Source organism: Paenibacillus sp. MCAF9, assembly GCF_052114265.1.
Classification (GTDB): domain Bacteria; phylum Bacillota; class Bacilli; order Paenibacillales; family Paenibacillaceae; genus Pristimantibacillus.
Genome location: NZ_JBFREL010000004.1, coordinates 288358 through 403700, shown reverse-complemented (window position 1 = coordinate 403700; position 115343 = coordinate 288358). Strand labels below are relative to the sequence as shown.

Sequence of the window (115343 nt, the reverse complement as noted above, 5' to 3'; positions counted from 1 at the left end):
GACGTCGCACATGGGCAGCAGCCGGTCGATATCTGTCCGATAGCCAAGAAAATGGACCATCGATCCAACACCTAAACGCTCTGCCAGAGCCTGGCTTTCCTCAAGCAAAGGCCCTTTTCCAGCCAGCAGCAGCCGGCCATGCGGTACCGCCTCTTTAATTGCGGCCAACGCGTGAATGAGCAGCTGATGGTTTTTGTTTCGGTTAAATTCAGCAGCATAAAACATAAGGAAGTCGTCCGTGCGATAATCGAGCTCCTGACGCAATCGCCATTTATCAAGCTTTTGCATAGGCTTAAAATGTGTTGTATTTACGCCAACACCATGAACATGAGCGATCCGCTTTGCTTTAAATTTTTTGGTGACAGCGAGCTGATAATCCTCTGTATTAATTGTAATTAAACAGTCCGTCATGCTGGACAGCCTCTTCTCAATTGGATAATAAAGCATCCAGTTCAAGAGCGAGCCGCCCTTGCAGAAATGAAAACCATGCGCGGTATAAATAACTTTTGTTCCTTGTTTTCTCGCCGGCTGTGCCGCGAGTCTTGCAAGCACGCCGCCCATTGGCGTATGGCAATGAATGATATTATAATCCTGCTGCTGAATAATTGCCTTCAGCTCTCGGTATGCTCTGACATTGTTGGAATGGAACGGCGAGCGCTCAATGGAAATATTAAACTTTCGGTCAACAAAAGGGAGCTCCAGCTCGCCCTTTGCGGCGATATGGACCTCCCACCCTTGCTGCTTAAACCATTCGAGAACAGGCATATGAAATGCCTTGAAATGATAATCAACCGTTGCGCAAAATAAAATTTTATTTGGCATGCTTCTACCATCCTATACTAGAATTATTTTCTAGCAGATTCTCTTTCAACCATTTGCGATAAATAGTTTAATAGCTCATAACGCAAATCCTCACGCTGAAGAGCAAATTCAATCGTCGTCTGGATAAAGCCCATTTTCTCACCAACATCATGACGCTTGCCTTCGAATTCATAAGCGTATACGGCTTCCATTAGGTTTAAAGCAGCGATCGCATCGGTCAGTTGTATTTCTCCGCCCGCTCCTGGCGATTGATTGCCGAGAATGTCGAAGATCGCCGGGTTCAAAATATACCTGCCCATAATCGCCATATTCGATGGCGCCAGCTCCTTGGACGGCTTCTCGACCAAATGTCTAACCCGGTGGAAGGATTCTTCCATAAGAGTGCCATCTACAATTCCGTAGCGAGATACGGCTTCATCCGCCACACGCTGCACGCCGATAATCGAAGTATGATACTCATCATATTTTTCGATCATCTGCTTTATACAAGGCTTCTCCGCTGAGATAATATCATCCCCAAGCAGTACGGCAAACGGCTCATCGCCAATAAATTTGCGAGCGCACCATATGGCGTGCCCAAGCCCCTTCGGCTCCTTTTGGCGAATATAATGAATGTCCACCATATCCGCTGATTTGCGCACTTCACTTAATAAATCGTATTTATGTTTGGCAGTCAAAATTTGCTCTAGCTCAAGCGAGTTATCAAAATGATCCTCGATTGCCCGTTTTCCTTTACCCGTTACAATAATAATGTCCTCGATGCCTGATTCAATCGCTTCTTCCACAATATATTGAATAGTTGGCTTATCGACGATTGGCAGCATTTCTTTTGGCATCGCTTTTGTTGCTGGGAGAAACCTTGTACCCAGACCAGCAGCTGGTATAATCGCTTTTCTAACCTTCATAACTTTTATGCAACTCCTTCGTTTTTTAACCTGTTACAGATGCAAATCCAGGAAGCTCTACGACATTATTCGCTAGATCCAGCAGCCTTGTACGCAATTCTGCTTTGCTCATTCCCCCGTGCAGGGCAATAATTTCTTCAATATGTTCAAAATAAATCTCGGATGATTTGCCTATGTAGATTTTTGGATAAACCTGCTTTTCATTGATTTCATCATCCTTAAGCATTTCTTCGAATAGCTTCTCGCCTGGGCGAATACCCGTGTACTCAATGCCGATTTCCTCGACCGAGTAGCCCGACATCCGAATGACATTTTGTGCAAGATCGGTAATATTAACGGGATCACCCATATCGAGGACAAAGATTTCACCGCCTCTGGCAAGTGCACCAGCTTGAATGACTAACCTTGAAGCTTCAGGAATGGTCATAAAATAGCGAACCATGTCCGGATGTGTAACCGTTACGGGTCCCCCCTTCTCTATTTGCTTCTTGAACAGCGGAATAACGCTGCCGCGGCTGCCCAAAACATTGCCGAATCTTACCGCTACAAATTTGGTATTGCTGAACCGGTCCATATGCTGAATGACCATTTCCGCAATCCTTTTTGTCGCGCCCATAACGCTGGTTGGATTAACCGCCTTATCGGTCGATATCATGACAAACGTATCCACGCGAGCTTGGCTGGCTGCTCTTGCCGCATTCAAGGTTCCCATTACGTTATTTTTGAACGCTTCCTCTGGATTTCTCTCCATCAGTGGAACATGCTTATGTGCTGCTGCATGATAAACGACCTGCGGACGATGAGCTTGCATAACGGCCAGCATTTTATTTGCGTCTTGCATATCGGCGATTTCTGTCACAAATTCTATTTTCGTATGTCCGTAAAGCTCTTTCAGCTCCATCTCAATGGAATAGATGCTGTTCTCTCCATGTCCAAGCAAAATAAGCTTCTCCGGTAAAAACCTCGAAACCTGCCTGCACACCTCAGATCCAATCGAGCCCCCAGCGCCTGTTACCATAACGACCTTCTGGGTGACGTAACCTGAAATACTCTCAATATCGAGCTCCACAGGCTCACGCCCCAATAAATCCTCAACCTGAACATCACGAAATTGACTAACCGACACTCTGCCGGTAGCCAAATCCTCAAGCATAGGAATGATTTGTGTTTTTGCTTTCGTTTTAGCGCATTCGCTAAAAATCGTGTTGAGCTGTTTTTTGCTCAGTGAGGGTATCGCAATGACGATATTGTTAATCTCATAATCAAGCGCCACCTTCGCAATGCTTTCAACTCCGCCCAACACCGGAATGCCCATAATATCTAGATTGTGTTTGTTTACATCGTCATCTATGAAGGCAGTTGGCAATAGCTCCATATCATTGTTGCTAAGGAGCTGACGGGCAAGCATCGTACCCGCAGAGCCAGCACCAACAATTAACGTGCTTTTGCGCAATCCAGCATTTTTCTGGTAGCTGCCACGGAAAATTCTCCAGCATAACCTCGATCCTCCGATTAACAGCATATGAATCATCCACGTCACGGCCAGCAGCCTGAAAAACACATCCTGCATCACAATTTGCTGAATAATCGCTGCTGCAAAGATCGAGAAGGATACGGCCTTTGTTATTATCAATAGCTCCCCTACACTCGCATATTCCCATGCCTTCTTATACAAATTGTAGTAGAAGGAAAAGAAATGATGGCTTAACAGCAAAGTAATTGAACTGATTACAATGGGCGCAGTCACCACATCAAGCGAAGCACTTAGCAATAACCTGCTAAAAAAAATGGCGGTAAAAACGATAATGGAGTCGATTAAAATCAATAAAGACAATCTTTGTCGGTACGTCAAAAAACATTCACCCTTTCTTCAGATATAGAAAAACAAACGAAATGATTGGCTTAAGAGAATCAAGCTTAATATCACTGTTACACTCTTAGAGTGTTTAACTAAAAGGCTTTATCCAAAACCATTTAGTTAAAGACTCTAAAATAGAGTCCAGGGGCATCGAACCCCGCCTCACACCACACTCTTGACGACTCGCGTCTAAGGTTTTTTTGCAACCCACAGAATGGCCGAGTGCCTCCATTGATAACGGTGAGGAGACATTACCGAATGAAATTGCCTTTACAAACACTTAACGTGCTTTATAAAGAACAATAGTCCGTAAAAAAAGCGCTATCCGATTGATATCATCAAACGCTCTACTTATTTAGTATGACACCCAATATATTAGCTTTTGCAAACAGCAATGCACGTTTCGCTTCCAGTGCATGCTCCTGCTGTGTTTTCCCATGTTTTAAAAGCAAGAGCACGCCGTCACATTTACTTACCAGCGCATTCGTATCCGGAACGCCAAGAACCGGCGGGCAATCCAGCAGGACCATGTCATAATGCTCATCTGCAAATGCCATTACATCTACCATTAGCTGTGAATCGAGCAGTTCTGTCGAATTATAGAGGCGCTGCCCGCTTGGCAATATATCGAGTCCTTCGACCTCCGTATTATAGATCGCTTCACGAATTTCGAGCTGCTGCCCTAAAACATTCGACAAGCCTGGCGAGGTTTGTACATTAAAGATTTTGTTTATGATTGGATTGCGAAAATTTGCGTCGATGATCAGCACTCTATCGCCACGTTGTGCCATACAGACTGCTAAGTTGACTGCCGCTGTCGATTTTCCTTCGCCCTCTGAGGGCGAAGTGACCAGTAAAGAACGCACCTTGCTGCCGCTCGCTGCATAATGAATATTGTTGCGAATGGTTCGATATTGTTCCGAAACGATGCCATGCGGATTAATATAAGCGAGTAAGCTTTTGTTTACATAAGACTTTGATACCTTTTGCCGTTCACGAACCAATCGTCTCACCTCTTACGGAAATGCTTTTTTGTTTTTTCAAACGACTGCTACCATAATCTTTTCGTTTAATTTTATTAACTTGACCAAGCATCGTTAGGCCAAGCAGTTCTTCCACTTCTCGTTCTGATTTGATAGAATCATCGAGTGAATCTAGCAGGAATACTAATCCTACGCTCAAAATCATGCCAAGCAAGAAGGCAATGTACACGATACGATTGCTTTTTTCATTAATTGGGAAAGGATTTTCTTCTGCCTTCGTCAACAATCTGATGCTCGTAATTCCAAGCACTTCCGATGCTACTTGCCTGTAGGTTTCCACTGCTGTATTCGCGATCTCGGCTGCAAGCCTTGGATCGGTATCCATAACAGAAACTACGGTAACAAGCGAGGCATCTACACTGTCTACTCTAATTTGGCTTCGCAGCGCTGCTGCCGAGAGATTAAGACCGAGTTTTTCAATTACCTGATCCAAAACGATTGGCTCTCTGAACAATACCCTCACTGTGCCCATCATATCCGAGGAAGCAGCCACGATCATCCGCGTGTTTGATACGTACATTGGCGTTTCAGGCTTTGAGTTGAAGAAGCCCGCAGCGACTGTAAAGAGAATAGTAATGACCACGACTATCCACAGACGTTTTTTTACCGTGAGAAATAACGCTTTAAGATTTATTTCTTTAATCTTCACTCTGTCTTGATCATGATGCGATGCTTGTGAATCCTCCAGCCGTTTACCTTCCATTTGCACACCTGCTTACTATGTTTGTTATAAAGAACAATAACACAATATTAGTTCTTTATATAGAACATGTCAATACACTTTTCCGACTTTTTATTCAATGTCAGTTATCGATATGTAGAATAATAATATTTGATGATTTCTTTTTGTCAGCAGAGTAGACATTCGTCTCCGTTCTGCTTTCCTTCCACATATTTGAACGGATCAAGTCTTTTAGTGCTTGGAAATCACCCTTGCTCATACCTTCATCAACCGCATTTTTAATAATGACTCGCCATTCCTCATCCAACGTTTCATCCATATGAATCTTTGGTAAATGCTCTTCTCCGAGTAAATATTCAATGTTTGAGTCTAGTGGAGCTGCTATTTTTGCCATTACCTGAAGAGATGGGTTATTCTGCATATTGCGTTCAATGTAGCTCAAGTAGGACTTGGATACGCCCGCTAGGTCAGCAAGCTTCGTGATCGAGTAGCCCTTTTTTTCCCGTAGACTTTTAATCCGTTCCCCTATCATAATATTCTCCTTCGGCCAGTTTAGATCTAAACGTAAAGCTCAACAAAAACAACACAAACTAACACTTTATAACAGACAATATGTATATTTTAGTTCTTTAATGAGAACAGGTCAATAGCATTCCATTTTTTTATATGCAAAGAAGCAGCAAAGATGTACAATTTTTGCTAACAAAGTGACTCTAATAATTTGCTGAAAGGGAGATTATTTATGATATATTCGCTTAAATCGATAGACTGGATAGTGAAAAATGACCTTATCGATCATCTATTGCAACAAGAAGATAACTTAGCCATTTCAACAATGGATCAAGGTTTTGAAGCTGAGGTGGTAAAGGTCGAATTCGAGCAATCAAGCTACGTGTTAAAAACATGGAACAAGGAATCTAAACCTGATGTTGGTTTCCAGTTTCATTTATTGCATGCACTTTTTGATCGCGGCTTAGCCGTATCTAGACCTATCGGCTGGGGAATAAATCCAAATGCCGAGAAGGTATTGTTTACCTCATTTGACGGTGACTCCATAACAAAGGTTAATAAAAAGAAAGTGTCAGAGCTCGCTATTCTATTGTCTAACATCCATCAAACCCCTTTGGAGGAAATGGAACATGTACAGCTTTCAAAGTATGACTTCATCGGTTACTTCTATCCTGCGATAAACGAACATGCTGATCTATTTGTGGGCTTAACTCGTTTTTTAAGTTTAACTCAGCTCAAGCAAGACCACATCATCCACGGTGATTTTCATTTAGGAAATATACTCGAGAACAACGGGAAGTATACCGTCATCGATTGGACCAATGGACAGCTGGGGGACACCAGGTATGATTTTGCATGGTCGTTTGTTTTAATAAGCATTTTTGTGTCAGAGCAGAACGCTCATGCATTTCGCTCAGCCTATCTGGACAAAAACGAGATTTCCCAGCATGACGTACAACTTTTTGAAGCCATTGCATGTCTAAGATGGGTTTTGCTCAGTAGAAATGGCAATGTACCCAAAGGATCAAAAACCAACGATAGAATAAAACGTTTAATTTCAAGCAATTCGTATTTGAAAGAGCTGGGATTGTATGATTACTCCATATAGAAACTCAAATAGAGGTTGAACAAGGCTAAGCCATGTCCAACCTTTTTTGTTGCCCATCTTGATTCGCACATAATTCCATCAGCATGTCCATAATGGAATGCCTTCCTATTGGCGTCCAGCTCATCACAAACCAATTTTGAATCAGTCTAGTATTGCCGGTTTTCACAGCAGGAATTTGATCCCATACATTTGTCTCGAGCATCCGCTGAAACATCTTCCCGCTTCCAGCAAGCACATGATGCTTATGTATAAATAAATGCTCCGTTTCGAGGAGCGGCATCGACTCCGGCAGCATCTCTTGTCTCCAAATGTCTCCGCATCCCGGAGCACCGGGCTTCAAGGCGAGTTCGCCATAAATCAGTTCATTTAATGGATGACCCGTTGTACCTTGTATGCCTATCGTCCGATGATTGACTTGCATAATGGTAATACGACTCTCACCCAAGGCTTGCTGCAGCGTCTGCTTCACTTCCAGCGTCCGCATTTCCAAGCGGGTTAATGTTTGAGCAGCTTCGTTTTCCCGGCCGAGCAGCTCCGCAATTTTCAAAAAGTTGCGTTTCCAATCCCATACCGACAAGTCGTGAAAAACGGGAAATGCAATTTCCTTCAATGACTCACGAAATTCGCTCTGATAATGGTCAGCAATAATAAGATCGGGAGCAGAGCGCTTCAATTCCTCCAATTGGCTGTGGAACCGCGCTGCATACTCTTTCTCGCTTAATCCCGGGTAGTGAAATAAATCGAGCACACATACTGGCTCAATCCCTAAAGAATGCAAATAGTGCTGATACCCAAGCGAAGAGGCTACCGCTACTCTTACGGTCTCCCGCTTCATAAATATCGTTGGGGAAACGCCGACCATCCGCTGAAACATTCGACTGAAATAAAATTCGCTGCGAAATCCGACAGCAGCAGCAACTTCCTTCACCCTAGTATTTTTTTTGCTCAGAAGCTGCTTTGCTTTATTCATTCGAATTGTACCCAAATACTCGACAGGGGAGAGCTCCGTTATTTTTACAAATAGACGAGAATAAGCGACTGGAGACATCCCTGCCATTTCCGCGAGCTTCCCCATGCTTATTTTATCCGTATAATGCTGCTCCATATAAGAAATGCTTCGATTGATGCGATCATCGTTTTGTTCAGTCGGCTCTGGAACGCTCTTGATTAAAAATTGAATAAATTGTTCCAGCTGCAGCCGAAGTGACAAGCTATCTTTTGCCCGCTCGTCCTTGCTGCTCTTATCCATTTCAACAATTCGCTGCAGAATATGCTGAGGCTGAGAGACTGGCATTCTGCCGGGTAACAGCGAGCCAGACAGCGTTATTGAGCTGGATAGTATCATGCCGCCTTTCGTCTTAACTAATGTTTGCGGCTGAAAAAACACGCCATAATATTCAAAGCCCCCGGATTGCTCTGATATTTCTACAACCATGCCTGGCACAAGCAAAAATAGCTCAAACGGACGAATTCTACATAGCGTACCATCCAATAGAATAACGCCTTCGCCTTCTGTAATAAAGGATAATAAATATACTGGAATCCGATAGGTGCGTATTCCTCTCTTGCCTGTGAAGCGTCTCTTGCGCACCGATGAGAACAGATAGAGCGAATGAGTCAATGTGGAATGAGGCATCATTTAGCAACAACCGCCTGCCTTTCATAAAACGTTCGCTAATTTCATTTCTTAAAAGCTTCTGCGACGAACCAGCAAATTGATCATATAGGGCGCCCCAATCAGCGCAGTAATTAATCCTACTGGTATTTCAAATGGCGAAAAAAGCACTCTCCCTAATAAATCCGCCAACATAACGATTAACCCTCCGAGAAGTGCAGCAACCGGCAGTCTTTTTACACTCGGTGTACCTACCAGATTTGAAGCAATATGCGGAGCCATCAGTCCCACAAATGCAATCGTTCCAGCCATCGAGACAGCTGAGCCTGCTAAACCAACGCTAAATAAGAGGAGTAAAAATCTGACGCGTTCCAGTCGTATGCCCATCCCAATTGCTGAACTATCGCTGAGCTGCAGCAAATCAAGGGAGCGTGTATACAGCATTAGCAGCACAAATAAAATGATAATCCACGGGAGCAGCGGCCAGAAATGTTCCCACGTCCGGCCATATAAGCTGCCTGCCATCCATACAAATGCTTGAGAAACACGGAATATTTTGCCCACTGTCAGTAAATACGTTATTAATGCGCCGGCCATTGCAGAAATGCCAACTCCAACTAGAAGCATACGCTCGGTAGAACTTCCTTTTTTCCAAGAGAGCTTATAGATCGTTAATGCGACCAACAGCGCTCCTCCAAATGCAACCAATGGAAGACGGCTCATTGGAAAGGAAGGGACAAGCACCAGAAAAGCAACTACAGCAGCTGCCGCTCCTGCATTTAGTCCAATGACACCCGGTGAAGCCAGCGGGTTGCGGGTAATCATTTGCAGGATCGTACCCGATAATGCCAAGCCGCATCCAGCCAAAAATCCAGTCAGTACCCTTGGCAGCCGCACTTGGCGAATCGTAAACGCATATTCATCACTGCCTATCCCAAGCGCTGTCTGGATGGCATCCATCACAGGTATATTTCTCTCGCCAATAATAATGTTCAACAGCAAAACAAGTACATTCATTAACAACAACGAAATAATAATTCGGTGCCAACGCCCTTTTATAAAAGAAGTTATGCCGCTCCACCCCTTCGCTGAGCCAAATAAATTAAAAATGGCGCCCCGAAGAAGGCCGTTACAACTCCTACCGGAATTTCCTGCTCAGGCAGTACAAATCGTGCGCCAATGTCCGCAATCAGCAGCAGCAGAGCACCGATTAATGCGGAATAAGGTATGATCCATCGGTAATTAAGTCCTACAATTGATCGAGCAATATGCGGAATAGCAAGTCCGATGAACCCAATGGGACCAGCGATAGCAACCGCACTGCCTGCAAGCAGCACAATAGCGACGATACAGAGTGTTTTGATAAAAAAAACATGCTGGCCCAGTCCTTGTGCCGCATCCTCTCCGAGACCGATAACATTCATATGATTGCTTAGACCAAACGCACAAATTAATCCAACTAGCATATAAGGGGACACCTGTATAAACAATTGCAGATCCCGTCCTGTAAGCGAACCAGCTAGCCAAAATCGCATCGTATCCAAAGACTGCTCATTCAAAATAAGTATCCCTTGCGTAAGGGAGGTAAGCAAAAGGTTGATCGTTGCTCCTGCGAGTACAAGCCTGACTGAGGTCAATGTGCCTCTCCTTAATGAACCAAGCAGAAATACAGCTGTTCCTGCAGCTGCTGCACCGAGTAAAGCCGACCAGGAAAATACAGTAAGCGATGTGGAATGTAATGCTATCGAAGCGATAACTACAGCGAGTGCAGCCCCGTAGTTCACCCCGAATAACTCAGGGCCTGCTAACGCATTTCGGCTGAGCGCCTGCATCAAGCAGCCCGCTACAGCGAGCGAGCCTCCCACCGCTGCTGCGATCAGTGCTCTTGGCAGCCTGACGGAACGGATAATGATGTGAGCTTCCTGTGAAGCATCATATGACCAAAATGCATTGAGGGCGGCATGGAGTGGAATTTGTACAATCCCAAACAAAATGCTTGATAATAAAGCAGCGCAAACAAAAATAACAAGAACAGCCAATCCCATCAATCTGGGCTTCACTTCGCCTACCTCCAGCTCGTCATTGTCAAATAAACGAAGAAAGATTGGGGCGCCGCTTGGGCGACCCAATCTTTAATTATTTTACAAGAAATGATTGCAGATCATCGACAACCTTGTTTACGGCTTGAATGCCAAGTCCGCTCATCCAATATTCCCAATCAACGGAATGAACACTGTTGCTTTTGACTCCGTTTAAGGAAGCCCATAACGCACTTTTCTCAACCTTGGCAAAGGCGTCTGGCTCTCGGTTGAACCAAAGGATTATATCTCCATCCAGGCTGCTCATTTGCTCCTCGGTCACATCCTTGGAGAATCCTTCAATGTTCTGCGATTCGGGACGATTGATCCCAGCGTCTGTCATAATGGTTCCAGCGAACGTATCCTTCAAATAAATTTGTATTTTATCTGCACGCGGACGGAATAGTGAGACACTTTTTCCTTTGTCCGCTAATTTGGATTTTAGATCTGTTATTTTCCCATTGTAGGCATCCAGCAGTTTTTGGCCTTCTGCTTGTTTGTTCACTGCTTCAGCATGCAGCTGCAGGTTCGCTTTCCATGTAACGCCTAATGTTTCTACGAATACAGTCGGTGCGATTTTCGTAAGCTGATCATGGATCGCGTCATGTGTATCTTTGTTGCCGATAATCAAATCCGGCTTTAAAGCATCTATCGCTTCCAAGTTGGGCTCATTTACAGATCCAATATTCGAAATCCCTTCTGTTCCTTTCAGATAAGCTGGATATGGATCTCCTGCAGCAAGAATTGAAGGTGCTCCAATTGGCGTAATGCCAAGCTCCAACAAGTTATCAAGCGCTCCGATATCCAGCACGACAATTTTTGCCGGGCTAGCTGGCACCAACACGTCTCCATATGCATCTTTGACCGTCCGGTCAACCGCTGGCTCTGACGTTGCTTCCAATGGTTTTTCGGTGCTTTTCATTCCATTGTTTTCTGTACTCGATTCAGCACTGCTGCATGCGGAAAGCACCAAAATCATTAACCCAATAAGGGAGAGCAATACCCCTAATTTAAGATGACGAACTTGATTGCGTGAAAACATTCCTTTATTCCTCCTGCGTCTAATTAAGAATGATAACCATTATTAATAAAATAGCGTACATCCTATGACACTGTCCATGCACAAACCTTTTTATTTCATGTACTATTTTTAAATCTGATGATAATCACCCAAAATTATCCATTTTTAAGTTGCGTTGCTGCAATATTAGGATTAGAAATCTGTCATCAACACGCTGCCTGACCATTCCCTATTTAAATCTAATCGCAAAAAAAAATCTCCTCACTACGGTATATAACCGTAAGAGGAGATCCTTTTCATTTATCCAATAAGCGATATTAAGCTTTTAAATTCCAGCTCTTCAAATTTGAGCAATACGGTTTCGCGTTCATACGCCCAGCAGCAGCCATCAAGCTCTGCGGATACTGGCACATCACAGCGAATTGTCGCTAAATCACGGGATAGATGCAGCATATCAAGATCCGCTTCAATTTTTACTCGGATTGTTTTGGATACCGCCTCCAAATTAGCAAGCAAGCCCTCGATTGAACCATGCTCTTGAATAAGCTTATGCGCTGTTTTTTCTCCTATACCTTTCACGCCTGGGTAATTGTCCGCTGTATCTCCCATTAACCCTTTGATGTCGATAATTTGAATAGGCGTAAGTTGGCGTTCTTCCATTAGCGTTTCCGGCGTATACACCATGTAGTTCCCGATGCCCTTCTTCATGATCGCAACCGATACCCGGTCGTCCACCAGCTGAAGCATATCATGGTCACCCGTCACAACGAAAATTTGCGCTTGATCCTTAAGTGCAGCAGCAAGTGTTCCAATGCAGTCATCCGCCTCATATCCTGCGATCCCAATATTCGGCACACCGAAGCTGGCAACGACTTCTTTCACAAGATCAAACTGAGGAATTAAATCCTCTGGCGCAGACGGACGATTGGATTTGTAACCATCATACTGCTCCGTACGAAATGTCGTGCTTCCCATATCCCAGCAGCATACGACATGGGTTGGATTAAAAGTATTGATCGCATCCATGAAATAACGAACAAAACCATGAACTGCATTAACAGGTACGCCTGCACTTGTTTTACGAACGCTTCCTCCGAATGAAGTAGCGAAATACGCCCGAAATAAAATTGCCATCCCATCAACCAAAAGTAAACGTTGTTCACTCATCGTTATAAAACCCCTCTCAAACATATCAAACTATTATTTATATTTATTGCCCGCGAATAAATTTTCCAATCCGCCCCGCAGCTTCCTTCAACCGTTCTTCGCTTTCAACCAGCGCTATTCTTACATAACCTTCACCCTCGGAGCCAAAAGCTTCCCCAGGCACTACGACAACGCCTGTTTGACGAAGCATTTCCTGGGAAATTCGTCTGGACGTCCACGGCTCGCTAAGCGACCACTGCATAGGAGGAAGCTGCGCCCAAACGAACATTGTTGCCCGAGGTGCCGCAACATCCCATCCTTCTGCACGAAGTGCTTCAAGGAACGTATTGCGCCGATGCTCATAAAGCTTTCCTGCCTTTGGCTTCTCTACATTTGCTATCGCTTCCTGAAGTGCAACAATTCCTGCCTCTTGAATAGGATCAAACACGCCGTAGTCAATATTCGCTTTCAGCTCGCGGAGAGCAGCAACTGCTGCTCTATTTCCAGCCAAAAAACCAATTCTGCAGCCAGCCATGTTGAAGCTTTTGGACAAAGAATGGAATTCAACCGCATGATCGATTGCACCCGGTACCTCAAGAATGCTTGGCGGCTCACAGCCTTCAAATCCCATCTCGGAATATGCAAGATCATGGACGACCAACACGTTATGACGCTTTGCTTTATCAATCAATCGCTCAAAAAAGGAGGTATCCGCTATTGCAGAAATCGGATTGTTCGGATAATTGAGCAAAATAAACGTTGCCTGGTCCCACTCCGAATCCGGTATTGCCTCCAGATCGGGCATAAAGCCATTCTCCTCGCGCAGCGGCATCAATACAGACTCTACTCCCGCGAGTGCTAATGATGCAGCATAGATCGGATACCCCGGATTAGGCAGCAAAACGATATCGCCAGGATCACTAAGCGCCATGGCAAGATGGGCAAGACCGTCTTGTGAGCCAAGCAGTGTTACGATCTCGTCTCCGGCATCCAGCTCCACGTTAAATCGGTGCTTCATCCATTTCGCTGCATGCTCTCGAAACGGCAAGCCGCTTTTGATTGCTGGATACGAGTACATATCACTGCGCAATGCCGCTTCACTAAGCGCCTGTCTAACGGCGGGCGAAGGCGGCTGATCCGGATTTCCGATGCCCAGATCAATAATATCAAGACCGCTTTCCGCAGCTGAGCGCTTCCACGCTGCAACTTCTGCAAATATGGATGATCCTAGCTGCGACAGCCGCTTGGAACGCCATTTGGTTTGTGACATACGTCCATTCACCCTTTTCCATTGTTCCAAACTTGTTCGTATTGTTCTTCCTTATATCCAACAGTAACCGTCTTGCCATCCGTCACGATAGGCCGTTTAATCAGCATGCCGTTCGAAGCAAGCAAGTCATATTTCTCATCTTCAGACATGTCAGCCAGCTTGTCCTTCAAACCAAGCTCCCTGTAGACATCTCCAGATGTGTTAAAAAACTTTTTCAGCTCTAGACCGCTGTTTTTTACAATCTCCTTTAGCTCCGCAGCTGTAGGTGTTTGCTCTACAATATTTCTGGATACGACATCGTTGCCCTTATTTTGCAGCGATTTAAGCGCTGAGCGGCATGTACCGCATTTTGGATATTGAATGATAGTTAGTTCCTTTTGTTTCGTCATCCTCTTGTTTCCTCCAGCATTGGGCTGACTAGTCCCATTTTATTTTGATAGATTCCGTTCTAATCGTTCAAGCTCAGGCGGCAATTCCGCACGCCATTCCATCCATTTTTTTGTAATGGGATGGGTAAAGCCCAGTATCTCGGCATGGAGTGCTTGACGACCGACTGCATCCTCCCACTCTTCCTCCACACCTTGCTGAGTACCATACATTTTATCTCCGATAAGCGGGCAGCCGATATGCTTCATATGCACGCGAATTTGATGCGTCCGTCCCGTTTCGAGCTTTAAGCGCACTGCCGCTGCGGCAGGCTTGTCCGAAGTAGATTCATAATGTGCAATCGTCTCATAATGCGTAATAGACGGATAACCCTCCGGCGTGACGATGCGAACATGCGGCTGGTCTGGGTCACGGTCAATCGGCGCATCAACCACTCCCGCAGCTGGCTCAGGGCAGCCATAAACATATGCGCGGTACAGCTTTAAAATACCGTTTGCCTGCATTTGCTCCGAAAGCTGTTGATGTACATAGGAGGTTTTGGCAATCGCGACAAGTCCGGATGTTTCTTCATCAAGGCGGTGGACAGGACGGAAACGCACCTTCTCTCCCGCTTCTTGCCAATGGTGGACGATACCATTAGCAAGCGTCCCCGTGTAATGTCCATGAGTCGGATGGACGATCATTCCAGCTGGTTTATTTACGATAAGCAGATCCTCATCCTCGAATACGATCTGTACCGGAATAGGCTGCGGCAAAATATCTTCGGAAATTTCCCGCTCCATGCGTACGCGAATGATATCGCCCGCTGCAACGGGAGCTGTCGTATAGGCACGAATCTCGTTTACAGTCAGTCCATGCTCCGTTTGCTTTACTTGCGAGAGCAGCTTGCGCGATACGCCCAGTTGACGCTCCAGCACCCGCCGGACAGTCATTCCATGCTCTGCCTCGCTAACCGCAGCCACTAGCGGGCGATAATATAATAATTCTAGTCTATCCATCATTTTTTCGGCTTCCGAAATACTTCTGCGCTGCGTACATATTCCGTATCTGATACGCCAAGCTTCGCATTTGCAACTCTAGCAGCGGCGAAGAAAAAATCGGACAATCGATTCAAATACGTTTGTACATCAGCATTAATCGGATGCTCAGCTGCAAGCGTTACAACGCGGCGCTCTGCCCGGCGGCATACCGTTCGGCATACATGCAAAACAGCAGAAACAGAGCTTCCTCCCGGCAAAATAAACCTCGTGATTTCCGGTGCCTCTGCCGTATATTGGTCAATCCATTCTTCCAGACGTTTAGACGGCTCTGCCGATATTTTTAGAGGCGCGCCTTCAACGGCGTAAGCAAGATCTGAGCCGCAGTCAAACAACTCCTGCTGGATATCAACAAGCCAAGCTGCCATCTCTGCCAGCTCTTCGTGCTTGGCAGCTTCCGCCGCTGCCTGCCCTACAAAACAATTCAATTCATCTATGGTACCATATGCCTCAACACGAACATCATCCTTGCGCACGCGGCCGCCAATTAAAGATGTTTGACCGCTATCGCCCGTTCTCGTATATAGTTTCATCGGCCTTGCCTCCTTTTTTTCATCCATTACTCTCTATTCATGCAAACAGCAGGCCGGATAAGCTCCTGACCTGCTGTTTATTAAAGGCGCTAGATTAGCCTTCTAGCTTCAAGCGATGTACAAAGCCGCCTATTCGATCAAGCGCTTCGGTCAGATTCGTGACAGAAGTTGCATAGGAGCAGCGAAGATGGCCTTCGCCTCCGAGACCGAATACATCTCCTGGAACAGCTGCAACATTCGCTTCATCGAGCAGACGCTGCGCAAACTCCTCACTTGATAAGCCCGTCGATACGATCGATGGAAATGCATAAAACGCACCCTGCGGCTCATGGCAATCGAGTCCGATTTCCCTGAATCCTTTTACGACAAGACGCCGGCGCTGATTATAAGCCTCCACCATGCGGTCCTTCTCTTCTAAGCCATGTTGAAGTGCTTCAAGCGCTGYATACTGTGCCATAATCGGCGCGCACATCACTGTATACTGGTGAATTTTTAGCATAGCTGCAATAAGATCGGGATGGCCGCAGGCATAACCCATCCGCCAGCCTGTCATCGCGAAAGCTTTCGAGAAGCCGCTCACAAGAATGGTACGATCCTTCATCCCCGGCATTGCAGCAAAGCTTACATGCTTCGAGCCGTAAGTAAGCTCCGCATAAATCTCATCGGAAATAACAATAAGATCATTCTCTTCCACTAGCTTTGCAATAGGCAGCCAGTCCTCATAGGTCATAGTGCCGCCAGTAGGGTTGCTTGGATAACATAAAATAAGTACTTTTGATTTCGGCGTTATAACGGCTTGAAGCGACTCTGCCTTCAGCTTAAATTCATCCTTGGCAAACGTTTCAATACCGACAGGTTTTCCTCCGGTAAGCGCGGTTATTGGTGAATAGGAAATATAACATGGCTCAGGAATCAAGATTTCATCGCCTGGCGAAATAAACGCGCGAAGGGCGAGATCAATGGCTTCACTGCCGCCAACGGTTACTAAAATTTCGCTGGCAGGGTTGTAAGGTACGGCAAATTGATCATTTAAATACTGCCCAATGGCTTCGCGAAGCTCTGGCATACCTGCATTTGACGTGTATTGCGTTTTCCCCATTTCAAGCGCATATACAGCAGCTTCCCGAACATGCCATGGCGTCACAAAGTCCGGTTCCCCTACTCCTAATGTAATAACATCCTTGCGCGTACTGACCAAATCAAAAAACCGACGGATTCCCGACGGTTTGATGCCCCGAACGAGCGGTGACAAATAATCAGCCATCGATTGACGCTGCAAAGGTGTGGAGGGTTGTTTCTCTTCATCTTTAATCATTGCCATCACCCTTTTTTCACGGCGAAACCATCAACCGATGATCACCTTCATGCTCCTCGAAGATAATGCCGTCTTGTTTGTATTTTTTCAAAATAAAAAATGTTTTTGTCGATAATACCGCGTCAATAGGCGATAGTTTATTCGATACAAAAGAGGCGACCTCTTTCAACGTTTTTCCTTCAACCTCAACGAGCAAATCGTATGCTCCCGACATCAGGTAGACGGATTTTACTTCTGGATATAAATAAATGCGCTCAGCGATTCCTTCGAAACCGCGACCGCGTTCTGGTGTAATTTGTACCTCAATAAGTGCAGTTACCTTCTGGTCGTCAATCTTGCTCCAGTTTACGACTGTCGCATACTTCACGATAATATGGTCTTTCTCTAGCTCGGCGATGGCTTGCTTTACTTCCTCGGTTGTTACGGCTAACATGGTTGCGATCAAATCTGCATCCCTGCGCGCATCCTCCTGAAGCAGTTCAAGCACTTTCAACTGTAATTCGGTCATTGTATAACTCCTTCCAGTACAACTGCAATTATAAAGAATATTTTACAACGTTTTTGTTCCTCGCGCAATCAAAGCATAAAAGGCTGAAGCCTTTATTTTGGCGGCTTCAGCACTTCTCGCGGAGAAATATTAGCATCATATGTAAAAGCTGCTTCTGCTTCCTAATCCTTATAAAAAGGAAAGACCCCAAAGGGGTCTTTACATGTAATGCGTTTGTGAGCCTTGTTGATATTGGCCGGACTGGTGCATTTGCGGCGTATACATCGTTTGGTTTTGCTGTTGCCCTAGGTTTTGCTGTAAAAACTGGCTCGTTTTTTGTTTGGTTTGCTGATATTGCTTTGCCTGCTTGTCCAGCTCCTGACGCAGGGCAGGCGAGGATGTATTATACATATTCGCTTGCTGCATCGCCGTGAACAGCTGGCCTTGCAGTGCCAACGTGCTGTCTGTCAATTTCGTAAACAGCTGGCGAATATCAGGACAAGTAGATTCTGTTGCTGCTGTTGCATATTCACGAACAACTCTTTTCAAATCGCTAAGGATCGTGCTTGCCAAATCTTCCTCAGTCAGTATCGATTGGTTTTGTTGTTGCTGCATTATGATTGACCTCCTAATCTTCTTTTAAAATCCTTCTTATTGTTGAGGCTGTGTTGGAGCCATTTGCTGATGGTGCGAGATCGCATGCAGCAAAGAATCATAGTGCTGCTGATGGGTTTGAATCATTTGTGAGCATAAATTTCTAAGCGCTGGTGTAGTACCCGTAGCAACAAGCGTTGCACATTGCTTAATTAATAAATCCTCGTTAGACATAGAGTCTGCAATGTACTCCAGCTCTTTTGCCGTCATTGGCTGCATCATTTGGTCATCCTCCTCTAAACTTGGTTCAAAATTACGATTTGATCCATTTATTTCGTACCAAACGTATTATGAGCTAAATTTCCTTTATTTATGTGCCAATATTTAAATCGAAATTACCGGTGTGAATTAATTGAAAGTCCACCTCTATGATTAACTGATCGGGCTTCGGCAGCCACTCCTTGCCTTTGCACATTTGCTGCCAATAAGCTTGATGGTAACGGTACAGATGATGCTCCAGTTGAAAGAAACTAACTTTCTTCTCCAGCCCCTTTCGGAACGTATCCTCCATCTCCTGCTTAATCCGCGCTTTAACTGACGAAACAATTTCATGTTCCTGTATAACGCCATCCATTTCTGCGACATTCCCGTCTACTCGCATCTTTAATGTGAAAATGGGCTTGTCACCTTTAAAACTCACATCAACATTCCCTTTGGATGAAACGACAGCGATTGCCGCTTTCCCTTTTTCCCCTTGCGCTTTGAGCACAAAATGCTTGAATTCAGGATCTGCCCATCTTAGCCCTGTGGCTTCAGGCTCCGTAAGATAACCGAGATATTTAAGATCTTTAAATATAAATATCCCTTCGATTAACTGGATTTGCAGCGGTTGTTTCTTTCTTTTCCAGTATTCTTCATTTGCATTCAAAGCAGGGAAAGTAGTGACCATGGAGGGTTCATTCAGCGTCTGTACCGCCAGCTGCAAGGAATAAGGACGAATAAAGCTTCTCTGGCTGTCGAGAGGACCCGGCATATACATAATGCTGTTAAGCGGTGATTGATCATAAAAAGTATCGCTAGTAAAAATTTTTTCAATCTGAGCTTTGGTTCCGAAAAGCAGCGACGTATACCGCGATGCCCGCTGACGATTCACCCCGTCCATGATGTCAGCGATTCTGCTCATCGCTCTCTCCTGTACGATAACGGTTTTTAAATGCTCCAAGCTCAAAATCGTTTGGCCAGAGCGAGCCAGGTCATTTAGAGCAAGCAGTACAGTATCTCCTGACCCTTTTCCAATCCAAACCGGATTCGGATCAGGCTGAAGTGATTCTGTTTTTGCAATTAGGCCAAATTTAACCGTTTGGGCATAAATATCGTATTGTCCGTCCTTATAATCGATGCCAAATGCGGATATATAGCTCACATCCGCCAAGTTAACTTCATCCCAGCAGCCTTGCAGCAGCAACGACATAAACACGATGCCTGCCAGTGCAGCACACTTTCTAAGCTGTGTTCCCTGCTTTGTAATCCATGCAGAGAGCATCATTTATCCCTCCTCGTACTCTTAAGCTTCCATGGCATTTGTATAAGCGCTGGCAGCAGCTCTTTTAAGCGCATAGGTGCAACCGGGTATAAGTAAGAGCGTCCAAATGATTCTAACGTGCACAAATAGATAAGTACCGCAAAGGAGCCGACAAAAAAACCGAAAATGCCCAGCACAGATGAGCAGATAAGGACAAGGTAACGGATGATGCTTACCGAGCCGCTTAATGACTGATTCACGAGAGTAAAGGTTGATACTGCCGTTACCGCGGCCATTACGAGCATCGTTGGTGATGTCATGCCCGCACGGATTGCTGCATCTCCAACGATCAATCCGCCTACAACAGAAACGGTTTGGCCTACTGCCCTTGGCAGTCTTACACCGGCTTCCCTGAACAGCTCGAACATGGTCAGCATCAGAAACATTTCCATCGTTGCCGACAGCGGCAATCCGATTCGCGACATCGTAACGGTTGCTAGCAGCGTAAATGGAATCTGATCCGTGTTGAATGCTGACAGCGCTATCCAAAAACCTGGCAAACAAATAGCTAATACGAGTCCTACGAGCCTTAACAAACGTTCTAATGAAACATAATAAAAAGGTAAATGTGCGTCCTCTGGTGATTTGATGAGCAGCAATAAGTTTCCTGGAGCAATAAGTGCCGATGGCGACCCATGGAGCAATATTGCTACCTTGCCTTGCAGCAAGGATTGAACGACATAATCAGGCCGTCCTACAAATTCAACGAGTGGAAATAAAGATAAGCGGCGGTCGGATAAAAGCTCCTCCAGTTGACTTCCTCCTACTAAAGCCGGAATATCGATATTGTCCAGTCTCCTTCTAGCTTCTTTAACAAGCTTGGGATCGGCCTTGCCCTCCATATGAAGCAAAGCGACCTCCGTTAAGGACTCGGAGCCGATTTTTCGATACTCTACATGCATATCTGTTGTTTTCAGCCTCATGCGGACTAATGCAACATTCGTTGAAAGCTGTTCGACGAACCCGTCGCGCGGTCCTCGAATCGATACTTCAAGCACCGACTCCTCTGGTGTCCTTCCAGGCTGATTAGCGATGTCAAATTCAAACAATCCTTCGAATTTAGCAAAAGACAATATGACACTGCCTGCAAATAGGCGTGCAAATACGTTGCTGCCAAGATCCCCAGACTGAATTTTACTAAATAACATGCTGGGCTTATGTTTTTCACCTGTATCTGCGTCTGGCACCGTTCTTAATTGCTCCGCCCATTTCTCCAATAGCGGAAGCAGGCCGAGCTGTAATTGTTGATTGTCGATTAATCCATCGCAATAAAACAAAGTCACTTCCATTGGGCCTTCTACATCGAGTGTCAGCTTATATTCAATAACATCATGACAATCCTTCAACATGTGTTTTAACTGATCCAACGAAATCTCGTTGTGATCCATCTCACAAATATGCTCGTGATGAATCATGACTGCTCTGCCTCCTCGGAACCGATAATGGCTGTTCTTTTATGATCACCTTGTTTTTTTCTAAACATAGACACGATCCAAATCACGATCGTTAAGAACATAACGACAACGCCCGTGTACTGAAATGCAGCATGTAATGCGCTCCTTACCTGAAGCATATTTTTGATGCCAACGCCCGAAATGACCAAAATGATCACGCCAAGCACAGTAGGGGAAATCCATTTCTGTTTTAAACGGCGCAGCGGCCAAAACTCTGACAAAATGTGAATAGATAAAGCAAGTCGAATAAGTGCGCCTGACATCCACTGGAAAATAGCAAAAAAATCAACATGCTCGAAATATTTACCGATGGAGACCAATCTCCATTGCGAAAAGGCAGGGTAGCGCATCTTATCCGCTTCAACGGGTCCGAATTCTACAATCGCGCCCATAACCGGTCCAAGCGTCAGCAGCGATAAGAATAGAACAAGCACGATGAAATGCCATCTCTTAAATTTCCCCTGGATATGATGCTGGATAAATAGGAACCCGAACAACTCACATGAAGAAGTCAGCACATAATAAATGCCTTTCATGACCGGGCTCATCCCATTCTCGAGCATAGGCAGCAAATAGTGATAATCTTTGTGAGGCATGTTCGCAGACATGACAAAATCGCCTAACAATACAACGATTGGCAATAATATGCAGCTAACATAAGCTATTGTCCGCAGCCCTGAGACTGATGCAAACAAACATAGGCCTAAAAAGACAGTACAGACCACCATAGAAGGTGTATTGGGCAAATAGGTTGTCGCAGTCCACGAAGCTGTAATAATAAGCGATTCAAAAGCAATACTCAGCTGAACCAGCAGAAAAATACTAATTATCATCCAAGCCAAAAATCGCGGCATAAGTTGTATGAGCCATTGATCAAACGGCGTTCCATCCATACGCTTCAATATTCCATAAATAGGAAATGCAATCCATGGAAGGGCAATAACAAGTCCAAAAATAACAGAAATCCATGCATCGCGCTTAGCAGCATCAAGCAGCAGCGGCACAACCAGAACGTGATTTACAAGTCCAACTGACAAAACCATCATTAACATAGAGGGTAAAATTCCAAATGGTTTCACTTTCATAATCTTGTCACTTCCTTCCAAAGATAATGTTTCCAGATCTATGTATCTAAATGCATCCTGTCAATCTTTTATTTAAAGGGATCAAAAAAAACTATGCTTAAGCCGTTTACCGGCTAAAAGCATAGTCTTCTTTCCTACGGAATATGAACCGTCTTCACATGATCAAAATGTAAAAAAACGGGGTTTCCACTTACAGTCGCAAGCTCAATCATACTTTGATCGACATTTTTCAGAACGCCGATTTTATTTGAATTCTCGCCGAGATCAAGCACGACGAATTCGCCGATTAATTTACGAAGCTGTTGATCAAAAGTTCTTGCAAGGGTTAGCGGGGATGGCTTTAGAGGGAATTGTTCCGGTGTTAACGTGTATGGTGTTACGTTAGGACTGTACGGAATTAAATATTTCATATGGTGAAGAGAGATGATCACCGTATGATAAACAGGAGAATAGAAGACGAAAAAATCATTCATAACGGTGGTCAAATAACCATGAATAGACTGATTACCTGTAATATAAATTTCAGAGAACATACCTTTCGCGTTCATCAATATTTTTCGGTACGAGACGGGTTCATTATAAGGCTCGAAAGGCATTTCCGGTACTTCATATATTTCTTCTGCTTCTTCTTTATGAGTTGAAAGACGAAGCTGCTGCAGATGAATAAGCGGGATATACAAAAATTGTGTTCCATTATGCAGCACTAATATATCCTGACCAAACTCGATCAATTTACCTCGTATAGGCGCTACTTTCCCTGAAATCTCCAATTCGACCTGCTTATCCAACAGCGGATGACGGTTTTTCATGCAATTAACCTCCTTTCATCCGGATAGATCGCTTAATCGGGCAAAAGCTCTACCTTTTGCCCGACAGGCCATTATGATTTTTTTACTGAACTGCGAGTTGTTTTTACGGCAGCCGCATTTGCATTACTTTTTCCACCGCTGCGATTGCCTTGTGTTTTGTTTTTATTGTTGTTTTTGCTGTCGCTTTTGTTTTCGTTTTTGCTGTTGCTTTTGTTTTCGTTTTTGCTGTTGCTATTGGCGTTGCTGTTTTTATTTTCGTTTTTGTTATTGTTGTTTCCGCCAGAACGGTTGCTCGCAGCTTTAATCGATTTGATGTGGTAGTTCTGGATTTGCATAGCTTCTTTACCGGAAACGAGCAGAATTGAGTTGTTTCCTGCTTGAGCAATGAAACCTTCAACCTTCTCAGGTCCGCCAGAATTAAGCTGTACGAAGGTTTGATTCAGGGCACGGATAACGCCATTAAAATTGCTAGCATTAATAACCGCTGTGCTGCCACTGCCGCTTCTATTGCCTTTGCTGCCGCTGCTTGTATTGCCAGCTCCTGCCTCCGTAACACTTTTAACATGGCTAGTCGCAACATATACGACACCTTCACTTGTGACTAAAACGAGATAGTCGCTTTTTACAGAGTGAAGCTTGCCTTGGAGTGATTCCGGTCCGCCGCGATTAATTTTTGCATTTTTGCCTACCATCGTTTGTAAAAAATTATGATCCTTGTTTCCACTCTGGCTGCTTTTGTGGCTATTGTTATTACTAGCAACCGATTGACCAGCTGAATAACCATTGTTGTACCATAGACTCATAAAAAAATCCCTCCGATAATTTCATTGTTTGTTGTTAAAAGCCTGTCTTCAAATACGCCCTTACGACCTATTCACTTCCCATTCATTACTCTGCTGCTTTGCATCCTCCTTCTCTCATTCACTCCATCTATCATGAGATACGAAATGTAATATATTAATATGTATACCGTATGGAAGTGGTACTAGATTGCTATCTATTTATGAGAGATTGAGCAATTCCCCTATAAATAATAGAGTAGTATAATTATAGATTTTGAACTCTACTGGTTCAGATATGGAAGCTTTCCATTGTGATCATTAGGATTGAAAACATTCATGACCAAATAATCGTGACCATCTGGGCATTAGCTGAATAGAGTATTAAGATCAAAACGCCTATCGTGCAACGGTAGGCTTTATCTTTTGCTTTTAGGAGATGGTTAGATGGTTGCTGAAGTCTTGCCGACACGTTCCATACGGATGAATGCTTCTGATTTCCAAGAGATACAAAGCGATGCTTGGGGGCGTTCCTTCAAACCGGCACAACTCGAGATGGAGGGACAAACCTATACTGCAGAGTTTGGCCTGCGGGGAGGACATACACGTAATTATTCCAAAAAATCTTATGAAGTTCGGCTTGAAAATGGCAAAACATTTCATTGGAATGCGGAATATGACGATCCATCCATGATGCGAAACGCACTTTCCTTTTACTTTTTCAATAAAATTGGTGTGCCATCCCCTCAAACCAACCACTTCTGGCTCATAATAAATGACGTGCCTCGAGGTGTTTATTTGGAAATCGAAGCGGTAGATCAACTTTTTTTCGAAAAAAGGGGCATTGGCTGCCGTTCTCTTCTCTATGCAGTCAATGACAGTGCCGACTTCAGCTTAACGGACCCTGTCTCTAAAGGTACGAAAGCTTCGTTATTTGATGGTTATGAATTGAAGCTGGGAAAGACGGGGACAAAAAAGAGGCTCGTATCGTTCGTTCGAAATATCAATCGTTTGTCTGGCAGTAAACTGAATGAGCATAATGCCAAACGCCTTGATGTATCACAATATTTATTATGGCTTGCCGGAGCTGTATTGACTGGAAATTACGATGGATTTGATCAAAACTATGCAATTTATGAGCATAGCAAAAGTGGGAAATATCGAATCATTCCATGGGATTACGAGGGAACCTGGGGAAGAAACTGTTACGGAAAGCCTTGCGGCAGTGATCTCGTCCGTCTTCAGGGCTACAATACGCTGACAGAGAAGCTATTTACTTTCCCGTCGTGCAGAAGAAAATATAGAGCGATTTTAAAGAAACTGCTGTTATCCGCATTTACTTCCGAGAAGCTGGAACCCGTCATTTCGCAGATGCATGCACAGTTATCTCCGGCTATTCGCAGCGATTATACGCGAAAGGCGAGCTATGACACCTTTTTAGCAGAACCAGCCTTTATTTATAACTACATTGATGAAAGACGCAATATATTGCAGCAATCATTACGGGAATGGTTATAAACCACTCCCGTATGCTGATCAAAAAATATCCATGCTCATATACCGCTCTCCGGTATCTGGAGCAATGCACAGCACTCGCTTCCCAGCACCAAGACGTTTTGCAATTTGCATCGCTGCCCATACCGAAGCGCCTGAGGAAGGGCCTAGCAGCAAACCCTCTTGCGTCGCTAACGCTCTCATTGTCGTTAGAGCATGCTCATCTGAAACTTGAATGATTTCATCATAAATCGATGTATTAAGAATAGCGGGCACGAAACCAGGACTAGTACCGACAAGCTTATGCGGGCCTGGCTTTCCTCCTGACAACACCGGTGACCCTTGCGGCTCTACTACCGCTACATACAAATGAGGGAGCACTTCCTTTAGCGCTTCGCCTGTTCCTGTAATCGTGCCGCCTGTTCCTGCGGTAGCAACGAAAGCGTCTAGCTTGCCATCTGTCTGCTCGATAATTTCTATCGCAGTCGTCATTCGGTGAATCTGCGGATTTGCATGATTCTCGAATTGATTCGGTATGTAGCTGCCCGGGCGCTCAGCCCGAAGCTCCTCCGCTTTTCGAATGGCTCCCGGCATGCGTTCAGCAGCAGGTGTAAGCACAACTTCCGCTCCGTATGCCTGCAGCAGTTTAATCCGCTCAGCAGTCATGTTGTCCGGCATAACTAATATTATGTTGTAGCCTCTAGCTGCTGCGTTCATGGCTAGGCCTATGCCTGTATTGCCGCTAGTTGGTTCAATAATGGTATCACCAGGCTTAATCAAACCGCGCTTCTCGGCATCATTAATAAGAGAGAAGGCTGCGCGATCCTTTACGCTGCCGCTTGGGTTAAAGCGTTCCAGCTTAACGCATACTTCGGCGCTGCCTTCTTCTGGAAGACGGTTTAGCCTTACGACAGGCGTATTCCCAATTAATTGCGTAATGTCTGCAACTACTTTCGGCATTCCTTCACTTCCTTTCTATTTAGGTTTGTGCTTGCTGTTCTGTAAGAAACGGCTTCATGAACCACCAACCAGCAATCGGCACGATGCCAACCGCAAACAAGAGCCAAGTAATGGCGACAGCAGAATGATTCAGCGGCAAAACGATTAAATATGACGATAAGCCGATAATCCTGCCTAAAACCAATCCCGCTTCACGAAGGACGATAAATTCCTCTCGTTCCCGCGCACTTTCCTCGGACTGACCAATGAGGTCAAAAACTCTTGAAGTCATAGGAATAATATAAAGCGGCATAAACAGTGATGTTCCGATTCCGAACATAAGCAGTGTAGCATAAGAGACCTTCCAGAACAGCGGCAATATAGCGATTCCAATCATGATAACGCCTATGAGCATCGCCCATTTGCGATTGTTTTTTTTGAGCATTTTGCCAACAATCCAGAAGCTGATTAAGGCAACTAAGGATGTAATGAGTGAATACGTTCCTAGCTTGCTTTCGTTTTGCGTAGCTACGTATACTGTAAGGCCAACAAGAAACATAAATACGCCTTCTCGCACGCCCTGCGCTGCAATAGCTGGAAACATGCGACGCCACGGATTTCCTTTTTGCATCAACTGCTGGAAACCATGCTTCCAATTATAGCGGCCTTGACCATGGCGTTTTTTAAGCCAAAAACTGAGCACTACACTTATAGAAAATATGATTAATGAAAGGGTGAAAATAAGCCTATATCCCTTTTCTCCTTGCATCGAAGTGATAAGCAAGCCTGATACCCACGGCGCCACGATACCTGCCGCAGAACCAAGCAGCCCCGACCAACCATTGAAACGATCCCGATTATCTGGATCTGTCACTTCGAAATAAACTACATTAAATGCGACCCAAAAAAAACCGAGTGCCATCCCATTTAAAAGGCCAAGCGGCAAATAATATACCTTCGCTTGTGTACCCAGCAGCAGTACTGAACAATAAAACACGCCTGACAAAATAATGCCTATGCGCAAACTATTCATTTTGTTATGCTCTTTTACCCATTTCCCAACAACCCAAAAGGTTAATCCACTCATTACATATTGACCCATAGTGAACCAACCGATCAACATATAAGATTGGCTTGCTTTCCATAAGTATACGGGAACAAACGTCCCGGACAGCGCGTTCGCAATACCGTAAAGCGCCTGCACAATAAGTAAAAGGGCTGCTTGTCCATTTAAGGTTTTTGCCAAAACGATTCCTCCTGCCGCAGGCCAGTTCATGCATTCACATGTCTAGCCCTTTACGTATCAGAATTACGTTTTGTAAGATTCCCTTATTGGATGCAGCCCATGCCCGTCCATTATTGCCAGTTGTCTGTTATTCTTCCGGTGTTAGACGATTGATCATTTGCTCGCGGTCGCCTGAACTCAGCAAGGACGAGGTTTGATAGCAAACGGGACAAACGTACAAGGTCAATTGAAAAGGAGTTTCGAGCACCGCTTTTCCTAAAGATGGAGCGATTCTCGACTCGAATTGCTGCCCGTCAATTGTCTGTACGCCTGCTTCGATCATATACGCCCGACATGCCGGGCATTCAGGTACTTCATCCTGATCATCAAGCACACGCTGAACCGTTTCTTCCACAGCAAATCGTGCACTGTCAGCATTGCGGAAACCATCACCCTGAGCTAGCCAACGTTTATGGTTCGGATCATCGGAATCGTCTTCTTCCGCTTCTTCCTCCAGTTCATCGTCTGACCAATCGTCTTCAGGATCCTCGCCATTTTGCTTCGCTGCTCTGCGAGCATCATTGATTTTTAGCGCCTGAACTGCTTTTTCATGCTCATCAGCTTCCACTTCATCCTCATCATAACCAAGCTCTATCGTACGATATGCGCTTAATTCATTGTCGCAATGCGGACAATGCGATTCTGGCCCAATCTCCTCATCCCATACAATTTCCGTTAAACACCAAGGACATATCAAATGCTCATCCATACTCATAACTTCCCCTCTAATGATTCATTAAATATACGATACCGAAAACAAAAAACAAAACAGCGACAACCGCTAGTATTCTCCATAAATATTTCATATGGCTTCACCCCGTTTATATAATGACAGTTGCACCAATCACGTAAGATAAAGATACAGAAATGATCATTGCAATAAGCCCTACCGCACGGTTATCACGAGCGATTTCGTCATCGATTCGAAAAACAGGCGTTAGAAATTCGAATAAAAAATAAGCTGCCATAAGTATGACGAAACCGAACGCACCCCAGATAAGGCTTTGATACACCGAATCGTTGGACTCGATGGAAAACCTGAAAATATTACAAATACCGAATATTTTACCGCTTGTCGCCATAGCAACAGCAACGTTTCCCTTTTTTATCTCCGTCCAGCATTTATATTTGGTTACGAGCTCAAAGCACGATAAAAAAACGATGAGAGACAGCACCGCAACCGATACATAAACAAGTGAAGCAGCATACGGATTGCTCAGCAACTGATCGACTTCATTACTCATTTACAAGACCCCTCCATCATCTGCCGTATTCGATTGCGCAATGGCTAGGAGCTATTTAAGCTCCACAACCGTCACGCCAACGCCGCCCTCGCCATAATTGCCGAGTCGAAAGCTCTTCGCATGGCTGTGTCTACGCAAATATTGCTGTATTCCTGTACGAAGCACGCCAGTGCCTTTACCATGAATAATAGCAACCTGAGCTAAGCCTGATAAAAAGGCCTCATCAAGAAAACGGTCAACCTCTAGGATTGCTTCTTCCAGATTTTCTCCGCGAAGATCGAGCTCCATCTTAATATTTTCTTCTCTGGTGCGCTGCAAGCTGGCTGCTTGCTTCGGCTGTTGTGTCTTACTAGCGGTAGCTCCAGAGCTTCGCAGCTCCAAATCATCCAGCGCAACCTTCATCTTCATAATGCCCAGCTGCACTGTAGCATCGGAACCATGAATTTCCACAACCGTGCCCTTCTGATTTAAGCTGTATACGGTTACTTCGTCGCCAGCTTCAATCTTAACCTGCTTCGTTGCTGTCTTGGAAGCACCCCGCTTCGATTTCTGAAGCTCGGGAGCCGCTTCATCCAGCTTGCGGCGTGCCTCAATGAGCTTATGCTCCTTGACGGAGGCACCCTCCTCCATTGCAAGCTTCCGCAAATCCGCAATAATTTGCTCTGCCTCGCGTTTGGCTTTGAGGACAGCCTCGCGAGCCTCATCTTGCGCCTTCTGCATCAGCTTTTCTTTCTGCTCTTCAAAGCGCAAACTCTCTGCCTCATGGCGCGCGCGCAGCGTCTCCATCTCACGGCGGAGCGACTCTGCCGTTTGACGTTCCGTTTCAGCGCCTAACCGGTTCTCTTCAAGGGAGGCGATCATATTTTCAACCCGTTGATCCTCTTCGCTTACTTCTCCTCTTGCATGCTCAATAATCGAGCGGGCAAGCCCTAAACGCTCAGCGATAGCAAATGCATTGCTTCGGCCTGGAACACCCACAAGCAGACGGTACGTAGGGCTTAACGTAGCAACATCAAACTCCATGCTGGCGTTAATAACACCCTTGCGATTGTAAGCATAAGCTTTCAGCTCGCTGTAATGCGTAGTCGCTACAATACGGCTTTCCATTGCATGAACATGCTCCAATATGGCAATCGCAAGCGCCGAGCCTTCAGCTGGATCTGTTCCTGCACCAAGCTCATCAAGCAGCACTAAGCTCTTAGATGTCATGGAGCCTAAAATGCCAATGATGTTTTTGAGATGGCTGGAAAACGTACTGAGGCTTTGCTCAATGCTTTGCTCATCACCGATATCGGCATAGATAGCATCAAATACACAAAGCTGGCTGCCATCCTCAGCAGGTACAAACAATCCTGACATGGCCATAAGGCTAAGCAGTCCGATGGTTTTTAAGGAAACCGTTTTACCGCCTGTATTCGGTCCCGTTACAATGATAGAAGTGTATTGATTGCCAAGCTCCACATCGAGTGGAACTACCTGCTCAGGAGCAATTAGCGGATGGCGTCCACGTTTTATTTTCAGAAAACCTCGGTCATTCATCCGCGGCTGTGTAGCCTTCATGAGATGAGCAAGCCGAGCCTTGGCAAAAGCAAAATCGATTTGGCCAAGCAAATCCAAGTTATAAATAAGATCTTCTACATAATCGGATGCCAAAGCAGTTAGCTTCTGCAAAATTTTCTCAATTTCCCGCAGCTCGCCTGCCTTCAGCTCTCGAAGCTTGTTGTTCATCGCAACTATGGCTTCCGGCTCGATAAACAATGTTGCGCCAGAACCAGACTGATCGTGCACGATTCCGCCAAAGTGAGAACGGTATTCCTGTTTCACTGGAATAACATATCTATCGTTGCGAAGTGTTACGATGGCGTCCTGCAGCATTTTTTGAACGGATGAGGAACGGACCATTTGATCCATTTTCTCACGAATTCGTGATTCGCCATTTCTAAGCTCGCGCCGGATAGATGCCAGTTCAGCACTAGCGCTGTCCATCACTTCCGCTTGGTCATCGATGCAATCAAAAATCGCATCCTCAAGCGACTTATGCTCACTTATTTGATCTGCAATATGGTGCAGCATTGGAATGGGATTATCTTCATGCAAGACGCTGATATGCCGTTTTACACGTCTACCGCCCCGTGCTGTATTCGCAATATCCAGAAGCTCAGCCGGATTAAGGGTACCGCCTATACGGGCACGGTGAAGCGGCGCTGAGATGTCCACAATTCCACCAAATGGCGCACTGCCTTTAAGACGATCAGCTGTGTAGGCCTCGTCGGTAATTTGCAAAATCTGCTTTACCGATTCCAGATCCGAAACCGGCTGCAGCGACTCGGCAATGGTTTTCCCAAGCGATGTTGCTGCATGCTGAGACAATCTATGTATGATTTTAGGATATTCAAGTGTCTTCAAAATTTTAGTGTCCAACAATTAACACTCCTCTCGCCTTCCTATTATAGCCGAATCACGACTTTGATGCACGAACTGAACCGTTGTTTCATACATAAATGATGCTCAATTGGTCACAATATAAACGAACGAGCCGTCTAACGACGCAACTTTAGCAATACTGTACGGAAGGAAATAACAAAGAACTGCGAACGTGGGCGACTATAAGCTACACAAGTATCAAAACAGCTCCAGTTATGTTTTCCATTTGTAGAACTTAAGGAGGGTTATAAAATGTCTTTTTTGGGACATGTCGTCCGGTTTATCGTAGCCGCGCTGGTATTAATGCTTGTTGGGTTTATCGTTCCACAATTTAGTGTAGGCGGATTTTGGAGCGCCTTTTTCTTAGCGCTTGTCATTGCTGCACTAGGCTGGGTAATTGAAGGCATATTCGGCAAGCGGGTTACACCCTTTGGCCGAGGAATCGTCGGCTTCATCGCAAGCGCAGCTGTTATCTGGATTGCTCAGTTTATCGTAGGCGGCGTAACTGTAACCTTGCTCGGCGCTATCTTAGCTGCTCTTGTTATCGGGATCATCGACCTGTTCATTCCGGTCAGCACTCCCTATGAAGCAGGCAGACGCGATCGCGATTAATGCAGGCTTTATGTGAGACCAGCCCTTGATTGCCTTAATGGCGGTCAAGGGCTGATTGCTGCGTTCTGCCAAATTTTCGCGTTTCCCCTAATCATTTCACAAGAAATTCATGAGTTTGTCATCACACCGTCACTGCAATTGAAAGCTGGTTAAGGTACAATAGATACAATCCAAAACTTACCTATTACATTGGATAATCGAAAGGGGACGCTTTACGAATGAAAAAATGGTTATTATTTGCAAGCGCAATGTGTTTAGTCGTTGTCATTGCTGCATGCGGCACAAACACAGCCAAACCCGAAAATAAAGAAACAAATACAACAGTAGCAGATAGCGGAGCATCTTCATCTGACCTTGTCGTGACAGCAGCTAACTGGAAATTTGACAAGAAGGAATATAAAATCAAAGCCGGCGAGACGGTTAATCTCAAGCTTGATTCGGTTGACGGCATCCATGGCGTTCAGATTCAAAAAACCGACTACAAACTTTCAAATGGCGACACGATCGCTGTAAACATTAGTGAGCCGGGAAGTTATCAAATGATTTGTTCCGTTCCATGCGGAGCAGGGCATAGAGAAATGAAAGCTGTTTTGGTTGTAGAATAAACGATTCTGAAAATATATAAAACTTAAAAACAGCCGAGCCGGATGGAATGAATCTGCTCTGCTGTTTTTTTGTTGTTTCCTGTTCTATTTTACTCTGAGATAAGAGGTTAAAGCAGGAGAAACTTCCGTTATATTTATTTTTTACCTAAGCAGTGAGCATTTTGGGGATCATATCATTTTTTTGCACTATTCACGCAGCCAAACTACATATATTTTTCTTTTATCGCATATATCATTTTTATTTAACAATCGAGTAAGAAAGTTTGATGACCTTCCTCTTTCCCCTCCTTGTCCCCTCTGATAAAATATTAACAATATGCAAAGCGAAAGGAGAAATGGTGATGGGAATTTTACAAAATCGAGTCGCCATTGTTAGTGGAGCTGGTACGGGGCTTGGACGTGCAGCTTCAATCTCGTTTGCAGCAGAAGGCGCAGATGTTGTGCTGCTTGGGAGAAGACTTGCGAAGCTTGAGGAAACAGCTTCGATCGTAAAGGCAAAGACGGGAAAAGATGCAGTAGTGCTGCAGACAGATGTATCCGATGAGCAGCAAGTCCAAGACACCATTTCAGCAGTCGTCCAGCAATTTGGGCATATCGATATTATTTTGAACAATGCTGCTGTTCTTGAATCAGGCAGCGTGCTCGAACTAACCTCGGAAGAATGGCAAAATCAAATTGCGATCAATCTGACAGGACCATTTCTACTGACTAAGGCTGTTTTACCAACTATGCGCAGAGCAAAATATGGACGAATTATTAATATTACCTCCGGCCTATCATGGAACGGCGCAGGCGGCTATGCAGCATATAGCGCAGCCAAGGCAGGACTAGAGTCGTTGACACGCACCTTAGCCGATGAGGAGTATGAGCATGGCATTCTTGCAAACCTCTATAATCCCGGCATGCTTCGTACAGAAATGCACGCGACCGGCAAAGATCCTGCAATCGTTACACCGGACTTGATTCGTCTAGCTAGCTTGTCCGCCGGCGGTCCAACTGGCACAATCGTATCTTATGGTTAATCTCTAAAAAGAAACCGCAGAAACAAACGTCGGCAATAGCCTTTGTTTGTTTCTGCGGTTTCTTGGTTCTAGGCGCTGGATCAGCTGTGCTCAATAAGCTCGATCCATTCGTTGTATTCGGTTTGCAGCTTCGAATATTCATTTTTCAGCTTATGATGCTGCTCCTGCAGATCAGCGTGATCCTCAGCTAGCCTCTCTGCAGAACGAGCTGCTTCATCGCGTTCATAGACAAGTGACTCAAGTGCGCTTGCCGCCTCATCACGCTCACTAGCTAATCGCGCAGCCTGACGAGCTGCTTCATCTCTTTCTGCTGCAAGCTTAGACGTATGCTCGCTCAGCTCTTCCTTCAAATCGGATGCTGCAGCTGCTTCCTGCATTGCTCGCTCCAGCCGCTCTCTCAGCTCCTCTTCCGCTGATTCGCGCGACTTCTTCTCAAGCTCATACTGCTTCACCTCAGCAGCCACCTGTTCCGCATATTGCTGCTGTGCCTGCAATCGCTCACTGAGCTCACGTTCACGGGCAGAAGCTGCTTCTAGCTGCTGAGCTGCAATACGCTCTCGAGCTGCTGTCCATTCCAACTGCTCCGTTAGCTCTTGTTCTCTAATTTGCAGTTTCTCCAGCTCAGCCTTATAAACCTGTTCTCCGTTTGCCGCAGAAGCCGCTATTTGCTCAATTTTGTCCAGCTGCGCTTGCAGCTTCTGGGTGGCAGTCTCGTAATCGTGCTGCTGAAGCAGCAGCAGCTCCTCTTGATCCGCAGAAAGCTGCTTCAATTGCTCGTCATGCTCTGCTGCCAGTTGCTGCAAGCGAGCTTCCCGTTCATTCACTAGCTGCTTGCGAACCTCATCCTGCTTGGCAGCAAGCTCATTATATCGCTCTTCATACTGGTCAACGAGCTGCTCCGCAATAGCGGCTTGCTCGATAGCCGCTGCTTTGGACTTGGCTTCAAAATCATTTGTCAGCTGCTTCTGAGCATCTTCAAATTGAATCGCTTGCTCAAGCAGCTTCTCTTCGTATTTCTGAACGAGTTCATTCTGCCTAGCTTCATACTCGGCTGCCTTTTGCTTTGCCTGCTCATTATAATCATGAGCCAGCTGCTTATTTTGCTCCTCGTACTGCACAGCCTGCTCTAGCAGCTGTTCTTCATGAAGCGAAGCCATTGTTCTAGTATTTTCTTCATGCTCAGCTGCTTTTTGCTTGCTCCGCTCCTCATATTCAAGGACAAGCTGTTTGCTTTGCTCCTCATATAGCAGAGCCTGCTCTAGAAGCTGCTCTTCATGTTGATCTGCTTGCTGCTGCAGCTTCTCTTCATATTTTCTAGCAAGCTTCTTATTCAGTTCGTCATGGCTTGCTGCGAGCTCCTTGTACCTGGCATCCTTCTCTTCTGCCAACTGCTCATAGCGTTCATTGCTTTCTGCGGTCATTTGCTTAAACAGCTCGTCATTGTCGGCTTCGACAATTCGCAGCTGCCCTTCATGCTCCTCGCGCAGCGTCCTAGCAAGCTCACGCTTCTCATCCTCAAGCTTTTGCAGTTTCTGCTCATGCTCTTCTTCCAGCAATTCCTTCTGATTTTCAAGCTCAATCCGAAGAAGGTTGTTATGCTCTTCTGTCTGCTTCTGACTCATCAATTCATGCTCTTCAAGCTCAAGCTGCAGCTTTAATAACTCCTCTTCAAGCTCAAGCTGCTTCTGTTCCTGCTGCTGTTCACGTTCCGCTGCTTCTTTCAATCTTGTTTGCAAATCTGTTGCCCGCTTATCCGCAGCGGAAACATGACTGCGTTCATGAGCAAGCTTTTGTTCCAGCTCTTGGATTTGTGCTAAGGACTGAGTGCTCTGCTCCTGCAGCTCCTGTATCTTGCTGCGTGTTTCATTCAGCTCGCTTTGCAGCAGCTCCCATTCATTTTCTTTTTCATGGAGCTCCTGTTCCAGCTGCGCATAGGATGTGCGGAAGGATTCTTCCTGCTCCATTGCCTGAACGAGCTGCTCATCTGCTGAATTTATACGATTTTCAAATAATTCCTTGTCCTTCTTCCAGCCTTCTTGAAGCTCAGCAATCTGGGTTTGCAGCTTGCCTCGCTCCTCCAGCCAACCGTTTCTACGCCGCTCAAGATCAGCACGAAAAGCTTGTTCCGCTTTAACGGCTTCTGCCTTCCAAGCCTGCTCACGCTCTTCACTCTGGCGGGCAATTTCTAGCTGCGAGGTTTCTGCATGAGCTAACCAGCTGAGTTCTCGCTCATCCCATTTACTCTGCCAGCTTCCTTCAAGCTCCGACAGCTGAGCCTCTTTCTCTGCCTTTAATGCTGTAAGCAGTGCTTCTTGCTCCGAGGCTAAAGCATTCAATTGCGCTTCTTTTTCTTGTCTAAGTGCAGCCAGTTCATCTGCCTTCACTTGTTCAAGCTCCAATCGCAGTTCTTCCTTCTCCAGCTCCAATTCAAGCTGCTGATTGTCCTTGGACAATTGCAATTCAGCCAGTTCTGCTTCCTTTTGCTTTCTCAGCATGGCAAACTCTGCTTGCTCTGCTTCTTTCTGACTTGCAAGCTCTGCCAGCTCTAATTCCTTCTGACTTGCAAGCTCTGCAAGTTCTGTTTCCTTCTGACTTGCAAGCTCAGCCAGCTCTGCTTCCTTCTTACTCGCAAGCTCTGCAAGTTCTGAAGCCTTCTTGCTGCTGAGCTCCTCTATTTTCGTTTCCATTAATCGCTTTAACTCATTCAGCTCCGAATCCTTACGAGCTTGGAGCTGTGCAAATTGCTCATCCTTTTTCGCTCTGAGCGCAGTAATCCGTTCCACATTTTCTTGTGTAAGACGGATGATCGTCTCCTCCTGCACCTTCATTGCCTCGGCTGCTGCAGCTTGCTGAGCTGAAGCTTGCTCTGCGGCAAGCGCCAGCATTTCGTTCAGCTCTGCTTCTGCCGCCGCTTTAGCCTTTTGCAATTGCTCGCTCGCCATACGCTTCGTCTCAGCAAGCTCAGCTTTAAGCGAGACCGCTTGCTCGCTCATTTGCTCCAGCTCTCTGATCAGGAGATTAAGCTTTGCTTCTTCCTCCAGAAGTCTTGTATTGTCGCGGCGCAATCGAAATACTTCCTCTGTTATTTGCACAGCAGAGAGGACAGCCAGCTTCGGCATATCAAGACGCGGATACCCTTTCGCCAGCTTCTTCATGCTCTCGTCAATCGCCGCTGCAACCCTTTTCATATATTCTACGTTGGTATGGCCCTTTAACTTATATTGAATTCCATATATATCAACCGTAACTACCGTTTGTTCAGCATCCATTAAGGCGAATCCTCCTAATATACAAGTAGAGCTAGCTTAAACAGCTGACATCATCCTTCAGGGGCGTACGTTGTTTACGTTCTCAACCGTTGCCGTCCAGAGAGGAACTGCTTTCGTTTCTCTAGCAAATATAAATACATGACCGTTATGAAAAAACCAATCATTCCTTATATTTACAAGGAAAAAAGCCGCATCAATAGCTCACTAGGAACTATTTCGATGCGGCTTTGAAGGTTTCCTGCCTACTTGCGTAATTCTGCTGCAAAAGATTGTTCTAATTGTAAAACAACCTTGCCATGCAGCTCTGTTACCTCTTCATCCGTCAATGTACGCTCACCATGACGGTAAACAAGCGATATGGCCACGCTCTTCTTGCCAGCTCCCAGCTTCTCTCCTGTATATACGTCAAAGACGCGTACAGACTCAAGCAGCTCGCTTGCAATGTCCCATGCCACGCCAGTTAGCTTGGCAGCAGCAACCTCTTGATCCACGACTACTGCAATATCACGCTGCATAGCCGGGTAGCGAGGCAATACTTTATATTCGATCGCCGCATCTGCTTGCTCATAGATGAGGTCAAGTCCAATTTCCAGCACGTACGTATCAGCTAGATCCTCCTCAAGTTGAAGAGCAGGGTGCAATTGGCCAACATAACCAATTACTTCATTGCCTTTAGGCGTGTGAAGAAGAACAGCAGCCGTTCTGCCTGGATGGAAATGCTCAGGCTGAGCCGCTTCGAATGATACGCTGGCTGTTAAGCCAAGTACGGCAAATACCGTTTCCAAAATGCCCTTCGCATCATAGAAATCAACTTGAGCCGCTTTTGTATTCCACTCCGCTTCTGAACGATTGCCAGTCAGAAGAGCTGCAAAACGATGCTTCTCATGAGGCAGGCGAGTCAATTGCTCTTCATCGGTATGGAATACGCTGCCGATCTCAAAGATCGCTGCGGATTCATTTTTGCGATTGCGGTTATAAGCCGCAGTCTCCAGAAGCTGTGCGATAAGCGTCGTACGAAGTACACTGCGATCCTCGCTCATAGGCATGGCTAGGCGAATTGGATTCGTATGCTCCGCTAGTGCAGGGAATAACTTCGTCCGCTCAGGTCCCGTGAAGGAATAGCTGACAACCTCATGCAAACCTGCATCTGACAGGCGCTTGCGCAGCTCGCGGCGAATAGCTTGCGGCTTCGTTAGCGAACCTGGCACAACATCGCCATGAATGAGCGTAGTAGGAATTTCATCATAGCCGTGCAAACGAGCTACTTCTTCGATTAGATCTACTGCACGCGTAATGTCACCGCGGCGTGTAGGAACATTTACAGTAAATACATTGTCGCCTGACAGCTCATATTCAAAGTGCAAACGGCCAAATATCGTCTGAACTTCAAGTCTGGACAGCTCCGTACCCAGATAGCCATTAATTTTATCCAATGAAACGGACACTTTGGCTGGTTTCACTTCACCTGCATGCACTTCTACAATACCTTCGGCAACTAAACCTTCAGCAAGCTCTGCGATAAGGGAAGCAGCACGATCGAGCGCAGGAATAACTCTCGCCGGATCTACTTCTTTCTCAAAGCGAATGCTTGATTCCGAGCGAAGTCCTAGTTGACGTGACGTTTTGCGCACGGTGCCGCCATCAAATTTTGCTGATTCTAGCAAAATGTTGACCGTCTCGCCTGTAACTTCGGTGCTTGCTCCACCCATTACGCCTGCAAGGGCAATTGGCTGCTCGCCATCAGTAATAACGAGCATATGCGGCTCTAGCTTGCGCTCTTGATCATCCAAGGTAACAAGCATTTCTCCTGCTTTTGCAAGGCGAACATCAATGCGGCCGCCAGGCAAACGATCTGCATCAAAAGCATGAAGCGGTTGGCCGTATTCAAGCATAACGAAGTTTGTAACGTCAACAACGTTGTTGATTGGACGAACGCCGGCAGCGATCAATCGGTTTTGCAGCCACAATGGGGACTCACCAATTTTTACGCCTTTAATATAACGAGCCGAATAATGCGAGCAATGCTCAGGTGCACTAATGCTGACCGCTGCAAGGCTATCCGCACGTACGGTTGTATGATTAATAACAGCCTTTGGCAGACGAACTTCACGGCCAGTTAAAGCACCAATCTCATATGCAACGCCAATCATGCTGAGGCAGTCTGAACGGTTTGGCGTCAAATCAAGCTCGAGCACCTCATCGTTAATGCCAAGCACATCGCCAATTGGCGCACCGATCTTCGTTGTAGCTGGAAGAACAAGAATGCCTTCCTGCTGTTCTTTTGGCAGAAGCTTTTCGTTCAAGCCAAGCTCCTTCGCCGAGCAAATCATCCCTTGGGATTCAACGCCGCGAAGCTTTGCACGCTTAATTTTGAAATCGCCAGGCAATACAGCACCGATTACAGCAACCGGGACAAGCTGGCCTGCATCGACATTTTTGGCTCCGCAAACGATTTGCAGCTCTTCGCCAGTGCCAACGTCAACCTTACACACGTTCAGCTTATCCGCATCCGGGTGCTTTTCCTTCGATTTCACATAACCAACTACGACGCCGGTCACGCCTTTATTGCGGGATTCCACAACGTCGATTTCAATGCCGCCGCGCGTCATTTTCTCCGCAAGCTCCTGTCCTGTGAAGCCGGACAAATCGATATATTCATTTAACCATTTATAGGATACATTCATCTCTTTTCTTCCCTTCTCTCATTGCTACATTCTTGCGAATTGGCTTAAGAACCTCAGATCGTTCGTATAGAAATGACGAATATCGTCAATGCCGTATTTCAACAACGCGATACGCTCAATGCCCATGCCGAATGCAAAGCCGCTGACCTCTTCCGGATCGTAGCCGCCCATTTCAAGAACGCGTGGATGCACCATGCCGCAGCCAAGAATTTCAAGCCAGCCCGTATGCTTGCACATGCGGCAGCCTTTGCCGCCACACTGAACGCAAGTAACGTCAACCTCAGCACTTGGCTCCGTGAATGGGAAGAAGCTTGGACGAAGTCTAATTTGCGCTTGTGAGCCGAACATTTGCTGAACGAATTGCAGCAATGCTCCTTTCAAATCGCTCATCCGAATATTTTTGCCGATGACAAGACCTTCGATTTGATTGAACTGGAATGAATGTGTCGCATCGTCATCGTCGCGGCGGTAAACTTTACCTGGACAAATAACCTTAACAGGCGTTTGGCCCTTCATTGCTTTCATTGTACGAACCTGAACCGGTGAAGTCTGCGTACGCATCAAGATATCATCCGTAATATAGAACGAATCCTGCATGTCGCGGGCTGGATGGTTCTTAGGCAAGTTCAATGCCTCGAAGTTGTAATAATCCTCTTCAACTTCTGGACCCTCGGCAATTGTATAGCCAAGACCGATAAAAATATCTTCAATTTCTTGGGCTACCTTATTTAAAGGATGTACTGCGCCGGTAGGCAATTGCTTGCCTGGCAGCGTAACATCCAGCGTCTCTGCAAGGAGTCTATTGTTCGTCTCAGCTTGCTGGAATGCATCCTGCTTCTCATCGATAACCGTTTCAATAGCTGCTCGAACATCATTCGCTACTTGACCAATTACTGGACGTTCTTCAGCGCTTAGTCCACCCATGCCGCGCAAAATTTCAGTCAAAGCGCCTTTTTTACCTAAATATTTAACGCGCAAATCATTTAGCTGCTGTGGCGTATCCACATGCTGAAGCTCCTGCAATGCTTCAATGCGCAGTCCTTCCAGTCTTTCCTTCATTTTTCTTCGCCTCCATATCATCATCCCTAAATCATGCAAGCGTAACGGCTAAAGCCATCCTTAGGAGGCCTAGCTAACGTTTCGCGGTAAAATATAAGCTCTTTATAAGCTAATAAACTTATAAATGGTTATATTTACACAAAAAAAGGCCCTCTCTCCCTAAAGGGACGAAAGAACCGTGGTACCACCCTAATTCGGATTGAGCATCAGCCTGTACGCATAACCAAGTGTGGCTAACGTCGCCTAGAGGCGCTGAACAACAATCCCTTAGCCCCATAACGGCGGGAACCGGACCTTCCCTACACGCGCCGTATATTATGGCGTTTCAGGTGTCTGCTCAGGAGTGAACTTGGGCAGCCTATTTTCACAAAAACGCTCTCAGTCTACGGCGTCTTCTTCCTGTGCGAAAGTACTGCTTACTCTTCTCCATCATCGCTTTACTTCGAATATGAAATAATAATCTATATTATATGCAATCTGAAGTACCGTTGCAACCGCTAAGCTTGCTTTATTGCTACGAATCAATCCTCATCATCATTTCTTCCAGCAATCGAATGCGTGCGAACGACGCTCGGAGCAGCCCGATTCCTATTTCCGGGTATAACCGAATGAGCCTTGACACATTCTCGCCTAGCAGCTTCAGCACTCTCACATCGCCAAGCAAGGATTGCGCCGTTACAGTAGATGAGGTGCTGTCGAGCGCTGAAGTTACGCCGCACACATCCCCTGCACCGAGTACGCCGATCGTTCCTTCCCAGCCTGCTGCGGAAATGCTCGTGAGCTCGATATTGCCGTCAACGATAACATACATCGCGGGGTTAGGCTCTCCTCTTTGCAGCAGATTCTCTCCATCCGGGCATACATACTCCTCGGCAATATTAGCGATTAATCCTAGCTCCTCAAGCGATAAATCAGCGAAATAGGGAACCTGCCTTAAAAAGACTACTTTGTTTAAACGGCTCATCATCTGCTGGTCTTTGGACATTTGCTCTCCCTCCTCCACTAACGCCGCTGCAGCGATCTCCCGCCACCAATCATCATTTCCGTTTAGTGCTGCCTCCAATAGGACAGTCGCTTCCTCATCGGCAGTTACTTCTCTTCCAGCTTCGCCGCGTTCGAGAACGGTCAGCAAAAACTGCGATAATCTGCGCTCACCCATGCCCTCCGCGAGCACTTCCCAAGCATTGCTGCGAATTTCTTCATCTTCATCAGCAGCTGCCCTTCTGATCGCATCAACAACCTGCTCATCCGCAAGCTTGGTCAGCACCGCCCATACACCTGTAAAAATAAAGTCGCGAACCTCTCGCCAGCGCAGCAAAGCAAGCTCTGCAAGCTCCGTCTTCCCTAGCTGTTTAAGCGACAAGGAATAACCTGACGCTGCCTCAAGCTCGCTTAAACGGCTTAACGATTCATCCGTTAGCTTAGAACGTACCTGCTCGTCTGGCAGAAGTGCCGAGAGCGCAATCATCACAGCTGTCCATCGCTTCGGTGGCGCGCTATTCAAGCTATCAATCAGCAGCTCGACCGCTCCATCGCCCATCTGAATAAAGCTTTCTGTCGTCGTGCGGAACATTTCTTGGTCCATAAGCGGGAGACGCTCCAGCAGAATAGGAATAATGGATGTAACCTTAAGCCTTCCCAAACATGCGATTGCTGCAACCCTTGCCGCTGGATGCGCATCATCAACAAGCTTCTCAACCTTCGGCACAAAAGAATACAGCTCAAGCTCCGCGATAACTCGGCAAATATAAACCGAGGATTCGCCTCCCGCATCAAGAATACGATCGATCACTTCCGCACAAGCCTCGATGCTTGCTGCATTGTTAAAGGAGTACATCGCTTTGACAGCCTCTGCAACGACGCTCGGATGCCGATCAAGAAGCTTTTGCCGCAGGAAATAAAAAGCCTGATGCTCCATATGCTTCATTCTGCCGATCTGTCTTACGCCTTCGGCACGCATCTCATCGTCCTGATCCTCAAGAAATGCAGCTACCTTCACCATCGCATGCAGGTCTGCGCGCTCGAGATTCATCGCCCTAACGGCAGCAACGCGAATGCGTGGATTCGGATTATCAATCAGCGCCAGCAAATCGGCAACATCATTCGGATTTTGTTGCCTGCCGATAATTTGCAAGGCAATTTCTTTCGCAGAGTCTATCGGCTGCTTCAACATGGCCCTAAGCTCTGCCATTGCAGCTTCGTTTCGGCTAAATTCATCGAACTGCTCCGCTAAATCCTGCTCGCCAATGGTCTGTATGCTGCCTACAAGCTCACGCATATAGAACCTTCTGCCGAACCAAGCAAGCACAAACAGCAGCACGGCGCCTGCAAATCCTACAAACGACAAGGCTGTCCAGGATACCCCAAAGCCTGAATGCAAAAACTGCAAGCCAGCGCCGATCAAAATGCCCGCCGTAGCCGCAATTCCTTGCGCTGCATACCTGTAGCTGTCACGCTGCGCAAGCGGAAGCGTCTTGAAGAACAGCTGATAGGAAGGCTCGGCCGAATAATAAAGCAGCAAATATAACAGCATGTAGCCAATCGAAATCATTGGAAGCGCAGCTGGACCGCCAACAAAAAATAAAGCGCCGGCAAATGCGAGAACATAAACGCCTGATATAGCCGTAAGCATTTGGCTTGCACCAAGGCGTGCCATCAGCTTGCCTGAGACGGTTTGCAGCAAAAAGGCGAGAACAAACAACACCATCGTAATCATCCCAAAAAACCGGCTGAAAGCCTGTTCGCTTGGGAATGACATTTTTGTCACGTTCAGAAACTCATATTCCATTAGAAAATAAAGAGCTGGCATCAGTGTCATAAGCAAAATAACGGTTAGCAAAAAAGGAGATCGAAGCGCGTGCTTAAACACCGCTCCCGTTGATACCGGCTCCTCTTCCAGAGCATTAGCTTCGATTTTGATCGACAATGGCACCAAATAACGGGTAATCACTTTACGGTAATTAGGCAATGCAGCCAGAAGCAGCAAACCGGAAGCGGCATATATAACCTCGGGTCCAAAATATAGGCTTAAAAGCTGTGCAAGCAAACCTGCCGCTACTCCGCCAAGCGTTGCTGAGCCAACGAACACGGGCATGAGACGCTTCGCTTGCTGCGTCGAGCACAAATCAACGGCCAAGCTCCAAAGCAATAGGGTCTGCTGCCTTACGACAAAGCTGGACGCTATGAACAAGACGGGATAATACCCTCTCAGCTCTAGATCGAAGCTCTGCAATACTAGCAGCACCAATGCATTTACGGCAACGATGCCTAGCATAATTCCATATAAGACGCGCATCAGCTTCGGCTTTGGCAGCCTAGCAGCAAGCCAGGACAAGAGCCACGCCTCCAGCGGCAAAATAATAGCCTCCGCCGCATATACATAAGGAAGGTATTCACTTCCGAACCGCTGATTGAACAACGTCATAAAGCCATTATAATTAAGCATTTCAGATATGCCGCAAATAAAAAAAACAGGTGCCATCATAAGCAGCTTTCGCTGATCCTCTGGACGGGCACCGATTGCGCGCAATATGGTATCTTTAGTCATATCTTTTTAAACCAGCTTTCGATGATAGATTAAGCGGTCTTCCCCTTCGTAGTAATAATCTGGGCATCTACCAACCAATGTAAAGCCGCTGCTCTCAAACAATTGACGAATGCGGTTGTACTCTGGCAGATCGCAAGTATAGGTTACTAGATATCTGGCGTTTACTTCTCCCAAAAAGTCATACATCTGCTCCATCAGCAGCGCCGCAACGCCTACTTTGCGATAATCATGATGAACAACCATGTAGTCCCAATTGAAACCTCCGGTTTTTTGTTCATTTTCGGCGATGCAATTTATGCCTATGACATTTCCATGCTCATCCTCGGCATACCAGAAATAAATTTCATTATTTACCGCGCGAAATGGAAGCTCTCGGAAATGCGTCAGCTCGCCTGGCGTGTAACGAGTATCATCAAATGAAAAGCCTGATAATAAAAATGCGACGACTTTTTCCGCCTCATCTATTGTGGAGATGCGACTAATTCGAAACTGTCCAACAAGCATTCGGCCTTCCTCCTAACTTCAATTTTTAAACGGCGAGTGTGCCATTCCAGCCCTCAGTCGATCCCTTCTGGTAATACTCATCACATAGGTAAAAATATAGCTTTGCCGCTTTGTCGAAACGATTAATTTTGATCACTTCTATAAAGGTTTCTCTCGCATCGAAGAAACGCCCCTCTTGGCAAAGCATAATCCCCTTCTCAAACAGCGGCTTTGTACGATCCTTTAAAGCGCGCTCTGTATCTGAATCTCCCTCATATACGTCAATAAGCTCAATCGGATCATCCTTGCCGTCAATTCGTACACGACCAAGCAGACGGAAGCGGAAGCGTTCCGGTGAACGCAGCTGCTCATAGAACGTACGAGTGACAAGTATTGATGCGCCCATCGTATCGGACATCCGCTCTAATGTTGCTGTAATATTCACGTCATCGGAGATAACATTGCCCTCCATCCGCTGCTCTTCACCCACGATCCCAAGCATAAGCGGCCCTTTATGAATGGCCATGCCTAGATCAACCGGAGCAAAGCCGGAAGCCTTCAAGCTTTCATTATAGGAAACGAGCTCTCTGCGTATCGCAACAGCCGCGCGCAGCGCATCTTCATTTCGTGAAGGGAACAGAGCCATAAAACCTGCGCCCAAATATTTGCTTATTAGTCCTTCTTCTGTCCGAACGAATGGACTAAACCGTTTTAGAAAGGTGTTCATAAAATCAAAATTTTGCTTTGGAGTCAGCTGCTTCGATAAATGATGGAATGAGCGAATATTCGCGACCATAACCGTCATATTTTGCTGAACCTGATCTCCAAGGTGAATATCGGTAATTCCCTTTTTGCCTAAATATTTAAAAATCTGCTGCGGCACAAAGCGATGCGAAGCTTCGCTGAACGAAGTAATGTCCTTTATGTACGTTCGAATATGAAGCGCCATGCGATTGAACTGCTCTCCCAAATCGCCGACCTCGTCCTGTGAGCGTATGTTGACCTTCACATCCCAGTTGCCATTTGCCATCTCCATTACGCTTTTGCGAAGCTTGCGCAGCGACGAGAGCAGATAATACGTTACAGCGAGTACGAGAACGATTAATACTAAGCTTATAAGCCCAATGTTTCGCATGATGCTTTTGTAAATAGTTTGATTGGATTGATACAATACATTCAAATCCCGGCCTGTTTCATAAACGCCTACAATTTTGTTAGTAGAATCATAGATAGGTCCAATTGCATATAGCCATTTGCCTGTAGCATCTTCCCATCGGTCCGTTACAACCTCGCCCTTCTCAACCACAAGCCGGTTCAGCTCGTTCTTAGGAAAAGGCTTGTACATATTAACGCCGTCATCATCATCCATAATGATGAAGATTTCACCATTTTCATATCTGTATAATGTGCTGTACAGACCTTTGCGATTTGCAGGATCCTCGCTTTCGAACAAGAAGTTCATTTTGCTCCGAATCGATTCATAATCCTTGCTCATATAATCGTTTGGCGAAGTCAATCGATTCAGCTGATCGCCGTTAATCATATTTTGACCATTGCGAGCAAGCAAAGACAGCTGCTTCTGCATCTCATCCTCCATTTTGCTGGAGAAACTATCATAAATAAAATTGGATAACATAATCATCGCTATTATCAATATCGGTACAATTGCAAAAACTTGTTTGAAAAACAACGAAATTCTGCGATTAAGCACATGTACATAGAACAGTCTGATTATCATAACTAAAATAACGAGCAATACGGCAGCTGCAAGCCACGTCATCCAACCCTGTACCACCGAACCGCGATCATAAGTTAGCTTCGCAAGGACACTCGTATGGCTGCCAGCCTCATCCATGCTGACGATGCTGTCACCTAAAGCAAGCTCCATCTGACCTGCTGCGTTCATTGTCAAATCCATAATATCAAGGCTTTCCGCATGCGGAGCTATTGTTTTTAACGATGCTTCATCTATGACCGTTCTTAAATTGCTGGAATCATTCGCATTCATACTCGTAACTGCATTTACTAGGCGATCAATAAAATATAATTTTCCATTCTCGTGCAGAAGCAGTCCTTCAGGGAAGTTTTTGCGAGTGCGATCCATGCCTTCCAGCGGATAGGACAGCTCGCTTTCGCCGCCTGCATTCACTCTGAAAATAGCGCCGCGCTTCGTAGAGTAATAGATTTGATCCGGCGCATAACCTACGATTTCTGATAAGTAACGATCTGCAGGCAATTTAAATGTTAGCAGCTCCTCTGCCTTGCCGCCCGCAGCAGATAATCGATTTAATTGAACGTTCGTCTCTTCGTTTATGTAGAAATAAATATCTTCCTTTACAACTTGAAGACCCTTGATCAGCCCTACCCGTTTGTTGGTACCGCTTCCCTCGAACGTAAACAGGACCGTTCCTTTTGTATCGCCGATCGTGTAGCGTACAATCCTTTCTTCGCGTACATAAAGCCCATATCCGTCCAAAATCGTATCAAGAACATAGATTGTGCCGTCAGCCGCCACCGCTATATCTGTAAAATCATGTCTTATGGTAGCATCATCCTGCCGAATGACCTCTTCAATAGATCCTTTGCTGCCGATTCGTATAATCTCTTGACGTGAATCTCCGATAACGATCATGCTTCCATCCGGCCCTGCCGATGCCTTGGATAAATAAGTGAGGGGTTTCTCTGTTTTATACGGAGGGGTTTGAAAGTGATTTAAGTTTGGATAAAGCCAGAAGCCGAGGCAAATTGCTATTATACTCAGAAGAGTCATACCCATAGTGGACCTTCGCATGTGCACCATCGCTTTCATTTTTCAAAATATTTCTATTTCCATATTACTACATGTTTAGTCATTTAGCATCAGCATTGTTGTAAGAATTCATCGAATGTTAGCTATTTTAGTAGGTTTATGTTGATGGCTTTTAGGGCTTATAGTACTATTAAAATAGTAGAATATAGCAAAAAAACAGGAGAGGCATTAAGTAAGGCCTACTCTCAGGAAGGAATTATATGGGACAACTTATATGCGGAGGAGCTACCATGCAATGCTCTTTTGGAGCAGCTCCCGGCACGTTTAATGTGTTGCCTGCCAATCGCGTTCTGACGGCTATGCCGATAGCGAACATTATGGATAATAAACCGATGGTTAATATACTGCCCTTTGGAGTTTGTAATTCGCTGGCCAATCCGATGGTCGCAGCCGCAACTGCTGCTGCCTTAGGTGTACTTACCCCTCAGCCCTGTATTCCCGTTACAGCCGCTCCATGGGTGCCCGGCTCGCCAACCGTGTTAGTTGCGAACATGCCCGCTTTAAACAATTCGTCCAAATGCATGTGCAACTGGGGAGGCGTCATTCAGTTCGTGAATCCGGGACAGATGACGATACAGGTGCCATGATATGATAGCGCAAATTCTAAATCCTATAATCAAGCCCATTAAGCGAAAAATTATTGCGCCTCTTAAACGGGCGAAAACGCTGCCAAAGCGTATGCTTGCCGTGCTCCGCAAATGGCTGGTCACTGCTATTTTTGGCCCGCTTCGATCGCTCAACAATTATTTGCGCATCGGCAGCTACTACATAGCGAAGAAGCTTATCGCACTTGTTCTCGTCATTACACTGATCATCGTTTATTTTGGATTTGTAAGCCCGCCAGCCTTCATTAACAAATGGTTCGGACGAACGCCTCAGCTGGAAGCAGCTGCTGCTGCGAATGGCAGCTTCACAGGAGCTGCATCCGTCCTTGACGCGGAAGGTAATCTGCTGTTTAAAGGAGAACTGGTCGATGGTCAATACAGCGGTCCAGGGAAGCTATATTATCCAAACGGCAAGCTTCGTTACCAAGGAGATTTCGCTAAAGGAATGATGGCGGGCTCAGGCGAGTTGTTTAATGAAGAGGGCGAGCTTCTCTACCGCGGACAGTTTGCTGACGATCAATATGCGGGTGCTGGAACTTTATTTTATCCAGGCGGAAAACCTCAATATGTAGGCGAGTTTGCAGCCGGAGCGTACGATGGAGCTGGTACAGCATATGAAGCTGGCGGCGGGATCATCTATGCTGGCGCCTTTCTGAAGGGTTCATACAGCGGCGATGGCAAGCTTTACAATGAATCAGGCATGTTGATCTATGAAGGTCAATTTAATAATGGGGTTTATGAGGGTACAGGCAAGCAGTTTGACAATACTGGCGTTTTATTATTCGAAGGCAGCTTCCTTGCTGGCAAGCTGTCTGGCCCGGGGAAACAATATTATCCTTCAGGCTTCGTAAAATACGACGGCGCCTTTCTGCTCGGCAGCTATCATGGTGTTGGCAGCTTATTTAACGAGACAGGCTCCGTTGTTTATACAGGGTCGTTCGCCAGCGGACAGCAGAATGGCAGCGGACAAATGTTTAATGCCTCAGGCGGCGTTGTCTATGACGGCAAATTCGTCAATAACAAATATGAAGGCATAGGAGCACTGTACGATATGGACGGCGCGCCTCTTTACAAAGGTTTTTTCAGAGACGGCAGCTTGTACGCTGAAGGCTTCATGAATCTGTCGCTCGTAAAGCTGCAAGAAACGTTGGGTGTTCCTGATGCTCCTGTAACTGTTCCTGAGGAAGAGCTTACTGAAGAAATCATTGTAGACGAGCCTTCAGAACCTATAACGACCGACGAAACAGATTCTTCAGCAGATTCTTCATCACCTGAACCGAAAGCGACAGACCAAGCAGCGATAGTACCTTCGGCGACGCCGGAAAACAACAGCAATTCGGCCGCAATGCCAACGGCAACACCGCAAAGCATTCAGACAAAGACAATGGCTGCTGGCGGCTCCACTGCTCTACCTGCTGCACTAGGCAGCACCAAGGAATCGGCGGCGAACACAGAGAAGGATACAACGAAAAGCGAAGACCCTGTATTGGTTGATCCCGACCTAGCGCTCGATCCAATACTGCCGCAAAAGCTGACGTTCAGCGCAATGCTAATGTCCTTTGTACTGGAAGTCGATGAAGACAATCCAGAAGCTTTTTTTGTAAGTCAACTGACGACATGGAATCCAGTTGTCATGGAACAAACGTACAGCAGATTATTAGCCGCCAAAACGGTATCCACCAAGGAAAAGCTCGACAATGGCCGAGTACGGGTTCTGTTCAAGTCAGGCAGCACGCTTCTCAGTTTTTTATTAAATAAAGATAAGCCTGTACGACTTGAAATGTCCTATATCATTCCTGAGGAATAACAATAACAGTGAACTGCCCCCGGTCAAGTAGAAAAAAACGTTAAACGGCCTTAGTCCTAAACTCCATTGGACTGAGGCCGTTTAGTTTTGCCTGAAATCGTTCGTAATTGTAAAATTGAATGTAGGGTTCAATGTCCTATTTTAGCTCATCAAAAGTTCGGTACGTTTGCAAATTATATTTTTCACACTTCAGGATTCCCCAGAAGGATGCTATGGGACTGTTGAAGGCAGCGGCGATAGGGCCAAGTTCACCACTTTCGATCTATTCGATAATGGTAAGTTTCTAGACATGAAAATGCTCCACTCATAGCAATAGGTTTTTTTATTACTTCACCTGTCTACTATTTGGGGAGCATATTATAACGGACATACATTCCGCTATTTACTGATTTTAAGCCCATTTCGAATTCTAACGGACATCAGATGCGTTATTTATCCAAATTAAAGGATAATCATTGCTCTTGAAGCCAAATAAGAGACTGTATGTCCGTTAGCTCCTTAAAAATGGAGATTCCGAGCAAATAACGGATCTGATGTCCGTTAGCTCTTTATAAATGGAGATTCCAAGCAATAACGGCTCCGATGTCCGTTCGATCGTTAAAAATAGGAATTCCATAGCAACTAACTGCTCTGATGTCCATTAGACTATAAAAATGGAATCTCCACGCTAATATCGGCTCTGATATTCATTAGCTCCACACACCAAAGTTGAAGACTATCATTTTTGTGCATTTCCCATCATCCGTTCTTTATGGCTATCATTCTTTCACTCGGAATATTGCTGAATAAAAGATAAAATCGGCTCTGGCTGCTCCAGGCTATGCGGGTGATGGCCAACTCCCGGCTTCACAATGACTTTAATGGTCCTGCCAAGCTCCCGGTAACGCTTCTCGAATGGCAGCGTGTTCTCTTCAATAGGCAGCGGAATATCAGCATCTCCTGCAACGATCAAAACGGGAATACCGCCTGCTGCCAGCTCTTCTACTCTGTCCAGAGGAGAGCAGCCCTTAAGTGACGATTCCGTTTCTTCCAGCTCGCCGTAAACAGCCAGACACTCCTCCCACTCAGCCGCTCCACCTGCAGCTGCGCCTTTCCCGCCCGGCCAGCTGCGCATATCGAGTACAGGGGCATCTAAGTACAGCAGCTTCACTTGGTCTGGGTACTTGGCTGCATAGTTAAACGCATATAACCCGCCGCGGCTGAAGCCAAAAAGCACCGTTTTTGGAGCGAGCTCATAAGCTCCTGTCACGTAGGTTTGGAACGTTCGCATCCGATCCACCGCACCCGGGCATCCATACATGTCGCTTAGTCGATAATAAGCAATTGCCCAGCCCTGCTCGAGCAAAGCCATATCGGCATAGGAGAACGCGTCAAAAAACTCAGCGCGCCATATCCAAGGCCTGCCTTCGGCAAATGTTTTAGGAAAAACGATTAGTCCTTCTCTTCCCTCCAGCATAAAATCGATACGCTCATAACCCTTCCAGCTCGAAGCACGGCTATTATTTTTGTTCTCTGGCCGATCAGCCAAGGAGAGAATGAGATTTTTAAGTGCTTCGCCCTCCTTCAATGCCTGCTCCAACGGCAGCGCTTCCGCTTTATTCGGGTTCGTATGTCCGACATGCTCCTTCCATGCCGAGCTAAGCAATCGATGGCGCTGCTGTACAGCTGAGAATAGCGATGAAGAGTCTGGTTGGAGCACATATTCGGGCATTTGCTCCAGTGATATATTAAACAACACGCGAAGCAGAGCCGCGGCGATCAGCCAGTGCCCCTCTGCATTCGGATGAATACCGTCCCCCGTTATAAAATTGTGAGTCTCCTTACGCTTATGCTCCCACATGCGAAGCATTGGATCATGGATAGAAACGAGCGCATCTGCGACATCGTCCAAAGTCATCACCCAGTCTGCGTATCGCTTCAATACATCCTCATAGTCAGCAAAAGGTTGAGAATAGCTGTATGCTGGTTGCCCCGAAGGAAGCAAGCTGCCGCCGGTAAACGATGCAGCATCAAATGGAGGCGGCGTCATAAGAATTACTTTGGCTCCCGCAGCCTTAATCTGAGTAACAGCCCGTAATAGACCCTGTTGATACGCTTCGAATCTATCAGAAGAATAAGGATAATAGATGCCGTCATTCATCCCATAACATACAACGACCCAGTCCGGTTTGCTTTCCGCTAGAGCCTTGCCAAGCCGATCATGCACGCAGGGACGAGGAAAAGGATGCTCCGGTTCGCTTAAGCCAGATGCTGTCTCGCTGCTTACGCCAAGGTTAATGAGTGTCATTTGATTGGCTGGCATATGCTGCAGGAAATAAGCATCCATGTAAGCAATAAACGTACCCTCATCCGTAATGCTGTCTCCTAGAAAAACGATCTTTTTCTTATCTGGAATAGCAGAATCCTTCCCAAATAACGGCTTCATCAAATTGTCCTCCCTCTGTTATTTCGCACGGAATATTGATGCATCGCACCCGGCAGTCCTCTAAACGCCAAGCAGCCATCGCTAATTAGCGTCCACAGCCGATATTCAGTGAAACGAAAGTCGATTAGCTGGAAATAATGGTCCTGCAATTCTCCAATAACAGCTCCTGCCTTTACAAAACCATCCTCGCTTTCGATTGCAAGTTTATCAATAATAGCTATAAGCCTCCTATCAAGCTCCTCTTCAGCAGCATGCTTAATCTTGCCATCTTCCCATAAACGCAGTGTACACTCTTCCCTGGAAAGCTCCAACCACTCTGCTTCATAGCGTCGTCTCTCACTATCTACTATTTTCTCTGCTTGCTCATATCCGTTTACGATATTTAAGTAAACATCCCTCTCTAGCAGCCCTTGCGCATAGTGAGGCAGGTTAGTCTGCATGCTTGCCGCGTTAAGCCGAAAAAGCTCAGAAACATTCATCATATGTACGCTATTGGTACGATTCTTTAGCAAATGCAAGATGAAACGCAGTCCTACCTGATCGTGCGCGTTATCGGCACACCAGATGATGATAGATTTATGCTCAGCTATGGCTGTTATTTTCTCGATCATTCTCTGAATCTGATGCTCACGATTCATGTGGTGATTAAACATAAAACCAGACAGCTTCTCCATTTGCCAAAATTCTCGTGCCCGCTGTCCTTCCACACGATCAATATTCTTAATTGGACCTACTGAAAAGCAATCATTAAACGACAATACCTCATTGTCTGCATGTTTTCCTAAATTGCTTAGGGCTACTTTCAAAGATCCTGCATCCGACATGCTGCATACGAGATGAACCGTGCTTTTGCGCTGCTCAGCTTCAACTCGCAAAGAATGTGAGTGCTGCACGCTTTTTTCATACATTTGTACAATGGAGCCAGCCAGAGCCTTCTGCTCCCCATTTCCTTGTTCAGTAAACGGTTCAGTCAGCTTTAGAAGGTCGTTTAGAAGGCTTCTAGCCTCACCCTCGCTCAGCTCCCTTAAACGCTCATAAAGGTGTTTCAAATCAAAGCCTCCTTCTTGTACACCTACACTAGTTTACGCCATATATAAAAAAAGCTGCTCAGCAAGATCATCGTTCTTATCGACCTTCTGAACAGCTTATAATGTCTTACTCCTGCTGCGATGCAGCTGCTTCTGCAAACCCTTGATCTATCTCATCATTTACTTGATCAGCCGCTTTCGCCGCGCCTAAACTTTTGAATGCCCACCAGCGAGCGATTACAGACGCAGCCGACTCGGTTTCACCTTGAAGCTTCATTCCGATACGGAATGTGCCCTTCTCTGGATAAACAATTGTTCCAAGCGATACATTCGGTATATCAGGCTCAAACTCCGTGCCTTTAAATACGTCGCTTTGTCCATAATATACTTTTTTCATCGTGCTTGTTTGGTCAGCCAAAATCGTCTTATCGATCTCTTCCAAGCCGACTACAACCGATACTTGACCCTCGCCAAGGCCATGCTGAATTTCATCAGACACATAGTTTTTTTTGCCGCGCGAGAAGAAGAAGCCGCCTGTCTTTCCGATAGACTCCAGCGCTACTTCCATTGTACCCGTTGAAATCTCATCATACAAATGCTGAGGCCGCGGAATACCAAGCTTGAAATCAAATTCATTGCGTTCGGGATGATACTGTACATCAAGAGATGGCTTCTCATCATATTCCAGATCATGCGTCTCCGCGCTCGCATAAAACTTATGAAGCGATGAGGATTGCGACGTTTGCGTTAAACGCTGCAGCAGCGCGGTGCTCTCGATATATTCATCAAAAGGTACACGATCCACCTTCTCAATCATGTAGGTCGGTCCCATTTGGAGCAAGCTGATTTTGGCTAGGCAAATGCTTTGATCAGCAGAACCCTCTACTGCCTGCTCTAAGCTGCGTTCATGCCAATCCTTCAATATACGATTCGCTACAGGCTCGTCCAGCACCTCAATGATGTGCTTCGCATTCGTATCCAGTGGAATAGCCGAGTCGCCAATGGTTAACTTCGCAGCATGATTAGGCACAGTAAGCTGTGCTTTGACGCCAGCAGTCTGCGGCGCTTTCAAATGAAAGCTAACGGAGTACTCCGTTTCCTGCGCATCGCCCGGCTCAACAAACATAACGGTATTCCCATCATGGCCAACAGAGGTAAAGCCCATCGCTTCATAATCATATTGGAAAGCAATTCGCGGCGTTTGCAGAGTCTTCTCAACCACCAGCTTAACCTCAACAACCTCGCCGACATTCACATACTTTGGCATACGCTGCGTAATCCGTACATTCGCATCTTCATAAATCGTAGCTACATTTTCAAGCAATCTAACGAATTCAAATGAGGACGGTGCAGGCGCTTCTTCATTAATGAATAAACGATAGGATTCAAGCACACGGTTGTATTCGCTCACTTCATCGTTGCGAATTGCTGAATTGCCTACCGAGTGAACGGGCTCCTTGCCTTTCTCATCATAAGCGACGCACAAGTATACGTTTTTCTTATATTCATTGTTTGTAAAGCCCTCGATCATCGAAAGCTTTAACGTTACAGGTGAAGGAATAACGAGTTCTCGTCCGATATAATCGATTGCTACGCCCATTTCGACCGAAATTGTTTTGTCATCTACCGCTACAACCTGCATGCCGGACAACACGCCGCTGCCATAGAGCAGACGGTTCAACAGCCTTCTCTTATCATTAAAATATTTTTGCTCCGACTCGAAATCGCGTACCGTCAACAGCTTCCCGTAAAAATAACGATTTCTCTCAAATGGATACAGCCTCGATTTTTTCACTTGTACCGCTCCTTCGCGTAATTATACTATTCCAGCTCTGAATCCATTTCTAAACGGGTATGGATATCCATGCGCTTCTCCATGCCAACGTCAACGATCAGCGTATCATTTGGCATCGAACGATCAGGGTTCAGCTTGAGCAGTGAAGGCTCAGTCAGCACCGTATTTATGCCTAAGTACGTATGTAAATCCAAATACATCCAAGGCTGCAGCAGCACCAGCTTCGCTTCCGTATAGGCTGGCTTTTGCTCATCCAGCAGCTGTTCGATAACGACTCGCTGCTTCTCAGTTGGCGCTTGTTCCGGCCGCAGCAGCACGGTAAACGTATAGGGATCATCACTATAAAGCTGGTCTGTCAGATGCCGCAGCTCTCCGTTGTCACGCATCGCCTTTGTTTGAAAATATTCCACGATCAGCGGTGCAATGCCCGTATAAATCTCTATCGTTTTCATTAAGCCTTGACGCGTGCCCCGGTAACGATAAAGCTCCGGTGCGGCCTGAATGAACGCCTGCACCTGCTCATCCGTCCAATAATCATCCGTTTCTAGGCCAACCCAAGTCGCCAGCCAGCGTAAATGCTCGCCCGTTGCCCGTTCAGGATCGATGTATTCCGATAAATCCTCAATTTCTTCCTCAATCTCGGAAAACAACGTGCCGAATAATGATAAATAACGCTCAAGAAAATCACGGCTTGCCGGGTCCTCTTGATAGACAGCAGGCAAATAATTTAAATAAGTGTCTCTCGGAAAATAAATTCGCATGGACTCCAATAGCGGCGTATACCGCTCCGAAGCGATCCATTCGATTTTTAGCCACAAGTAACGTCCTTTTGCTCCAAAAAACAATGCGTCGCTCGGATTAATAACCGGCGCTGACCAAAATTCGGCTAGTGCATTCAGCTTTTCGCGGTAGGGGATCGTCGCATCAGCTAGCCAATCGTCTACTTTTCGATAGCTTCCGGCGATAATGCAGCTATCGTCATTTTGACTGAAATAGGATATATGAATCTGTGTGCCATCTGGAATAAAAGAGTTAAGCGCCATCTTGTGCCAGACGGTTTCGGCTTCTGCGCTATCGAACGCCCGTGAAAGCCAGACCCCTTCAGGAACACCCGTTTCCTCCATCAACAGCGTCTGCGGCTGTAAGTTCAAGATCGTAATTGTTCCGTCTTCGCTGTTCAAAATGTACATGCGATCCTTCTCATCAATCAACAGCTGATCCGCTTTGCCACGGAAACCTGTAATGCGTCCAACTGTCTCGCCTGCAGCATTCAACTGGACGATAAAGCGGTCATCCTCGCTCACTTGATCCATTTGCCTCGTGTCGCCAATATAAATCATGCCGCTGCTGTCAGCACATAGTCCTGCATAAGGAAGAGCAGGGAGTTCACGTTTCGCACTCAATGTTCCAGTAGGCCCGAATGAAAATAGCTTTGCGTATAACGTATCAAATATATAAAGCTCACCCGATGCCGCAACGGTCATAAAGTAAGTTCGGTTCAAATGCCTCAGCTTCGCTCGTACATGCTGTGTAAAGCTTGGATCACTCCATACACTGACGATCGCGCCGCCTAACGTAAACTGGATGATACCCAGCTTAGCGCCTTCTGCTAATGCCGGCTCATCGCCTCCCGTGTCCAGTTCAAGCGGTGTCAGCACGTACACATACCGGTTATCCGCTGCTATCGCAAGCGGATGCAGCAGAACTCCATCTGCTTCATTGCCTCCGCGCGACCAGAGCGTTTGTCCATTGCCGGTATGATAAGCAGCGACTGTCCTCTCACCCATGCGATCTGCGGCAATTAAAAGCTCGCCGGAGGCAGCAAGTCTTGCATGGGAGCTGAACAGGCCATGCCCTTGTGTAAACAAGCGCTTATGATCAGCATTACGGCGGTCGTAAATCCACAGATCCGCGCGCTCATCCAGCAAAAACATATGCTCATGCTGGGAAACAGCCAGCTCTTGAATGGCAGCTGTACCTGCGAGGTCACTCAGCTGAATCGTTCCCGCTATTCCATATTTGTTATCGCGGCGAACGCCGAAGCCTGCTAAATGAAAATCAAGATTATACCCGGTGCCGCGCAGCCAATCCTGCTCGCGGTTAATCGAGAAAAACTGGTCTTTTCCGTTCATGCTGTACCTCCTTTGCAGCCGATTGCCACGATGCTATAGATGGGTGCGACTAATGAGCTCAATTTCATGCTGTCCCGAGTATACAAGTCCCTGCGGCGGAAGAATGATGTCCCCTCCTGCACTTTTCCTAACATGCGCACCTTCCGCATCAATCCACAAATCCTGCACGTATACTACGCCGCTCGCCTTGCTTAGCGCATTATAAATGTCACCCTTATAGACAGACCGGCCAAATTTCCAGCCTTTGGTTCCATGCTCACCATCAAGCGGTCTTAACAGCTTTTTCAATTGCTCTACTAAACGTTGTCCTTCATCTACGAATTGAGGCTCGACAACAACAACGGCATTGACGGTTACTTTAATATAAATGGGGGGGATTACATGTACTTCTGTCGTTATTAATCTTCTTGTATCCAAATGACGTTTTACAGTTTGAAGGAAACCAGCGCTTGGCGTTGGTGTATCGCTTAAACCGTATGGTACGACTACAACCGAAACTTGACCATTTGCCTTCTCTCTTGGATAATCATCAAGTCCCGGCTTATAGAGAGGAATTGCATGCACTCTAGCTACGGCAGCGCCTGGTGTTGCTAAAGCCAACGTTTCGTAATCCTCATTGGTGACGGCACGGAATGTATGCTTCAGCTCTGACTGCGCCCGCTGCAGCGTTACCTGCAGCGTTTCCGCTTCCGAGCCTCCAGCTGCAAAACTTGGATTATTCACTTCGATTTGCAATGCTTTATGTGCTTCGTTCACCCACTCAGATATGAGATAAGGCTTAACGTTTCCACGATCACCACCGCCTAATTCGCAACCGGTTAGAACAATATTGGTGTCCATACTGACTGGCGGAATAGCACCTTTTTCGCCATTGCCGAAGTAGATGAGTCTTTTGACGGGATCATAAATATAATGACGATCGCCTGGCTTAGAGCGGTCAAACTCATCTACCCGCTTCCAATCCTGCCATTTGAAATGGCCATCCGGTTCTTGTTCACCTACCTGCAGCTTTAGTGCCTCGCGTTTCTTGCAGGATAGATTGTACAGCTCAAAGCTTTGGCTCGGCAGCCCATTGCTTCGTCCAATGAATCGGTAAAGATCAAATTTAGGTTCACTAGCAATGATACGAACCGTTTGTCCAGGCGGCGGAACAGCTCCGGTAGAGCCATCGCTAAACTGTACTGTGACATGATCCATCGAAGCATGTCTTAAAACGCTATAAAACGCAGGCGGGCGATCAGAGTGAGGCAGCTCCTCAAAGGAAGCAATCTCCTGCCAGTAACGCCATGCGCCATCAGCATCTTGCACTTGAACACGTATTTGTCCAAAAACAGCTAAGTAGGTAGCAATATGTATTTCTTCATGGGGCTCCCCTGATACCGTAAAATCAATCACTTCGCTTAATGTATCCTTCTGCTCAGTTTTGACCGTATGCAGCATTAGCTGACGAATGCGAGGCGGCATTTCATAACCAGACTCCTCAACTGTTGCACATATCCAATATCGCGGCTGCTCGCTTGCAGGATGCACAGTTACCGTACGCATCGGCGCCCTTAGGCAAAATGATATTTTACCGCTAAGCGTCAAATGGAGCGTCTCATCCTCTAGCACTTCAACGGGCATCCACCCTGCTGTCCCTGCTGCTTCATCCCAGCAATAAGCTTTCCACGAGAGCCTTGCAGATGGAGAAATGGCTTCGCGATTGATTACCAGATGCTGCACCTCGTCATTGCCAACGCCTTTATCCGCTTCCAAAAGATTGATGTTTATCGTGGCCTGTTCCTGTGGGCTCAGCTCACGATCGAAGGAAAGATAAAGCTTCGAGGCTGTCCTTGCATCCTTCCCGAACGCATAAAAGGCAACATTGGCATGATCATTTGTAGCTGTGACGTCATTGGCTTCCCGTTCCGTTCGTGTAACGATTCTATCCAGCGCAAGCGGCACAAGGGAAATGGAGGCTTCCGTCTCAAACATCTGATCCTCAGCCATCAGCTTCGTCCCGCGAGGCAGCGTCACCGGAGCTTTAATATTTGAGAACTGTACGGTAGCTCTCGCCGAACTTGCGTCTGCAGGCTGAATACCAAGCAGATCAAGAAACCTGCGCCTATTCTTGTCCGGGACACGGCCAATGAAATATCGCTGCATCTCTGTCAGCCAAGCGAATAGCTCAATAAACGTAATGCCCGGGTCATGCGCATTCTCATCCGTCCATTCCGGAACCCGCTTCGGGATGAGCCTTTTTGCTTGTTGAACGATTTCCGCATACGTGCGGTCGTCTAGCGGCAGCCTCGGCAGCATTTGATCTCTCCTTCCTTTTCTTTTTTTGATCGTACTACCTCATTCGGAACTCTTATTTCGGTCCAGGGAAAGCCGTTATGCTATGGCTGCCATTAACGACAATGCCATGAATAACCTCATTCATCCGGCCGGGATCCCATTCGGTACGATTTCCATTTTCTATTTTGACAATATGTAAATAAAGACGTTCGATATATAAAAGCGAGTGGACAGCATGCAAAAGGGAGTGAAGCACAGATACATGCAGCGTTTCTCCAATATTCCAGCCGTTGCCGTCAACATTTCCTGTTACCGAATGTAAGAACGCATTCAGCTTGGCTGTACAAGCCATCTCTAGCGGAAGCAGATCATCCACGGACTGGGATGCCACCGTTGCATGCACGGACACTTCCAAATAGGCCGGCTCGATGACCCTTATGGCACCGCCCAAGGAAACCAGACTGGATGCTGTCAGCATGAGCTCACGCTCCACTTCTTTGCGCAGCTCTGGAAACTGCGCAGCGCTTTCCAAGCCGCCCGCTGGGAATGCAACCACAACCATGGAGCCAGGTGAGCGCTCCAGCCTTGCATTTCGATTGCTTAAGCATTTCACCTTTGCGATCTGCGGATATGCCTCTCTAGCAATCCATTCTACGTCGCTTGCGGTAACTGCCCGTCCGCGGTGCTTAAGCCGCTGCGGTCCCCTTACGAGCACTTGCTCTACCCGTTCCGCATCACCGCCGCCAATTGAAGGAGCCGGATTGCTGATGCTGCTGACGAATGCAAATGGAAGCACCATTCCCGTTATTTGCCCGGCATCGACATGCCCGTTTGCGCCCGCGGTAGTTTTAAAGCGAACGCGCACCGTTTCCGCCGTATCAGAGGAAGGAAGCTTCCCGCGTATGCCATCTCCGAATTGCAGCATTCCGCCTGCATGGTCCGGTGAATAATGACGGTCAATTGGGCCAGACTCTGCAAGCGAAACGACCGGCTGCCATCTCACCCAGAAGCGTTGGTCATTACCGTCACCGTCTCTTTGCAGCATATAATATTCAGGCTCGGAGTCAGACCATTTCACACGATCCATTGGCGTGAAATGTGCGAGCTCATCTACCCATACCTCTTCTTCAATGAATGCCGTAGGCGCTAGCTGTACAAAGCCGTCTGCAGGAATCGTAAGCTCCTTCTCCTGACTAACCTGCTGCCTGACCGAAACAGCATTCAGATGCATGCTTGAGGCTACAGGATTGCCCGGAAAGGAATCTCCGAGCGAGCCATCAAGGTTGACCGCGCGTATCCAATAACGCTCATGCCCGAACAAGCGAGCCGGCGCCATCGTAGATGGGCCTACCCATTGCAGCTCTCCGCTTATCGTAAATGCCTCAGTGTTGTCCACCACCTTCAGCGGCTGCCAAAGGTAGCGGCCTGCTTCCAAGCAAAGCGCTTCCCACTCCACCCACGGCGGTTGATTGCTGGCTGTAAACCTGCGTTCCAGTTCAATATGCAGGCGAATGGGACCTTTTAACGGCGCAGCATTAAAGGAAGCATACATCGCTGGATGACTTGCTGGAATTTGCTCAAACAGCTTAAAGGACTGGCCGCCATGTTGTGCAGAAGGCGTTCGATCACGATTGTCAATATTGCTTCTTGTATAGACATGCTCTGGCATAAATAAGCTTTGCGAGGCATGAGCATAAGACAGAACAGGTTGTGCGAGCCAAGGGGACATATATTCCACGACAGGCGCGATAATGGGATCAGTCTGCAGCACACGTGCCCGAATCCAATAATCAGACGTACCATTTACGAACGTTTCCGCCATATCGTCTGGACAGTTGAACGTCAAAGTAAAGCTTCGTTCACTCTGCTCCGGCAGCTCGGCAAACAATGTTCCGAATTGCTCGCTGCCGGGCAGCCTGCCCCAATTGCTGCCATCCCAATACTCCCATTGAACACTTCTGATGCATACGCGCGGCGGATCCTTCTCGTCAAAATCAGAGGTCCGCATGACCATTTTCCACTTTACTTCGGGATCCTGCGCCATTCTGAGCCTACTCGGAATCGCCCTCGCAGAGAAGGTCAGCTTGATTTTGCTTTGACGCTTGCTAAACGCCTCTTCACACGATAAATAAAAAACGGAATAAGGAACAAAATGTTCTCCAAACGGGTAAAACCCATCCTTCAAGAGCTCCGTATCATTAAAATATAATGCGCCTGGCTCAATGCCAACATTGTCGCCTGCCGCATCATGCGCAGCACGAAGCCTTATTTTATCCATCTCCAAATGCTTGTTAAGCAGAGGAGAGGCAGCGCCTTGCAGCTGTTTCACGGTACACCTGATCCAGCGGCCAGTTATTCCTTCATGCTCAGTGAGCTCCAGCTTTCCAGCTCGTTGTTTATATAATACGACCATGCTGCCTGCAGCCGTTGCGGAATCGAATTTCACCCATTCCCCGTTGCATGGATACGTCCATTCCACCCACTCTGATGCGAGCGAGGCAGCAAGCTCCGGCTCAGAGTAACGTTTTTCGGTGTGGTGAACATTTATGTAAAATCGGCTTGGCCGATCTACTAGAAAGATATCGTCATTCCGAATATAAAGCGTATGCTCCTGCTCATTTGGCATAGAGCTGGTATCGAACAAGCTGATTGGGTCAGCTAGGCCGCTCTTCAATCGATCTCCATAGTCCAGTGCTGCAGTAGCAATATGATCCTTTTGTGGATTTACACTAATCCACTCCATCAGCTTCGCTGGTGTAGCGAGCAGCACCTTCTCCGTCTCAAATACGAGCGGCTCGCCGCCGTCAGGATGAGGGGCTGTCAATGCAATGCCTGCCGGTAAATAAACAGGGTCGACCGTTCCTTCACTCAGCTGAAACACAACGGTCGCCCGGGCTGGACGAGGCGGCTGCAGCTTGACCTCAATAAGATCGAGGAAAGCAAGGAAATGATTGAGCGGCGCTTGATTAAGCCGATTAACCGTGTCCTCCAGCATCTCAGCGGTCAAATAGGCAAGTCCCGTCCCCGCATCAGGCTCCTCCTGCGAGAAGCGCCACTCCGGCGTATAATGAGGTGCCATCTCCTTTAACTGAGCCATAAAAGAGGATAAGTTATTATGATTGATTTTTGGCGGACGGTTGTCACCGCCATTTCTTCCCCCGTGCTTCATCACGTTGCTCGCTCCCGTTATTTGCTTCCTTCCTCTAAATAGAAAGGAAACACCTGATTAAAAAGATTGTTTGTGGATCTTACCGCATAGGAGACGCTCATTAGCACACGGCCGTTATTTTGCCGATCAGGCTTTACCTCTACCTCTACGTCCTTTACTCTCGGCTCCCAAATTCGAATGGCTTCCTGCACATCACTGGCAATGAGTCGAAGCGATGTCTCATCCGTTGTGCCAAATACAAAATCCCTTAAGCCGCAGCCAAAATCAGGACGCATTAATCGCTCGCCCTTCGACGTTCGAATAATAATTCGGATAGATTCTTCGATGTCATCCTCGCCTTCCGCCATGCGAATACGGCCGGTTGTTGCGTCTACCTGAACGGGAAATTTCCATCCTTTCCCCAAAAACGATGCCGACATCTGCTGCAGCCTCCCTCAGCCATCAATTGATCTTAACCATCGCGCCCTTCAGCGACAAAATGCCGTTAGCCTTTACCTCAAGCATGCCATTGGATTGAAGCGTGAGCGCTGCATCCGCCTCCACCTTCACCTGAGCGCCTTTTACGGTAACCGATTTTGAGCCCGTCACTTTTACATCGCCTTGCGCGCTCATCTCAATCGTAGACGCTGAACCGCATTTAATGGTGACCTTCTTTCCCGTCTCATCCAGCTTGATCGATTGCTGCTTGTCTTGCGTTTCAACCGTAACCGTTTTATCCTTATCGGCAAACGTAATATGATGGCCTTTTGACGTTTTTATCGTAACCGTGCCTGCGCTGCTCGTATCATCAAACGTAATCTCATGCCCGGTTTTCGTCTTGATTTTGCGTATATCGTTTTTGTCGTTCGGCGCTGGCGGCTTCTGTTTCTTGCTCCACAAAGAGCCAATGACGATCGGCTGATCCAGCCGCCCCATTAAGAAGGCGACAAGCACCTCATCATTCACCTCCGGCAAAAAGAGAGAGCCCATGTCGTTCCCGCCCATTAAAGTGGCAACGCGCACCCAATCGGTCTGGAGCTCGCCTTCGCGCAGTGGAAACTTTACCTTTACGCGGCCAAGCTTATCCGGGTCCTTGTTGTCGGTAACGATTGCATTCCACACTCCGGACAGCTGCTCGGATTGCATGGAGCGCTGATGCTGGTCAAAAAAACCGGGATACATCGTGCTCATATTGCATTCCCCTCCGTCTCAAAATAAATCATGTAGCCATCCGTTGCGTCGAGTCGATGCGTAACCTTCGTCAAACGCAGCAGTTGATTCAGCTTGTCGCTGCCGAGACCCTCAATCTTGATTAATTCACCTGGCTTCAGCTCTGGAAAACCAATCGAAGTGCCATGACCGCTCACGAGCTCGCGGGAAATACGATCCAGCATCGCCTTCGCAAGCGATTGCGCCTCGTCCTGCGATGCTGCCTGCGTATATACGACCTCCATCTTTTGATTAGAGAGCATGCTTGCTACACTTGGGCCGCTTTTGGTGTTCGTACCAATAATGGTAACCGAGCTGGCAACGGATTCTATCGCTTGCATCTTATCGACGTCATAGCCGCGAACTTTGACTTGTGAAGTCTGGCTGGAAGCATCCACCGTCAGTGTGAACTGAACAAGGTTTTTTCCATATTTCAGCGTAATAAGCGGCGCTCCTGATGTTTTCGGTTTTTTGAAAATAAGCTTGGATGCTTCTACATAGAAATGCCTGTCGTTATCCAACGCAAGCGAGCGGACAAAATGATAATCGCTTACCCCGATTTGCTCAATCGTTTTTTTGGTAACGCCCGTATCGTCCAAATCGACAGACAAACCATAATTTCCGGCAATTTGCCGAACAACGTCGCTGTCCTTCATTTGGTTCCACACCTTGGAGTGTGACGTCTTCATCATGAGAAAAGAGCGGTCCATCGCCGTTACGACAATGCTTGGGCTGCCGTTTGAAGGATAATCAATGGTATAACCTGTCATGATTCCATCAAATACAAGCGATTTTTTATCTGCGTAACCAAGCTTGATTTGCACCTTCTTGCCTACCGCAATCGTTGTGCCTACCCATTGCATGCGGGATTCGCTCCATATATAGCCATTAGAAATCGAAAATCTGGCGATATCCGCCTGTGCGTCCGTCGTTTGCTCGACATCAACCCATTCTACGGCCATGTTCGAAAGCTTGATCAATTGACCCTCTATTAAAATATCAACCTCAGGTGCGCTAAAATCACCATATTTGGATTCCAAATCCTCAAAGGAGTTTGCAGCCACGTTTTCACTCCAATCTCGGAATCGTCAAGCTTCTTCCGGATAACAGCATACGGGGGTTATCAATCCCATTCGCTTCGGCGATATGGCGCCATGCTCCCGGGTCCTCGTATTCCTCAGCCGCTATTGACCACAGCTGATCCCCTTGCTTGACCGTCTTTTGCTTCGTACGGTCGGCAGATTGACGCGGAATTTCTTGGTATTGTTCCTTCATCGTTTGCGAGCTCAGCATATCGACCGTTAAGGATGCCCTAACCGGGACGCCGGTTTCCAGAAACATCGTGTATTTCTGCGTAATGCTCGTAATAACTCCTTTAAAATCAAGCGAGCCCCAAATGAACTTACAGGTCGGCGGCGTATGCAAATCCGAGTCAACATCGAGAATGCCCACGATTTTGGAAGTATAGGTACGAACGTCAATGCCCGCTTCATACGTATCAAAAAACAAATTCAGCTTCAATGTTGTCCGCTCACCGCTCGTAAATTGGGAGAGCGGGGTTTGCAGCCCCGCAATCTCCTTCTCCGCATATTGATTTCCGGATTCCATCTCATAATCAGTCGGGTTAAAAAGCACGTCTACCTTCTCGGTTTCTTTCGCTCGAAAGATCCAAAACTGCGCTTTGCTTAATGCCATTCGATGTCCCCTCCAAATCTGTTCATTCTAGAAGCCTCTTCTTCGCTGCTCCAGCTTCATCTTTCGCTCCAACGCCTTATATACTTGATCCGCAATCGCTTCTGGATGCAGCTGCGGCATTTTCATAATCATCTTCTGCAGCTGCACAGGGTCCAGCTCGCGAGGCGCTTCCACCTTCACCTGACGCGGCGGCTCCTGTGCAGCGGGCCCACTTGGTTTATGATGCGAAAGTGTTGGCATCTCGCCTCGTTCAACAAATGAAGCAGCACTCGTCTCTACTCCGCTAGATGCAGCTTGGCCAGCTGTATTACGATGACGGGCAGCTGCTGTATAACTAAGCCTTACTTGATCGCCTATTGAGCCGCTAGATTGAACGGAACTAGGCTCGAAGCCTGCTTGGACAACCGATGTTAGTCCGCTAAGCATCGGCTTGTTTTCTTTGAATGCTTTTGCAGCAGGATTGTCGAAGCCAGACTGTCTTTGTATCGTTCGGAATGGAGTCACTCCTGCTCTGGATCCGATATTCAAGAAAGATGACATTACCGTTTGAAGATGTACAGGATTGGTTTGTGCGCTGCGGTTATTTCTCTCGCCAATAGGGAGAGCAGGAGCTGCCAGCTTCATGTCTCCTGATTCTGTCTGCTTGTGCACGCTTAGTGTTGGATACGCGCGCATGGATGCGGAAGCTTTCGCTGATTCCGATGCTTCGGCTGACATTTCAAAGCGGTTAGACAATGGTTGCGATGCTTTACTCGCCACATCATTTAATGATTCAGCGCCATATGTTTTTTCTATTTCATTTACCGAGGTGCTGCTATTTTTACGGACTTGCCGCTGAACTAGTCTTGATTCGATCGGCTTTTGTTTCGCTTCCGCGCTAGCGCTTGGCTTTGTGTTTGGAGAAGCCTGCTGCTCCGCTAGCCTTCGCACTAATGAAGTGGATGCTTGCCTAATATTATTGTTTTCAACCCCATTTGCTGAGGTTTTAATCGCTTCAGATGGGAGCCATTCAGCAGCAAAACGATGAACCGTTCTTCTAACTAAAGGAGAAGCTGAATCTACTTTTGCTCCAGCATTAGCATAAGGAAAAGGACTAGGCATTGTTGTCCCTTTTCTTTTCCCTTGTATTGCATTCTGAAGTGTAGCGCTGATGCTCGCTTCATGATTTGCCGCTGTCATTCGCCGCTTATGCGACAGTGATGCTCCGTTTTTCAATAACGTCTTCTTATTATTCGCAGCTCTCGCAATTAATTGTCCGCGAACGGTAACAGATGCCAAGCCCGTATTTAAACCAGCCTCTTCGCTTGGCTTCAATTCTGCCATTTTAGACAAATTCTCTGATGTCGCACTCGCGTCTGTTCGACTGGCACGAGCAGAAGCGCCTTGAATGAAATTCGCATCATGAGTTAAGGTTTGCGATTCTGGTACGATTGTTCGTTTATGTAAAATAGCACGGCGGCTTTGAGCACGTATAATCCCTTCCGGATTATGATCCGTTGCAGCTTTATGCTTATAGTTGAGCTGAGTTGGCGGCTTGTTCAGGGCGGAAGCTTCGGATGTCTTGCTTGCATCCTGCTTTAACACTGACTCTACGCTCTGCGCAGGCGGTCTCTGTTCAAAACGTCGCAAAACCATCTGGGCAGGCCTCGAGGCCATAATCCGGTTCCTTATTCTTACTGCTTCTGCTAGAGCATTTGATAATGTTTTTGAAGGTATAAATCTTTGAGATAAATCAGCTAATATCCCTGCTTGTGCCGCATGTGCTACATGTATGGAAGTAGCAGCATTGCTAGGTTTTGTTTCATTATGCTTCCGGCTGCTTACATTCGGTGAAACAGCAGCTGCATTAGCTTTTATCTCTTTTTTATGGGAAGGCACGACTGGATTAATCATGCTGCTATTATTCAGATTTACAGTTGAATCATTATCTACCTCTCGTGGCTGATCCGACTGTGAACGATTCGCTCGATGAATGAGACGTTTGGCAGCAATCGCTGATTTGCTGCTCCGTTCAGTTAATTCGTTCAAAAGCTGCGGCTTGCGCTGCAATACTAGTAGCTGAAGCCTATTTCGATTAACATCTGTTATCTTGCTAGCGGTTACCTTGATACTTGATTGGATAGCGGCAGCTTCTGTTTCTGCATCTGGCATTGCCAAACGATTCAGTTGATTCGTTTTTTTCGCGGAGACATTTGATTGTACATCCGCATCCTTGCCATTTGGTGCTGCTTCTTGCGACATCTCCGTTTGCTCGGAGATATGTTTTTGATGATTACGATGCTTTAGCTCTAGCTGTTTTTTTCCTTTTGCACGATCTTCTTGCGGTAACACATCATCATCCTGTCTACTCGAGAGCGTACGGAACATGTGTGTCGCTGTCTCTAGCTGCTCCAGCTTCACCGCTTCGGCTCTCTTCCCAGCCTCGCTTAGAACCTTGCCCGCAGCGGCGCTTCTCTTCTCCGCCTCCCGCTGCTCCAGCTTCACTGCTTCGGCTCTCTTCCAAGCCTCGCTTTGAACCTTGCCCGCAGCGGCGCTTCTCGTCTCCGCCTCCCGCTGCTCCAGCTTCACCGCTTCGGCTCTCTTCCCAGCCTCGCTTTGAACCTTGCCCGCAGCGGCGCTTCTCTTCTCCGCCTCCCGCTGCTCCAGCTTCACCGCTTCGGCTCTCTTCCCTGCCTCGCTTAGAACCTTGCCCGCAGCGGCGCTCTGCTTACCCGCCTCCCGCTGCTCCAGCTTCACCGCTTCGGCTCTCTTCCCAGCCTCGCTTAGAACCTTGCCCGCAGCGGCGCTCTGCTTACCCGCTTCCCGCTGCTCCAGCTTAACCGCTTCGGCTCTCTTCCCAGCCTCGCTCATAACCTTGCCCGCAGCGGCGCTTCTCTTATCCGCTTCCCGCTGCTCCAGCTTCACCGCTTCGGCTCTCTTCCCGGCCTCGCTCATAACCTTACCCGCAGCGGCGCTTCTCTTCTCCGCTTCCCGCTGCTCCAGCTTCACCGCTTCGGCTCTCTTCCCAGCCTCGCTCATAACCTTACCCGCAGCGGCGCTTCTCTTCTCCGCTTCCCGCTGCTCCAGCTTCACCGCTTCGGTTCTCTTCCCAGCCTCGCTTAGAACCTTGCCCGCAGCAGCGCTCTGCTTACCCGCTTCCCGCTGCTCCTGTGAAACAACTGCTCTGCGTGCATTCGTAAGCTGCAAAGGCGCCTTGCTCAATGATGCGCCAGAATCGTTAGCCTGCTTGAGGTTAGACTTAAGCTGAGCTCGATCCTTCGCCAGCGGCTTATTAAGGTTATCCAGCTTGCGAAGCGATTGAATGACAATACCGGGTTGAAGCTTGGCTTGCAGCCATTTATAGTAATCCGCCTGCTGCTCTGCCTTCAATGGTTGAGTAGGCAGCTGCGAAACATGCGGGATTATTCGTTTGGAATGGTCATGCTTGACTCTGTTCGTAATTATACTGCTGTTAACAATCTCATCTAACGGCTTCGTAATGCCTGTTTTGTGGAGTGCTCCTTCATTCGTTTCTTTCCCTTGAACAGGCTGTGCTATTGCTATTTCTCTTATCGTTCTTAGTTCTTTGATAATATGTGTCACATCTCTGAATACGATCGTTTCCCGCTCTACCGTTACTCGCTCGCGCATCATGATGCGCTCAGGCTTGCGCTCTGGACTTGGAAGGGCCTTTTTATTGTTGCCGACATTCGGTGCTGCTGCTTTAGGGGCTAAAACTTGAACATGCAGCGTTTGCTGGGTAATGGTCGGTTCATTTTTGATCACATGCGACAAAGCCACCCGCTCAAATGTTTTGCGTCCTGTGCCTGTCTTATATTTATTCAAGATGCCTCCGGCAAACGGCTGAACCGACGTTGATTGCTTTGTCGCAGCTTTGCCMATACGGTCCAAAATTCGTTTCATACCGGTGCATCCTCCTATTCCCGTTCAACTTGCAATTTATGATTCATTAACGTTTAACTACATGCACAACCCTACTTCTGAAAATCACCATATAAACCGCTATGAATAATTTCTATCGTTTCAACCGCAATGTCACTCGTGCTCGCATTCAGATGCGGCCCGGTCCACCTCACCGGATAAGCATCAAAGAAGCTCCAGCGCCCAAATTCTGTTCCGTCAGCAGATTGCAGCACAATCGCACCCGTTTTGCGGTCAATCGTTCCATCTATTGTGCTTTCGTACCAGCTCCAAAGAGCAGGCGATTTGGTCATGCCCTTGCGCAGCACGAGATTTGGGAACCGAACGCCCATCGGCAGCTTATGAACATAGCCGTTCACTCCGCCTTCACGGTATTCCTCAATTTCTGTTTCTGCCTCAAGTCCCGAAACCTCAGAGAACCCAGCAACAAAAATGTCATCGAGCTCCACCCAAAACTTGAATGTGGTAGCTACATCGTGAAAGCGACCTTTCTCTTGCCCCTTCATGACTGCCATAGCGCCGCGTCACCTCTTTCCAAAAACGTCGAAAATATTTTTCTTACCGCTATCTGATTCATCGTTCATCTTGCGATTTATTTTGGAAATTTCATCGCACCAGCGCCTGCGTTCTGCATGCTCCATGCTCATAATTTCGTCATGCGACCAATGAAAATAATACGCGACGAAGCCTACCTCCTCGTACAGCCGGTCAACCGGATAACCTAAGAGAGAGCTTCCGTTAAGGACAAAAAATCGACAGCCACCTCGAACTCGTGGTCACATTTCGGACAAGCGGTAAGCACCTTAGGCGCCTCTAAGTCATTAATCTGACGATATAGATTTTGCAAATAAGCAAGATCTGCCGTAAACAGCTTCTCAATCAGCTTCGTATCAATATGCCTAACGTCCCCAAGCTTCGTTACCACTCTAGCCATCAAAATAACGGTCAAATAACTAGGATTGGATTGTACGCGCGGGTCCTTCATCGGTAAAATTTCATCAGCTGCCGTAGCAAGCCGCATAACACCCCGGCGGTGGAGATTGCCTTGATCATCCACGTAGCCGCGAGGCAATTCAAATTCATATTCCGTTTGAAACGCCATCCGGTCATCACTCCAATATGTAAAATAGAATCAATTTCTAGAAAAGCGGAAAACAAGAGAGGAGCAAACGATTTCTCGCCTGCTGACCTCCCTTGTTCGCCATAAACCAGCTTTAATTACTCATTTCTATGCGGTGCGAGTTAAACCCTCATGAGCGAATTCAATCAGCTCTAGCGCAATATCATTGCCGGTACCATTGAAGGTAGGCGCAGTATATTTAACAGGCCAAGCTTCGATAACCTGCCAAGTAGCCACGTCTTCGCCTTCTTCGTCAAGCGCGATGATCGTAATCGTTTTGCGCTCAATCGTTCCTTCGGCGCATTCTTGAAGCCAATCATACAGCTCCATCGATTCAGTCGTGCCCCATTTCAGTGAAATGTTGCCGTACTTGATTAAGCCTGGAAGCTTGCGAGGTGTAATAACCTCGTTGCCCTCGCGGTATTCGACCACATCAAAGGTTGCCTCAAAACCGGAAACCTCGCTAAATCCTGCTTGCTCAAGACCTTCTACTTCTACACGAAATCTAAAATTGCGATATGGATCAATACGATCTCCTGGCATGTGGATCCCCTTCCGTTATTCGATATGGAAGCTAATGACTATTCCGAACCTGTTTTTTGCGTGATGCGGAATACGACGAATTCAGCTGGTTTCACCGGCGCTACGCCGATTACACAAATCAATCGTCCATTGTCGATGTCATCCTGTGTCATCGTTGAACGTCCAATTTCAATATAAAATGCTTCAGACGGGCTTGTACCGGACAATGCTCCGTCACGCCATACACGAGTTAAGAATGCGTCAATCGTGCGCTGAACCCGGGCCCATAGCTGCTCGGTATTGGGTTCAAATACAACCCAGCTTGATCCATTCATGATCGAACCTTCGATGAAAATGAATAAGCGGCGTACGTTGATATATTTCCAAAGTGTATTGGATGAACATGTACGAGCGCCCCATACGCGAATGCCTTGGCCTGTAAAAGCACGAATCAAGTTGACGCCTGCTGGGTTAAGAATATCCTGCTCGCCATTGTTGTATTGAACGTCTAGGCCTACTACACCGCGAAGCGTTTCGTTGGCAGGTGCCTTTTGTACGCCGCGTGTCGTGTCAGAACGAGCATATACCCCAGCGATTGTACCAGATGGCGGGATGAAAATATTGCGTTTGTCGAGCGGGTCAAACACTTGCAGCCATGGATTATACAGTGCGCAATAGCTTGAATCGAACAAATCACGATGAGCAAGCACATCCTGTACCTTCGTTACTTCGCGAGGAAGATCAAGAATCGCAAAGCGGCTTCCCAAGCTTTCACAATGAGCAACCAGCGACAGTTGTACGTTAGGATCGGTTACACCTGGAATCGCCATGATGCTGACAACATCGTTGTCGATAAACGACTGGATACCAGTTCTTCTGCCTGGACCAAAGTCTTCGCCGATAAAATCAGCAGCCGACAAGCTTGCAGCAGAACCATCACTGCCGCCCGCAAGCAGAATTTCAAATACGGCAAGCTCAGAACCAGCAATTTGCTCCAGCGGAGCAACGCTCTCTTCCGATGCCTTTAGTACTTGTACACTTACGATATTCGAGCGGGATACCAGCTTCTCCACATAGTTTGGAGCCTCTGGATTTAGCGATGCTTTCTCGTAGGTTTCCGACTCTGTTCCGTAAAGCACGTTAATCGTAAACTCCGAGGAGCTTAGTACCTTAGTTGGAACTAGAGCCGTATCCACTACATCGCCGCTAAGTGCTTCTGCAAGCTCAATCACTTGATCATGAACAGAAATGATGCGGTTGTACTGCTTCTCTGTACCATTTGTAAAAGCGACCACATCCCCAGCATAAAAGCCAGCAGCGTTTTTCACGCGGTAACGATTGCCTTCGCTTGCTTCAAAGATCGGTGTTTTTGCTTTGCTTGCAGGTACAACAACAGCACGAATTTGATTGCCCCAAGCGCCTGGATTTTTGGCGGTAATGGAGAGAACCGCATCCTTCTGAGCTTCGTTAGAGGCTGTTTTGGCATCTGACGGCGCTACCCGGGAAATGAAGCAGCGGGAGCCTCCGTTTGTGAAAAACTGATTAACCGCATGCGCAAGAAAACGGTATGAGCCAAAAGCATTTTCAGATAAATAGGAACCATATACACGTCCAAAATCAGCTGGACTTGTAATAAGCTGCGGTAAACCCTCGACTGGTCCGCGAGCAGCAAGCCCAATAAAGCCCGCTGTGCTCGTACTAACACCTTCCAGTGGTTTGGCGCCGCTCTCGAATTCCTCCACATAGACGCCTGGCGATAAATACTCAGCCATGTGTGATCTCCTCTCTGAATCTATTTATGTATTAGGTAATGGCAGGCATATTTCTCCCGCGTCAACCCCAAGACCAATTGGAATGCGTCAGAATAGTTAATCCTACTGAAGGATTAAAGTCTGCGCTGATACTACTTCACCCGCTTGCGCCGTCAACTCGGTCGCAGCGCTGCCATGTTCATTCATTGCAAACACTTTAATAGGAAAGCTGGTGGGCAGTATGCCGCGGAATGGAAGAATAACGATACCGTTATTTGCACTGCTCGTTTGAACAGCAGGCAATAATAGCGCGCCTCTTCGATAGTTTTCCTTCAATGGCTGCTCGAATCGCAGTACATTGCCGGGCAAAATCTCAGCTACACGCACAAGCTCCTCATTGCCTTGACCGCGAAGCAGCAAGCTCTCGCCTGCAACCGTCTGCCCCTGCAACTGCCCCACTGCTGCTGTATCTGCACCAGCAAGCAGCGAATCTTGCATAATTCTACCTCGTGCTGCGGCATCCTCGCATATGTAAGCCCAAACCTCAGCATCAGCACAAGGTCTGCTAGCGGCATCACATAACTCAAAGGTGACAGCTGTCGAATCTGCAGGATAAGCATATTTGGGACCAGGCAAAAGCGGTACTGTAATCATTGGGTATAATTTTGAAATAGAAGCGGTTTCAATCTGTTTCCTGTAGGGTATAAATACAGGTGAGGTAACGGAGAGCACATAGCTGCCAGAGGGAAGGTCAAGAAACAGAAAGGTCCCGTCAGGCTTCCGAATGGGTTTCTTATGAATGCCCTCAAGTGAAACGGATAACGCTGAAGGTGCAAGCAGCCTTCTTGTCCATACGTCAACTGGCGATACAACAAGCGAGCAGCGAGTTACCCTCGTTGAACGATGGTGTGACATATTAGCCACCGTCCTTTTCCTCAAGCACGATATGACGCTCGACAACTCGCGAAACCGGCTTCACACGATTCGAATCGAGCATGACTGGGCCTACGCGATAGACGACAGAAAGCTTGTACGGCGTATCGCCGAACTGCCAAAGCTTCAGTAAATCTTCGCCTTCCATGCTGACTAGACTCATCCTTATCGCACCGTTTCCTTCAGCAAGCGTGCCTTCAAGATATGTACCGCTGAGTACGGCGTTATCATAAAAGACCTGCATTGCACGACCTAATATCCGATGCTCGTCCAATGCACGCGTTAATCGATTCGCACTCGAATGCGCTGTCATCAAAAAATAAAAATCAAGCGCCTGCGGCGGGTACTGAAGCACGCCTCCACGATCCACCATGCCCGTCCGGCGAGATTCGCCATTTTCCTTAACGTTGAACAAAAACAAGGAAAGAGCTAGATCGCCTGCATCCCGGGGCGAAGCCATTCCGATCAACTCGGGACGCGGCACAGGGTCAGGCGTAAGATGATCACGTAGCAAGCGCAGCATGCTGGCTTCCAAATCCGCAATAACCGTATATCCACCCATCAGCCTATCACTCCCAAAAAAATCAAAATGGTATTCGATTTCTATTATAGCTTCTCTACTACCAATTGACTACGCAAAATTACTCAATTTATGTCAATTTTCCTGACTCCGCGAACCAAATTCAGTAAAATTACTACATTTTACAACAAATTATTGAGAAAAACTTGCTAGTTATACGGTTCAAACGATTCTTTCACGACAATTTTCCCCATCTTATGGAGCTCTTGGCGTGTCGCACGGACCATATGCCTCATGCTGATTGAAGCTTGCTCCGAGGCAGCCATAAACGCAGCAGACAGGACAATATTTTTAATATGACCGCCTGAAGCATCGATGCGCGCTGCTAGAAATGACAGATCAAGGTCAGGATCAAGCGGCGCATCCTTAGGCAGCAGCGAACGGAAAATTTGCTCCCGATGGGCTGCATCCGGAAATGGAAAGTTAACGATTACCTGCATTCTTCGCAAAAAGGCTTCGTCCATATTTTGCAGCAAATTGGTTGCTAGAATCGAGATACCCTCAAAGCTTTCAATGCGCTGCAGAAGATAGGATGCCTCCATATTCGCGAATCTATCATTAGAATCTTTTACTTCCGTTCGTTTGCCGAACAAGGAGTCTCCTTCATCAAAAAACAGGACAGCGCCGCTGCTTTCCGCTTCAGCGAACAGCTCTCTCAAGTTTTTTTCCGTTTCTCCGATATATTTGCTCACAACGCGTGACAGATCAATACGGTAAAGCTCTAGACCCATCTCTCCCGCAACGACCTCGGCTGCCATCGTTTTGCCCGTGCCAGGAGGCCCAGCAAACAACATGCTTAAGCCTCGACCATAAGGCAGCTTATGACCAAAGCCCCATCGATTAAACACCGTTTCGCTATGCTTATGCCTGCTGCAGGCATCCTTAAGAAGCTCCAGCGGCTCCTCTGGCAATATCAAATCATCCCATCGCCGAACGAGCCGCTGCTTCTCCGCGAGCTCGGACAAACGATGCTGAACCTGTGTTCGCGAGGCATGGGCATAATCATCAAGTGTAGGGAACTCGTGCTTGTTAAGGTAAGCTAGGCGATCTGCTTGTTTGCTCATTCGCTCGATCTGCCCAGCTGTAAAAGCATACTTATCGGCTAAGTGTCTGAGCAGACTACGATCCGCTCTTTCATCGCTGCAGCGCTGCCAGAGCTGCAATCGCACTTCTGCGTTAGGAACATGCACAGTATGGCTCGTTAATGCAGAAAACGCTGGAAGCGGCAGCTGTGAGGCGCGCCTTTCTACACGCGTCAGCCATAATACGACAGGGAGCCTTGATAATTCTATATAGTTAGCAAGCGCCTTGCGAACCCGTTCCTGCTGATGAGGCCAGCCCTCAGATGCGCTTCTTTCTCCCTCCCCCTCATCGAAGCATAAGACAGCTACAGATAAGAGCAATTCACGTACAATATTGTTCAACTGCTCCGCCATCGCATCTTCATCCTTAGCAAGCTTGTCTAGCTTGACAAGCAGCAGCGGCTGCTCCAAAGACTGAGCCAGATGTCTGGCATGCAGCTTTTTGCCGGCGCCCGAAGGTCCGCTTAACTGAATAAACGGTATTTCATACTGCTCATTCTCATCATCTTGAGTGAATGATTTGTCTCCCTTGAAGGATCGTTCCCTTTGCACAATTTGCAGCAGCATGTCTTGAAGCTCGCAATTAAACGCCAGCTCTGGAGCTGACCTCGCCCCATCGTATAAGGTACAAACTTCTTCAATTCTGGAATCCAGCTTTTCAGTATCCAGCAGAAACGAGATAATACGGGCGTCCATGCGCAGCGGCTGCTTCAGCACGCTTCTCTCAGCGGGTACTGCCGCTCTGCCTGATCTCAGCACAAATCTGCCAAGGGTCGAATAACCTGCGAGCAGCGAACGAGCATGATAAAACTCTTCTTTCGAATCTCCTAACAATCGCAGCGCAAGCTCCGCAGTAGGCACCCGCAGCGTAACGTCGTCATTCAAATAGCCAAACCAGCTTTCATAACGTGAATCAAGCTCAGCTGCAAGGCATAACATAACGCAGCGTTTTTCCCATGTCGAAAGACGAAGAGTCCATGACAAATAAGCGAACGGGAGCCTTGCTCCCTCGCTTACGCTGTCATGGATGTGCTGTGAAAACTGTCGTTCCGCCTCTACGCGAAATTGTCTAAACGAAGCTAATGCATCTTCTTCCTGTAAAGACTCGTTTCCTAGAAACGAACGTTCTATATCGATAGCGTTAACGACGAGGCCGCGCATTGACATTGGCGTTTGACCATCGATTTCCTTGCTCTCAAAATCTGCAAGAAGAACTCGCAGCCCTTGTTCCAGCAAAGCGAGCTCGTCACGTAAATAATCAAATCCTGTTTCATAAAATCGCATGATGGTTCACCCTTATATGAATGCATTACGCTTATCGGCGCATGAGGCAAAGTACCGCAATATCGTCGGATTGTGGAGCTCCGTCCGCGAACATGAACACGTCCATCAGCAGCGCATCGATGATTTCAGCGCTAGAATAACCGGACGTTTGAGATAAGAAATTTTGTAAACGACTAGTGGAATACTGCTCTTGCCGTTCGTTCTCGGCCTCGGTAATACCATCGGTGTAGAGGACAAAACGATCGCCATGCTCAAGCTCGATGGTCTGATTCCGATAAGTGAATTCAGGGAAAGAACCAAGCGGGATGCCTTTGGGGAGCTTAATCGGCAGAACGGAACCGTCCGCTTTGACAATGTAAGGAGTACAATGCCCGCCATCACTAAGCACAACCTCGCCAGTCGCAATGTTAAGCACGCCGCATATGATCGTTGCGAATAGCTGCGCATTGTCCGTACAAAGCTCATCGTTGACCATTTCCAGCAGCTCGCCTGGCGACAGCTTCGCATTCATTTTCCCTTTAATTAACGAAAGCGTCATCGCCATGAACAGCGCAGCCGGTATTCCTTTATCCGACACGTCACCTAGTGTGAAAAACAGATGCTCCTCGTCTATTTTGAAAAAGTTGTAGAAGTCGCCTCCTACCTCTTTCGCTGACTTCAACAGTGCACAAACGTCAAAAGGTTCATTTGCGGAAGGCATTGTAGTAGGAAGAAAGCTGAGCTGAATGCTGCCGGCAATTTGCAGTTCATTCTCAAGGCGATCCTTGAGTGCCGTTGCCATTTGCAGCTCCCCCACCGACTCCTCAAGCGCTTCATAGAGTCTAGCATTATCCAGTGCCAATGCCAGCGGCCTTGCGAACTGAGTAAGCGTCTCATGATCTGCCCTACTAAATCGAGCTCCGCCGATCTTAGCGGTTGCTTCCAGAACACCCACCTTGCGGCCTCTCGCCATCATCGGCACGCTTACTTTATCACCGACGCTATGGTCCATGGTTTTTGTAAGCTCATTATCTTGCGAATCCCAGTCATCGACCAGACCAACCGCTGCCTCTTCTGCGAATATAAGCTGCTTCGCTGCTGCATTTACCGAATTTATTAGCTCCGGCTGATGCAGCGAGGAATGAACCTGCGTGCTTAAATCAAACAGCATTTCCGCACGCCTCAGCTTTGCGGTAAGACGACGATTGCAAACGAATAAATATGCCGCAGCGCCAAGGCCCGCAGCTCCGAATATTAAGTAGAGTACTGACAAGACCGTTACCGCCTCTCTAGCTTCAGCTGAACCATCGTTAAGCCCCTGCTCCCAGTTTGACTAGCGCTTCTTCCCGTGTCTTCGCCATATCCAATATCGTTGTAAAACCCGACATTTCAAATACATCATAGACTTGCTCGCCGAGACATGCGCAAACCATCTGTCCTTTAGAGGCTCTAAGCTTCTTAGCCGCCACCAGTATAACGCGCAGTCCCGCACTGCTTATGTATTGCAGATTCGTAAAATCAAAAATAAATTGCTGCTTGCCTTCTGCAAATAGTTTCAAGAACGCTTGCTCCGCTATCGTCGCGTTATTTCCATCCAATCTTCCCTCTAGTGGAATAATCGTAATGCCATTTAACTCCGTTGCCTGAATGTTCATATGTCTGCTTCCTCCCGCTTATCGCCATTGCTATTAAGTACGAAATGCTTGCGCATGCGGAAGCGATTCAAACCGCCCGCATATTCATAATGAATGTCATCCATTAACCTTTTCACAAAAAAAATACCCAAGCCGCCAATCGGACGATCCTCCAGCTCGAGCTCTAATAGTGCTCTAGGATCAGCCTCCTGCAGCGGATTAAAGGGAACGCCCCCGTCTTCTATTTTCACTTCAACGCTGGTTGGAGAAGCTTGAATAATGACGTCAATATAATGCTCTCCCCCAGATGGGAAGCCGTAGTTTACAATGTTAATGACAAGCTCCTCGCATGCTAGAGACAAGTCGAGAACTGCGCGTTCAGACCAGCCCGCCTCGGCACCGATTTGTTCAAGCCCTTCATTCAGACGCTGAAGCTCATCCAGCCGATTGTACAGCTTAATTTCACGATCGATGGGAAATTGCCAATCGTTCGACATTTACTACCCCCCAAATTGAATCTGACCTATCCAAGCAGAAACTAAGCAAGATATGAATCTAGTAGTTCTACGAATCTTGTTGGAATCCTGCTATTTTTGTCGAATAGTTTGAAGTGCATCTTCAGCAAAAGTTTTAACGTTCAACAAGCCCCTGCTCAAAGGCGTAAATCGTCAACTGTACGCGATTAGCGAGATGAAGCTTTTGCAAAATATTTTTCAGATGGTTTTTTACCGTATGCTCCGACAAGCACAGCTCGCCTGCAATCTCACGATTGGAAGCGCCTGTTGCCACCCGCTCAAGCACTTCTTTCTCCCGATCGGTAAGCGGAGTCGTAATAATAGACGCATTCTTGTCCAGCGTTTGAGGTTTATTCACAAGATGCTTGGTCTCCTGCGGCTTCATTTTCGAAAATTCCTGCAGCATGCGAAAGGCAAGCTCCTTCGACATCGGTGCTTCATCTAAAGATATCGCTCGCAAATATTCCATCCATGAGGATGGCGCAAGATTTTTGAGCAAATAACCTTGCGCTCCTCGCTTAATCGCTTCGAATAAATTAGTAATGTCATCGGAGACCGTAACCATGACAATTTTTAATGAGGGCATGAGCAGCTTCAGCCGCTGCGTCGCTTCGAGTCCGCCAATGCCAGGCATATTAATGTCCATAAGCACCAAATCGGGCTGCAATTCTTCGATCGCAGCGATTGCCTCCTCGCCGCTTGCCGCTTCCCCTATTACTTCAAATGAGTCATCGCTTAATACTATATCGCGTATGCCTTCCCGGCCGTGGGGATGGTCATCTACTAAAAAAACGCGTACCTTAGCCGTTTTATCCGTCATTTGGCATCACTCCTTCCGATGATTTCAACTTTTGTGCCCTGCGGTTTCGTCTGCTGTACCGTCATCGTCCAGCCCATCGCAGCTGCTCGCTCCTGCATCATTTTGACCCCATACTTGCCTTTGCCGTGAAGCTTCTCCTTCTCAGCCCCTATACCATCATCGAGAATGGAGCAGCGGAAAGTATTTGGCGTCTTATCGGAGCTTCCGACTCCTTCACCTTGAATGACAATTTGTTTTGCTTTCGCATGCTTCTGTACGTTCATAAGAGCCTCGCGCATAATAGCCAGTAATTCGACCTTCTGCTTATAGGACAACAAGCCGTCCTGTACATGCCACTCCACTGTTGTTTGAATGCCGGAGGTCTGTTCCATCTCAACGGTTAAATGATGGATGCTTTGCATCCATGACATATCGGCTGGTAAAGGCGCATCGTGTAAATTGGCAATAGATTGCCTGACATCATCATATACATGCCTCACGGTTTTTCTAATCTGATCCGTCGTTTGCTGTGCATCAGAAGCGGACTCCGCCCGCTCCAGCTTGTCCAGCTTAACCGATAGCATAAACAACGATTGTGATATGCCATCATGAAGCTCGCGCGCAAGCTGCTCACGTTCCTCAAGAGCCGCCTTAACAATACGCTCGCGCTGCAGCGTCTCTTGCGTTTGCTCCAGCTTAGCGAATAACGCACGGAGCAGCGTCAGCGAAATAATAAAAACAAAAACAGGCGCGAGCAAATTGCCGAGATCCATCGAAATGAACGGGAGCAGCAGTGCGTGGCGCAAATATTCCCATAGCCCGATAGCGACCGTCGGAATCCATAAAATTAGCCATTTCAGCCATTTATACGACATCTGCTCAGCTCCCTTTCTCCCCATTAGTCATTCCGAAACGGAATCAACTGCTTCGTTACTGCGCCGGTCTGGTCCGTAATGATCAGTTCTGCTTCCCATGCCCCGCGTGTAGGCAGCTCGAACTTATCGGATTCATAATCCGTTTCTAAAAACCCTGGGAAAGCTAAATAATTTTCCCCGCTGGCGCCGCGCACTGGAACGTTGATATCCGCTTTCTTCGGATTGTCCGGCGTACGAAGCAGAAATTGTACAGATGCCGGCGAACCAAGCGTCTTAGGCAGCCAGATTTTTAATTTTACGTCATTTGGACCAGGTCCATTTGGCGTTATGATTACCGTGTAATGGAGCGTTTCACCCATTTTATGATAGGATAACGGCTCTGTATCGGGAACCGGACTTACATAAGTAAAGATGCTTGCAAGAATCAGCACCAAAGCCATCAAAAGTCCATCCAGCTTCAGCAGCTTGCCGCTCGGCAGCTTTTGCTGTTTGGCTCGCCTATGCAGCAGAAATCCAACACAAGCAACAATCAGTACCAATCCTGATTTGGCAAGCAGCATGAACCCCCAGCTTGTATAAAACAAATAGCGCCAGCTTGGCAGAAGAAGTGCCGTCATGCCAATTCCACTTATCGTTAGCAGCACGATTGTCAGCCATGCTACCTTCGTAAATCGCTCGGCGAATCTTCCTGCCTCCTTGCGATCTGTCCGCCACAATAACAATAGCAGCATTAATCCGCCAGCCCACAAAGTAGAGCAGACGATATGTATGAAGTCGAACACAATAGCAAACGTATTGCTTGGGAGTGCATTCACATGCCCATTAAAGCTTTCAACCGCAATAAGCAGCAGAGCCCAAATCATTTTGAATGAATCATGCAATCGTAGAACAGTAAATCCAAGCAGTGAAAGTACGATCAGTGCAAGCCATGATTGTCCGGTGGACGTCTCCGTCAGCAAGCGGACCCATTCATTCGAATTACCGCCGTCATATCCCTTCATTAATTGACTCGCATGAACAAAAACGAATAGTAAAACCGCAAGCAGCAATCCTCTAAGCGAATAGATGCTCCATTTTTGCACGAGCTTGCTCAGACTGGAATCCGCATCCTTTGGCAGTGTTATGGACCAAAGCATTAATCCAGCAGCGAACATAAATGCAGCATAATAAATAGCTCTAACCGTATAAAATAAAGCCTGCGAAACGGTAATTCCAGCTTCTGAATGAGCTCCATCCGAATGATTATGGCCAACCTGCTTGTGAGGGTCAAAATTTGTTTCTTCCATTCCCGAATACAGCTGTGCAAAAGCCTGCGGCGGCGATACCCACAAAGCAGCAGCAGCGATCAGGAGAAACAATAGTACCATTGCCATATATTTCGCCCATCTGCCGGACGTCATTTGTTTGTGTTGGAGCAAATATTTTCCCATAGATGTCACATCCCTTTATGTCATACTGTTTTAGTGTACTCGACCGCTCTAAAAAGAACAATTGCAGCGCGGTTAAGCAAATACGTATAGCAACCTGCTTTAAAGCCCATTCTACTATTAAAACCATGAATCTAAGGACGTGAACCCTAATGATGGACAAGGATTATCATCTCGCTGAATTAAACAACCAAAGCGATGCGCTCGATGCCATTCGCAAGCTGGAGCAGCAATTGACTAAAACTTATGGCTCAGAAGTCGCATTAATTGCTTATGCAGCAGACGCAGATAATGAAAAAGATAAAGCCTAAACAGCATATTAAGGCGTAATCAACGGCATGGCTCCTGCGCAATTCACAGAGGCTATGTCTTTTTTTATAAAATGCCCCTTATTTTACGAGCGAAAAATAGTGGCCAGTAACCCTCCGCGATAGCTGGGCAGCCTCTATCGGATTCCCAAACGTACACCCAGCCTGAAACAAGCTTGTCCTTGGCGTCAGCAACCCATACCCTTTCATAATCATTTTGCTCTTCGTGACCATAAAATTGCTCGAGCGCATCCATGGATGCAAGTCCTTCTCTATCGACGACTATCCATTGACCGCTTATAATACTATTGCACTCTTTAGCAATAGCATCTCGAACGGCCGCTGGATATTCACCGCAATCCACCAGCCTTCCCGCAATCTCTCCTGGCCGACTCGATTGCACAAAAGATGAAACAAAATGATGATTGCTTTGACCAGGCAGTAACGAACCGTAAATAAAAACAGGTATTTGCCGCATCTCTTCTCGAGCACCTTCCATCATGAAATAATAGATTGAAAATCCGTCTTCCTTCGAGGTGATTATTCCAAGTGATGATGAATCAGCCCTACGGTGTATATGGTTATCGGTTTCAAGACCCGCCGCAGCTCCCCATCTATCAGTTATTTGCAACTGGCTATCAAGAGGTAACAGAGACTGACTACTACTGGGACGGGATGAAACGAATTGACGGCCCGCTGTACTTGCTCCAATACACCGTCTCCGGCTTCGGTCAATTCAGGCTCGGGGATGAAACACATGATCTCTATACAGGCAATGCTTTCCTTGTAGAAATCCCTGGAGATCATCATTATTGCTTGCCGCAGTCGAGCGACCATTGGACTTTTTATTTTGTATTATTCCGCCAGCAGCATATGCAAGCGCTGTGGTCTGAGCTGCTGCATGCCGTCGGTGCCACACCAACATTTGAGCCTGCAAGCGCAGTCGTTCGCAGCCTTCAACATTTATATGCAGAGGCTCGCAGCAATCGTATTCAGAACAGCTACCAAGCATCATCTCTTATTTATCGTCTTATGATGGAACTGCTGCAATCAAGCACGCTGCAGCAGCAGGAGAAAATGAATTGGCCGCAGCAAATTAAGCAGGCAGCTGCTTATATGGAAGCTGAATTCCATCGTTTGCAAAGCTTAGATGATGTCGCTGCTGCGGCTGGATTATCTAAATATTATTTTACGCGAATGTTCATGAAGACGACAGGCATGTCACCAATGGACTTTGTAACGAAGCTCCGAATCGAGAAAGCTGTTCAGCTGCTTAGAAGCAGCAGCCTCACGGTCGAAGAAATCGCTCATACGGTTGGTTACTCGAGCGGCAGCTACTTTAGTAAAGTATTTCGAAGCCGCGTCGGCTTCCCTCCTGCTGATTTCCGCTTAGCCAAGGAGCTTCCTTCAATCGATCGTTTGCAGTTCGATTGAAGAGCAATATTTTACATATCAACGCAATAAATTACGCTAGTCATCGACTAACGTTTCGTTTTACGATTGTCGTATAGAGCAATATTACGATAAGAGAGGACGAAATCAAATGTATACAACTTCCAAACATCATCACTATGCAGCAACTCCGCCTATGGGCTGGAATAGCTGGGACTGCTATGGCGCAAGTGTGAGAGAAGACGAGGTTCGCGGAAATGCGGCATATATGGCCGAACATCTGCGAGATTATGGCTGGGAATATGTCATTGTTGATATTCAGTGGTATGAACCCGGGGCAAATTCATCCCAATATCGTCCTTTCGTTCCACTTGAAATGGATGAGTATTCCCGCTTGCAGCCCGCAGCTAACCGATTTCCATCCGCTGCGAACGGTCAAGGCTTCAAATCTCTAGCTGATTATGTTCATTCACTCGGGCTAAAATTCGGTATCCATATTATGAGGGGCATTCCTCGTCAAGCCGTTCATGCAGACGCCAGCCTGCTTGGAACAAGCATAACCGCTCGCCAGATTGCACACCCGAATTCGATCTGCCCGTGGAACACAGACATGTATGGCGTTGATGCTTCCAAAGAAGGCGCACAGCAATATTATAATTCGTTATTTGATTTATACGCTTCATGGGGTGTCGATTTCGTTAAAGTGGATGATATTGCTGCTTCCAGAATTTACGGCATTCATTTGGATGAAATCAAGCTTATTCATCACGCAATAGAACAATGCGGCAGACCGATAGTGCTTAGCCTATCGCCTGGTCCTGCTCCTCTCGAACATGCGGGTGTGCTTGCAGAGCATGCGAATATGTGGCGAATGACAGATGATTACTGGGATTTGTGGCACCTGCTATATGAGATGTTTGAGCGCTGCGAGAAGTGGGCGCCGCATGCTCGGGATGGAGCATGGCCTGATTGTGATATGCTGCCGCTGGGGCATTTGGGCATTCGTTCTGTGGATGGAGGAGGCAGTGATCGTTGGACAAGATTTACACGGGACGAGCAGGTAACGATGATGTCGCTATGGGCTATTTTCCGATCGCCGCTTATGTTTGGCGGTGAAATGCGGGACAACGACGAATGGACGCTGTCATTGCTCACAAATGAGGAAGTATTATCCCTTCATCGGAATGGACGCGGCGCACGCCAGCTATATCGAGAACAGGACCGTATTGCATGGACAGCACAGGGCGATGATGCATTGTACGTTGCTTTGTTTAATGCGAGTGATCAAGAGGATACGGTTGCCGTGACGCTTGCGCAGCTTGGTTTAGCCGATGCTCCGCTCGTACGCAATATTTGGACACGCGAGAATCTCGGGAGCTTGAACGAGCTGTCATTCTCTCTACCTCCACACGGATCGTTATTGCTCAAATTAACTTGATCACGCAAGGCCGTCAATTGTTTATTCTAACAGGAATTTCTTCTGTTAAACTCGTTCAAATGCTGCTGCAATGATGCTGAAATGGAAAAACTCCCGTTAATTTCTGCAAAAGACCACTAATGAGTCATTTGCATCAAAATAAGCTGGAGTTTTTCCTGTTATTTGTGTTGTAAAGCGTTTAATCGCTAATATAACGGGAACTTTTCCTGTTACCCAGCTTAATCAGAGTGGATTCGAAGCTGAATCCCTATGATTTTGTAACCATACGCACATCAAGCTTTCCCTAGTTTTGGCTTATAACGTTCCAATATGTTACAGTTAGAGTTCAAGTGCTAGCGTATCTGCCTCATATCGATTGACAATTATACGCTGCGGCTTGAAAGAATCTCATTCCTGAATACATAGGAGGTCGTTTAGTTATGGCAAGCCAAACAGGAGCCATCGTACAGCAATCCTTAAACGCATTAATGGGAGACCCTGCTTTTTTACCAAGTTTACAAGATCAATCGCGTGAGCAAGCTTTCCTTTCACTTGCTGCTATTCTGTCCACGCCAAATAAAGTTCATAAAGCCTTTTTGCGCATTACGGTAGATAACGGCAATGTCGTTCGAATTCCGGCCTATCGCATTCAGCACAACGATACACTCGGGCCTTACAAAGGCGGCATTCGGTTTCACGAATCTGTAAGCGAAGATGAAGTAACGAATCTAGCTGCGCTAATGACGCTCAAAAACGCGCTTCACGAAGTGCCTTTCGGCGGCGGTAAAGGTGGAGTCGTTATTAATCCACGTTCCTATTCCGCTAAAGAGCTTTATCTGATTTGCAAAAAATATGTGCAATATTTCAGTGACGTGCTCGGGCCTGACAAAGATATTCCAGCCCCTGATATGGGAACCGGCGAGCGTGAAATGGACTGGATGATGGCCGAATACAAAAGCATTCATCCCGGTCACCCTTACCTAGGCAGCTTCACCGGCAAAAGCGTCATTAATGGCGGATCTTTAGGCCGCAGAGAAGCAACCGGAAAAGGCGTTTATTTCACTTTCCGTTATATGCTTCATGACTTTCTTAAAGAGCAAAGCAGCTGGCTCGCCGGCAGCACAAACCCGTTTGTGCAAACCGCGTTAGCGCATGCGGACAAGCCGCTGTCGATTGCCGTTCAAGGCTTCGGCAACGTTGGTTCAGTCGCTGCAATGGAAGCTTATAAATGCTCTTATTTAAACAATAAAGTAGTAGCTGTAAGCGATCGCAACGTCACGTTGTACAATCCAGACGGTCTCTCTGTCCCTTCTTTGCTTGAATACGCATCGCTTCACCAAGGTGATTTGCCTTCGGACGAAGCCGCATTGTCTGAGCTTGATATGAAAGCCCAAATTCTTGGCCGCGAAGAAGTCCTTTATTTAGATGTAGATGTGCTTATTCTTGCTGCACTTGAGGAGCAAGTTCGCAAGGACAACGTCGATCAAGTAAAAGCCCGCATCATTGTAGAAGGTGCGAATGCACCTGTCACAGGCGAGGCTGATGAGGTGCTGACTGCAAAGGGCACCATCATTATTCCCGACATCCTTGCAAACGCCGGCGGTGTTATCGTCTCCTATTTCGAATGGCTGCAAGGGAGAGAAACACAATTTTTCACGGAGGAACAGGTGTATAAGATGTTGTATGAGAAAATGCAAACAACGTTAAACGGCATTCTGCCCGCTTTCTTCGGCGATCCTTTGCCGCTCCGCCAAAATTGTTATAATCACGCGGTTATGAAGCTTTCAACCGTGCTGTATCGTCAAGGCAAGCTTTATTAACATGCCTTCCTGACTAGGTATCTGCATGCTCCTTTAAGAGCTTCTTAGTTATAAATGTGACTTTACAGATTCAAATAAAGGGCAATCCCTCAACCAGCTTTGGCTGCTAAGGAATTGCCCTTTTTATAATGAAGAAAACTACTGCTGAACATAACGATTAATGACTTCAACAAGCAAATCATTGAGCAGCTTAACCTCATATTCGCCTACTGCCGGCTCTAGGTGATCACTGCCGATACCGCTGTCATCGGTTAAAAACAAATACGTGCCGCCCGTCGCTGTTGCCATGAAACGCATCAAATATTCCGTCTCTGCACTCACTCCGCTAGAAGCTACAGGTATAATTCTAACGCCTTGTTCTGCCGCATCCTTTGTAAGCTGCTTTATCTCGTCGATAACCTGTGGCTCATCATGAGGCGGTGCGTCTAGAACGAGAAACAGCAGACGCGCTCTAGCATCCTTGCTCCACTCATGCTCATGAAGCGCATCGCGCAGCGCCTGATCAACAGCCTCGGGATAATCTCCGCCCCCATCCGCCTTTTGTTTGCTAAATTGATCTATCACTTTATTTATGTCCGTCGTGAATGGATACGGCTTGACGATATAATCATCATGCTTATCTTTGTAAAAGTTTGCGCTGATACGAATACCAAGCTGATTCGCATGCTCATCGGACACTCGCTTCACAACATCCTTAAGCTCCGCTTCCAAGTAATTCAGCTCATCTTCCATGGAGCCTGTCGTATCCACAACAAACATGATGTCTACCTGATCTGACAGCGCTGTACTTTTACTTAAATCAACTTTAATGCTGCCTTGCTGTGGGATGTCCATCTCCTGCGTCGTCTTGCTTTCTTGACCCGATTGCACTTTAACGGTATAACGGCCTAAGTTCGCCGTATCACTCTCAAATAGACCTGCATACACATAAGCTCTGCCCTCCGTGTTTGTACGCGCCTTCCATATCGCCTTCTTGCCTGAGTACAGTTCTACCTGTGCATCAGACACTGCTTTGCCTCCAGCTGTGACGATAACCTCAAGGCGGTTGAAATTCCAGAACTGCCATACCCGCTTGCTGCTATCCCCTTCTTGCGAGTTGAGTAAATTGCCAAAGCGTTCCCAAGCAGCTATATCATCCCATTCGCCAGCAGTTAGTTGCCCGGCCTGCTCTATTTTGTCTGGATTTGAATACCCGCGTTTGCCCCCCTCTTTTTGTCTTAGAGGCTCCACACTAATGGATTTTCGATCCCCACCACTTGTAGTTTCTTCTCCTTTGCTCGGAGCGTCGCTCGTCGAATTGCTTCTGTATTCCATGTCTCGGTTACCACTGTACGAGGCATCATTCTTAGAGGAAGAGCACGCGCTTAATACAAGAAACAGGGAAAGCAACACAACGGTAATCGAGAAGATCCAACTTTTTCTTTGTCTAATTGCCTTGTTGAGAGAATGACCCACTTTCATTCTTTCAGCCCCTTTTATTTATATTTACGTTTCCTAATCTGACGATTATTGGAAGTATAATGTTGCATTAATAAGCCAGTAACATTACAATCGTTAACAGACATGCTGCGAGTCCCATGATCGACTGCATGAAGCAATTATTCAGGAGGACTTCACCTTGGAAACATTCGAATTAATCGCATTTGAAATGACTTATCAGCAAAAGACGATTCAGCTTTCTTTTACTTCCGCTGAGCTCATTCGAGTTACGGAGTATGGGGATCGATTATGGTACGTTGATATAAATGGCGTTGGCGACCGTGAGCTATTAGCATGGTTTGGCAGAAATGAGGATATCAGAATTGAGCTTACTGCTGTCGCCAGCAGTGGGCAAACCTTCCGAGGCAAAGGCTATTTTCATCCGAATGAGCCTCATCAAGCTGCTGCTGTTCGGGGTGATGGCGAGCTGCTTGAAACATAATTCACACAAAAAAAGAAGCTAAGATAAGTCATGTTAATGACTTGCCTTAGCTTCTTTTGGTTTATTATTATTTGCCGTGAGCAATTTCAGGCGTTGTAAGGCGATCATAAAACTCTACGCCTTTATCTTTGTCTGCAGAATCACGAAGCGCCATAGCGGAACGTGGATGCTCATCCAAAATACCTGTAATCATGTAAGGAATGATGTAACCCCATTCTTCCTTCTCGCGAAGCGGAACCATGTACTTCTCGATCATATCAAGGACAGGACGGATGTTGTATTTCGTGTTTTGAAGCTCGGATACCAATAGCTCCGTGTTGCAGTTGCCCGCTGCGCGGCCCATGCCATAAACAGATGCATCAAGCAGCTCAACGCCATGTTCTGCTGCTAGCAGCGTGTTAGCAAATGCAAGCTGCAAATTGTTGTGTGCGTGAACGCCTAGACGTTTGTTAGGCAAATGCTGACGGAACTTGTCAACGAGGTAGCTCATATCGCTTGGCTTCAAGCTGCCGTAGGAGTCAACGACGTAAACAACGTCAACAACGCTCTCATTGATAAGCTGGAAGGCTTCAATAAGCTGGTTCTCCATTACGTTAGAGAGAGCCATAATGTTAATTGTCGTTTCGTATCCGCGATCATGGAATACTTTAACCAGCTCAAGCGCTTTATCTACATCTTGGATGTAGCAAGCAACGCGAATCAGATCAAGCAAGCTCTCGCTGCGCGGCAAAATGTCGTTCTCGTCAACACGACCGATATCAACAAGTGCGGAAAGCTTCGTATTTCCTTTGTTAGGGATAACTTTTTTCAAGAAATCATCATTTAGAAAACGCCAAGGTCCTGCACTTTCAGCACCCTTAAGCAGTTTTGGAGAGTTTTTGTAGCCGATTTCCATATAATCGACGCCGGCTTCGTTCAAGCTTTGGTACAAATGCTGAACGAACTCGACACTAAAATCCCAATTATTTACGAGTCCGCCATCACGGATCGTGCAGTCAACAATTTTACAGTGGCTTGTTTTTGATTGCATGCTTTGTTACTCCTTTGATGTGAACATGAGTTCATTTTATCTCATCATACTTGAAAAGAAAGAGGAACGCAAAATAATTTTGTCGTTTTATGGTTAATTTAGAAGCAGTTTTGTCTACTCTGCAAACACCTTCTAGGCCAGCGATAGGACATCTACTTTGACTATTATGACCAATGTTCAGACAAAAAAGCCGTCTCAACGAATTAACGAAGAAACCGGCTTCTTTGGCTGCTTTCACAAATAAATTATTTAACAAGCGTTTGAGGCTCTTGTCCATAATGACCCGATCGCTTCATTTTCGTTTGGATATATTTTTCATTATAAGTAGAGGAATTGCCCCATAATGGCACTCTTCCCGCCACGTTCATGCCAGATTTGCGCAGTGCATCCACTTTCCGCGGATTGTTGGTGATAATCGATACCGGGTGCTTCCGCAGCAGCTTCAGTACAGCAATTGCATCACTATAATCGCGTGAATCATCTGCGAAACCAAGCTCTGTATTCGCATCAACCGTATCGAGCCCATCCTCTTGAAGCAGGTAGGCAATCGCTTTACTGAACAAACCGATTCCACGGCCCTCGTGATTGGCTAAATAAAAGAGCGCCCCCGTACCATGCTCTATTATGATCCGCATCGATTGCTTTAACTGAAAACCGCAATCACATCTTGCGCTTCCGAAGATATCGCCTGTATGACAGATGCTGTGCATTCGAATTAGCGCGTCTTCATTATTTTCAAAATCGCCATATACGAGAACGCTTGATTGCTGCAGATCCGCATAAGAGAAACGATTTAAATCATCAACGAGCTGCTCGGGAGACAGCTCCTCGCCTGCTTCTTTGCGGAGCCAGCTATACCAATGAAAAATCTTAGTTTCTCCGTCAAGGTCGACGGGAAGCTTCACAGGACCGATCACATAAATGTCATCATTGCCGCTTTGCGTTCGTTTTAGTTTGTTTTTAATAAGTGCTGCTATATTAGGTTTAATCATGCTAGTTCACCTTCTCTAAAAGTATACGCAATTAAAATTGCATGCATAAGTAGCTTAGCGTACCAAATTCATAGCTTCGATAAATGACCTTTGGAGCTGACTCCTGGCTGCCGCTTCCTAAAGCTATATATAATGGAACAAAATGTTCTGCACGGGGTACTGCCATTTTAGCATGCGGAGCAAGCTGTTCATACTGAAATAGCGAATTTGTATCGTGCTTATTCATTTTCTCTATTAGCCAATCATCAAACTGGACAGCCCAGCTCTCCGGCTCCTTCTGTCCCCAGTTTACAGCACGAAGATTATGAACGGTCACGCCGCTGCCAATGAGCAAAATATTTTGTGAGCTCAAGCTGCGCAGCGCCTCGCCAATTCGGAACTGCTCCTCTGGAGCACGATATGGATTTACAGAAATCTGAACGACAGGAATATCTACCTTCGGGAACATATGCTTCAGCATCGTCCATGAGCCATGATCCAGTCCTCTTTCATTATCATATGCTACCTGAATATTATTTTCGCTCAGCAAATGGCCAACATGCTCAGCGACTCTTACTGAGCCTTTAGCAGCATATTTGATCTGGTAGAGCTCATCAGGAAAACCATAAAAGTCATAAATCGTTTCATATTCATCATCCTTGGATGAAATCGTAACGATATCCGTCTCCCAATGCGCTGTGAAAATAACGATCGCATCCGGCTTTAGACTGGCACCTGTTTGTTTCAGAAATTCGCTATATTCATTTTGCTCGACAGCGAGCATCGGTGATCCATGCGCTAGAAATAAAGGATTCATTGCGGTACCTCCTTAAATTCACTTACTATTTGTAACTAATTATAATTTTATAACTAAAGATAGTCAAGTAATTAACAATATCCAAGTGTGCTTGTATAAATAAGATATTGGAGTTATACTTATTAGAAGTAAAAAGAGGTGATGCGCATGGATCAATCTAACCTTTGTCCCCGTTTTCAGAAGGGAATGGAACTTATAAGCAAGCGTTGGACCGGCCTTATCATATTCCAGCTTTTGTCCGGCCCGCAGCGCTTCTGCGCCGTTCAATCCGCCCTTCCGATCAGCGGCAGATTGCTGTCAGAACGTTTCAAAGAGCTTGAGAATGAAGGTATTGTCGATAGACATGTTTACCCTGAAATACCTGTACGCATAGAATATTCATTAACGGAAAAAGGCCTTGCTCTTGAGCCGATTATCCGTGAAATACAAGTGTGGTCTCAAGACTGGATTGAACCGATAACCAAAGTCTAATCCAGCCTACAAGCATAAAAGGGATTATCTGCTCAGCGGGGTTTAAGCGCTGACTAGATAATCCCTTTTTCTAATGTTTATCCGTAATCCGGTTCGCCACAATGAGCATATCCATATGACGGCCGGATTGCAGCAATTCACGGACGATATTGCCGCGAAAGCTTGCATACCATGCCTTTTTGCTAGGCTGCCCGACGATAAGCTGCGTTGCTTTGATGCGATTGGCTGCCGTTAGAAGTGTACCCGCAATATGCTCCCTGCTCTCCGCTTTGGACATTTCAAATACTCCGCCAAGCCTCTCGGTCAGCTTCATCAACAGATCACGCTTATTGATCGCCTCGTCTGTCCAAGGTGCGCCATCCTGCACATGATGCACATGCCACTGCGCCTTCAGCCGATACGCAATGCGGAAGCCCCGCCGAATAAGCCGCTCTGCGTCCGCGAGAATATCGATGCCAACAAAGATGACCTCTCTTCGGCGCAGCGTTCCACGCAGCGTCTGATTGCGATCCCATGCTTCAAGCCGTTCATCCACATCATCAGCAAGCTCGCGAAGGGCAAGCTCTCGCAGCGCAATTAAATTGCCCGTCGTGAAAAAAGCACCAAGCGCTTGTTCCACTTTAGCTTTGGCATATATTTTCCCATCTCTCATACGCTGCTGCAGCATTTGCGGTGTCACGTCGATCAGCTCTACTTGATCTGCCAGCCTTATGATCGCATCGGGTACCGTTTCTCTAACACGAACGCCAGTAACCTGTTCGATGGCGTCATTCAAGCTTTCAATATGCTGTACATTCATCGTCGAAACAACCGATATTCCCTTCTGCAGCAAATAAATGACATCCTCATAACGCTTCTTCCTCAAGCTGCCCGGCACATTCGTATGAGCTAACTCATCCACCAGCACAACATCGGGATTTTTGCTAACTATCGCTTCAACATCCATCTCTTCGAGCTGAGTACCTCGATATTGAATCGTTTGCCTAGCGATAATCGGCAGCTCTCCAATCTGCTTCAATGTATCCTCGCGCCCATGTGTTTCCACGATGCCAATAACGACATCTATACCTTTCTGATACATCATGTTCGCTTCAGCAAGCATCCGATACGTCTTACCGACGCCTGGCGCCGCCCCGATATACAGATTGAAGCTGCCTCTTCTGATGGATTCCATTTGCTGCTCGCGCTCATCTGGGCTGAACCTTCGAAACAACGCTTTTCGCGAATCACTTCTTTGCTTAACAGGCAAAATCCGCTCGCCTTCTTGCTCTGAGCGGTCTGCCATAAGAAATAAATCGATCTGCCTCAGCTTGCGCAGTACGCTGTCAACAATCGAGCCCTGTTTGAGCTGCTGCCATCTGCTCTGCTTGGAATGGCCCATAACGATGCGAGTAACCTGGTGCTCCTCCGCATACCTTACTAGAGCGGACGGCAAACGACGGCGGCTTTGCAACGGCAGCTCCTCAAATGTACCCCCTACTTTAACGGTAAGCTTCTTTATTGAAGCTTTAAAAGCATGCTCTTCCTTGGTCAGTTTTTTTTGCGGCTCTTTAAAGGAAACGACTACGACATCTCCATTAAGCCTGCGGGCAATTTGCTGTCCTCTTCTTACATATAAAGAGCCGTTCCAATGATATTGTGCGGTAACCAGAATACGCTCGGAAGCACCCGACGGACCCGTGAGCCCCATCTCCTCCCGATGCTTCTCCAGCGACTCATTGACTCCCTCTGCGACGAGCCGCAGCGACAGCTCTCGCAGCACCGCAAGATTTCCCCGCAGGGAAATTGCAGGATCGGGCTTTACGCCAAGCGTTCCATCCTCAAACCGCTTTAGCATCGTTTCAGGCGATACATCAATCAGCCTAACCTCATCAGCAAGCTCAAGCGTATGAGCAGGAACGGTGCAGCTCGGACGAATCCCCGTCCATTTGAGAACAGCCTGATCTACACCCTCGAGCTCATACACATTGATTGTCGTAATAACGCTTATGCCCTTGCCAAGCAAAAAAATAATATCTTCTAGCCGCGTTTGAAACTTTGCATCTTCTCGATTGCGATGGGCTAGCCCATCGATGAGCAGCACCTCAGCGTCCCTCTTAACCAAAGCATCCAGATCAAGATCCTTTTGCTCAGCACCATCCTTCTCCCAATGAATGCTTGGCACACGCTCGAAAGGTTCAATCAATTCGAGCGTCTCCGGACTCTGCGGCCTAGGAACCGCGCAAAGAACAACATCAATGCCATCTCGCTTCAGCTCTGTTCCTTCTCGCAGCATATGATACGTTTTGCCTGAACCGCTTACCGCTCCAATGAGTATTTTCAGACGTCCTTGATGCAGCTTTGCGATGGAGAGCAGCAGCTCCTCTGGCGTTTTCTTTTTCAGTGGAGCCATATGGCTATTCCCCCAACATTTTTGACAATGCGATATTCAGCTTCAACACATTAACCCGTTCGTCACCGAAAACGCCTAAATCGCGTCCTTCCGTATTTGATTTAACCAATTGCTCAAGCTCTGCTGGCGATACGCCGGTCAGCTTGCTGATTCTTGCGATCTGTACATCAGCCGACTGTGGCGTAATATGCGGATCAAGGCCTGAGCCCGAGTTCGTAATTAAAGCGATCGGCAGCTGGGAAACCGGTACATCTGGATTTTGTGCCTTCCAAGCTTCAATCGAAGCTTTGGTTCTTTCGATTAAAGCTGGATTGGATGGTCCAAAATTATTCGATCCAGAACCGGCAGCATTATAGTCAATGCTTGATACACGTCCTTGAAACCATTTCGGATCAACAAAGCTTTGGCCGATCAGCTCTGAACCAACGACTTGGCCGGAGCTATCCTTTATAAGGCTACCATTCGCTTGCTTAGGGAACAGCAGCTGAGCTGCTCCCGTGCTTGCAAGCGGATAAATAATGCCGCAAATAATCATAAATATGATGCTGATTCGTAAAGGTATCATTAAAGACGACAACTGAAATCGTGAAGCGTTTTTCGCTTGTTCATTCATATAGGTAAGCCTTCTTTCGTGTATGGTTATATTAAATCCATAAATGCACTGCAAAGTCGATGAGTTTAATGCCAACGAACGGAACAATGACACCGCCCAGACCATAAATGAATACGTTGCGGCTAAGCAATTTGGCTCCGCTCATCGGTTTGTACGCTACGCCTTTAATGGCAAGCGGGATAAGCAGAGGAATAATAATGGCGTTAAAAATAAGCGCCGACAGTATAGCAGACAATGGAGAACCTAAATTCATAATATTTAGAACGCCCATCTCGGGAATGGCAAGCATGAACATCGCTGGAATGATTGCAAAATATTTGGCGATATCATTAGCGATACTAAAAGTCGTCAGTGCCCCTCTTGTCATAAGCAGCTGCTTGCCGATAGCAATGACTTCAATAATTTTGGAAGGGTCCGAATCCAAGTCAACCATATTGGCAGCTTCTTTTGCAGCAATCGTCCCGCTGTTCATAGCAAGACCCACATCCGCTTGGGCAAGTGCAGGAGCATCGTTTGTACCGTCACCAGTCATCGCAACCATTTTTCCTTCGGCTTGTTCACGGCGTATAACCGCTATTTTATCTTCCGGCCTGCTCTCCGCAATAAAATCGTCGACTCCCGCTTCATGTGCGATGGTTGCTGCAGTAAGCGGATTGTCTCCCGTACACATAATCGTTTTGATGCCCATTTCACGCAGCTGATCGAATCTTTCCTTCATTCCTGGCTTAACGGTATCCTTCAAATAGATAACACCAAAGATTTGGTTATCAACAGCTACTGCGAGCGGTGTACCGCCTAATGTAGCAATCGTATTCGAAATATTTTCTAAATCGGACGGGATGGTTCCCCCCTGAGAAGCTACCCACTTCCGAACCGCATCGACAGAGCCCTTCCGAACTCGGCGGCCGTTTGCCAGATCAATACCGCTCATTCGCGTCTCTGCTTTGAATTCAATAAATTCGCCGCCTTCCGCAAGTGAAGCATCATAGCTTGAGCCCTGCTTCTTCATCCATTCAAGCACAGATCGGCCTTCAGGCGTTTCATCCTTAAGCGAGCTAATAGCCGCCCAACCCGATAAAGCTTGAAGATTGCTGCCTCCGACAGGGACAAGCTCGCTTGCCATCCGGTTGCCGAACGTGATCGTTCCTGTTTTATCCAAAATCATCGTATTAATGTCGCCTGCTGCTTCAACAGCCTTACCTGACATAGCCAGTACATTAAACTGAGTTACTCTATCCATCCCAGCAATGCCGATTGCTGATAATAATCCGCCGATGGTCGTCGGAATCAAACATACGAGCAGCGCGATTAATACTGGAATTTCTAAGTGGATACCCAAATAGTCAGCGATTGGTGCCAACGTAACGACTACAATTAAGAAAATAATCGTTAAGCTAGTCAAAAGTGTATTGAGCGCAATTTCATTAGGCGTCTTCTGACGTTTCGCTCCTTCAACAAGGGCAATCATCCGATCGATGAATGACTCCCCAGGGTCACTCGTCATGCGCACTTTAATTTTGTCACTCACAACCCTTGTACCGCCTGTAACCGAGCTGAAATCTCCTCCAGCTTCTTTAATAACTGGCGCCGATTCACCTGTAATCGCTGATTCATCTACGGAAGCCAGCCCTTCAATGACCTCGCCATCACCAGGAATCATCTCACCTTGGGATACGATGAAAATATCGCCTTTGCGAAGCTCCGTTGATGATACGACTACAATAGAGCTGCCGACGAGCTTATTGGCGCTCATTTCCTGCTTAGATTTTTTGAGCGAATTGGCCTGTGCCTTGCCCCTGCCCTCTGCAATGGCTTCAGCAAAGTTAGCGAACAGCAGCGTGAAAAGCAGGATGAAAAACACGGTAATATTAAAGCCTATGCGTTCTTGAGAATTAAAGTAATTTGGAAAAATAGTCATCAGCAGAACGATAACCGTCCCTACCTCGACAACAAACATAACTGGATTTTTCATCATCGTAGCTGGATTTAATTTCACAAAGCTATCGATGACGGCATGTTTAACCGCATCTCCCGACAGCAAATTATTCTTCTTATTTTTATTCATTATCGTTCACCTCATCCGTTAGCGGAGTGTCAAATATTCTGCAACCGGCCCAAGCACGATGACCGGCAAGAAGGTTAATGCACCAATTAAAAGAACAGTACCAATTAGTAATATAGTGAAAAGTCCATTATCTGTACGGAACGTCCCGATTGTTTCTGGAACAGGCTGCTTGCGAACAAGAGAACCTGCAACCGCAAGCATCGCAATCATCGAAATATAACGGCCGGTCAGCATGACTAGCCCAGTACTAATATTCCAGAACGGCGTATTGTCGCCTAATCCCTCAAAGCCGGAGCCATTGTTCGCTGCCGATGACGTATATTCGTAAAGCACCTGGCTAATGCCGTGGAATCCGGGATTCGTAATCGCTCCGTGACCCAAATCCGTCATAAAAGCGATGGCGGTGGGCACCAATATAATGAAGGGATGAACTAGAATCGCTATCGCTATCAGTTTCATTTCTCGCGGCTCTACTTTTCGTCCCAGAAACTCTGGCGTTCGCCCAACCATCAGCCCGCATATAAACACAGCTAGTATGGCGTACATGAGCATATTGATAAGCCCTACTCCCTTGCCTCCAAATACGACATTAAGCATCATTTCAGCAAGCGGGACCAAGCCGCCAAGCGGTGTAAGCGTGTCATGCATATTGTTGACGGTACCCGTTGTCGCAGCAGCTGTTACCGTTGTGAACAGTGCCGATTGCGCGATACCGAACCTTACTTCCTTGCCTTCCATGCTTCCTTGAGTAGCGTCGATTCCTAGTGCGCTCATAGCAGGATTGCCTGTTTTCTCCGATGTGTAAGCAAGGCTTAGAAACACTAGAAACAGACACATCATGGCGGAGAATACAACCCAGCCCTGCTTTTTGTTTTTAGCAAAAAGCCCAAATGCATAAGGCAGCGAAGCCGGCAGCGCCCACATCGACAAGATTTGAATCACATTCGTTAATGGATTTGGGTTTTCAAATGGATGAGCCGAGTTCACTCCAAAAAAACCGCCGCCGTTTGTGCCCAAATGTTTGATGGATTCAAGCGAAGCTACAGGACCGATTGCAATTTGCTGCATGGCTCCCTCAAGCGTTTTAATTGTAAATGTTGGATCAAGTGTTTGCGGCACCTGAAGAGCGACAAGCACTAGCGTGATAATAAAGGAAATCGGAAGAAAAATTCTTGTGTGTGCTTTTACAAAATCCTCGAAAAAGTTGCCGATCGTCGTTCCTTTACTCGTAATCCCACGAACAAACGCGATGGCAACCGAGAAGCCCGTCGCCGCTGACGTGAACATCATCATCATGATGACCGCCATTTGGGAGAAATAAGATAAGGCGCTTTCCCCGCTGTAATGCTGAAGATTCGTATTGGTAATAAAGCTGATGACTGTATTGAAAGTCAGTGTAGGCTCCATGGCTGCCATGCCATTTGGATTAAACGGCAGCGCATTTTGGAACCGCAATATCAAATAGCTGAAAGCAACTAAAATTAAATTGGTTGCAACAAAGCTGAGTGCGTATATCTTCCAGCTCATGCCCTCTCTTTTTTTGAGACCAATAAGCTTAAATATAAATCGCTCCGTCCCTCCGAATACTTTGTCTAACCGATTGTGTTCATTTGAGAACACATGATAGACGTAAGTACCAAGCGGCTTAACTAACAATACAAGAACGGCAATGACGATAAGCAATTGTAAAATATCCATCTTGTAAATCCCCCTCTATTAAAACTTCTCCGGATGAATTAACGCATAAATCAGATAAACGAAAACAAATACAGCCGCTATCGCTATGAGAGTCATTGGCCTTCGCCCCCTGTTTTCTCAATAACACTGGAGCACCAAGTTAAAAATCCGTAAAATAAACCGAAGCTAGCTAACAACGCCCCGAACATATAAAAATCCTGCATGTAAACCCCTCCTGCATTATTTGCTGCTTAATAGAAAACCGACTTCACCGGTATGAGAGAATACGATATGATCCGCTCCGAGCCCCTTGTAAATAGCCCTTGGATTCCACTGCTGTGTGATGACGTAAATGGACTTTGAGGTCCAAGCTCTGCAGCACTGTACAAAGCGGCAGCTAAGCGCCAAGCTGCTCTCGAATATAAATACCTCGCTAATGGTCATCGAAGGAACATTCCAGCTTTGACGATCATTCGAATTGATGTACAAAACATTGCTGATACCCTGCTTGCGAAGCTGTTTTTCTTCCTGTTTGCTATTGGTCAAAACGATAAATTTTAATTGATGAAACTGCAAAGTTCGTATGAATGATTGGCCAGCCTCGTTTAGACCAGCAACAATAATATGCTCTTCCTGCAACCGAATTCTCCTCCATATGGTAAAAAAGGCAACAAAAAAGAAGCCTTGGGATAAGAGGAACTTTTCCCGCGGCTTCTTTGCCCGCAGCAGAATAAGCCGCGGGAAGCACGATGGCTGTTGCCTCTCTCGAGTACACTTACGAGGTTAGCTGTCGGATTCGGGCCTTGAGAGTTGCCCTACGCTTGATCATTTTCAAGCGATTCACCCCATGAAGCGAAGTCGTGATTGCACACGAATCGTTCGTTGGTTCCCCCGTTCCTGCTGCTGCAGGACTCAGCGTTTTCTTACATTTTGTAGCAAATTAAACTTTTTTGGGCACAAAAAACCACAGAGGTCTATGACACTCTGCGGTCGAAGTTAATCGATCACAAGCTTCATCATTCCTCTCTCGGTCCACGCTTACGAGGTTAGCTGTCGGATTCGGGCGGTGAGAGTCGCCCTACTTTGACCGGTATCCATGGCACCTGTCAAAGATTCACCCCTGCTCTGCGTTTGTTCGACTCTCACATCGAACAGGCGCATCGCGTCATTATTGGTTCCCCCGCTTCCGCTTTCACGGAAACTCAGCGATCAGTAAATCGAAACTTATTTATAAATCCTGTATCGAATATTACTCCTCGCTATAAATACTGTAAAGGCAGTCTGCTGCCTAATTTAGCCAATTTCAGCCTTGCAGAGCGATTCGCAACGCTTACATTCATTTCGATCTCTCGATATCTCACTATTTCTCAGTTTTACTCTTGTTTTCAAAAATAGTGTTCATTCCCTTTCTAACGATTTTATGCGTGAATAATCAGATTTCTCTATAATCGAGAATGGAAGAGAATAAACGAGTATTTCGAAGAATTACCCTTTTTTTACTGGCATAACGAATGGATTTCTTTTAATTTGGCATATGGCTGCCTTTTCACGATATACCACAGTTTTACAATATTTCATTTCGGGTTTACCATAGACGGCAAGCCAATATGGCTGAGTATTGTCGGTGAATTATTCAAATCGAGGAGAGATCTCATTGATGTCTACACCAGTTGAAGTACCCTTGCCAAGCTTAGAAAATCAATCAGCTGCCTTGTTTGAAATTAAACGAATTCAAATGTTTGTGCTGCCGGCTTCCTTGCTTGAATCGAATGGTTACCGTGTTTGCCTAAGGCTCTCCACTGCTAATGGTCATGGCTGGAGCGAGCTGTTTATTAAAAAATCCGAGAAGCCTCGCGACTGGATCAGATGGAGCAGTATGCTGCTGAGGTTCATCGGCACTCTTCCTCTTACTTCTCCTTTGGTTATTCAAACAGATCCAATGATGAAGGACGAGCGTATATATCATTTGTTTGCAGCTGCTGCTTTGCATATAGAATCCAATCATTACACTTTTCCAAACTGTGAATATGACCGTGAAGAGCATACTTTATTTAAACAAGCTGTCTCCTATGCATCGTTATTTTAAGCAGTTCTGATTTACAGATGCGCTAATGAAGGGTATAATTAAGAGTAAACTATTTACGCTGAATTTTTCGAATGAAAAAGCGGGGGAACCATCGCGATCGATCGAAATCGATTCGCAAGGGGTGAATCCAGGGATTTGTAACCCTGGTAGGGCTTTCTCTCTAGCCCGAATCCGACAGCTAACCTCGTAAGCGAATAAAGGAGAGATGTATATGTTGACAAATTGTGCACGAAATCTGCATCTTTTTACGGAACAGACCCCTTATTTATCTGTCACACGAATCGAGCTATTCGTCATTCCTGCTCTTGCCGTCGATTCTGCAGGCCACCGGGTATGTCTTCGTTTAACAAGCAATCAAGGCTTCGGCTGGAGTGAACTATTTGCCAGCGACACAGAAGAGCCCATTGACTTAGAACGATGGAGCGACCTGCTTCAGTCTTTTATCGGCAGCATTCCTCTACCACCTCTTAACCAGTATCACTATGACAAAACGGATCAGGATGGGCGCGTTCTCGACTTATTCGTCTCCGCCGTCAAGCATGTCCTAGCACAATCCGCCGATGCAGCCCCGTACAGCAACGACCATGAAGAGTCTGTTTTGCGTCAACGTTCCGTCTCCTACATCTCTTTGGATTAATTTCGTTCATAAGAAAAAAAAAGGCAGTCCAGAACAGATAACCTAGTTCTGGACTGTCTTATTGTATTTAGGGTTTAAACCTTCGCTAATGCAGCACGCTGCTCTCTGACTTGGTAAGTAGCCAGCATCATGTTGCGCAGTGAAGCAACCGTTTCCTCCATTCCGCGTGTTTTTAAGCCGCAGTCCGGATTGATCCAGAAGAGCGTAGGATCTAGCACTTTAATGGCGCGCTCGATCATGCTGACCATTTCTTCCACGGACGGTACACGCGGGCTGTGAATGTCGTAAACGCCCAAGCCAATGCCTTGGTCATAGGTGTTCTCCTCAAAGCTATGAATCAGCTCGCCATGGCTGCGCGAGGTTTCAATGGAGATGACATCCGCATCCAGCGCAAGAATGGAATCGATAATATCATGGAACTCACAATAACACATATGTGTATGAATTTGTGTTGTGTCACGCACAGCTGAAGTCGATAGACGGAACGCATGCACGCCCCATTTTAAATAAGCATCCCAATCACTGCGTTTAAGCGGCAAGCCTTCTCGCAAAGCTGGCTCATCAACCTGGATCATTTCGATGCCTGCAGTCTCAAGCGCCTTTACTTCCTCTGAGAGTGCAAGCGCAATTTGGTATGCGACCTGCTCGCGTGTGATATCGTTGCGGACAAATGACCAGTTCAAAATCGTAATCGGACCCGTCAGCATCCCTTTTACCGGACGGCTTGTCAGCGACTGCGCATACACGCTTTCGGTTACTGTCATTGGTTCAGTAAATACAACATCGCCATAAATGACCGGCGGCTTTACGCAGCGGGAACCATACGATTGAACCCAGCCGCCTTTTGTAAATGCGAAACCATCGAGCTTCTCTCCGAAAAATTCGACCATGTCCGTACGCTCAAATTCACCGTGAACGAGGACGTCAATGTTAAGCTCTTCCTGGATTTCAATCCAATTTTTAATTTTATCGTTGATAAAGGAAGAGTAGTCCTGTGAGCTGAGCTCGTTTTTTCTCCATTTTTGCCTTGCTTGACGTACATCCAGCGTTTGCGGGAAGCTGCCTATTGTCGTTGTTGGAAGGAACGGCAAATTCCACTTTTGCTGCTGCAGCTTTTGTCTCTCCGCAAATGGATTCTGCCTCGTTGAAGGATGCGCCGATACCACTGCTGCATCAGCAGCTTGACGATTGCGGGCAGGAGAAATGGATAAATGATGAATCCGCTCGCCGTTAAGCTTAAGCTCAAGCTTGCGCAGTTCTGAGATGTCCGCCGCATTTACAGTCGCTGTTTCACTTAGCCACACGATTTCATCCAGCTTTTCTTCCGCGAATGCAAGCGCCTCACGCAGCTCTACTGGCAGATTGGTTTCGTTTTTTGCCGTTACCGGCACATGCAGCAGGCTGCATGACGATTGAATGATCGTGCGCTCAGCTGGAATGTATGCCGAAAGCTTTTGCAGCAATTCGAGCTTTTGCTTATAGTCTGAGCGCCAAATGTTGCGTCCATCTACAAGTCCGATACCAGCGAGCTTATCCTTCGGATAACCAAATTGCTCCAGCGACTTCAAGTTTTGCACTAAGCCATGAACGAAATCCAAACCGATCGCTTGTACCGGCAGAGCAACTACAGCTTCATAATGCTCAACCGCTTCAAAATACGTTTGAAGCATGATGTTAAGCGCTGGTGCTGCTTGGTTCAGCCTTGCATAAATAGATTCAACCCATTGCATCTCTTCCTCAGAAATCGAAGTAACAAGGATGGGCTCATCGATTTGCACCCATTGTACGCCTTCTTGCTCAAGCTCCTTAAGCAGCTGAGCATAAAGCGGTATAAACTGCTCAATAAGCTGCGGAAGCTGCTTGGCATCGTAGCCCTTCGACAGCTTGAGGAAGGTGTATAGACCGATAATGACAGGTTTACCTTCAATGCCAAGCTTTTCTTTGGCTTCGCGGTATGCAATCAGCGGACGGTTTTCCGTCAGTACCGGTGCAGCACCCGCAAGTTCCGGCACGATATAGTGATAGTTGGTATTAAACCATTTGGTCATCTCGCAGGCTTGTGCTTCCTGTGTCCCTCTCGCCATTGCGTAGTAGGTCTGTACGGGAACAGGACCTCCATCGTAGGAAAAACGCTCTGGCACAAGGCCAAACATCGCTGCAGTATCCAGCATTTGATCATACAACGTAAAATCATTAACAGGGATTAAAGAAATTCCTTTATCCTTTTGCAGCTTCAGGTTGTTAAGGCGAATGCTTTCAAGCGTTTGAAGGAATACCGTTTCGTCCAAATCACCTTTCCAAAAAGCTTCAAGCGCTTTTTTCCATTCCCGATTTTCGCCGATACGCGGATATCCAAGTACACTGTTTTGCAGTTTGCTCACGTTCATATTTCCTCCTAATAAATGTAATTATCATGAAATAAAAGCACAAAAAAGAGCGTCGTTACCTTAAAGAAGCAAAGGTAAAGACGCCCGGCGTTTTAATAAACAACGGTTCTGTCTTAACACCTCCCTATCTCCCGTAGGTAAAATCAGTGTCGTTCAAATAGGCAGGTCTCCTGGCTCCAGAATCATCATCGTAAGCTTGCCTTCCCAACCGGTTTAGATCAGTGGCGTTAGCGCTTAGACTCCTCTGTTACAGTGGCGGGACCGCGCCGGTTTTGCACCGGACTTCCCTTTTAAGCTCAAGCTATACCGCAAGAGCACCTATTTCCACTTATTTCAATTGTTGATCGCATTTTTTAGGATCACGAATAACTATACACGCAAAATAATAACCATACAATGGAAATCATTATAATATCAAAAAAAGACTTTCCTCCAAGCAGCCTGCGCTGCAAAAGGAAAGCCTTATTGGTTTTTTATACAATTACCTAACCAGCCAACCGCCATCAACAGCCAAGATATGGCCGTTCATATAATCAGAAGCTGAAGAGGCTAGGAACACCGCTGGTCCAATCAAATCCTGCGATGTCCCCCAGCGTCCCGCTGGTATGCGCTGCAAAATTTGAGCACTGCGAACAGGATCCTCGCGAAGCGCTTCGGTGTTGTCTGTACTCATGTAGCCTGGGGCTATCGCATTTACCTGCAAGCCTTTAGCTGCCCATTCGCTGGCAAGCGCTTTGGTAAGACCGGCAACGGCATGTTTGCTGGACGTATAGCCCGGAACATTAATTCCGCCTTGGAAGGTTAGCATCGACGCAATGTTAATAATTTTCCCTGAGCCCTGTTCAATCATATGTTTCCCAGCCAGCTGGGAAAGGAGAAATACAGAATTCAAGTTAACGTCGAGTACATCCTGCCAGTCCTCGTAGCTATGCTCTGCAGCTGGCGTCCGGCGAATGATACCCGCGTTGTTGACCAAAATATCGATGCGTCCCAGTTCTTCAACTGTACGATCAACAATTCCAGCAAGCTTCGTTCGGTCAGCAATATCGGTCTGAATTGTAATCGCTTTGCGTCCAAGCTCTCTTATCGCTGCTGCCGTTTTGTCAGCAGGCGTTTGGTTCGTGACAAGCGCGATATCCGCACCCGCTCGTGCTAATCCAAGCGCAATCGCTTCTCCAAGTCCGCGCCCTGCACCTGTGACGACAGCTGTTTTACCCGTCAAATCAAACAAACTCATCGGCTCAGCTCCTACCTTTAGTACGCTTCCCATTTTCCGAAAGCGCTGCTTTCATCATTTTTATATTTTGTGACTCATACCTCGCCACAACGTCCGCATCTATACCTTCATCTGTGATGATATAGTCAATTTCATGCAAACCAGCAAACGTTATTAGTGCACCCTTATCGAATTTGCTATGATCGGCAAGGCAGTAGACGACCTTGGCATTTTCCATATACAGCTTCTTCAGCTTCGTCAATTCTTCTGTGAATATGGTAAGCCCATATTCCATATGAATGCCGGTTGTGGAAAGAAACAGCTTGTGTACATTCAGTCTTTTAATCCATTCCTGCGATTCTGCGCCGATAAGTAAATTGTTATGCCGGTAGCCTCCGGGAATAACGAGCCTTACCTGATCCTTAGCAGTCAATTCACGAATGATAAGCAGATCGTTTGTAAGCACAGTAATGGGCATGTTAGGCAGCCGCTTTGCCATTTCGAGCGTTGTACTTCCCGCATCAAGCGCAATAATATCATTAGGCTCAATACAGGAGAGAGCTAGCGCTGCGATTGCCGCTTTCTCCTGTTGATGCTTACTATTTGGGAATTGCAGCGGGTATAGGCTATCCTCGCCTCCCTGCTGGGGCACGGCTCCACCATGGATCCGTTTCAGCAATCCTTTTTCTTCCAGCTTCTCTAGATCTTCACGAACCGTTTTCTCCGTTACTTGAAACAGCTCGCTTAGCTCGGAAACTTTGACCGCGCCAAGCTGCTCCAATTTATCTATAATCTTACGATGCCGTTCGGCAGCAAGCATAGTGCACCCCCTGTAGCGAATGTTTCTATTTTAGCTCGCTTGCAGGTACGGCGTCCATATCTGTAAATGTGTAGTTCTCTCCAGCCATCGACCAGCAGAATGTATAATTGCTTGTGCCCACTCCTGAGTGGATCGACCATGGCGGTGAAAGAATTGCTTGGTCGTTGGCAACAACAAGATGTCTCGTCTGCGAAGGCTCGCCCATCATATGGAATACGCGAGCATCAGCATTCATATCGAAGTACAAGTAGGCTTCCATGCGGCGGTCATGGACATGCGAAGGCATCGTATTCCAGACGCTTCCCGTCTTCAAGCTCGTTACACCAAGCATAAGCTGACAGCTTTGGATGCCGTCTGCGTGAATATATTTATAAAGAATACGTTCATTGGAAGTCTCCTGCGAACCAAGATGAGTCGGATTCGCTTCCTCCATCGTCATCTTGCGTGTTGCAATTTCAGCATGCGCAAGCGCGGAACAGAAATAAAGCTTCGCAGGGTTCGCTTTATCGACACTTGAAAGCAGCACCTGACGTTTGCCCTTGCCAACATACAGCACGTCGAGCTTATTCAGCTCGTATACTTCCCCATCAACGGAAATCGAAGCAGGTCCGCCAATATTCAAGAAGCCAACCTCGCGGCGCTCCAAGAAATATTCGGTTTTTAGTGTTGCAGCATCCTCCAGCTCAAGCGTCTCGTTCACAGGCAATGCTCCGCCTACAACCATTCTGTCATAATGCGTATATGTCATTTTTAATTGATCTTGCTCAAACAAGCTTTCGATCAAAAACTCGCTGCGCAGACGTTCCGTATCATATTGCTTCACATCAGTAGGATTCGTAGTATGGCGTACTTCCATTGGATAAAAGCCTCCTAAAAGTTATTTGCGTTAGACTCGCCTCGCAAGCTACGCTAATGTTTGTTATTGTTCGTTTTTATAATAACATACATTTACGAACATAAAAAGAACATTTTAAACATTTTGGAATAGCAGGAGCATTTTATTTTCGAAAAGAGTGTACAACAAAAAAAACGACCTCCGCGCGCATCATCTGCAAAGAGGCCGTTTGTTGTTTTAGAAGAAATCTACTGAAGCTTCCACCTTCGATAAACATAAAGAGATACCGCCATAAACAAGCCGTATACTAAGACGGTAACAAATACGTTTCTTGGGTCCGTCATAAGCGTGTCACCGATCGTGGCGAACAACAGCATCGCTGGAATTTTGCCAATCGATGAGGCGATCGCATAAACGGTAAAGGAAACACGGCTTAGCGCCGAGTACATATTAACTGCAATGGATGGAATGAACGGAATGAGCCGAGCAAACATAATCGTCAGAAAAGCATTCTGCTCAAACATCACCGTTAGTTTTCCGATGCTTGGATAACGATAGAGAAATTTCTTCCCCCACTCTTGATAGCCATAGCGGATAAACAGAAACATCACAATGGATGCTGCCGCTGAGCCCGTCCAAGTCACTGCCGCGCCTAACACTGGGCCAAGAGCAGCACCAATGAGCCCGCCGATTACGGGATACGGGATGACAGGAAAAAGTGCGACGAGCGTTGCCATAATGACGACGAGCGGCACATGATCCGCTTGCTGAAACCACGTCAAAATCACATCGCCATAACGATAAATAAGAAAAGCAATACTGGCATACAAAGCAGCTAAACCTGTTTTTTTGAGCATCGTTGTACCCCTGAATAGTAGATATCTCCAGCTTATCATTATTGAAGATAAATACGAGCAATGCATTGTGTCAAATTTAAGTTTTGGAATGACAACGAAAGTTCGGGATATTTTCAAAATGCTTTCTCCTCTAGCCGCTGCTTATTTACCTTCATCTCACTGTAAAAAAGGCAAATAGCCGCTACTCCTGTTGTAGCTACCCCAACACCGAGGAATACACTGCCGACACTCCACCACGCAGCCATCATCGCCCCTATTACCGGTGCAATGAGCATAGAGCTCGTCTGAAAAGCATTCGCTAACGCAAACACAGGACCAACCGTTTCATCCGTCGTCTCTATTTGCAGCACATAGCCAAACGGCACCGCGCTTTGTGCGCTGCAAAAGCCAAGCGCCGCACATAACGGCAGCCACAAAGCGAGCTCCGCTTGGAATATGCCCATTCCGCTAATTCCTACCGCAATAACGAGAAATCCAGTTACGATACCCGCTTTCGTCATATGGGTAAGCGGCCGCTGCTTCCACCCGCTCCATTGTCCTGCCAGTAAAGCGCCGGCAACACTGCCTGCACCAACCGCGCCAATGAGCAGTCCGAATAAATTCTCAGCCATTCCCGATTCCTTCGCCAGCAAAACGAACAAACCATCATACAAAAAGATAAGGAAAAACAAAGAAGCAGCATATAGAATGACCGCCCTTAGGAGCGGCCTGCGCATCACATGCTCCCATGCAACCCTTAATCCGCTGGATGGCTTTGCCGCTTGCTCCTTCTGTCCTCTCCAAGACGGGATAAAACTGAGCATGAGAGCTGACAGTGCATACAATATAGCGCTTATGATAAATGGAACCGTTGCTCCGAGCCATGCCGTTATTGCTCCGCCTATCATAGGTCCCAACACCTTCGTCAAATTAACAGACATTTGGCTGAGTGAAGAGGCCTGCGCCAGCAAATGCCGGTCAACGATTCGTTTCACAGCGCTTTGCCTAACCGGATCAAAAACAGCACTCATGCTGTGCTTAAGCAATACCAATAGCAGGAGAATAGGAAGCGACGGCGCCCAAGCCATCGCCAGCACGAATACAAATCGCAATAGATCGCATCCGATTAACAAGCTTTTTCCAGAAATATAACTTAGACGCACACTCATCAACGGTCCCACAATGACATAAGGCAAACCGACACAGATCGATAAAGCGGCAACTGCCATAGAGCCGTGATTCCATGCATAAACAATTAATGCGCTAAGCGCTATAAAATCAAGCCAATTCGCAAGGTCGGACAACAGCTGGCCAATAAACAGCTGGCGGAAGCTTTTTGCCCGCAGCGGGCGCCAAATCGGATCATTCGTTTTTGCATTTTCCATCTTGATAACCTCCGGTATGAGTTGATAGATCAAACAATACCGGGCAATTATCAGAGCAATATCAGAGCATGAATAAAGATTTACTAGAGAATTATTAGTAAGGTTTCAGCTCAGCTTGAAGCTGCTCCTTTACCTGTTTTGCAATATCATCCAGCCCAATCTGTGCCGTTAACCGGCTCCATTCCTTTACAAAGTAATCCCGGTCTGCTCCCCAGCCATGCACCTTGGTTATGATAAGAAGGGTGTGATAGCTGTTTAACAGATTGGCTAAAAAATGCGACTGCTTCAGCAGCGAGAATCCCTGTTCAATAAAGGACAAGCCGGATTTTCTGTTCGAACGATAAAGCGCTATCCCCTTCAAAACAAGGTAATGCCCCTCCTCGCGTTGATAAGGAAACTGTTTGAGCTTCGCCTCAACAACCTCTGCAGCCGAATTCACTTCTGACCATAGCTCAGCGCGCAGCACAAATTCCAGCTCTAGATTAGCTGTGTAGGGGATGAGCCCTTCCCAATTATTTCGCTTCACTTCTGCTTTAAGCAAATCCAGCTTTTCCTTGGCAGCCTCGAACTCTCCCCAATCCATCAGCATGCTGATGATCGACATCGTTTCGAGCTCGTTTTGCCATATCTGCGCCAGCACCTGTTGCCTGCGAACGATCTCCACATACTCACGGTTGTCCTGCGGGTCAATAAACTGATTTAAGTACAGCAAAAGGAAGGCACGATCTGCAAATGAGCCCGCCTCCTCCCGCACAATAAAACGTACATCGCCTTCCATTACGCGAAATAAAAGCTTTAAGGTTGGATCCACCTTAAAGCCTAATACTTGCTCATTTCTAGTCAGCATGAGGAGCGCATCTCCTCTTCCATAGCGCAAATAAGTGCTGACAATTCCGCTTAGCTCCTCCGTAAACGAAGGCAGCTCGATTAGAGGGTTGTCATTCAGGCCTTCCTGCTTCAGCAGCAGTCGATAACCGAGTCCACGTACCGTATCGATCTGAATAGTCGGCGACCAATGTGCAAGCTTGCGCCGCAGCCGGTAAATGTGATCATCTACCGTACGATCTACCGGCGCCTCCATTGGCCAGACGTTGTCTAGCAGCTGTTCGCGCGACAGCGTTTGCCCTGCATGGCTGTACATGAAATGCAGCAGCGCATATTCCTTCGGAAGCAGTACAATCTTTTGTGCTTTCCATGCAATGGTGTAAGCACCCGCATCCCATTTCATAAATCTCTCGACCTCTATCCCTGCGCGCTGAAATTATGCTCTTTCGTTAAATCCACAATGAACGGTGTAGGATCAAAGCATCCACCGAAACCAACGGCCATGACCATCTGTTTCCGCTAACGTTTCCTTTTGCTCCTTGCCCTCCAAATAATAATCAAGATGAAGATTTGGGTCCCACATATTATTGTAGAGGTGAAATATATCTCTTTGTTGCCCTATTCTCCTAATGCTGTCTGTTAATTCAACTTTGTCGTCATGAGTCATTTGGTTCGCTACATGGGTGTGAAACACACCAATAACACAATCCTCCGTTATTTTAGCAACCATTTCTGCAAGTCGTTTCACGCCATTCCCCTGAAACAACTCCATCTGCTGCCCTTTTAATAAAGAAGCTGCTTTGTCAAAATTCACAATCCGCTCATTATGCTCAGGCCAAATCAACGACTTTAACCAAAGATAATCGTCTTCCTCTTCCAGATTATTAACGTGCAAATCTATTCCTATCCTTGCAATCACTGGCGGACTTTGTTTTAGGAGATGCAAGGCAATGTCTCCACGAACTTCCGAGTGCAGTACCAGTTCAGCATCTATATTTCCATAGGTTTCACTATTGTTGTATTGATAACTATACTTATCCCAAAAAAGCTGCAGCCCCGCACTTGTGCCGATTTCAATGATTGCTAATGGTTTGTTCGTTTTTTGATACATATAACAAAAAGCAGGATACAAGTAAGCACAGCGTCTAACCTCATTCGTTTGTACTAGCTTGCTTTGGAGCAGTTGAACAATTTTGTTTTTATGCTGAAGGCAAAAGTGTTTAAAAAAAGGAAATGCCTCTGCTGCATCTCTCGGATCGTTAACTAAGCTGCCATAAAACTTTTGCAGTTCGTGGCTGCTCTCTTTGCGAAGCAAGTACTGAACCGCAGCAAAAAAAAGATTGGGTACTGGCTGGCCTTCTCTGCAATAAGAAGCCATCTGAAGCATTTCATCATCATCTGCAATGGCTAATGATAGCTGTTCATACAAACGGCTTGAGCCTTTGCATTCCCTCGTCGCGAACATCATAAATTGCTCAGTCAAAATAGGTTTGTTCAACAATGCCATCCCTCCATTTTCCCACTTAACGGCATTGTATCATGACTATCGATAAATTATATTTCAATGATTTTATAAACTATATAGATTTCTTTTATCATGTGTATGTAGGATGAGAAAGGACAAAATCAACTATTTACCTAAAAAACCACCTTCAGATTTTATGACTTGCCCGGTTATCCACTGCGATTCGTCACTCGCCAAGAAGCTAATTGCTTTAGCTGCATCCTCCGGCAAACCGATGCGTCCCATAGGGAACATTGGCAAAAAGCCAGCTTTCATCTGCTCATCCATCCAGCCAGAATCGGTGGGGCCTGGATCAAACCCATTCACTGTAATTTGAAGCGGAGCCAACCCTACAGATAGCGGCTCGATTAGCCCAATCAATGCGCCTTTTGTTGCAATGTAAGCCAAATTATTAGGATCGGGCCCTTTTGAAACCATAAAAATAATTCTGCCCGATGTCCCTTTAACTTGGTTTTTCTCAAATCTGCTCGCAAACTCTGTGCTTAACAATATCGGCCCTCGGTTATTAACTGCATAATGTTGGTCCAATATACTGATATTCAAGCTTTTGTAATTGGAAGGTACGCAATAGGTGGCATTGTTAATTAAAATCGTCGCGTGTCCTAACGACCTTTCTACTTGTTCCATTATAAGGGCAGGTGTTTCCACATTGGTAAAATCCGCTTCCATATGACTTGCCCTCACGCCTAAGTCTTCTAATTCCTTACACAGCTGCTCAGGCCAGTCCTTCTCTCCCCCATTGCCTTCCGTTTCATCAAAAGCATGCCAATGCGTAAAGAAAATGTCTGCACCTAAGCGTGCAAGCGAACGGCAAATCGCTGTTCCAATTCCCGTTGATCTGCTCGCTCCTGTAACGATAGCTATCTTATTTTTTAATGAAATCATTCGCAGTTCCTCCATATTCGATTATCCTGTACTTATAATCTATCTAATAGATTTAATACATGTTGTTTAATCTGCTTTTTCTCATCGTCTGATAGAGCACTGGATCGAAAATTTTGTAAATTGTCATCAGGGATGATAATGGTTGATGGCTCCTGAAGCTCTTTTTTTCGATCATCTTCATCTTCAACCATCGTGATATGGGACTTGCTGAATTTCGAATGTACGATTTCTGATTTAACGTATTTTCCATCCAGATCATAATAATCCACGACCATTTTGATTTCAGAGCTTGTATAATTTTTATTTTCTGCCAAAGCAGTAATAGAGTTCACCTTCTTAAAGCCTGCCTGTTCATAAAAGCCATCTTTGTTTTTCTCTGAAAAAATTTCTATGCTAAATGCCTCGATATGCTCGACTTTAACTGTATTGCTGCAAGCGCTTAACAATACAACAAAAGCAGATATTACGCTTAACTTCATTGCAGCAGCTAACCAATCTGATCCTCTCATGACATTCATAGCTTCACTCCTCATCGCAATTTCCAATAAAATCCCATTACTTTATGATTGCAAAGCTTTCATCATTTGTAAAGGTTTTATCTATAGACAAAAACAGCCCTCTACCAACACGGTAAAGGGCTGCTTTGTGGAGCATATAGGAACATATGCGTTCTTACAGCCCGCAAACCAAGCCTGACACGCCACTTTAAGAACCTATATGCTCTTAAACTCTCCCATTGATGAGTTACTCCCCTACTTTTGGAGCATGTAGGAACGTATACGTTCTTACAGCCTGCATTCGAAGCCTGACACGCCGCTTTAAGAACCTATATGCTCTTAAACGCTCCCATCGATGAGTTACTCCCCCACCATTGGAGCCGCCCCTCTACTCTCTATTCCACCGTCAAACAAAAAACGAGGTGGACAAATCTCCACCTCGCATGTAAACCAATTAAAATATTTTCCGACCAGCCGCATCGGCAATGCCCGATTTACGATAGAAATACGTATTGATCACATCGCGCCAATGTTTGGCATGAGCAGCTTGAAAGGCTAATCGCTCAGCGATATGCGCAAACCTTGCTTCATCGATTTTATCGGCCAAACCAGCCCAATCCCGCAACATCTGATCGGCTTCCTCCGCACCCTCAAAATGGGTATCGTAGATATGCTGAATGACCGTCTTGCCAGAATGGAGCACATGGGTATAAGGGACATGGTGGAAAAATAGCAGCAGCTCGTCTGGACAAGTGTCCAAACTATCATACTGCGAACGGTTTGGTTCATTATACTGTGCGGTATATCCTGTTCCGCTCGCCTGCGTTCGGTCAACGCCGATACCGTCACGATCTGCAAAATGGTAGGTTCCCCATCTTGAATACTCGTAGCCATCGACATCCGGACCAAAATGATGGTTAGGCGTGATCATCCAGCCTACGCCAAGCGGCGCCGTATAGCTTTCATATAACAGCCACGACTTCATCAGCATGTCACCGATTGCTAAAGCTATCTCAGCATCATTGCCAAACGTTGCGGCTATCCACTCGTGCGAAATCTCCTCGGCTGTTAAAGCCGGGTTCCACACCAGCCGGCCATATCCGTAAAGATTGGCTTGTGCGAGAATATGCCCTGTCCAGCTCTCTTCATTCCCAATATTGCTCACCGCTGCAATTCCGCTATATTTCATGCCGTACAATGTGCCATCCACCACTCGCTTAACTTCAGTCGATGCACCTTCCGCATAGGTATCGAAATCCATTACCTGCTTCCACTGCGGGACGAGATAGCAAAGATGCTTCTGTTGGCCGGTATATTCTTGAGTGATCTGGAACTCCATCATCTGGTTCGTTTTCTTCATCGCGCCAAACAATGGGGATACGGGCTCACGAACCTGAAAGTCCATCGGTCCATTCTTAATTTGTAGAATGACATTACTCCGAAAACGACCATCGAGCGGTTTAAAATGGTCAAATGCAGCACGTGCTCGATCGATCTTCCGATCACGCCAATCCTGCATGCAGTCATAAACGAAGCAGCGCCAAATGACGATGCCATCGTGAGCTTCCAGCGCTTCAGCCAGCATATTCGCTCCATCTGCATGGTCGCGTCCATAAGCAAATGGCCCGGGCCGATGCTCAGAATCTGCCTTCACGACAAAACCACCGAAGTCAGGAATGAACGCGTAAATCCGTTCAGCTGTTTCCTTCCACCACTGCTGCACACCAGCATCCAGCGGATCCGCAGTAGCCAGACCTCCGATTTGCAGAGGAGCAGCAAAGTTAACACTCAGAAACAGCGTAATTCCGTACCTGCGGAAAATGTCTGCAATAACCGCAACAACAGGAAGCTTTTCCTCTGTGATGAACATCGTTTCAACCTCATGAACATTCACATTATTGATAGAAATCGCATTGAGGCCAACGGATGCGAGCATTCTCGCATAATCGTTTATTCGATTAAAATCACTCGTTATTTCTCCGTTTTGATAAAATATAGACTGTCCCGCATACCCTCGCTCTACCGAACCGTCAGCATTATCCCACTGATTAATCATTCGAAGCGACATGGCTGGAGATTCCTCAGCATTCAGTTCTTTCACTGGCTTACCGGCGCCTAATAGACGCAGCAAATGAAACACACCATATAATACGGCTGTATCTGATCCGCCGACAAGAGATAAGTTGCCATGGCCTTGCTGAGAGCTGTACCGAATCATATATCCCGCTTTGGACGGCTCCCATCTATCAGAATCCATCAATACGGAGTCCACCATAATATGAAGAAAGCCAGCCGTCGCAGGCTCAGCCCGCTCCTTTACTGCCGGGATTATGCCGATTAAGGCATGAATACCATGCTGCAGCTCTTTGATTGCCG

Annotated in this window: 98 protein-coding genes and 4 riboswitches (2 of these 102 only partly in view); of the genes, 15 read left to right on the top strand and 83 right to left on the bottom strand. The window is 46.6% G+C overall.

Translation table 11 applies throughout. From position 1 onward, the window contains the following. The 6 genes from AB4Z45_RS09805 to AB4Z45_RS09780 all read right to left on the bottom strand — a co-directional run. Positions 1 to 822: the 5' portion of a glycosyltransferase family 4 protein gene (locus AB4Z45_RS09805; RefSeq protein WP_441908978.1), read on the bottom strand. 345 nt of this gene lie to the left of the window's left edge; only the first 822 of its 1167 coding nucleotides appear in the window; its start codon is at positions 820 to 822; its stop codon lies beyond the left edge, outside the window. 23 nt (positions 823 to 845) lie between these two features. After that, a complete protein-coding gene (gene galU / locus AB4Z45_RS09800) occupies positions 846 to 1727 on the bottom strand; it encodes a UTP--glucose-1-phosphate uridylyltransferase GalU (RefSeq protein WP_076267867.1) in 882 nt (293 codons plus the stop codon). A gap of 25 nt (positions 1728 to 1752) precedes the next feature. Further along, on the bottom strand, positions 1753 to 3579 hold the full coding sequence (locus tag AB4Z45_RS09795) for a polysaccharide biosynthesis protein (protein ID WP_441908977.1): 1827 nt from the start codon (positions 3577 to 3579) through the stop codon (positions 1753 to 1755). Positions 3580 to 3932: 353 nt separating this feature from the next. After that, positions 3933 to 4589 carry a CpsD/CapB family tyrosine-protein kinase gene (locus AB4Z45_RS09790; RefSeq protein ID WP_441878987.1) on the bottom strand — a complete coding sequence of 219 codons (657 nt, stop codon included), beginning with the start codon at positions 4587 to 4589 and terminating at the stop codon, positions 3933 to 3935. Further along, complete coding sequence (locus AB4Z45_RS09785; RefSeq protein WP_441908976.1) at positions 4579 to 5331, bottom strand: YveK family protein; 753 nt, start codon at positions 5329 to 5331, stop codon at positions 4579 to 4581. Before AB4Z45_RS09785 ends, AB4Z45_RS09790 begins: the two co-directional genes overlap by 11 nt. A gap of 100 nt (positions 5332 to 5431) precedes the next feature. Next, positions 5432 to 5842, bottom strand: a complete 411-nt coding sequence (locus tag AB4Z45_RS09780) for a helix-turn-helix domain-containing protein (RefSeq protein ID WP_076267870.1) — start codon at positions 5840 to 5842, stop codon at positions 5432 to 5434. A 210-nt stretch (positions 5843 to 6052) separates the two neighbouring features. Here AB4Z45_RS09780 and AB4Z45_RS09775 point away from each other — a divergent pair, with 210 nt between their 5' ends. Beyond that, positions 6053 to 6928 (top strand): aminoglycoside phosphotransferase family protein, encoded by an 876-nt coding sequence (locus AB4Z45_RS09775; protein ID WP_441908975.1) that lies wholly within the window; start codon positions 6053 to 6055, stop codon positions 6926 to 6928. 25 nt (positions 6929 to 6953) lie between these two features. On the opposite strand, the gene AB4Z45_RS09770 is transcribed toward AB4Z45_RS09775, so the two are convergent. From AB4Z45_RS09770 to AB4Z45_RS09685, 18 genes are all read right to left on the bottom strand, one after another. Then, positions 6954 to 8567, bottom strand: a complete 1614-nt coding sequence (locus AB4Z45_RS09770; RefSeq protein WP_441908973.1) for a helix-turn-helix domain-containing protein — start codon at positions 8565 to 8567, stop codon at positions 6954 to 6956. A gap of 48 nt (positions 8568 to 8615) precedes the next feature. Next, positions 8616 to 9560, bottom strand: coding sequence for a FecCD family ABC transporter permease (locus AB4Z45_RS09765; protein ID WP_441908971.1), 945 nt, complete (start codon positions 9558 to 9560; stop codon positions 8616 to 8618). Positions 9561 to 9610: 50 nt separating this feature from the next. Then, the gene (locus tag AB4Z45_RS09760) at positions 9611 to 10588 is read right to left on the bottom strand and encodes a FecCD family ABC transporter permease (RefSeq protein WP_441909094.1); all 978 of its coding nucleotides are present in this window, start codon (positions 10586 to 10588) and stop codon (positions 9611 to 9613) included. Between the two features lie 91 nt (positions 10589 to 10679). Then, positions 10680 to 11663, bottom strand: coding sequence for an ABC transporter substrate-binding protein (locus AB4Z45_RS09755; RefSeq protein WP_441908969.1), 984 nt, complete (start codon positions 11661 to 11663; stop codon positions 10680 to 10682). A 279-nt stretch (positions 11664 to 11942) separates the two neighbouring features. Next, positions 11943 to 12809 carry a 5'-3' exonuclease gene (locus AB4Z45_RS09750; protein ID WP_430057621.1) on the bottom strand — a complete coding sequence of 289 codons (867 nt, stop codon included), beginning with the start codon at positions 12807 to 12809 and terminating at the stop codon, positions 11943 to 11945. A 43-nt stretch (positions 12810 to 12852) separates the two neighbouring features. Next, positions 12853 to 14058, bottom strand: coding sequence for an aminotransferase class I/II-fold pyridoxal phosphate-dependent enzyme (locus tag AB4Z45_RS09745; protein WP_441908967.1), 1206 nt, complete (start codon positions 14056 to 14058; stop codon positions 12853 to 12855). Between the two features lie 8 nt (positions 14059 to 14066). Continuing rightward, a complete protein-coding gene (locus AB4Z45_RS09740; RefSeq protein WP_076267876.1) occupies positions 14067 to 14447 on the bottom strand; it encodes an arsenate reductase family protein in 381 nt (126 codons plus the stop codon). A gap of 39 nt (positions 14448 to 14486) precedes the next feature. Then, the gene (locus AB4Z45_RS09735; protein WP_441908965.1) at positions 14487 to 15446 is read right to left on the bottom strand and encodes an RluA family pseudouridine synthase; all 960 of its coding nucleotides are present in this window, start codon (positions 15444 to 15446) and stop codon (positions 14487 to 14489) included. Continuing rightward, entirely contained in the window at positions 15443 to 16015 is a 573-nt protein-coding gene (locus AB4Z45_RS09730) for a cob(I)yrinic acid a,c-diamide adenosyltransferase (RefSeq protein ID WP_441908963.1), read from the bottom strand. The genes AB4Z45_RS09735 and AB4Z45_RS09730 overlap by 4 nt, the downstream gene beginning before the upstream one ends. Positions 16016 to 16109: 94 nt before the next feature. Beyond that, positions 16110 to 17330 (bottom strand): aminotransferase class I/II-fold pyridoxal phosphate-dependent enzyme, encoded by a 1221-nt coding sequence (locus AB4Z45_RS09725; protein ID WP_441908961.1) that lies wholly within the window; start codon positions 17328 to 17330, stop codon positions 16110 to 16112. Positions 17331 to 17346: 16 nt separating this feature from the next. After that, positions 17347 to 17838, bottom strand: coding sequence for an Lrp/AsnC family transcriptional regulator (locus tag AB4Z45_RS09720; RefSeq protein ID WP_076267879.1), 492 nt, complete (start codon positions 17836 to 17838; stop codon positions 17347 to 17349). 198 nt (positions 17839 to 18036) lie between these two features. Next, positions 18037 to 18432, bottom strand: a complete 396-nt coding sequence (locus AB4Z45_RS09715) for a spore coat protein (protein WP_441908959.1) — start codon at positions 18430 to 18432, stop codon at positions 18037 to 18039. Between the two features lie 36 nt (positions 18433 to 18468). After that, entirely contained in the window at positions 18469 to 18693 is a 225-nt protein-coding gene (locus AB4Z45_RS09710; RefSeq protein ID WP_339207707.1) for a hypothetical protein, read from the bottom strand. An 88-nt stretch (positions 18694 to 18781) separates the two neighbouring features. Beyond that, positions 18782 to 19957, bottom strand: coding sequence for a Ger(x)C family spore germination protein (locus AB4Z45_RS09705; RefSeq protein WP_441908957.1), 1176 nt, complete (start codon positions 19955 to 19957; stop codon positions 18782 to 18784). After that, positions 19954 to 21408 (bottom strand): spore germination protein, encoded by a 1455-nt coding sequence (locus tag AB4Z45_RS09700; protein WP_441908955.1) that lies wholly within the window; start codon positions 21406 to 21408, stop codon positions 19954 to 19956. Before AB4Z45_RS09700 ends, AB4Z45_RS09705 begins: the two co-directional genes overlap by 4 nt. Further along, a complete protein-coding gene (locus tag AB4Z45_RS09695) occupies positions 21405 to 22532 on the bottom strand; it encodes a GerAB/ArcD/ProY family transporter (RefSeq protein ID WP_441908953.1) in 1128 nt (375 codons plus the stop codon). Before AB4Z45_RS09695 ends, AB4Z45_RS09700 begins: the two co-directional genes overlap by 4 nt. Before the next feature lie 134 nt (positions 22533 to 22666). Next, positions 22667 to 23341, bottom strand: a complete 675-nt coding sequence (locus AB4Z45_RS09690) for a DUF2642 domain-containing protein (RefSeq protein ID WP_076267884.1) — start codon at positions 23339 to 23341, stop codon at positions 22667 to 22669. A 71-nt stretch (positions 23342 to 23412) separates the two neighbouring features. Continuing rightward, positions 23413 to 24144 carry a hypothetical protein gene (locus tag AB4Z45_RS09685; protein WP_441908951.1) on the bottom strand — a complete coding sequence of 244 codons (732 nt, stop codon included), beginning with the start codon at positions 24142 to 24144 and terminating at the stop codon, positions 23413 to 23415. A gap of 423 nt (positions 24145 to 24567) precedes the next feature. Between AB4Z45_RS09685 and AB4Z45_RS09680 the strand changes: the two genes are divergently transcribed. Next, entirely contained in the window at positions 24568 to 25638 is a 1071-nt protein-coding gene (locus AB4Z45_RS09680) for a CotH kinase family protein (RefSeq protein WP_441908950.1), read from the top strand. An 18-nt stretch (positions 25639 to 25656) separates the two neighbouring features. On the opposite strand, the gene cysK is transcribed toward AB4Z45_RS09680, so the two are convergent. From cysK to AB4Z45_RS09655, 5 genes are all read right to left on the bottom strand, one after another. Further along, complete coding sequence (gene cysK / locus AB4Z45_RS09675; RefSeq protein WP_339207699.1) at positions 25657 to 26574, bottom strand: cysteine synthase A; 918 nt, start codon at positions 26572 to 26574, stop codon at positions 25657 to 25659. A gap of 19 nt (positions 26575 to 26593) precedes the next feature. Continuing rightward, entirely contained in the window at positions 26594 to 27799 is a 1206-nt protein-coding gene (locus AB4Z45_RS09670) for an MFS transporter (protein WP_441908949.1), read from the bottom strand. Between the two features lie 127 nt (positions 27800 to 27926). Then, positions 27927 to 28547, bottom strand: a complete 621-nt coding sequence (locus AB4Z45_RS09665) for a hypothetical protein (RefSeq protein ID WP_441908948.1) — start codon at positions 28545 to 28547, stop codon at positions 27927 to 27929. A 112-nt stretch (positions 28548 to 28659) separates the two neighbouring features. Beyond that, complete coding sequence (locus tag AB4Z45_RS09660; RefSeq protein ID WP_076267890.1) at positions 28660 to 29082, bottom strand: DUF350 domain-containing protein; 423 nt, start codon at positions 29080 to 29082, stop codon at positions 28660 to 28662. 51 nt (positions 29083 to 29133) lie between these two features. Next, positions 29134 to 31503, bottom strand: a complete 2370-nt coding sequence (locus AB4Z45_RS09655; RefSeq protein ID WP_441908947.1) for an endonuclease MutS2 — start codon at positions 31501 to 31503, stop codon at positions 29134 to 29136. Positions 31504 to 31758: 255 nt separating this feature from the next. Here AB4Z45_RS09655 and AB4Z45_RS09650 point away from each other — a divergent pair, with 255 nt between their 5' ends. The 3 genes from AB4Z45_RS09650 (at position 31759) to AB4Z45_RS09640 (ending at position 33745) form a co-directional block, all read left to right on the top strand. Beyond that, positions 31759 to 32118, top strand: a complete 360-nt coding sequence (locus tag AB4Z45_RS09650; RefSeq protein ID WP_076267892.1) for a phage holin family protein — start codon at positions 31759 to 31761, stop codon at positions 32116 to 32118. 218 nt (positions 32119 to 32336) lie between these two features. After that, a complete protein-coding gene (locus AB4Z45_RS09645) occupies positions 32337 to 32723 on the top strand; it encodes a hypothetical protein (protein ID WP_076267893.1) in 387 nt (128 codons plus the stop codon). Positions 32724 to 33064: 341 nt separating this feature from the next. Continuing rightward, the gene (locus AB4Z45_RS09640) at positions 33065 to 33745 is read left to right on the top strand and encodes an SDR family NAD(P)-dependent oxidoreductase (RefSeq protein WP_441908945.1); all 681 of its coding nucleotides are present in this window, start codon (positions 33065 to 33067) and stop codon (positions 33743 to 33745) included. A gap of 80 nt (positions 33746 to 33825) precedes the next feature. Here the strand turns inward: AB4Z45_RS09640 and AB4Z45_RS09635 are convergent, their stop codons facing one another. From AB4Z45_RS09635 to AB4Z45_RS09610, 6 genes are all read right to left on the bottom strand, one after another. Beyond that, on the bottom strand, positions 33826 to 37014 hold the full coding sequence (locus tag AB4Z45_RS09635; RefSeq protein WP_441908944.1) for a hypothetical protein: 3189 nt from the start codon (positions 37012 to 37014) through the stop codon (positions 33826 to 33828). Between the two features lie 242 nt (positions 37015 to 37256). Further along, positions 37257 to 39698, bottom strand: a complete 2442-nt coding sequence (gene pheT, locus AB4Z45_RS09630) for a phenylalanine--tRNA ligase subunit beta (protein WP_441908942.1) — start codon at positions 39696 to 39698, stop codon at positions 37257 to 37259. Positions 39699 to 39722: 24 nt separating this feature from the next. Continuing rightward, positions 39723 to 40757 (bottom strand): phenylalanine--tRNA ligase subunit alpha, encoded by a 1035-nt coding sequence (pheS, locus tag AB4Z45_RS09625; RefSeq protein ID WP_441908941.1) that lies wholly within the window; start codon positions 40755 to 40757, stop codon positions 39723 to 39725. A 514-nt stretch (positions 40758 to 41271) separates the two neighbouring features. After that, entirely contained in the window at positions 41272 to 44304 is a 3033-nt protein-coding gene (locus AB4Z45_RS09620) for a cyclic nucleotide-binding domain-containing protein (RefSeq protein ID WP_441908939.1), read from the bottom strand. A gap of 6 nt (positions 44305 to 44310) precedes the next feature. After that, positions 44311 to 44808: a GNAT family N-acetyltransferase gene (locus AB4Z45_RS09615; protein ID WP_441908937.1), complete on the bottom strand. Its 498-nt coding sequence runs from the start codon at positions 44806 to 44808 to the stop codon at positions 44311 to 44313. A 25-nt stretch (positions 44809 to 44833) separates the two neighbouring features. After that, positions 44834 to 47419 carry an adenylate/guanylate cyclase domain-containing protein gene (locus AB4Z45_RS09610; protein ID WP_441908935.1) on the bottom strand — a complete coding sequence of 862 codons (2586 nt, stop codon included), beginning with the start codon at positions 47417 to 47419 and terminating at the stop codon, positions 44834 to 44836. 377 nt (positions 47420 to 47796) lie between these two features. Between AB4Z45_RS09610 and AB4Z45_RS09605 the strand changes: the two genes are divergently transcribed. Then, complete coding sequence (locus tag AB4Z45_RS09605; RefSeq protein WP_076267901.1) at positions 47797 to 48183, top strand: DUF4280 domain-containing protein; 387 nt, start codon at positions 47797 to 47799, stop codon at positions 48181 to 48183. Position 48184: 1 nt separating this feature from the next. Then, positions 48185 to 50008 (top strand): hypothetical protein, encoded by a 1824-nt coding sequence (locus tag AB4Z45_RS09600; protein WP_441908933.1) that lies wholly within the window; start codon positions 48185 to 48187, stop codon positions 50006 to 50008. Positions 50009 to 50048: 40 nt separating this feature from the next. Here the strand turns inward: AB4Z45_RS09600 and AB4Z45_RS09595 are convergent, their stop codons facing one another. From AB4Z45_RS09595 to AB4Z45_RS09470, 26 genes are all read right to left on the bottom strand, one after another. Further along, a complete protein-coding gene (locus AB4Z45_RS09595) occupies positions 50049 to 50129 on the bottom strand; it encodes an IS3 family transposase (RefSeq protein WP_441909092.1) in 81 nt (26 codons plus the stop codon). Positions 50130 to 50774: 645 nt separating this feature from the next. After that, the gene (locus tag AB4Z45_RS09590; RefSeq protein WP_441908931.1) at positions 50775 to 52433 is read right to left on the bottom strand and encodes an SGNH/GDSL hydrolase family protein; all 1659 of its coding nucleotides are present in this window, start codon (positions 52431 to 52433) and stop codon (positions 50775 to 50777) included. Then, a complete protein-coding gene (locus tag AB4Z45_RS09585) occupies positions 52433 to 53482 on the bottom strand; it encodes a DUF1835 domain-containing protein (protein ID WP_441908929.1) in 1050 nt (349 codons plus the stop codon). The genes AB4Z45_RS09590 and AB4Z45_RS09585 overlap by 1 nt, the downstream gene beginning before the upstream one ends. A gap of 106 nt (positions 53483 to 53588) precedes the next feature. Beyond that, positions 53589 to 55256, bottom strand: a complete 1668-nt coding sequence (locus AB4Z45_RS09580) for a hypothetical protein (protein WP_441908927.1) — start codon at positions 55254 to 55256, stop codon at positions 53589 to 53591. A gap of 26 nt (positions 55257 to 55282) precedes the next feature. Beyond that, positions 55283 to 57388: a phage tail protein gene (locus AB4Z45_RS09575; protein WP_441908926.1), complete on the bottom strand. Its 2106-nt coding sequence runs from the start codon at positions 57386 to 57388 to the stop codon at positions 55283 to 55285. 33 nt (positions 57389 to 57421) lie between these two features. Next, complete coding sequence (locus AB4Z45_RS09570; protein ID WP_441908924.1) at positions 57422 to 59686, bottom strand: putative baseplate assembly protein; 2265 nt, start codon at positions 59684 to 59686, stop codon at positions 57422 to 57424. A 52-nt stretch (positions 59687 to 59738) separates the two neighbouring features. Next, positions 59739 to 62834: a baseplate J/gp47 family protein gene (locus AB4Z45_RS09565; protein WP_441909090.1), complete on the bottom strand. Its 3096-nt coding sequence runs from the start codon at positions 62832 to 62834 to the stop codon at positions 59739 to 59741. A gap of 17 nt (positions 62835 to 62851) precedes the next feature. Then, positions 62852 to 63253 (bottom strand): GPW/gp25 family protein, encoded by a 402-nt coding sequence (locus AB4Z45_RS09560; protein WP_076267908.1) that lies wholly within the window; start codon positions 63251 to 63253, stop codon positions 62852 to 62854. Between the two features lie 22 nt (positions 63254 to 63275). Beyond that, positions 63276 to 64004 (bottom strand): phage baseplate assembly protein V, encoded by a 729-nt coding sequence (locus AB4Z45_RS09555; protein ID WP_339207680.1) that lies wholly within the window; start codon positions 64002 to 64004, stop codon positions 63276 to 63278. After that, positions 64001 to 65086 carry a phage late control D family protein gene (locus AB4Z45_RS09550; protein WP_441908923.1) on the bottom strand — a complete coding sequence of 362 codons (1086 nt, stop codon included), beginning with the start codon at positions 65084 to 65086 and terminating at the stop codon, positions 64001 to 64003. Before AB4Z45_RS09550 ends, AB4Z45_RS09555 begins: the two co-directional genes overlap by 4 nt. Positions 65087 to 65090: 4 nt before the next feature. Further along, positions 65091 to 65717, bottom strand: a complete 627-nt coding sequence (locus AB4Z45_RS09545; RefSeq protein WP_076267910.1) for a CIS tube protein — start codon at positions 65715 to 65717, stop codon at positions 65091 to 65093. Between the two features lie 27 nt (positions 65718 to 65744). Continuing rightward, complete coding sequence (locus AB4Z45_RS09540; RefSeq protein WP_441908921.1) at positions 65745 to 69620, bottom strand: hypothetical protein; 3876 nt, start codon at positions 69618 to 69620, stop codon at positions 65745 to 65747. Positions 69621 to 69691: 71 nt separating this feature from the next. Next, positions 69692 to 70153, bottom strand: a complete 462-nt coding sequence (locus tag AB4Z45_RS09535) for a phage tail protein (RefSeq protein ID WP_256710880.1) — start codon at positions 70151 to 70153, stop codon at positions 69692 to 69694. A 9-nt stretch (positions 70154 to 70162) separates the two neighbouring features. Further along, positions 70163 to 70342 (bottom strand): DUF6760 family protein, encoded by a 180-nt coding sequence (locus AB4Z45_RS09530; protein ID WP_076267912.1) that lies wholly within the window; start codon positions 70340 to 70342, stop codon positions 70163 to 70165. Between the two features lie 17 nt (positions 70343 to 70359). Next, a complete protein-coding gene (locus AB4Z45_RS09525) occupies positions 70360 to 70740 on the bottom strand; it encodes a hypothetical protein (protein ID WP_028611985.1) in 381 nt (126 codons plus the stop codon). Positions 70741 to 70866: 126 nt separating this feature from the next. Beyond that, on the bottom strand, positions 70867 to 71301 hold the full coding sequence (locus AB4Z45_RS09520) for a phage tail protein (protein ID WP_076267913.1): 435 nt from the start codon (positions 71299 to 71301) through the stop codon (positions 70867 to 70869). A gap of 38 nt (positions 71302 to 71339) precedes the next feature. Continuing rightward, positions 71340 to 73052 (bottom strand): phage tail sheath family protein, encoded by a 1713-nt coding sequence (locus AB4Z45_RS09515; RefSeq protein WP_441908919.1) that lies wholly within the window; start codon positions 73050 to 73052, stop codon positions 71340 to 71342. A gap of 102 nt (positions 73053 to 73154) precedes the next feature. Further along, on the bottom strand, positions 73155 to 73955 hold the full coding sequence (locus tag AB4Z45_RS09510) for a hypothetical protein (RefSeq protein ID WP_441908917.1): 801 nt from the start codon (positions 73953 to 73955) through the stop codon (positions 73155 to 73157). Next, positions 73948 to 74526 carry a DUF4255 domain-containing protein gene (locus AB4Z45_RS09505; RefSeq protein WP_339207668.1) on the bottom strand — a complete coding sequence of 193 codons (579 nt, stop codon included), beginning with the start codon at positions 74524 to 74526 and terminating at the stop codon, positions 73948 to 73950. Before AB4Z45_RS09505 ends, AB4Z45_RS09510 begins: the two co-directional genes overlap by 8 nt. A 167-nt stretch (positions 74527 to 74693) precedes the next feature. Continuing rightward, the gene (locus AB4Z45_RS09500) at positions 74694 to 76910 is read right to left on the bottom strand and encodes an AAA family ATPase (protein WP_441908915.1); all 2217 of its coding nucleotides are present in this window, start codon (positions 76908 to 76910) and stop codon (positions 74694 to 74696) included. Positions 76911 to 76941: 31 nt separating this feature from the next. Then, entirely contained in the window at positions 76942 to 78162 is a 1221-nt protein-coding gene (locus AB4Z45_RS09495; RefSeq protein WP_441908913.1) for a PP2C family protein-serine/threonine phosphatase, read from the bottom strand. Positions 78163 to 78199: 37 nt separating this feature from the next. Beyond that, positions 78200 to 78544, bottom strand: a complete 345-nt coding sequence (locus AB4Z45_RS09490; protein ID WP_076267919.1) for an STAS domain-containing protein — start codon at positions 78542 to 78544, stop codon at positions 78200 to 78202. Then, complete coding sequence (locus AB4Z45_RS09485) at positions 78541 to 79020, bottom strand: ATP-binding protein (protein WP_441908911.1); 480 nt, start codon at positions 79018 to 79020, stop codon at positions 78541 to 78543. Before AB4Z45_RS09485 ends, AB4Z45_RS09490 begins: the two co-directional genes overlap by 4 nt. A gap of 133 nt (positions 79021 to 79153) precedes the next feature. Next, positions 79154 to 79858 (bottom strand): response regulator transcription factor, encoded by a 705-nt coding sequence (locus tag AB4Z45_RS09480; protein WP_339207661.1) that lies wholly within the window; start codon positions 79856 to 79858, stop codon positions 79154 to 79156. After that, positions 79855 to 80712, bottom strand: coding sequence for a sensor histidine kinase (locus tag AB4Z45_RS09475; RefSeq protein ID WP_441908909.1), 858 nt, complete (start codon positions 80710 to 80712; stop codon positions 79855 to 79857). Before AB4Z45_RS09475 ends, AB4Z45_RS09480 begins: the two co-directional genes overlap by 4 nt. 23 nt (positions 80713 to 80735) lie before the next feature. Next, positions 80736 to 82142: a copper resistance D family protein gene (locus AB4Z45_RS09470; protein WP_441908907.1), complete on the bottom strand. Its 1407-nt coding sequence runs from the start codon at positions 82140 to 82142 to the stop codon at positions 80736 to 80738. A gap of 149 nt (positions 82143 to 82291) precedes the next feature. On the opposite strand from AB4Z45_RS09470, the gene AB4Z45_RS09465 reads away from it, so the two are divergent. Further along, positions 82292 to 82450: a hypothetical protein gene (locus AB4Z45_RS09465; RefSeq protein ID WP_339207657.1), complete on the top strand. Its 159-nt coding sequence runs from the start codon at positions 82292 to 82294 to the stop codon at positions 82448 to 82450. A gap of 64 nt (positions 82451 to 82514) precedes the next feature. Here AB4Z45_RS09465 and AB4Z45_RS09460 read toward each other — a convergent pair whose 3' ends face one another. Further along, positions 82515 to 82925 carry a gamma-glutamylcyclotransferase family protein gene (locus tag AB4Z45_RS09460; protein ID WP_441908906.1) on the bottom strand — a complete coding sequence of 137 codons (411 nt, stop codon included), beginning with the start codon at positions 82923 to 82925 and terminating at the stop codon, positions 82515 to 82517. A gap of 74 nt (positions 82926 to 82999) precedes the next feature. Between AB4Z45_RS09460 and AB4Z45_RS09455 the strand changes: the two genes are divergently transcribed. From AB4Z45_RS09455 to AB4Z45_RS09445, 3 genes are all read left to right on the top strand, one after another. Next, a complete protein-coding gene (locus AB4Z45_RS09455) occupies positions 83000 to 83881 on the top strand; it encodes a helix-turn-helix domain-containing protein (RefSeq protein ID WP_441909088.1) in 882 nt (293 codons plus the stop codon). Between the two features lie 109 nt (positions 83882 to 83990). Further along, entirely contained in the window at positions 83991 to 85277 is a 1287-nt protein-coding gene (locus tag AB4Z45_RS09450) for a glycoside hydrolase family 27 protein (RefSeq protein ID WP_441908905.1), read from the top strand. A gap of 419 nt (positions 85278 to 85696) precedes the next feature. Next, the gene (locus tag AB4Z45_RS09445) at positions 85697 to 87076 is read left to right on the top strand and encodes a Glu/Leu/Phe/Val family dehydrogenase (protein WP_441908904.1); all 1380 of its coding nucleotides are present in this window, start codon (positions 85697 to 85699) and stop codon (positions 87074 to 87076) included. A 138-nt stretch (positions 87077 to 87214) separates the two neighbouring features. Here AB4Z45_RS09445 and AB4Z45_RS09440 read toward each other — a convergent pair whose 3' ends face one another. Further along, positions 87215 to 88390, bottom strand: a complete 1176-nt coding sequence (locus AB4Z45_RS09440; protein ID WP_441908902.1) for a vWA domain-containing protein — start codon at positions 88388 to 88390, stop codon at positions 87215 to 87217. A 304-nt stretch (positions 88391 to 88694) separates the two neighbouring features. On the opposite strand from AB4Z45_RS09440, the gene AB4Z45_RS09435 reads away from it, so the two are divergent. Further along, a complete protein-coding gene (locus AB4Z45_RS09435; RefSeq protein ID WP_441908900.1) occupies positions 88695 to 88997 on the top strand; it encodes a hypothetical protein in 303 nt (100 codons plus the stop codon). Between the two features lie 67 nt (positions 88998 to 89064). Here AB4Z45_RS09435 and AB4Z45_RS09430 read toward each other — a convergent pair whose 3' ends face one another. The 3 genes from AB4Z45_RS09430 to AB4Z45_RS09420 all read right to left on the bottom strand — a co-directional run bounded on the left by AB4Z45_RS09430 (position 89065) and on the right by AB4Z45_RS09420 (position 91815). After that, the gene (locus AB4Z45_RS09430; RefSeq protein ID WP_441879082.1) at positions 89065 to 90027 is read right to left on the bottom strand and encodes an aldolase catalytic domain-containing protein; all 963 of its coding nucleotides are present in this window, start codon (positions 90025 to 90027) and stop codon (positions 89065 to 89067) included. Between the two features lie 245 nt (positions 90028 to 90272). Continuing rightward, positions 90273 to 91019, bottom strand: coding sequence for a GTP cyclohydrolase II (locus AB4Z45_RS09425; RefSeq protein WP_441908899.1), 747 nt, complete (start codon positions 91017 to 91019; stop codon positions 90273 to 90275). A gap of 31 nt (positions 91020 to 91050) precedes the next feature. Further along, on the bottom strand, positions 91051 to 91815 hold the full coding sequence (locus tag AB4Z45_RS09420; RefSeq protein WP_441908897.1) for a DODA-type extradiol aromatic ring-opening family dioxygenase: 765 nt from the start codon (positions 91813 to 91815) through the stop codon (positions 91051 to 91053). Positions 91816 to 91962: 147 nt separating this feature from the next. Here AB4Z45_RS09420 and AB4Z45_RS09415 point away from each other — a divergent pair, with 147 nt between their 5' ends. Next, entirely contained in the window at positions 91963 to 92286 is a 324-nt protein-coding gene (locus AB4Z45_RS09415) for a winged helix-turn-helix transcriptional regulator (protein WP_076267930.1), read from the top strand. A gap of 70 nt (positions 92287 to 92356) precedes the next feature. Here AB4Z45_RS09415 and AB4Z45_RS09410 read toward each other — a convergent pair whose 3' ends face one another. The 6 genes from AB4Z45_RS09410 to AB4Z45_RS09385 all read right to left on the bottom strand — a co-directional run bounded on the left by AB4Z45_RS09410 (position 92357) and on the right by AB4Z45_RS09385 (position 99672). Next, positions 92357 to 94678: a histidine kinase gene (locus AB4Z45_RS09410; RefSeq protein WP_441908896.1), complete on the bottom strand. Its 2322-nt coding sequence runs from the start codon at positions 94676 to 94678 to the stop codon at positions 92357 to 92359. A 4-nt stretch (positions 94679 to 94682) separates the two neighbouring features. Next, positions 94683 to 95291: a potassium-transporting ATPase subunit KdpC gene (gene kdpC / locus AB4Z45_RS09405; RefSeq protein ID WP_441908894.1), complete on the bottom strand. Its 609-nt coding sequence runs from the start codon at positions 95289 to 95291 to the stop codon at positions 94683 to 94685. Positions 95292 to 95322: 31 nt separating this feature from the next. Continuing rightward, positions 95323 to 97356 (bottom strand): potassium-transporting ATPase subunit KdpB, encoded by a 2034-nt coding sequence (gene kdpB, locus AB4Z45_RS09400; protein ID WP_441908893.1) that lies wholly within the window; start codon positions 97354 to 97356, stop codon positions 95323 to 95325. Between the two features lie 18 nt (positions 97357 to 97374). Then, a complete protein-coding gene (gene kdpA, locus AB4Z45_RS09395) occupies positions 97375 to 99054 on the bottom strand; it encodes a potassium-transporting ATPase subunit KdpA (RefSeq protein ID WP_339207644.1) in 1680 nt (559 codons plus the stop codon). Between the two features lie 18 nt (positions 99055 to 99072). Next, positions 99073 to 99150 (bottom strand): K(+)-transporting ATPase subunit F, encoded by a 78-nt coding sequence (gene kdpF / locus AB4Z45_RS09390; RefSeq protein WP_441909086.1) that lies wholly within the window; start codon positions 99148 to 99150, stop codon positions 99073 to 99075. A gap of 123 nt (positions 99151 to 99273) precedes the next feature. Beyond that, positions 99274 to 99672, bottom strand: a complete 399-nt coding sequence (locus AB4Z45_RS09385; RefSeq protein WP_441908891.1) for an NAD-binding protein — start codon at positions 99670 to 99672, stop codon at positions 99274 to 99276. Positions 99673 to 99790: 118 nt separating this feature from the next. Beyond that, positions 99791 to 99961, bottom strand: a riboswitch (cyclic di-AMP (ydaO/yuaA leader). Positions 99962 to 100052: 91 nt separating this feature from the next. Continuing rightward, positions 100053 to 100251, bottom strand: a riboswitch (cyclic di-AMP (ydaO/yuaA leader). 439 nt (positions 100252 to 100690) lie between these two features. On the opposite strand from AB4Z45_RS09385, the gene AB4Z45_RS09380 reads away from it, so the two are divergent. Further along, positions 100691 to 101119 (top strand): hypothetical protein, encoded by a 429-nt coding sequence (locus AB4Z45_RS09380; protein WP_441908889.1) that lies wholly within the window; start codon positions 100691 to 100693, stop codon positions 101117 to 101119. A gap of 46 nt (positions 101120 to 101165) precedes the next feature. After that, positions 101166 to 101327: riboswitch (cyclic di-AMP (ydaO/yuaA leader) on the top strand. A gap of 3 nt (positions 101328 to 101330) precedes the next feature. Continuing rightward, positions 101331 to 101756 carry a hypothetical protein gene (locus AB4Z45_RS09375; protein ID WP_441908888.1) on the top strand — a complete coding sequence of 142 codons (426 nt, stop codon included), beginning with the start codon at positions 101331 to 101333 and terminating at the stop codon, positions 101754 to 101756. Positions 101757 to 101830: 74 nt separating this feature from the next. On the opposite strand, the gene metE is transcribed toward AB4Z45_RS09375, so the two are convergent. The 11 genes from metE to AB4Z45_RS09320 form a co-directional block, all read right to left on the bottom strand. Then, entirely contained in the window at positions 101831 to 104137 is a 2307-nt protein-coding gene (metE, locus tag AB4Z45_RS09370; RefSeq protein ID WP_441908887.1) for a 5-methyltetrahydropteroyltriglutamate--homocysteine S-methyltransferase, read from the bottom strand. 149 nt (positions 104138 to 104286) lie between these two features. Next, positions 104287 to 104480, bottom strand: a riboswitch (cobalamin riboswitch). 144 nt (positions 104481 to 104624) lie between these two features. Beyond that, a complete protein-coding gene (gene kduD, locus AB4Z45_RS09365) occupies positions 104625 to 105380 on the bottom strand; it encodes a 2-dehydro-3-deoxy-D-gluconate 5-dehydrogenase KduD (RefSeq protein ID WP_339207638.1) in 756 nt (251 codons plus the stop codon). 4 nt (positions 105381 to 105384) lie between these two features. Continuing rightward, complete coding sequence (locus tag AB4Z45_RS09360) at positions 105385 to 106179, bottom strand: DeoR/GlpR family DNA-binding transcription regulator (protein ID WP_441908886.1); 795 nt, start codon at positions 106177 to 106179, stop codon at positions 105385 to 105387. A gap of 25 nt (positions 106180 to 106204) precedes the next feature. Then, on the bottom strand, positions 106205 to 107035 hold the full coding sequence (gene kduI / locus AB4Z45_RS09355; RefSeq protein WP_441908885.1) for a 5-dehydro-4-deoxy-D-glucuronate isomerase: 831 nt from the start codon (positions 107033 to 107035) through the stop codon (positions 106205 to 106207). 227 nt (positions 107036 to 107262) lie between these two features. Beyond that, a complete protein-coding gene (locus AB4Z45_RS09350) occupies positions 107263 to 107871 on the bottom strand; it encodes a TVP38/TMEM64 family protein (protein WP_441908884.1) in 609 nt (202 codons plus the stop codon). Positions 107872 to 107984: 113 nt separating this feature from the next. Further along, positions 107985 to 109235 (bottom strand): MFS transporter, encoded by a 1251-nt coding sequence (locus AB4Z45_RS09345; RefSeq protein ID WP_441908883.1) that lies wholly within the window; start codon positions 109233 to 109235, stop codon positions 107985 to 107987. Positions 109236 to 109329: 94 nt separating this feature from the next. Continuing rightward, a complete protein-coding gene (locus tag AB4Z45_RS09340; protein WP_441908882.1) occupies positions 109330 to 110463 on the bottom strand; it encodes a winged helix-turn-helix domain-containing protein in 1134 nt (377 codons plus the stop codon). Between the two features lie 72 nt (positions 110464 to 110535). After that, on the bottom strand, positions 110536 to 111561 hold the full coding sequence (locus AB4Z45_RS09335) for a DUF2332 domain-containing protein (RefSeq protein ID WP_441908881.1): 1026 nt from the start codon (positions 111559 to 111561) through the stop codon (positions 110536 to 110538). 129 nt (positions 111562 to 111690) lie between these two features. After that, entirely contained in the window at positions 111691 to 112470 is a 780-nt protein-coding gene (locus tag AB4Z45_RS09330) for an SDR family oxidoreductase (protein WP_441908880.1), read from the bottom strand. A 32-nt stretch (positions 112471 to 112502) separates the two neighbouring features. Continuing rightward, on the bottom strand, positions 112503 to 112988 hold the full coding sequence (locus AB4Z45_RS09325; RefSeq protein WP_441908879.1) for a hypothetical protein: 486 nt from the start codon (positions 112986 to 112988) through the stop codon (positions 112503 to 112505). Between the two features lie 433 nt (positions 112989 to 113421). Beyond that, positions 113422 to 115343, bottom strand: partial view of an alpha-glucuronidase family glycosyl hydrolase gene (locus AB4Z45_RS09320; protein WP_441908878.1) — the 3' portion only. It continues 127 nt past the right edge of the window; only the last 1922 of its 2049 coding nucleotides appear in the window; the start codon falls outside the window, past its right edge — the gene reads right to left on this strand; it ends in the stop codon at positions 113422 to 113424.

What these genes read in the sequence shown, in the direction of transcription:
- galU (WP_076267867.1), bottom strand. Translation starts at nt 1,727, where the DNA reads ATGAAGGTTAGAAAAGCGATTATACCAGCTGCTGGTCTGGGTACAAGG.
- AB4Z45_RS09785 (WP_441908976.1), bottom strand. Translation starts at nt 5,331, where the DNA reads ATGGAAGGTAAACGGCTGGAGGATTCACAAGCATCGCATCATGATCAA.
- AB4Z45_RS09780 (WP_076267870.1), bottom strand. Translation starts at nt 5,842, where the DNA reads ATGATAGGGGAACGGATTAAAAGTCTACGGGAAAAAAAGGGCTACTCG.
- AB4Z45_RS09775 (WP_441908975.1), top strand. Translation starts at nt 6,053, where the DNA reads ATGATATATTCGCTTAAATCGATAGACTGGATAGTGAAAAATGACCTT.
- AB4Z45_RS09770 (WP_441908973.1), bottom strand. Translation starts at nt 8,567, where the DNA reads ATGATGCCTCATTCCACATTGACTCATTCGCTCTATCTGTTCTCATCG.
- AB4Z45_RS09765 (WP_441908971.1), bottom strand. Translation starts at nt 9,560, where the DNA reads ATGAATGTACTTGTTTTGCTGTTGAACATTATTATTGGCGAGAGAAAT.
- AB4Z45_RS09760 (WP_441909094.1), bottom strand. Translation starts at nt 10,588, where the DNA reads ATGGGATTGGCTGTTCTTGTTATTTTTGTTTGCGCTGCTTTATTATCA.
- AB4Z45_RS09755 (WP_441908969.1), bottom strand. Translation starts at nt 11,663, where the DNA reads ATGTTTTCACGCAATCAAGTTCGTCATCTTAAATTAGGGGTATTGCTC.
- AB4Z45_RS09750 (WP_430057621.1), bottom strand. Translation starts at nt 12,809, where the DNA reads ATGAGTGAACAACGTTTACTTTTGGTTGATGGGATGGCAATTTTATTT.
- AB4Z45_RS09745 (WP_441908967.1), bottom strand. Translation starts at nt 14,058, where the DNA reads ATGTCACAAACCAAATGGCGTTCCAAGCGGCTGTCGCAGCTAGGATCA.
- AB4Z45_RS09740 (WP_076267876.1), bottom strand. Translation starts at nt 14,447, where the DNA reads ATGACGAAACAAAAGGAACTAACTATCATTCAATATCCAAAATGCGGT.
- AB4Z45_RS09735 (WP_441908965.1), bottom strand. Translation starts at nt 15,446, where the DNA reads ATGATGGATAGACTAGAATTATTATATTATCGCCCGCTAGTGGCTGCG.
- AB4Z45_RS09730 (WP_441908963.1), bottom strand. Translation starts at nt 16,015, where the DNA reads ATGAAACTATATACGAGAACGGGCGATAGCGGTCAAACATCTTTAATT.
- AB4Z45_RS09720 (WP_076267879.1), bottom strand. Translation starts at nt 17,838, where the DNA reads ATGACCGAATTACAGTTGAAAGTGCTTGAACTGCTTCAGGAGGATGCG.
- AB4Z45_RS09715 (WP_441908959.1), bottom strand. Translation starts at nt 18,432, where the DNA reads ATGCAGCAACAACAAAACCAATCGATACTGACTGAGGAAGATTTGGCA.
- AB4Z45_RS09710 (WP_339207707.1), bottom strand. Translation starts at nt 18,693, where the DNA reads ATGATGCAGCCAATGACGGCAAAAGAGCTGGAGTACATTGCAGACTCT.
- AB4Z45_RS09705 (WP_441908957.1), bottom strand. Translation starts at nt 19,957, where the DNA reads ATGATGCTCTCTGCATGGATTACAAAGCAGGGAACACAGCTTAGAAAG.
- AB4Z45_RS09700 (WP_441908955.1), bottom strand. Translation starts at nt 21,408, where the DNA reads ATGATTCATCACGAGCATATTTGTGAGATGGATCACAACGAGATTTCG.
- AB4Z45_RS09695 (WP_441908953.1), bottom strand. Translation starts at nt 22,532, where the DNA reads ATGAAAGTGAAACCATTTGGAATTTTACCCTCTATGTTAATGATGGTT.
- AB4Z45_RS09690 (WP_076267884.1), bottom strand. Translation starts at nt 23,341, where the DNA reads ATGAAAAACCGTCATCCGCTGTTGGATAAGCAGGTCGAATTGGAGATT.
- AB4Z45_RS09685 (WP_441908951.1), bottom strand. Translation starts at nt 24,144, where the DNA reads ATGAGTCTATGGTACAACAATGGTTATTCAGCTGGTCAATCGGTTGCT.
- AB4Z45_RS09680 (WP_441908950.1), top strand. Translation starts at nt 24,568, where the DNA reads ATGGTTGCTGAAGTCTTGCCGACACGTTCCATACGGATGAATGCTTCT.
- cysK (WP_339207699.1), bottom strand. Translation starts at nt 26,574, where the DNA reads ATGCCGAAAGTAGTTGCAGACATTACGCAATTAATTGGGAATACGCCT.
- AB4Z45_RS09665 (WP_441908948.1), bottom strand. Translation starts at nt 28,547, where the DNA reads ATGGATGAGCATTTGATATGTCCTTGGTGTTTAACGGAAATTGTATGG.
- AB4Z45_RS09660 (WP_076267890.1), bottom strand. Translation starts at nt 29,082, where the DNA reads ATGAGTAATGAAGTCGATCAGTTGCTGAGCAATCCGTATGCTGCTTCA.
- AB4Z45_RS09650 (WP_076267892.1), top strand. Translation starts at nt 31,759, where the DNA reads ATGTCTTTTTTGGGACATGTCGTCCGGTTTATCGTAGCCGCGCTGGTA.
- AB4Z45_RS09645 (WP_076267893.1), top strand. Translation starts at nt 32,337, where the DNA reads ATGAAAAAATGGTTATTATTTGCAAGCGCAATGTGTTTAGTCGTTGTC.
- AB4Z45_RS09640 (WP_441908945.1), top strand. Translation starts at nt 33,065, where the DNA reads ATGGGAATTTTACAAAATCGAGTCGCCATTGTTAGTGGAGCTGGTACG.
- AB4Z45_RS09635 (WP_441908944.1), bottom strand. Translation starts at nt 37,014, where the DNA reads ATGGATGCTGAACAAACGGTAGTTACGGTTGATATATATGGAATTCAA.
- pheT (WP_441908942.1), bottom strand. Translation starts at nt 39,698, where the DNA reads ATGAATGTATCCTATAAATGGTTAAATGAATATATCGATTTGTCCGGC.
- pheS (WP_441908941.1), bottom strand. Translation starts at nt 40,757, where the DNA reads ATGAAGGAAAGACTGGAAGGACTGCGCATTGAAGCATTGCAGGAGCTT.
- AB4Z45_RS09620 (WP_441908939.1), bottom strand. Translation starts at nt 44,304, where the DNA reads ATGACTAAAGATACCATATTGCGCGCAATCGGTGCCCGTCCAGAGGAT.
- AB4Z45_RS09615 (WP_441908937.1), bottom strand. Translation starts at nt 44,808, where the DNA reads ATGCTTGTTGGACAGTTTCGAATTAGTCGCATCTCCACAATAGATGAG.
- AB4Z45_RS09610 (WP_441908935.1), bottom strand. Translation starts at nt 47,419, where the DNA reads ATGATCGTTATCGGAGATTCACGTCAAGAGATTATACGAATCGGCAGC.
- AB4Z45_RS09605 (WP_076267901.1), top strand. Translation starts at nt 47,797, where the DNA reads ATGGGACAACTTATATGCGGAGGAGCTACCATGCAATGCTCTTTTGGA.
- AB4Z45_RS09600 (WP_441908933.1), top strand. Translation starts at nt 48,185, where the DNA reads ATGATAGCGCAAATTCTAAATCCTATAATCAAGCCCATTAAGCGAAAA.
- AB4Z45_RS09590 (WP_441908931.1), bottom strand. Translation starts at nt 52,433, where the DNA reads ATGAAGCCGTTATTTGGGAAGGATTCTGCTATTCCAGATAAGAAAAAG.
- AB4Z45_RS09575 (WP_441908926.1), bottom strand. Translation starts at nt 57,388, where the DNA reads ATGAACGGAAAAGACCAGTTTTTCTCGATTAACCGCGAGCAGGATTGG.
- AB4Z45_RS09570 (WP_441908924.1), bottom strand. Translation starts at nt 59,686, where the DNA reads ATGCTGCCGAGGCTGCCGCTAGACGACCGCACGTATGCGGAAATCGTT.
- AB4Z45_RS09565 (WP_441909090.1), bottom strand. Translation starts at nt 62,834, where the DNA reads ATGAAGCACGGGGGAAGAAATGGCGGTGACAACCGTCCGCCAAAAATC.
- AB4Z45_RS09560 (WP_076267908.1), bottom strand. Translation starts at nt 63,253, where the DNA reads ATGTCGGCATCGTTTTTGGGGAAAGGATGGAAATTTCCCGTTCAGGTA.
- AB4Z45_RS09555 (WP_339207680.1), bottom strand. Translation starts at nt 64,004, where the DNA reads ATGAGCACGATGTATCCCGGTTTTTTTGACCAGCATCAGCGCTCCATG.
- AB4Z45_RS09545 (WP_076267910.1), bottom strand. Translation starts at nt 65,717, where the DNA reads ATGGCATTAAGCAAAGCGCAGTTTTGGATCTTTCGAGCGAAAGAAACC.
- AB4Z45_RS09535 (WP_256710880.1), bottom strand. Translation starts at nt 70,153, where the DNA reads ATGGCAGTCATGAAGGGGCAAGAGAAAGGTCGCTTTCACGATGTAGCT.
- AB4Z45_RS09525 (WP_028611985.1), bottom strand. Translation starts at nt 70,740, where the DNA reads ATGGCGTTTCAAACGGAATATGAATTTGAATTGCCTCGCGGCTACGTG.
- AB4Z45_RS09520 (WP_076267913.1), bottom strand. Translation starts at nt 71,301, where the DNA reads ATGCCAGGAGATCGTATTGATCCATATCGCAATTTTAGATTTCGTGTA.
- AB4Z45_RS09515 (WP_441908919.1), bottom strand. Translation starts at nt 73,052, where the DNA reads ATGGCTGAGTATTTATCGCCAGGCGTCTATGTGGAGGAATTCGAGAGC.
- AB4Z45_RS09505 (WP_339207668.1), bottom strand. Translation starts at nt 74,526, where the DNA reads ATGGGTGGATATACGGTTATTGCGGATTTGGAAGCCAGCATGCTGCGC.
- AB4Z45_RS09500 (WP_441908915.1), bottom strand. Translation starts at nt 76,910, where the DNA reads ATGCGATTTTATGAAACAGGATTTGATTATTTACGTGACGAGCTCGCT.
- AB4Z45_RS09490 (WP_076267919.1), bottom strand. Translation starts at nt 78,544, where the DNA reads ATGAACATTCAGGCAACGGAGTTAAATGGCATTACGATTATTCCACTA.
- AB4Z45_RS09485 (WP_441908911.1), bottom strand. Translation starts at nt 79,020, where the DNA reads ATGTCGAACGATTGGCAATTTCCCATCGATCGTGAAATTAAGCTGTAC.
- AB4Z45_RS09480 (WP_339207661.1), bottom strand. Translation starts at nt 79,858, where the DNA reads ATGACGGATAAAACGGCTAAGGTACGCGTTTTTTTAGTAGATGACCAT.
- AB4Z45_RS09475 (WP_441908909.1), bottom strand. Translation starts at nt 80,712, where the DNA reads ATGTCGTATAAATGGCTGAAATGGCTAATTTTATGGATTCCGACGGTC.
- AB4Z45_RS09470 (WP_441908907.1), bottom strand. Translation starts at nt 82,142, where the DNA reads ATGGGAAAATATTTGCTCCAACACAAACAAATGACGTCCGGCAGATGG.
- AB4Z45_RS09465 (WP_339207657.1), top strand. Translation starts at nt 82,292, where the DNA reads ATGATGGACAAGGATTATCATCTCGCTGAATTAAACAACCAAAGCGAT.
- AB4Z45_RS09460 (WP_441908906.1), bottom strand. Translation starts at nt 82,925, where the DNA reads ATGCGGCAAATACCTGTTTTTATTTACGGTTCGTTACTGCCTGGTCAA.
- AB4Z45_RS09455 (WP_441909088.1), top strand. Translation starts at nt 83,000, where the DNA reads ATGATGAATCAGCCCTACGGTGTATATGGTTATCGGTTTCAAGACCCG.
- AB4Z45_RS09450 (WP_441908905.1), top strand. Translation starts at nt 83,991, where the DNA reads ATGTATACAACTTCCAAACATCATCACTATGCAGCAACTCCGCCTATG.
- AB4Z45_RS09445 (WP_441908904.1), top strand. Translation starts at nt 85,697, where the DNA reads ATGGCAAGCCAAACAGGAGCCATCGTACAGCAATCCTTAAACGCATTA.
- AB4Z45_RS09440 (WP_441908902.1), bottom strand. Translation starts at nt 88,390, where the DNA reads ATGGAATACAGAAGCAATTCGACGAGCGACGCTCCGAGCAAAGGAGAA.
- AB4Z45_RS09430 (WP_441879082.1), bottom strand. Translation starts at nt 90,027, where the DNA reads ATGCAATCAAAAACAAGCCACTGTAAAATTGTTGACTGCACGATCCGT.
- AB4Z45_RS09425 (WP_441908899.1), bottom strand. Translation starts at nt 91,019, where the DNA reads ATGATTAAACCTAATATAGCAGCACTTATTAAAAACAAACTAAAACGA.
- AB4Z45_RS09420 (WP_441908897.1), bottom strand. Translation starts at nt 91,815, where the DNA reads ATGAATCCTTTATTTCTAGCGCATGGATCACCGATGCTCGCTGTCGAG.
- AB4Z45_RS09415 (WP_076267930.1), top strand. Translation starts at nt 91,963, where the DNA reads ATGGATCAATCTAACCTTTGTCCCCGTTTTCAGAAGGGAATGGAACTT.
- AB4Z45_RS09410 (WP_441908896.1), bottom strand. Translation starts at nt 94,678, where the DNA reads ATGGCTCCACTGAAAAAGAAAACGCCAGAGGAGCTGCTGCTCTCCATC.
- kdpC (WP_441908894.1), bottom strand. Translation starts at nt 95,291, where the DNA reads ATGAATGAACAAGCGAAAAACGCTTCACGATTTCAGTTGTCGTCTTTA.
- kdpB (WP_441908893.1), bottom strand. Translation starts at nt 97,356, where the DNA reads ATGAATAAAAATAAGAAGAATAATTTGCTGTCGGGAGATGCGGTTAAA.
- kdpA (WP_339207644.1), bottom strand. Translation starts at nt 99,054, where the DNA reads ATGGATATTTTACAATTGCTTATCGTCATTGCCGTTCTTGTATTGTTA.
- kdpF (WP_441909086.1), bottom strand. Translation starts at nt 99,150, where the DNA reads ATGACTCTCATAGCGATAGCGGCTGTATTTGTTTTCGTTTATCTGATT.
- AB4Z45_RS09380 (WP_441908889.1), top strand. Translation starts at nt 100,691, where the DNA reads ATGTCTACACCAGTTGAAGTACCCTTGCCAAGCTTAGAAAATCAATCA.
- AB4Z45_RS09375 (WP_441908888.1), top strand. Translation starts at nt 101,331, where the DNA reads ATGTTGACAAATTGTGCACGAAATCTGCATCTTTTTACGGAACAGACC.
- kduD (WP_339207638.1), bottom strand. Translation starts at nt 105,380, where the DNA reads ATGAGTTTGTTTGATTTGACGGGTAAAACAGCTGTCGTCACAGGTGCA.
- AB4Z45_RS09360 (WP_441908886.1), bottom strand. Translation starts at nt 106,179, where the DNA reads ATGCTTGCTGCCGAACGGCATCGTAAGATTATAGATAAATTGGAGCAG.
- kduI (WP_441908885.1), bottom strand. Translation starts at nt 107,035, where the DNA reads ATGGAAGTACGCCATACTACGAATCCTACTGATGTGAAGCAATATGAT.
- AB4Z45_RS09350 (WP_441908884.1), bottom strand. Translation starts at nt 107,871, where the DNA reads ATGCTCAAAAAAACAGGTTTAGCTGCTTTGTATGCCAGTATTGCTTTT.
- AB4Z45_RS09345 (WP_441908883.1), bottom strand. Translation starts at nt 109,235, where the DNA reads ATGGAAAATGCAAAAACGAATGATCCGATTTGGCGCCCGCTGCGGGCA.
- AB4Z45_RS09340 (WP_441908882.1), bottom strand. Translation starts at nt 110,463, where the DNA reads ATGAAATGGGATGCGGGTGCTTACACCATTGCATGGAAAGCACAAAAG.
- AB4Z45_RS09330 (WP_441908880.1), bottom strand. Translation starts at nt 112,470, where the DNA reads ATGATTTCATTAAAAAATAAGATAGCTATCGTTACAGGAGCGAGCAGA.
- AB4Z45_RS09325 (WP_441908879.1), bottom strand. Translation starts at nt 112,988, where the DNA reads ATGAATGTCATGAGAGGATCAGATTGGTTAGCTGCTGCAATGAAGTTA.